This is a genomic window from Amycolatopsis thailandensis (assembly GCF_002234405.1).
In the GTDB taxonomy this organism is placed as follows: Bacteria; Actinomycetota; Actinomycetes; order Mycobacteriales; family Pseudonocardiaceae; genus Amycolatopsis; species Amycolatopsis thailandensis.
In genome coordinates, this window is record NZ_NMQT01000033.1 from 1 (window position 1) to 90,470 (window position 90,470).

Genomic DNA, 90,470 nt, shown 5'->3' on the forward strand with positions numbered 1-90,470 from the left:
AGGCCTTCACGGACATCACATACGACAGCGGCGGGAACGGTCAGGCCGTGGCGGCGGTGACGTCGAGTTCGACGAGCTGCCCGGGGTAGCCGAGCTGCGCGACGCCGAGCAGGGTGCTCGCGGTCGTGAAGGCCTCCCCGATCCCCGACTCGACGAACCGGTCCCACACGGCCGAAAGCACCTCGGCGTCCGGCGTCACCACGTAGATCACGGTGCGCACGACGTCGGCCGGGGTCGCCTTGGCGAAGGCGAGCGCGGCGGCGGTGTTCGCGACGACCTGGTCGACCTGCGCGAGCACGTCGCCTTCGACGACCTTGCCGTCTTCGGCGAGCGGGCACTGGCCCGCGAGGTGGATGTCCCGTCGTCCTTCGACGATGGTCACGTGGTGGTAGGTGGGCGTGGGGTGCAGACCGGGCGGATGGTGGCGTTGAATGGTCACGATCCGCATCCTCATCGAACCGGCTCCGGCCGGCCAACTGGATTTCCGGGGGAACCTCGCCATGCGCAGGACGATCGACTGGACCGGCGACGCGGTCACGATCATCGACCAGACCGTGCTACCCGCCGAATACCGCGTGCTCGAACTGCGCACCGTCGGCGACCTCGTCGGCGCCATCCAGCGGCTCGCGGTCCGCGGGGCACCGGCGCTCGGCGCGGCGGGCGCGCTCGGCGTGGTGCTCGCGACCCGCGCGAAAGGTGACGTCGAGGCCGAGGCACGGCGTGTCGCCCAGGCGCGGCCGACGGCGGTCAACCTGAGCTGGGGCGTCTCCCGTGCGCTCGCGAGGCTCCCGGAGGGGCCGGAAGCCGTCCTCGCCGAAGCGCTGGCGATCCTCGACGAAGACGAGCGGATCAACCACGAGGCGTCGCGGCTGGCGGCCGAAGTGGTGCTCGCGCACTGCGGGCAGAGGCCGTTGCGGCTGCTCAGCCACTGCAACGCCGGCCACCTCGCGACGGTCGCCTGGGGCAGCGCGCTCGGCGTCGTCTGGCATCTGCAGACCCGCGGCCTGGTCGAATCCGTGCTGGTCGACGAGACCCGGCCGCTGTTGCAGGGCGCCCGCCTGACCGCGTGGGAACTGGCCGAAGCCGGGGTCCCGTACCGGATCCAGCCCGACGGCGCGGCCGCCGCCGCGATGAGCCGCGGCCTGGTCGACTGCGTGCTCGTCGGCGCCGACCGGATCGCCGCCAACACCGACGTCGCCAACAAGATCGGCACCTACGGCCTGGCGATCGCGGCGAAGCACCACGGGATCCCGTTCGTGGTCGTCGCCCCTTCGTCCACTGTGGACACAGCGATGCCGGACGGCGCCGGGATCGTGATCGAGGAACGCGATCCCGGCGAGGTCCTGAGCTTCGGCGGCATACCGGTCGCACCCGAAGGCGCGGAGGTGTTCAACCCCGCCTTCGACGTCACGCCGCACGAGCTGATCACCGCGGTGGTCACCGAGCAGGGCGTGCTGCGCCCGTGAGCAGCTTGGTGAACAAGGCGTTCGTCTCCACGTCGTCGTAGTTCAGCGGCAACGTGTCGAAGTAGTAGCGGACCAGCCCGGGTTCGGTGCCCACGATCAGCCCGAAGTCGATCGTCCGCCCTTTCGCCCGCACGGTTCCGCGGTACTCCTGGAACTTCGTGCGCGGACCGGCCGCCGCCTGATCGGGCACCAGCCGGACGTCGGACATCGCGCCCGACAGCCTGCCGAGATAAGCGAGGTGGCACACCGGGTCCGTCACCGGCGTGGTCAGCCCCGGCCCGATGAACGCCGGTCCTTTCCTGGGGCAGTCGTCGGCGACGCCGGCGAACAGTTCACGGAGCGCGTCCTTTTCGATGGGGCGGAACCATTCCGTCCGATCGTGGTAGCGCCGCCCCTGGGTGACCTCGCCGTCCTTGAGCACCACCCGGTAGACGGCCGGATAGCGCACCGTCCGGCCGTCGATCACCGCTTCGTTGGCCGCCTCGTAGAAGACGGCGTCCCCGTTCACCACGATCTTCACCGGGGTGAACCGGAACGTCGGGAAAGCTCCCAGCAGGGTCCGCAGGTTGTTCTCGATGTTCGCTCTGCCTTCGATCGGCGCGGCGCTGCCCGATTCTGCCAGTGTCCCGTCGGCGGTGAAAATGCTGCCGTACAGCCGAACCCGGGCTTCCCGCGCTTCGGGAGTGTCCGAGCGCATCGCCCCGAATTCCGTCTGCTTCGTGATGAAGGCGCAGGCGGACGGCGAAACCGTGCCCTCGACCCGGTCGCCCAGCCGCCCCAGGATCGAGCAGCCTTCGTCCGCCACCGCCGTGCCGTTTCCCGTCATCGTCACTCCGAGCAGAATCGCCGCCGCACCAAGGGCTCTCTTGATCTTTCGCACTCGTTCACCTTGACAAGGCATGCCGTGCGAAGTCGATTACCCGCGAGGTAATGAGGTGCTAGGCGCTGTCCCGTAAGTCCGTCCGCGGTCTTCGCGCCCAGGCGGCCTCTGACGGCACGGGCGATCCAGCCGAGTACAACCCGGTACGAGGCTGAATCGCCCGCACCGCCAGAGACCACCTGGATCACGAAGCCCATCGAACGGACTTACAGGACAGCGCCTAGAAGGATTCCAGGCAGGACGGCTCGCGATCGGTCGCGAAGGCCGCTGTCGCCCGCGAAACCGCGCCGGCCGTCCGCTCCTTGATCCGGCCGGCCGCGGCCAGCGTGCTCGGCCGGGTGCCGCCGAGGAAGATCGCGCCGAGGTCGATCACGTCCAGGTCGAGATCCGGGGCGTCCTCCACCCGCGTCACCTCGGCGTTCCCGTCGCCGTCGGTGGTGAGCCGCCAGTTCCCGGTGTTCCACGGGCAGAAGTCGTCGTGTACGCCGAACACCAGGTCCACCGGCGCGTTGTAGCGGCGGGTGACCAGGGCGCGGTCGACGTCGACGAGCCGCACCCACAGCGAGTCGCCACCGGACCGGCTCATCTTGCGGGGATCGGCGAGGATGTGGATGAGCGGTTCGTCGAGGGCGGCGTTCAGCTCGATCGTGCCGATCAGGTCGTAGTCGAGCAGGAAGCGGTACAAAGTCGCGTACGCCCGCGGTGTGGTCGCGACGAGTTCGTGCAGCGTCAGCGTTCCGCGCGGCCCTTCCTCGTCCCAATCGCTCTTCACGCGGTAGATCGCGTAGCCGTCCGACAGCACGGCGAACTTCATCTCCGTCGAGCCCTTGTGCCGGACCTCCCGGTCGTCGAGGTTGAACTCCCATGCCGACTCGGGCCGGTCGAGCGCGCCGACCCGCAGCGGCGCCTCTTTCTCGTAGATCGCCTTGATCAGCGGGATCGCCTCCGCCCGCGCGACTTCCCGTACCCGTTCGGTTTCGAGTTCGACACCCGGCCGGAACGCGGCCTTCGACCGGAGCTTGGCGCGGTAGAACTGCGCCCCGAGGCCGTAGCCGAAGCGGGGGTAGATGACCGATTCGGACGCCCACAGCGCGGCGATCGCTTCACCGCCGTCCTCGTGCAGGCCGTGCAACTGCGCCCGCATGATCCGGGTGAGCACGCCCCGCCTGCGGTGGCCCGGGGCGACACCGATCGAAGTCACCGCGGCGATCGGCGTCTGCCCGGCACCGGGAACGGTGATCTTGCGGGTGAGCAGTTCACCCGATCCGATGAGTTCGTCTCCGTCGAAGACACCGTGCGAACGCTCAGGCTCGAACACCAGCCCTTCGCGGTATTGCAGGCCTTCCGCGTTGTCCGAGAGGAACGCCCTCACGAGCACGGAGGAGAACGCGGGCAGGTCGTCGGTGGTCAGGGTTCGGATGGCCAAGCTGTCATCGCTCACCCAGCCGTCCTACGCCGTTTCACCGACGACCGCCACGCATTAAAGGGCGACGATCAGGGCCGCGGCCCGATCACCGCACCGTTTTCCAGCACCTCGATGGCCATGGCGGGGCAGGAGTCCGCCGCGTCCAGCACCATCTCGTCCGGGTTCACCTCCCCCTCGACCACCGTCGCCGTCGCGCCTTCGAGTTCGAAGACCTCCGGCATCAACGCGGCGCACATCCCCGAGCCGATGCACGTGTTGCCATCGACCTCGACTTTCCAGCTCATGCTCACCATCCGATCGGCATGGAGCGGGGCCCCCGCACCAGCATCTGCGTCTTCCACACGATATCGCCGCCGAGGCGCAATCCGGGAAGATCTCGCAGCAAAGCGCGCAAGGCCTCTTGCAGTTCCAGCCGGGCCAGCGGGGCACCGAGGCAGTGGTGCACGCCGTGCCCGAAGCCGAGATGAGGGTTGGCTTCCCGGCCGAATTCGAGGGTTTCCGCCGAGGTGAACTGGAGCGCGTCCCGGTTGGCGGCACCGATCGCGACCATCACCGGCTCGCCCTCCTTCACCAGCACGTCACCCACTTGGACGTCTTCGGTGGCGTAGCGGGCGAACCCGGCTCCGGCACCCAGCGGGACGAAGCGCAGCAACTCCTCGACCGCGGCCGGGATCAGGTCCAGGTCCGCGCGCAGGCGGGCGAGCTGCTCCGGCTGTTCGAGCAGGGCGTAGACGAAGTTGGGGATCTGGCTGGCGGTGGTCTCGTGCCCGGCGACCAGGATGCCGATGCACATGTCGACCAGTTCCAGCTCGCTCAGCTTGTCGTGGACGTCGCGCGCTTCGATCAGCGCGGTCATCAGGTCGTCCTGCGGCTCGGCGCGGTGCTGCTCGACGAGCACGTGCATGTACGCCCGCAGCTCGTCCTGGTTGGCCATCATCTCTTCGGTGGTCAGCGGGCTGGTCGACAGCGCGGCGTCGCTCCACACGCGGAACTTCGGCCGGTCCTCGACGGGGACACCGAGCAGTTCGCAGATCACCGCGACCGGGATCGGCAGCGCGTAGTCCTCGACCAGGTCGGCGGGCTGCCCCTTGGCCTTCATGTCCTCGATCAGACCCGCCGCCAGCTCGGCGACCCGCGGCCGCAGCGTTTCGACGCGGCGCATGGTGAACGCCTTCGCGACCAGCGTGCGCAGCCGGGTGTGATCGGGCGGATCCATGCTCAGGATCCCGCCGGGCCGCCTGCCCGGCGCCATCCGAGGCTCGTCCTTGTCCACGGCCATGGCGCGGGAGAACCTCCGGTCGCCCAGCACGAGGCGCGCGTCGGCGTACCGCACGGCGAGCCAGGCCGGTTCACCGTGCGGGAGCCGGACGCGGAGCATGCCCTTGGTCTCGCGGGCGGTGGCGTAGGCCGCGTCGAGTTCGAGACCCGTGTCTTGATTGAAGGGATAAGCGACGAATTCGGTGTCGGTGGTGGTCATTTGTCCGGAAACCCCCCGGCTCGGCGGTTTGTAAGCAACTGCTTACAACGCTAGCCACGATCACGGTGAGCGTCAATGCGCCTACCGTGCGACGCCCCGCTAGCCTGTGCGGACCCGGGGAGGCTCGATGACGGAAGAACCGCAGGCCCGCAGGCGCGACGCGGCCGCGACCAAGGCGGCCTTGCTCGACGCGGCGGCCGCGCTGTTCGCCGAACGCGGCTTCGACCGGACGACGGTGCGGGACATCGCGAAGCTCGCCGGAGCCAACCAGGCACTGCTGTTCCGCTACTTCGGTTCGAAGGACGCGCTCTTCGAGGAGGTCCTGGCGCGCGGCGGACGCGAGCAGATCGCCACCACCCCACCGGGCGAACTGCTCGGAACGGCGTTGCGCAGCATGCTGGAGTCCGACACCGGCCGTGATCGCACGCTCGACGCCTACCTGCGTTCGACGGGGCACGACAGCGCGGCGGCCGCGGTCCGGCGGCAGCTCGGCGAGGAGTACGCGAAGGTGCTCGCCACGCTGACCGACGCCGACGACGCGGACCTGCGGGCCGACCTCATCCTCGCCTGGTTGCTCGGGATCGGCCTGGTCCGCGAGATCACCGGCAAGGAACCGCTGGCCAGCGCGGATCCCGAAGACGTCTGCCGTCTCGTGCTCGGCGCGGCGCGGACGCTGCTGGAGCGCAGCGGGTAATCGCGTCGCCGTCTCCGGCCCGCTGTTCTACGGTCGGTGCGTGATCTCGTTCCCGCCCGCCGGCACCGAAGCCGAGTTCGACGCGCTGACCAGGCAAGACCTGCTTCCGGCGGTGACGTCGCTAATTGGGTCGCTCGGTCTCGGCGAGGTCGTCCCGTTCACCGAGGGCTCGCTGCCGGTGTACGCCGTCGGTGACGATCTGGTGCTCAAGCTGTTCCCGCCGGTGCATCTCGACGAACTCCCCACCGAGCGGACGATGCTCGAGGTCCTGCACGGGAAGCTGCCGATCCCGACCCCCGCCGTGCACGGCGTCGGCGAACGGGACGGCTGGGGCTACGTGCTCATGGAGCGCCTGCGCGGCGAAACGCTGAAGGACGCCTGGCCGAAACTGTCCGCAGAGGACCGGAACCGGCTCGCTCCCGAGCTCGGCGAGGCACTGGCCGCCCTGCACTCGCTGCGAAACCCGCGTCTCGACGTCCTCGATCCGCCGGACTGGGCCACCTTCGTCGCCGAACAGCGCGCGAACGTCGTCGAGCATCACCGGCGGACCGGGCTCGACGAAAGCTGGATCGCGCGGATCCCGGCGTTCCTCGACTCCGTCGACCTGGGCAGCCCGCCCGTCGTCCCGCTGCACACCGAGTTCATGCGCGACCACCTCATGGTCACCCACGACGGTGAACGGCCGCGGCTGACCGGGCTCTTCGACTTCGAACCGGCGATGCGGGGCGCGGCCGAATACGACTTCGTCGCCGTCGGCCTGTTCGTTTCCGGCGGGGACAAGGACTTCCTGCGGCGCCTGCTCGCCGGGTACGGCTCCGAACCGGACGAGGAGTTCTCCCGGCGCTGTCTGGCGTACGCGTTTTTGCACGTCTACAGCAATTTCACGTGGTACCTCAAGGTTCTTCCGGCGCCGGAGGAAGCTACGCCGGACGCCCTCGCGCGCGCCTGGTGGTGAACTGCCCCTTGTTGCTCCCGTGGGTGGCCAGCGGGGTGAAGGGGACTTTCCCTTCATCTCACGCGCGGAAAGTCCCCTTCACCCCAGGTCTCGCGGTCGTTGCGGACGGGTGGAGCCCCGGAGGTTGTGAAAGCCACTTTCGCAACCTTCAACGTTGCGAAAGTGGCTTTCACAACACCAGGCGCGCCGGACAGCGTGGACGGCACGTGTGCTCAGACGGACGACACGCGTGGCCAGATGGACGACACGCGGTCGGACTCACCTGTCTCCGAGTGTCGTCCGTCCAATCACGCGTGTCGTCCGTCTGATCACGGGTGTCGTCCCATCGGTCACGCGAAACCGCTCGACCGCAGGTACCTGGGACACGCCGCATCGCCATTCACGAGGGCGGCAGCGCGCGCCGCAGCAACTCCGCCAGATGCACGGCCCGCCGCCCGTCGAGCTGCTCGATCTGCGTCCGGCAGCTGAAGCCGTCCGCGACCACTTCGGTGCCGTCGGCCGCGGCGCGGATCGCGGGCAGCATGCGGTCTTCGGCGCAGGCGACGGAGACGTCGTAGTGCCCGCGTTCGAAGCCGAAGTTTCCCGCCAATCCACAGCAACCGGAATCCATTGTGGAATTGTGGACACCCGCGGCGCGCATCGCGGCCTCGTCGGCGTCGAAGCCGAGCACGGCGTGCTGGTGACAGTGCACCTGACTCAGCGTTTCGACGTCCAGCGACCGGAATTCCAGCGGCGAGTCCTCGACGAGTTCGGCGAAGGTGCGGGTGCGCTCGGCGAGTAGTTCGGCCACCGGGTCACCGGGCAGGAGGGCCGCCAGGTCACCGCGGAACAGCGCCGTGCAACTCGGCTCCAGCCCGGCCACCTGATATCCCGCCCGCAAGTACGGTTCGAGGACGGAAAGCGTGCGGCGCAACACGTTCTTCGCCACATCCAGCTGTCCGGTGGACACCCAGGTGAGGCCGCAGCACACGCCTCGATCGGGCAGGACGACGTCGTAGCCCGCCGCGGTGAGCACCTCGGCCGCGGCGTCGAGGACGTCCGGGGTGAGGTAGTTGTTGAACGAATCCGGCCACAGCACCACCCGTCGCGGGCCGGTCGCCCAGCGTTTGAGATCCGCGCGGCGCCGCGTGAACGGCGCCGGAGCGAACGTCGGCAGGTCCCGTTCCGGCGCGATCCCGCCGAACTTCTTCAGCAGACCGGAGAACCGGCGCGACATGGTGTTCGCCGGCCGCGGCGCGAGCGAGGCCGCGCGCAGCCACACCGGGAGCCAGCCCATCGAGTAGTGCGACGCCGGGCGCAGCCGCCCCTTGTGGTGCTGGTGCAGGAATTCCGCCTTGTAGGTCGCCATGTCGACGTCGACCGGGCAGTCGGACAGGCAGCCTTTGCACGACAGGCAGAGATCCAGCGCTTCGGCGACCTCTTCCGAACGCCAGCCGTCGGTGATCAGTTCGCCGTTCACCATCTCGGCGAGCAGATGAGCGCGACCCCGCGTCGAATGCTTCTCCTCGCGCGTGGCGCGGTAGCTCGGGCACATCACGCCCGCGCCGGTGGTGTTGCGGCATTTCCCGACCCCGACGCAGCGCCGCATCGCCTGTCCGAAGCTCCCCTGATCCTCCGGGTACGCGAGCGCGGTGACGTCTTCGAGCTCGATCGGCGCGCGGCGCACCCGGAGATCGGCGTCGACCGGCCGCGGATTCACCAGGATGCCGGGGTTCATCTTGCCCGCCGGATCGAAGATCCCCTTGAATCGCGCGAAAAGCGCGATCATCTCGGGACTGTACATCCGGGAGAGCAGTTCCGAGCGGGCCTGGCCGTCGCCGTGTTCTCCGGACAGCGAGCCGCCGTGCGCGGCGACCAGGTCGGCCGCCTCTTCGAGGAACGAACGGAACCCGGCGATCCCTTGCGGGGTAAGCAGATCGAAGTCCAGCCGCAGATGCAGGCAGCCTTCGCCGTAATGGCCGTACACCACGCTTTTGCGGCCGTGCTCGCGCATGAGCTGCTTGAACTCCCGCAGGTAGGCGCCCAAACGCGCGGGCGGGACGGCCGCGTCCTCCCAGCCTGGCCAGGCTTCCTCTCCCCCGGCCAGCCGGGTCGCGAGGCCGGCGCCTTCCTCCCGGATCCGCCACAGCCGCTTCTGCGCGGCCGCGTCGTCGAGCAGCGCGGATCCGGTCAGCGCGCCGCGCAGGCCGTCGATCAGGCCGCGCGCCCGGTCAGGATCTTCCATCTCGACGAACAGCCAGGCACCGCCCGGCGGGAGCCCCTCGGCGCGGCCCGGCTCCAGCAGCGCGACGAGGTGCGCGTCGACCCCCTCGACGGTCAGCGGCGACCACGGCAGGATCGCCGGGACGGCGTCGGCCGCGGCGATGTCGGACTCGAACCCGAGCACCGCGAGCACCTTGCGTTTCGGCACCTCGGCCAGCGAAACCGTCGCCCCCAGCACGGTGACGCAGGTGCCCTCGCTACCGACCAGGGCCTTGGCGACGTCGAAACCGTTCTCCGGCAACAGGTGTTCCAGCCCGTACCCGGACACGCGCCTGCCGAAGGAGGACAGTTCGGTGCGCAGCAACGCCAGGTTGTCCCGCACGAGCGCGCGGAGTTCGGAGAAGACGCGCCCTTCGGTGCCGGGCCTGGCCGCCCGTGCGTCCACTTCGGACGGTGAGGCGGGGCCGACGGTCAGCCGGGTGCCGTCGTAGAGCAGCACGTCCAGCTCGCGGACGACGTCGACGGTGCGGCCGTAGGCGACCGAATGCGATCCGCAGGCGTTGTTGCCGATCATCCCGCCGATCGTGCAGCGCGAATGCGTCGACGGATCAGGCCCGAACCGGAGCCCGTGCGGCGCGGCGAGCGCCTGGAGGTGGTCGAGGACGGTTCCGGGCTCGACCCTGGCCGTCCGCGCTTCGGGATCGAGGCCGAGGACGCCGCCGAGATGCCGTGACGTGTCGATCACGACGCCGGGGCCGCACGAGTTGCCCGCGACGCTGGTGCCGCCGCCGCGGGCGATCACCGGCAGCCCGGCCTCGCGGCAGGCGGCGACGGCCGCGATGACCTCGTCGACGCTCCGCGGCAGCACCACGCCCTTCGGCACGTGCCGGTAGTTGGAGGCATCGGTCGTGTACAGCGCCAGTGTCGCGGCGTCCGCCAGGATCTCCACGGAGTCCATTCAAGACAACCGGGGGCCCGGACGCACAGCCGGACCCTCTCCAGCCGGGTATGTCCGAAAGCCGCTCCGGTATGCGATCGTGAGCGCGTGACGCCGAGACGGCACGTCGCCGAAGACCTCGCCGCCGAGCACAACGCGGTGCTCGGCGGGCTTCTTCGCGAGCGCGAAGAGCTGCTCGCGACCCTCGACAGGGTGGCGGCGCTCAACGGCACGGCGCGGCTGATCCGCGAGTCGATCGGCACGCATTCCGGCTTCGTCGCCGAGCTGACCGCGCCCGAACAGGCGGTGATCCGCTGGCTGTCGGGCCTGCGCACGGACGCGCTGCAGGACCTCGCCGTGCCGGTCGGCCAGGGCATCGGCGGCCGGGTGCTCGCGCTGGGCAGGCCGGTCCGGGTCAACGACTACGTCAGCTCGCCGAGCATCACCCACCAGTTCGACGCACAGGTCCGCGGCGAGGGGCTCGCCGCGATGATCGCCGTCCCGATCTTCAACGGGACCAAGACCGTCGCCGTCGCGTACGCCGCCATGCGCGAGCCCCGCGACTTCGGCGACGACGCGGTCCAGTCCCTCGAAGACATCGCCGGTGAGGCGGCCCGGGCGCTGAAGCTGGCATCAGTCGCCGAGTCCGACCGTGAGACGGCCCTGTCCGCCGAACGGCTCCGGATGCAGAGCGCGCTGCACGATTCGGTCGGCGCGCTGCTGTTCTCCATCGGCGTCCAGGTCCGGAACCTGCACGAGGACATCAGCGACAACCCGGCGCTCGAATCACGGTTGCGGCGGCTCGAGGGCGACGTTTCGGCGGCGTCGCGAGCGCTGCGCGAGTCGCTGCTCGCGCTGTCGGAGTCGAGTCCGGAACGCGCGCTGCCGGTGGAACTGGCCGAGCACTGCCGCTCGTTCCAGGCCCGCTGCGGTGTTCCGGCGCGGTTCGTCCAGCTCGCGCCGGTGCCGCGACTGGACGCCGAACGGACCGGCCTGCTCGTGGCCGCCGTCCGGGAGGGCCTGCTCAACGTCGAGAAACACGCCGGCGCGCTGTCCGTCGTGGTCAGCCTGCTGCCCAGCGACGACGGCGTGCAGGTGGTCGTCGCCGACGACGGGACCGGTCATCGCGCCGAAGAAGCCGACGAACCCGGCACCGGGATGGGGCTGCGCGCGCTGGCCGAACGCGCCGCGCGGCTGGGCGGCCGGGTCAGCCTGGTCCGCGACGAGGACGACGGCTGCACGCTGCGCGCTTGGGTGCCGGAACCGTGCCGCCGCCGGTGACCGTGCTCGTCGTGGACGACCATCCGGTGGTCCGCGACGGGGTGAGCCTGCTGCTGCGCCACGACCCGGCGATGACCGTGGTCGGCTCGGCCGAGACCGGCCGGTCCGCGATCCGGCGGGCGGGTGAGCTGGAACCGGCGTTGATCCTGCTGGACCTGCGGCTGCCGGACATGCTCGCGCCCGAGGTCGTCGCCGAACTCCGCCGGGTGCACCCGGCCGGGCGGATCGTGGTGTTCACCGCGCACGGCGACCATCAGGGAGTACGGGCCGCGCTGGACTCCGGGGCGCACGGCTGCCTGCTCAAGGACGTCGCCGGGACGGATCTGGTGGCGGCGTTGCGGCAGGTGCTCAAGGGTGAGCGTGTCGTCGACCCGCGCATCTTCCCCGACGACGGTCAGCGGTCCGACGCGCTGGCCCGCAGTGGCCTGACGCGGCGCGAGTACGAGGTTTTACGACTCGCGGCGCAGGGGCAGACGAATCCGGAGATCGCGGAGTCGACCGGGCTGGCGCGGAACACGGTGAAGACCTACTTGCAGTCCGCGCTGCACAAGCTCGGCGCGCGGAACCGGGTCGAAGCCATCGGCAAAGCCTCCGAAGCCGGCCTCCTCTAGCCCCACCCTCCCGCGTTTCGTCCTCTGAATGCGGTAATTCGGCGGCGAACTACTGATCCACGTCGCCGCGCAGGTCGTCGAACAGCTCCACGCATTCCTGGTGGATCGTTTGTCGCAGCGCAAAGAGATCGTCGGGTTCCGGAGTTCGATCATTTTCCGGCGTCTGCGCAAGACCGAGCTGGAACCGCTTCCGCGCCGAATACCAGGGGACAGCCCTTAAGTGGGTACCCGGGAATACGCGACTCGCCACCCCTAAGTCCGCCCGAAATCCACGACTTCGCACCGGAGAAGACGGAAACTGTCGGGGTTGTGGGTTTCACTGTCAACAGCGGAACAGAAAGGAGGCACGCCATGGACGTTCGGACAGAGCTGAACCATCGTGAGCGGGCCACCCTGAGAGCCGTGGCCGAGGGCCACGCCGAGATCAGCTGCAGCTGCGAGCCGGACCTGTTCGTCGACGGCCTCGCCTGCTGCGACCAGCACACCGCGCATCGCCTCGCCCACCTGGGCCTGGTGGCGCCCGCCAGGGGCGGCCGATGGGGCGAGCGCGTTCCCGCCCTGCTCACCGAGGCCGGGTCGATGGCGCTGGGCGGCCTCGCGAGCCCTGGGGTGGCCGCTTAAACGAGTTGCCCGGGCGCTCTCCGAGGGGCCACGCTTCACGGATGCGTGTCTTTCTGGAGACCGAGCGGCTCCTGCTGCGGCAGTTCACCGGCGCCGACGTCGACGACCTGTTCGCGCTCTACGACAACCCCGAGGTCATGCGATATCTCAACGGGGGCGAACCCGCCGATCGGGCGGAGATCGAAAACCGTGACCTTCCCGCCTTTCTCGATTACTACGAGCGTTTCCCCGGTTACGGGTTCTGGGCGGCGATCGAGAAATCCGGCGGAGTATTTCTGGGGTGGTTCCATTTCCGTCCGTTGCGTGGTCATCGCACGGACGATCCCGAACTGGGGTACCGGCTGAACCGGTCGTCCTGGGGCAAGGGGTATGCGACCGAAGGATCACTCGCGCTGCTGGAGAAGGGGTTCACCGAATTCGGGGCGACGCGGATCTGGGCGGCGACCATGGCGGTGAACCTGGGCTCCCGGCGGGTGATGGAGAAGATCGGGATGCGGCACGTCCGGACCTTCCACGAGCACTTCGACGACCCGATCCCCGGCACCGAGGAGGGCGAGGTCGAGTACGCCATCACCCTGGACGAGTGGCGTGCCCGCCCCCGCCCGCATTCAGAGGACTAAACGCACGGGGTGGGGAGCCAGGTTTCGCCGATGTCCTCGGTGAGAGCCTCCCCGCCGGTCAGGTCCGCCAGCCAGGCGTGGAAGGCGTCCCCCTGATCCGGCGCGAGACCGACGTCGAAGTGCGCGACGTCCTCGAACCGCGTCGCGTGCAGCAGGTACGGCGACGAGCGGATGTCGTTCTCCAGCCGTCCGGCCCGGTCGTAGTCGACGACGACCTCCACCAGCCGCAGCCGCCGGTACTCCCGCACCCCGATGGCGTCGACGGCTTCCGAGACGGCCTGCCCGTACGCGCGGATGAGGCCGCCGGCGCCGAGCAGCACCCCGCCGAAGTACCGGGTCACCACCGCGACGGTGTCGGTCAGCTCGCGGCGGCGGAGCACCTCCAGCATCGGCGTGCCCGCCGTGCCCGCGGGCTCACCGTCGTCACTGGACCGTTGAGTGCGCCCATCGGCGCCCAGCACGAACGCGTGACAGTGGTGCCGGGCCGCCGGATCGGCCTTCTTCCGGGCGGCGATCACCTCCCTGGCGGCCCGTTCCGAGGCGACCGGGGCGAGGGCACAGAGGAAGCGCGAGCGCCGTATTTCGATCTCGTTGACGCCCGAGCCCGCCACGGTGAGATAACGATCCGCCATCGGCCCAGCCTCTCAAACCGGGCGGACCACTCTGCCGTTCGGGCGATCCGATGGTCACCTCGGGTCACCGCGAGACCGGTGAAACCCACTCCACTGCGCGATCCGGGTCACACTTCCGGGTGACGTGAGCGATCGTTTACGCTGGTCAGCACGCCGATGCCCCACTCAGTGGACATGTCATTCCAGCCAGTGGGCAGATGATGTTTGAAGTCAACGCCCGCGTGGCATTTCCCACCCCGACCAAGCGACGTATGTCTATAACAGCGATTTCACACTATCGTCATAAGACCGGCGAACCCGGGAGTAACACGTGTACCCGTCGGCCGCCCACCACAGTGGCCAGACGACACCCACGTGCACAGCAGTACCGATAAGCGCATCGGCCGCCCAGTGCAGTGCGGCTCTACGAAGCCTGCCCCCGTTTCGCGGGCGGGATCGTTCCCTCTCGACTGACCATCGCGGTCCCGGACCACTTCGTTAACTGGTTCCCTGGTGAACCACCCGAACGGAGTGGTACCGGTCGCGCCGACGCCTTGGGAGGCGGCCAGCCGTGACCCACCATGCCAGCAACAAGGGCAGCAAGGCCCCCGAAGGCCTGTATGACCCGGAGTTCGAGCACGACGCCTGCGGTGTCGCGTTCGTCGCCGATCTCTCCGGAAAACGCGATCACGGCATCGTCGCCAAAGCGCTGATCGCGCTGCGGAACCTGGAACATCGCGGAGCCCGCGGCGCCGACCCGGAGACCGGTGACGGCGCCGGGATCCTCATCCAGGTCCCCGACGAGTTCTATCGCGAGGTCGTCGACTTCGACCTCCCCGAGCCGGGCGCCTACGCCGTCGGCACGGCTTTCCTTCCGCAGGACGAAATCCAGCGCGGCCGGGCGATGACGACCATCGAGCGCGTCGCCGCCGAAGAGGACATGCGCGTGCTCGGCTGGCGCGACCTTCCCGTCCACACGGAACACGTCGGGACGGGCGCGGCCGAGACCATGCCGCATTTCAGCCAGCTGTTCCTGGCCGGGCGGCAGGAAACACTGTCGGGCCTCGCCCTGGAACGCGCCGCGTTCGTGGTGCGCAAACGCGCCGAGCACGAACTGGCCGAGGACGACGTCTACTTCCCGAGCCTGTCCTCGCGGACCATCGTCTACAAAGGAATGCTCACCGAGCCGCAGGTCGAGAAGTTCTTCGCCGACCTCACCGACGAGCGCGTCACCAGTGCCATCGGCCTGGTGCACTCCCGCTTCTCCACCAACACCTTCCCGTCGTGGCCGCTGGCGCACCCGTACCGGTACGTCGCCCACAACGGTGAGATCAACACCCTGCGCGGCAACCGGAACTGGATGGACGCGCGGGAAGCGCTGCTCGAATCCGACCTGATCCCCGGCGACCTCAAGCGGATCTACCCGATCATCACCCGCGGCGCGAGCGACTCGGCGTCCTTCGACGAGGTACTGGAACTGCTGCACCTCGGCGGCCGGTCGCTGCCGCACGCGGTGCTGATGATGATCCCGGAGGCCTGGGAGAACCATCAGGAGATGGACCCCGCGCGCCGCGCGTTCTACGAGTTCCACTCGACGCTGATGGAACCGTGGGACGGCCCCGCGCTGGTCTCCTTCACCGACGGCACCCAGATCGGCGCGGTGCTCGACCGCAACGGCCTGCGCCCGGCCCGGTACTGGGTCACCGAGGACGGCCTCGTCGTGCTCGCCAGCGAGGTCGGCGTGCTGGAGCTGGAGCAGTCCACGATCGTCCGCAAAGGACGATTGGAGCCGGGCCGCATGTTCCTCGTCGACACCGCCGCCGGGCGGATCGTCGAGGACGAGGAGATCAAGAACGAGCTCGCCACCGCGCACCCGTACGACGAATGGGTCGAGGACGGGCTTCTCCCGCTCGAAGGGCTTCCCGCGCGGGAGCGCGAGATCCCGCCGCACGCCGCGCTCGTGCGCCGCCAGCAGGCTTTCGGCTACACCGAAGAGGAACTCGACGTCCTGCTCGAACCGATGGCCCGCACCGGCGCGGAGCCGATCGGCTCGATGGGCAACGACTCCCCCATCGCGTCGCTGTCCAGCCGCCCGCGGCTGCTCTTCGACTACTTCATCCAGCTCTTCGCCCAGGTGACCAACCCGCCGTTGGACGCGATCCGCGAAGAACTGGTCACCTCGCTCGGCACCCAGCTCGGCGCCGAGCCGAACCTGCTCGTCTCCGACGCGAAGTCGTGCCGCCGCATCGTGCTGCCGTTCCCCGTGCTGGACAACGACGAGCTCGCGAAGCTGGTGCACGTCAACGACGACGGCGACCTTCCCGAGTTCCAGGCAGTCACGGTGCAGGGCACCTACGACGTCCACGGTGGCGGCGAGGCGCTCGTGCGGCGGCTCGACGAGATCCGCGCCGAGGTGTCCGCGGCCATCGCCGAGGGCGCCCGGCTGATCGTGCTGTCCGACCGCGGGATCGACGAAGACCACGCGGCCATCCCGTCGCTGCTGCTCACCGGCGCCGTCCATCACCACCTGGTCCGGGAGAAGACCCGCACGCAGGCCGGCCTCATCGTCGAGGCGGGCGACGCGCGCGAGGTGCACCACATCGCGCTGCTGATCGGCTACGGCGTCGCGGCGGTGAACCCGTACCTGGCGATGGCGACCGTCGAGGAGATGGCCGATCAAGGCCTGATCCCCGGCTCCACCGCCAAGCAGGCCACCGCGAACCTGATCAAGGCGCTCGGCAAGGGCGTCCGCAAGACGATGTCGAAGATGGGTGTGTCCACAGTGGCCTCCTACACCGGCGCGCAGATCTTCGAGGCGGTCGGGCTCGGCGACGAGATCATCCAGGACTGCTTCACCGGCACCACTTCCCGGCTCGGCGGCGTCGGCTTCGACACCATCGCGCTGGAGGTCGCCGAGCGGCACCGCCGGGCGTTCCCGCGTGACGGGTTCCGCGCCAACCACCGCGAGCTGGAGACCGGCGCGGACTATCAGTGGCGCCGCGAGGGCGAACCGCATCTGTTCAACCCTCAGACGGTGTTCAAGCTCCAGCACTCCACTCGTGCCGGGAAGTACGAGGTCTTCAAGGAGTACACGAAGTCCGTCGACGATCAGGCGCAGAAGCTGTACACGCTGCGCGGGCTGTTCGACTTCAAGATCGGCAAGCGGCCGGCCGTGCCGATCGAAGAGGTCGAGCCGGTCTCCGAGATCGTCAAGCGATTCGCCACCGGCGCCATCTCCTACGGCTCGATCTCGTCGGAGATGCACGAAACCCTGGCCATCGCGATGAACCGGCTCGGCGGCAAGTCGAACACCGGTGAGGGCGGCGAGGATCCGGACCGGCTCTACGACCCGGAGCGCCGTAGCGCGGTCAAGCAGGTCGCGAGCGGCCGGTTCGGCGTCACCAGCGAGTATCTCGTCAACGCCGACGACATCCAGATCAAGATGGCGCAGGGCGCGAAGCCCGGCGAGGGCGGCCAGCTGCCCGGCGCGAAGGTGTACCCGTGGATCGCCAAGACGCGGCACTCCACGCCGGGGGTCGGGCTCATCTCCCCGCCGCCGCACCACGACATCTACTCGATCGAGGACCTGGCGCAGCTGATCCACGACCTCAAGAACGCCAACCCGGCCGCACGTATCCACGTGAAGCTCGTGTCCGAGGTCGGCGTCGGCACGGTCGCGGCCGGCGTTTCCAAGGCGCACGCGGACGTCGTGCTCATCTCCGGGCACGACGGCGGTACGGGCGCTTCCCCGCTTTCGTCCATCAAGCACGCGGGCGGCCCGTGGGAACTCGGGCTCGCCGAGACGCAGCAGACGCTGCTGGCCAACCGCCTGCGCGACCGGATCGTCGTGCAGACCGACGGCCAGCTCAAGACCGGCCGCGACGTCGTCATCGCCGCGCTGCTGGGTGCCGAGGAGTTCGGTTTCGCGACCGCGCCCCTGGTGGTGTCCGGCTGCATCATGATGCGCGTGTGTCACCTCGACACCTGCCCGGTCGGCGTCGCGACGCAGAACCCCAAGCTGCGCGAGAAGTTCAGCGGCAAGGCCGAGTACGTGGTGAACTTCTTCGAGTTCATCGCGCAGGAGGTCCGGGAGTACCTGGCGGAGCTGGGTTTCCGGTCCATCGCCGAGGCCGTCGGCCACGCGGAGATGCTCGACAAGCGCAAGGCGATCGACCACTGGAAGGCCGCCGGTCTCGACCTGACGCCGATCTTCCACGTGCCCGACACCGCGCCCGCCGGTCTGCGTCACCAGCAGACGGTGCAGGACCACGGGCTGGAGAAGGCGCTCGACAACACGCTGATCCAGCTCGCCGAGGGCGCGCTGTCGTCCGGGGACAAGGTGCGGCTGGAGCTTCCGGTCCGCAACGTGAACCGGACCGTCGGCACCATGCTCGGTCACGAGCTCACCAAGCGGTGGGGTGGCGAAGGCCTGCCGGACAACACGATCGACGTCACCTTCACCGGGACCGCCGGTCAGTCGTTCGGCGCGTTCGTGCCCAAGGGCATCACCTTGCGGCTGTTCGGTGACGGCAACGACTACGTCGGCAAGGGCCTGTCCGGTGGGCGGCTCATCGTGCGGCCGCCCGAGGTGGCGCGGTACGACGCCGAAGAGCACATCATCGCGGGCAACGTGATCGGCTACGGCGCGACCAGCGGCGAGATCTTCATCCGCGGCAAGGTCGGCGAGCGGTTCTGCGTGCGCAACTCGGGCGCGCTGGCCGTCGTCGAAGGCGTCGGCGACCACGGTTGCGAGTACATGACCGGCGGTCGTGTGGTCGTGCTCGGGAGCATCGGCCGCAACTTCGCGGCCGGGATGTCGGGCGGCGTCGCGTACGTGCTGGATCTGCCCGCGCACCGCACGAACCCGGAGATGGTCGACATCGACCCGCTGGATTCGTCCGATGTGGACTTCCTGCGCGAGGCGCTCGAAAAGCATTACGACGAAACGGAGTCCGCGGTGGCGCGCACGCTGCTCGCCGACTGGGACGCCGCCGTCGACCGGTTCGGCAAGGTCATGCCGAAGGACTACAAGCGGGTGCTCGCCGCTCAGGCCGAGGCCGAGCGTGACGGGCGTGACGTGAACGAGGCGATCATGGAGGCCGCACATGGCTGACCCCAAGGGCTTTCTGACCACCACTCGCGAGACGCCGAAGAGCCGTCCCGTCGACCTGCGCCTGATGGACTGGCGCGAGGTGTACGAGGACTTCGCGACGACGAAGCTGCAAAAGCAGGCCGGGCGCTGCATGGACTGCGGTATCCCGTTCTGCCACCAGGGCTGCCCGCTCGGGAACCTCATCCCCGAGTGGAACACGCTGACCTGGCGCGACGATTGGCGTGAAGCGGCCGAACGGCTGCACGCGACCAACAATTTCCCGGAGTTCACCGGGACCCTCTGCCCGGCGCCGTGCGAGACGGCGTGTGTGCTCGGGATCAACGACGATCCCGTCACCATCAAGCGGGTCGAGATCTCGATCATCGACCGGGCCTTCGAAGAAGGCTGGGTCACGCCGCAGGAGCCGGTCGCGAAGACCGGCAAGAAGGTGGCGGTGGTCGGATCCGGGCCGTCGGGACTCGCCGCGGCGCAGCAGCTCACGCGCGCGGGCCACAGTGTCGTGGTCTTCGAGCGGGCCGACAAGATCGGCGGGCTGCTGCGCTACGGCATCCCCGAGTTCAAGATGGAGAAGCACCGGCTCGACCGCCGCCTCGACCAGATGCGGGCCGAAGGCACGGAGTTCCGGACCTCGGTGAACGTCGGCGTCGACCTCACCGTCGAGGAACTGAAGTCGTCCTACGACGCCGTGGTCCTCGCCGGCGGCGCGACCGCGTGGCGCGACCTGCCGATCGACGGCCGTGAGCACGCCGGTATCCACCAGGCGATGGAGTTCCTGCCGCACGCCAACCGGGTCGCGTCCGGTGACCTGGACGTCACGCCGATCAGCGCCGAGGGCCTCGACGTCGTCGTCATCGGCGGCGGCGACACCGGCGCGGACTGCGTCGGGACCTCGCACCGCCAGGGCGCGAAGTCGGTCACGCAGCTGGAGATCATGCCGAAGCCGCCGCTCGCGCGCTCCGACGCGCACCCGTGGCCGACGTACCCGATGATCTACCGCGTCTCGTCCGCGCACGAGGAGGGTGGCGAGCGGCTGTACTCGGTCAACACCCAGGAGTTCGCCGCCGACGCCAATGGCCGGGTGCGGGCGCTGAAGCTGGTCGAGGTGCGCAACGAGGGCGGCAAGTTCGTCCCGGTGCCCGGAACGGAACGCGAACTGCCCGCGCAGCTGGTGCTGCTCGCGATGGGCTTCGTCGGCCCGGAGCGGGAAGGCCTGCTGGAGGCGCTCGACGTCGAGCTGGACCAGCGCGGCAACGTCGCCCGCGACAAGTCGTTCAAGACCAGCGTCGACAACGTGTTCGTGGCGGGCGACATGGGCCGAGGCCAGTCGCTCATCGTGTGGGCGATCGCCGAAGGCCGCTCCGCCGCGGCCGGGGTGGACGCGTTCCTCACCGGACGGGACGTGCTGCCCGCTCCGATCGCTCCGACCGACCGGCCGCTCACCTAGGCTCTCCTGCCGGTTTAGTACGTGAAGGCCCCCTTCATTGCGTCTAGCGCAGTGAAGGGGGCCTTCACGTACTTCGGGCAAGGTCGCTGAAGGCCGAGTTTCCTCGGCGGAGCCGAGGGAAGGGGGCCTTCACGCGCGGCTTTCGTGGCTACTGATGCGTGTGGGGCGGAAGTGGCGATCATGCAGGTAGTGAAGGCCTCCTTCCTTACCTTCAAGGTAGGGAAGGAGGCCTTCACGGACCGGACCTGTCAACAACGGCAGCAGCCAGAGGCCAGTAGATACCTGACCCCTTGGCCCTGACACGAATCGCCACTTACGGCTACCTCGGCCGGCTCGATCCCGGCAGCTCGCCCTGGCACACAGCGTGAAGGGTCGAGTTTCCTCGGCGGACGTGGCGACCGCCGATTCCGGATCCGCGGCCACCCCGGCCGACTCGGTCCTGGCGCATTTAGTCCTCTGCTTGCGCTGGTTCGACGACGAACTATCGCAAGTAGAGGACCGAATGCGTTCCGTAGTCGTCGCATTGGTCCTTTCGAGTGAAAGAACCGCCGGAAGTGCATACTTGAGGGTGATCACAGCGGGGTTTCGGTATCGGTTGTATCAAGGAGTAAGTCCCCGCCCGGCGGTGGGGACCGGCAAGACCTGCCGGGGCCGCCGGACCGGGGTTCCCAAGGAGGGGGTTCCTTGTCATGCCCGTTGATCTGAGTATTCCCTTGGAATGGAAGACGGCGACCGGCGACGCCGCGAAGATGCTCGACGAACTTCAGCCGAACATCCTCAAACCGCATGCTCGCGACCATTTCACCGCGCTTTTCCTCCGTTTCTCGGAGGAGAAGACCGCGAAAAAGTTCCTCGCGTCGCTCGTCCCGCTGATGAAGTCGGCGAAGACCCACCTGACCGAGGTCGAGCGCTTCAAGACGGAGGGCGTGAAGGGGTCGCCCTACGTCGGCGCGGGGTTGACCGTGGCGGGCTACCGTTTCCTGAAAGTCGAGGCGCCACAAGACGAAGCCTTCCGTCGCGGCATGCGCACCCAGGACACCCGCGACAAGCTGAACGACCCGCCTCGCTCCACCTTCGACAGTGGGTATCACGACGAGATCCACGCCGTCGTCATCGTCGCCGACGCGGCCGACGCACCGATGACCGCGCGCCGGAACGCGGTTCTCGCGTTGATTCCGTCGACGATTTCCGTCGTCGCCGAGGAAACCGGACTCGGCCGGGTGAATTCCCACGGCGAGGGGATCGAACATTTCGGCTACGTCGACGGCCGGAGTCAGCCGCTCTTCCTGGTCGAAGACATCCACGCGGAAAAGACGGGAACGGACGGCGTCAGCGTCTGGGATCCGAGCGCGCCCTTGAACCAGGTGCTCGTCCCCGACCGCGCCGCCCCTGAACCGGGGGCGCATTTCGGCAGTTACTTCGTTTTCCGCAAATTGGAACAGAACGTGCGGCGATTCAAGCAGGCGGAAGAAGCGCTCGCCGACCAATTGGGTCTCGTCGGTGAAGACCGCGAGCGCGCGGGCGCGATGATCGTCGGCCGATTCGAGGACGGCACACCGCTGACCGCGCAACGGCAAGAGGGCGCGGAAAGCCCGGTACCGAACAACTTCGACTACGGAAGTGACATCTCCGGCACCAAATGCCCGTTCCAGGCCCACATCCGGAAGACGAACCCGCGCGGCAGCGGCGGGGCGGAGCCGCCTCCGCGGGAACGTCTGCACCTGATGGCGCGGCGGGGCGTGCCCTACGGCGAGCGGGCCGACGACCCGAACGCCGATCTGCCGCCGTCGGCCCGGCCGAGCGGCGGGGTCGGGCTGCTGTTCATGGCGTTCAATTCGGCGCTGGGCAACCAGTTCGAGTTCACGCAGGAGACCTGGGCGAACAACCCGGGGTTCCCGATCCCCGCGGTCGGGGTCAAGCCGCCGGGTCTCGATCCGGTCATCGGACAGGGCCCGCGTCCGGAATCCGTCTACACCAAGGACTGGGCGGGAAGCCGGACGGTGACGGCGGATCCGTTCCCGCAGGCGGTGACGCTGAAGGGCGGCGACTACTTCTTCATGCCGTCACTCGCGTTCCTGCGCGCACTCGGCAAGGGCTGATTCTTCACGCACTGTGGCCGGTTCCGGTGACCGAATGGCGGACTATCCGCTAAACGTCACCGGAACGGGCGCAAAGCGGATATCAGTCCGGAGTCAGCGGCGATAGTTTTCGAATCGGGCCGGCCCTGGGCGTGCCGGCCATCGGGTGGGCGCCGGTCACACTGGGGGTGGCCGGCGCCCGCTTGCCCGCGTCCCAAACCCGCCGCTTCTCTCCGACCGCATCGCGACGCGTAGTACTTTGTCCGGTGCGGTAAGCGACATCGCGCTTCGGGGAGGGAGCTCGGATGAACCGGCATGAACGGCTGACGGCTTTATTGGACATGGTGGGAGAGCGGGAAAAAGTCGACGTCGAGGTTTCGGCAGGTGAACTCGGCGTCTCCCCCGCGACCATCCGGCGGGATCTCGATCACCTGGCGGGGCGCAATCTGGTGGTCCGCACCCGCGGCGGCGCCGTCGCGAGCAACGTCGCCTACGACCTGCCGTTGCGGCACAAGGCGGCGCGCAACGCGCCGGAACAGCAGCGGATTTCCGCCGCCGCCGCGAAAATGGTCGACCCGGGCATGGTGGTCGGGCTCAACGGCGGCACCGCGAGCACCGAGGTGGGCCGCGCGCTCGCGACCAGGCCGGACATGGGCGAGTCGAGCGGCGGGCCGTTGCTCACCGTGGTGACGAACGCGCTCAACATCGCCCACGAACTCGCCGTGCGGCCCAACATCAAGATCGTGGTGACCGGCGGGGTCGCGCGGCAGCAGTCGTTCGACCTGTCCGGACCGCTGTCGCAGCTGTTCCTCGACCAGATCTCGCTGGACCTGGTGTTCCTCGGGGTGGACGCGTTCGACCCGGTGCACGGCGCTCAGGCGCACCACGAGGGCGACGCGAGCACGAACCGGCTGATGGCCGCCCGCGCCCGTCAGGTCGTCGTGCTCGCCGACAGCGGGAAACTCGGCGGTCACGCCTTCGCGAAGATCTGCGCGACCGCCGACGTCGACGTCCTCGTCACCGACGGCCGCGCGGATCCCCAGCGAGTGCACGCCTTCGAAGAGGAAGGCGTGCGGGTGGTCAAGGCTTGAGGCGATCCAGCGCCAAGAGGGCCGCACCGAGCCTGCCCGCCTCGTCGCCGAGCTGCGCGATCCGCAGCTCCGGCATCCGCTGGAACTGGAGGTTCGCGCTCAGCCAGGCCCGCACCGGTTCGAGCACGTAGTCGCCCGCGGTGAACAGGCCGCCGCCGAGGACGATGACCTCCGGCGCGAGCAGGGTGACCAGGGTCTTGATGCCGTGCCCGAGCCCTTCGAGCGCGTCGTTGACCACGGAGATCGCGGCCTCGTCGCCGTGCCGGGCGGCGTCGACCACCTGCTCGGCGCCCTCGGCCGGACGTCCGGTGTGCTCGCTGTAGCGGCGGGCGATGGCCGACGCCGAGGAGATCGCCTCGAGACAGCCCGTGGCGCCACAGCCGCACGGCAGCCGGTGCCCGACGTCGATATGCCCGATTTCGCCGCCTTGCCCGCCCGCCGCGTACAACTTCCCGTCGAGCTGGAGCGCGGCCGCGATCCCGGTGCCGACCGGGATGAAGGCGGCGTCGGTGCAGCCCTTGCCCGCGCCGACGCGGAACTCGGCGAGCCCGCCCGCGCGCACGTCGTGCCCGAACGCGAACGGCAGTCCCAGCCTGCTGTCGAGCATTTCGCCGAACGGGACGTTCCGGAAGTCGAGGTTCGCCGAGAAGCGGGCCACGCGCTCGACGTCGTCGACGATGCCCGGGATGACCACGCCGACGGCGTCCGGCGTCCCGGTGCCCGCCTGCTTGCCCAAGGTCTCCACGATCCGCGCGACCTGGTCCGCGAGCGCCTCGCCGTCCGCTCCGCGCGCCGTCGGCTCGCGCAAGCTGGCCAGGTCTTTCAGGTCCGCGTCGTACAAGGCCGCCTTGATGGACGTTCCGCCGACATCGAGTGCCGCCACCGCAGGTGTCATAGCTGGATTGTCACATTGACCGGACGCTTTGCGGAGACCTACGCTCGACCGGCCAGACGACGGCACCCGGAACGCGGTGAGATTCCGCGCGGTCGCGCCACTGTGACCTCGAACCAGCCGGTTCGGGGAAGCCAGACCCGGAGCCGTCGTGTCACCCCTGAAGAGGCCGCGCTAGCCCGAGGAGGTCCCACCGCCATGTCCGAAGCGGTAGCCGCAGTACCCGTTCCCGTCCGGATCCCCGTCCGCGAGATCCTGCCCTGGGCGGTGCTCGTCATCCTCCTCTCGCTGATCACGCTGTACTTCATCAGCGCGGAGCAGGGCGCGGTGTCGGTGTTCGCGAATTCGTACGTCCACGAGTTCGTCCACGACGGCCGGCACCTGCTGGCCTTCCCCTGCCACTAGGCGGCACCGGCCCCATGATGAGGACCTTGCTGGTCCGCGGCATGCTCGCGGGCCTGATCGCCGGTGTCTTGGCGACCCTTTTCGCGTACTTCCTCGGTGAGCCTTCGGTCGAGACCGCCATCGGTCTCGAAGGCGGCGCCGCGCATTCGCACAGTGCCCCGGGTGCGCACGAACACGCTCCCGCCCCGGCCGAACCGGAGGAGGAAGAGCTCGTCACGCGCGGTGTGCAGAGCACCGTCGGTCTGCTGACCGGCGTCGGTCTGTACGGCGTCGCCGTCGGCGGGCTGTTCTCGCTCGCGTTCGCCTTCGTCTACGGGCGGCTCGGCACCCTGCGGCCGCGGGTGACCGCGGCGCTGCTCGCCGGTGGCGCCTTCGTGGTCGTGTTCCTCGTGCCTTTCTTGAAGTACCCGGCGAATCCCCCGGCCGTCGGCCAGGCGGGCACGATCGGGAGCCGGACTTCGCTGTACTTCGGCTTCGTCGCGCTTTCGCTGCTGATCGGCCTGCTCGCGGCGGCGTTCGGCCGGAAGCTGGCCGACAAGCTCGGCGCCTGGCGCGGCGGCCTCATCGCCGCGGGCGGGTACATCGTGCTGATCGGGGTGGCGGCCGCGCTGCTGCCGTCGATCGACGAGGTTCCCGACGGGTTCCCCGGTTCCACGCTGTGGACCTTCCGGCTGGCGTCGGTCGGTACGCAGGTGGTGCTCTGGACCGCGCTCGGCCTGACCTTCGGGGCGTTGGCCGAGAAGGCGTTGAAGACCAAGGAAGCCGTTCGGGCTTAAGCCCCGGGCGGTACGAACGGCAGGCCTCCGTCGGCACCGTTTTCGATCAAGCGCCAGAGAGCGACGGTGTCGACGTGCTCCTCGACGGCGTCGGCGAGCCGGTCCAGCATGCTCTCCCGGAGCGTGCCGAACCCGGGCGCGCCCTCGGCCGGTGACCAGTCCGCGACCTCGCCCAGCCAGGCGCGGCGGAAGCCGTCGTTCTCGAAGGCGCCGTGCCACATCGTGCCCCACACCGCGCCCCGCCGGTATCCGTCCAAAAAGGACTCGGCGGGGCCGGTGGCGGTCACGGTGCCGTGGTGGATTTCGTATGCCTCCACCGACTGGCCGCGCCATTCGCCCGAGGGCCGGGCCAGCACCTTGTCCGCGCCGAACGTGACCCGCGTCGGCAGCAGGCCGAGGCCGGGGACCGTGCCCGCGCCCGATTCGACGTCGTCCTCGATCTCGGCGGCGAGCATCTGATAGCCGCCGCAGATCCCGAGTACCGGACGGCCCGCCTCGGCCCGCGACCGCACGGCGTCCGCCAGACCGCGGGCGCGCAACCACGCCAGGTCGTCCACGGTCGCGCGGGAACCGGGCAGGATCACCACGTCGGCGGAGCGGACCGTGTCCGGGTCGGCCGTCAGCGCGACCGAGACACCGGGCTCGGCCGCGAGCGCGTCGACGTCGGTCGCGTTGGAGGCGCGGGGAAACCGCACCACCGCGACCCGCAGGGAGCCGCCGGACGCGCCCCAGCCCGCGGCGGCCAGCGCGTCCTCCGAGTCGATCCACACCTGGTCGAGCCAGGGCAGCACGCCGAAGACATCGCGGCCGGTGAGCTTCTCCAGCGTCTCCAGTCCCGGCCGCAGCAGGCCCACGTCACCGCGGAACTTGTTGACCAACCAGCCGGAAACCAGCGCCTGATCCTCCTTGGACAGCAGCGCGAGCGTGCCGAACATCGCGGCCATGACCCCGCCGCGATCGATGTCGCCGACGACGACCACGGGCAGGCCGAAGCGCCGCGCCAGCCCCATGTTGACGTAGTCGCCCGCACGCAGGTTGATCTCGGCCGGGCTGCCCGCGCCCTCGCACAGCACGACGTCGAAGCGCGTCCTCAGTGCGGCGAAGGTGTCGAAAGCGATCTCGGCGAGCCCGGCCCGGCCGGTCGCGTACTCCCCCGCCTCCAGCGTGCCGAACGGTTTCCCGAGCGCGACGACGTGGCTGCGGCGGTCGCTCCCGGGTTTCAGCAGCACCGGGTTCATCGCGGCTTCGGGTTCGACCCGGGCGGCCCGCGCCTGGAGCCATTGCGCGCGGCCGATCTCGGCGCCGTCCGCGCACACCATCGAGTTGTTCGACATGTTCTGCGACTTGAACGGCGCGACCCGCACGCCCCGGCGCGCGAGCCAGCGGCACAACGCGGCGGTGACCAGGCTCTTGCCCGCGTCCGACGTCGTCCCCGCGACGAGCAGGCCGCTCACCGGGTGACCGCGACCGCGACGGCGAGCGCGGCGAGACCGACCACGCGCGACAGCCGGACGGCGCGGCGCACGTCCACCGGTTCCGGTTCGCGGCCCTCGCCGAGGACACCGCGGCTTTCGGTGCGGCCGCCATAGCTGTTCGTCCCGCCCAGCCGGACCCCGAGCGCGCCCGCGAAGGCGGCCTCGACCTGGCCGGCGTTGGGGCTCGGATGATGTTTCCCGTCGCGGCGCCAGACACGGAACGCGGATCCGGCGAACCCGCCCGCGAGCGGGGCGGCCGCCACGGTCAGCGCCGCGCCGACGCGGGAGGGCACCAGGTTCGCCAGGTCGTCGGTCCTGGCCGACGCCCAGCCGAAGTTGGCGTATTTCGGCGAGCGGTAGCCGACCATCGCGTCGAGGGTGTTGAGCGCGCGGTAGCCCAGCAGACCGGGGATCCCGGCGACCGCTCCCCACAGCAACGGCGCGACGACGGCGTCCGAAGTGTTCTCCGCGATGGACTCCGTGGTGGCGCGCGCGAGTTGTCCGGTGTCGAGATCGGTGGCGTCGCGAGCGCACAGATGCGACAGCCGCCGTCGCGCGGCGGGCAGGTCGCCCTCGTCGAGCAGCCGGGCCATGTGCGCGCCCTCGGCCGCGAGCCCCCGGCCGCCCAGAACCACCCAGGTGGACGCCGCGGTGAGCGCGAACCGCGCGAAAGGACGCTTTCGGGTCACGAGCTGGGCCACGACACCCAATCCGGTGACGGTGCCCGCGCAGACGGCGGTGTACGCCGCGCCCCGTACCTTCGAATCGACCCAAACCCGCTGCTCAAGGGCTTGCGCGGCGCGGCCGAAGCCCGCGACGGGATGCCTTCGCCGTGGATCTCCGAACACGGCGTCGGCGACGTAGCCGGTAACGAGTCCGGCTGCGGTGGCGGCTTGTCGGAGTGGCACGTGGCGAACCGTAGCGCGTGCACGAGAATGCGGGGTATGACCAAGCTGACGCATCGCCTCGCGGGGGTTCTCGAGTCCCTCGCGAGGGCACTTCGCCGCTACTCGCGCGACGACGGCAAGGTGCTGATACTGGGCGGCGTCCGCTCTGGGAAGTCACACCACGCCGAGGGCCTCGCGTCCCGCCACCCGCACCTGACCTACGTCGCGCCCGGACTGCCGCCGAGCGCCGACGATCCCGAATGGGCCGCCCGGGTGGCCGCGCACCGCGCGCGACGGCCCGCCAACTGGAAGACGATCGAGACCACCGATCTGGCCACGGTGCTGCGCACGGCGACGCATCCGCTGCTCATCGACTGCCTCGGCACCTGGATCAGCCGGGTGCTCGACGAGGTCGGCGCCTGGGAGCAGCGCAAGGGCTGGGAACGGCGGCTCGACGACCGGCTGGAGGACTTCCTGGCGGCGTGGGCGCAGGCCGACGTGCCGGTGATCGCGGTCAGCAACGAGGTCGGCAGCGGTGTGGTGCCCGCGACGGTGTCCGGGCGCGTGTTCCGTGATGTGCTGGGCGCGTTGAACAACCGGGTGTCCGCCGTGTCCGACCGGACCGTGCTGGTCGTCGCCGGACGGATGCTGGACCTGCCTTAGGGAGCCTGACGATGTCTTTCGCCATCCCCACCCCGGACGCCGCCGCCGAAGCCACCGCACGCGCCAGGCTCGACGGCCTGGTCAAGCCGCTGGGTTCGCTCGGCAGGCTCGAAGACCTGGCGGCCTGGCTCAGCGCGGCCCACGGCACCGTCCCGCCGCGGCCGCTCGACGACGTCCGCGTGGTCGTGTTCGCCGGTGACCACGGGGTTTCCGGGATGTCGGCGTATCCGCGCGAGGTCACCGCGGCGATGGTCCGGGTGTTCCTGGCGGGGAAGAGCGGCGTCGGCGTGCTGGCCGCGCTGTCCGGGGCGAAGGTGCGGGCGCTGGACATCGCCGTGGACTGGGACGGCGCGGACGTGCCCGCCGAGGTCACCGCGCACAAGGTCCGGCGGGGTTCCGGTTCGATCGACGTCGAGGACGCGCTCGACGAGGGCGAGGCGCGGACGGCGTTCGAGCACGGGCTGGCGATCGCGGACGAGGAGATCGACGGCGGCGCGGACCTGCTCATCCCCGGTGACATGGGGATCGGCAACACGACGATCTGCGCGGCCGTGGTCGCTTCGGTGCTCGGCCTGGCGGCGGAAGAGGTCGTCGGCACGGGCACCGGGATCGACGAAGACGGGCGAGCGCGGAAGGTCGCGGTCGTCGAGGCGGCGCTGACCAGGGCCGGTGCGGTGAAGGACCCCTTCGCGGTGTTGACCGCTCTCGGCAGCGCCTGTCTCGCCGCGACGGCGGGTTTTCTCGTGCAGGCCGCCGTTCGCGGGGTGCCGGTGCTGCTCGACGGCGTGTTCTCCGGGGCCGCCGCGCTCATCGCGCGCGAGATCGCGCCGGGCGCCGAGCAGTGGTGGCTGGCCGGACACCGGTCGACAGAGCCTTCGCAGGCGTACGCGTTGAAGGCGCTCGGGCTGGAGCCGATCCTCGACCTCGGGCTGCGGCTCGGCGAGGGCAGCGGCGCCGTACAAGCGGTGCCGACGCTGCGGGCGGCGCGGGCGATCCTCGCGGACATGGGCCTGCTGGCGGATCTGGCTTGATCGCCGACGCGCTGAAAATGGCCGTCGGGACCCTGACCACGGTCCGGGTCCCGGCGCCGAAGCTGATCGACCGGCGGGTGGCGGGCGCCGCGATGGTGCTCGCTCCGCCGGCCGTCGTCCCGCTCGCCGCCGTCGCCGCGGTGATCGTCTTCCTTGGCGAGCTGATCGGTTTGCCCGCTTTCGCGTCGGCGGCGCTCGCGGTGGGCGCGGTGGCGCTGGGCAGCCGCGGGCTCCATCTGGACGGGCTCGCCGACACGGCCGACGGACTCGGCGCCTCCTACGACCGCGAACGGGCGCTGGAAGTCATGCGGCGCGGGGATTCCGGGCCGACCGGGGTCGCGACCCTCGTGCTGGTGCTGCTCGTCCAGGTCGGCGCGCTGGCCGGGGCGATCTCGGCGGGCCACGGGGTCGCGGCGGCCGCGCTCGCGGTCTTCGCCGGACGCGGTGTGCTCTCGCTGTGCTGCGCGCGCGGTGTCCCCTCGGCCCGCCCGGACGGGCTGGGCGCGACCGTCGCCGGCTCGGTGCCGGTGTGGACGGCCGCGGTGGTGTTCGCCGTCCTCGCGGGCGCGGCGGCGCTCGTTCTTCCGTGGTGGCACGGGCTTGTCGCGGTGGCGCTGGGGTATCTGGCCGCGTCGGCGCTGCTGGCGCGGTGCGTCCAGCGGTTGGGCGGGATCACCGGGGACGTGCTCGGTGGCTGCGTCGAGGTGGCCGTCGCGGGCGTTCTGCTGGGCTTGTCCTTCTGAGCCGGCGAGGTCGCGATGCCCCCAATGTGGCATTGGGGGCACTTACGCGCGGGGTCAGGAGGGTTCCGGGGCGGCGTCGGCCGTGAGCTTCTCGTCGATCTCCGGGATCCAGAAGCACAGTTCGAGGGTCTTCATCCCGGCCCAGAGACTGAGCTTCCGGGCCTGCGCGACCAAGGTGAGCGACGCGGACAGGAGCAGCACCGCGAGCACCGCCGCGACGAACGGATGTTTCCCGGCGAAGATCTCGACGATCGCCGCGACCGCGCCCAGCAGCAACGGCGGCGCGCAGTTGCGCACCATGAGCCCGGACGCGCGCAGCCTCGTGACGTCGACCGCGACCTCCTTGTCGTGCAGTTGCAGCGCGCACAGCAGGAGATGCGTGTTCTCCTTCAGGAACGCACGGTCCTTCGCCGCAGGCGAGCGCTGGAGGAACAGCTCGACGGGATTCCGGTCGCGCCGGCGCGGCACGATCCGCTCCAGCGCCTCGCCGAGCGGATAGGCCAGATAGCCCAGCAGGAAACTCAGCACCACGATGACGACGACCAGCATCACGGTCGGCACGCCACCGATGCTCGCGGCGGTCAGGATGTGGAGCTTCGCCCCGAGGTAGCCGAAGAACGCGACGTACAGCGCGCCCGGGATGGTGTAGGCGAAGAGATCGAAGACGCCGATCACGAAGTTCACCGGCTCATCCAACCACCTCGGGGTGTGGTCGTGAGTGACGATTCGGGTTGGTGGGCCGCGAGGTTGAAGGTGTCAGGTCGGGTCGCGAAGTCCGTGAAGGCCTCCTTCCCTACTTTCAGGGTAGGGAAGGAGGCCTTCACGGCTCGGTGCTGGGAATGCCCCTCCGCCGGGCATACCCCTCGGTGGGAGAGCGTCGCGGCCCGGCCCACTGACCAGCCTTACCACTCACGACCTGTACCGGGCCGGAAGGCGTGACTCGCGTGATCAGAGACGTGACTCGCGTGATTGAGCGGCGAACTCGCGTGATCAGACGGACGACAACACCTCGGCGAGGGCGGCCAGGAACCGGTCCACCGTCTCCCGGTCCCGCACGGCGATCCGCAGGTAGCGCGAGTCCAAGCCCGGGAAGGTGTCCCCGCGCCGGACCGCGAAACCGTGCTCCCGCAACCGTTCCCGAACCGCGTCGGCACCGGGAAGGCGCGCGAGCACGAAAGGACCGCGCGGCTCCCCCGGCACCTCGACGCCCAGCGCGGTCAGGCCCGAGACCAGGTACTCCCGGTCTGATTCCGCCGACACCGCGAGCTTCTCGGCTTCTTCCAGCGCCGCCGGACGGCAGCACGCCACCACGGCGACGGCGGCGAGTGAGGACACAGACCAGGGCGGCTGGACCGCGCGCAGACTGTCCACAACGGACTTCTCCGCCAGGACGTATCCGGCGCGCAGCCCGGCGATCCCCCAGGTTTTCGTCAGGCTCCGGAGGACGGCGAAACCTGGTTGTCCCGCAACGCTTTCGGTCTCGCCGGGAACGGCGTCGAGGAAGGCTTCGTCGACGACGACCAGTCGGCCGGGACGGCGCAAAGCGAGCAGGTCCGCGGCCGGATGCAGCACCGAAGTCGGGTTCGTGGGGTTCCCGACGTAGACCAGGTCGGCCTCTTCGGGAACGGATCCGAGGCGGAAGCCGTCGTCATCGGAAAGCAGCACCCGGTGCACGGGATGGCCTGCCGCGCGAAGGGCGGCTTCGGGTTCGGTGAACTGCGGATGCACGACCACCGCGTGCGCAGGTCGCAACGCCGTGGCCAGCAGCGTGAAGGCCTCGGCCGCGCCCGAAGTCACCAGCACCTGGGACTCCGGCAACCCGTGCCGCCGGGCCACCGCGGTCATCGCGGCGGTGACGTCCGGATACGCGGCCAGGTCGTCCAGGGCCGCCGCCAGTTCGGCGCGCAGCCAGGCGGGCGGCGCGGGGAGCCGGACGTTGACCGCCAGATCGACGAGCCCTTCGCCGACCTCGCGGTCTCCGTGGTGCCAGAGGTCGTAGTCAGCCATGGGCGTGGACAGCGGCGGCGAACCGCTCCGCGAGTTCGGGGTAGCCCGCCCAGTGGACGTGCAGGTACGACGCGTGCAGCGACGCCGACGCGAAACCGTCGGGGGTGCGGTCCCAGCCCCAGGCGGGTGTCGGACCACTGCCGGGTTCGACGATCGTGCGGTGGAACTCGTGGCCCGTGACGCGCTGTCCGGCGACGGTCAGCACGGTGTCCGCGGGCGAGAAAGCCTTGCGGTAGCCGAGTTTCCCGCGTTTGGTCATGGTGGCCGAAGCGTCGAGGACACCGGTCATCGGCATCCCGTCGATGTCCTGGCACAGGTACAGCAGCCCGGCGCATTCGGCCACGACGGGCATTCCGTCGCCGACAGCGCGAGCCACCGCGGTCCGCAACGGGACGTTCGCCGACAGCTCTTCGGCGTGCACCTCGGGGAAGCCGCCGCCGAAGTACAGCCCGGCGCAGCCCTCCGGAAGTTCCTTGTCCTGCAACGGATCCACCTCGACGACGTCGACACCGGCGGCGGCGAGCAGTTCGTCGGCCTCGGTGTAGCGGAAGGTGAACGCCGGACCGGCCGCGACGGCGACGACCGAACGCCGTCCGTCATGCGCGAGCGAAGGCCGCCAAGGCTCGCCTGAAAGCCGGGGCGCCGAGCGCGCGACCTGGACGACGGCGCCGAGGTCGACGCCTTCGCTGATCCATCCGGCCAGTTCCGGCAGCAGCCGCTCCGACTCGCTCGCCCGTTCCGCCGCCGGGACCAGACCGAGGTGACGGCTGGGCGCGTGGATCTCTTCGTTGCGGTACAACGTTCCCAGCAGCGGGACGCCGGTCGCCTCCAGCGCGGTGACGATCTCGTCCGCGTGCCGCTGCGAGCCCAGCTTGTTCAGGATGACCCCGGCGAGCCGGACGCGGGTGTCGTACTGCGCGAACCCGAGCACGGTCGCCGCGACACTGCGCGACGCAGCCGAGGCGTCCACCACCAGCACGACCGGGGCGTCCAGCAGTCGCGCGACATGCGCCGTCGACGCGTAGCCCTCGGTGCCCAGCGCCCCGTCGAACAGGCCCATCACGCCTTCGATGATCGCGATGTCGGCCCCGGCGGAACCGTGCCGCAGCAACGGGATCAGCTGATCCTCGCCTTGCAGGAACGGGTCGAGGTTGCGGGCGGGCCGCCCGGTGGCCAGCGCGTGGTAGCTCGGGTCGATGAAGTCGGGCCCGACCTTGTGCCCGGACACCTTCAGCCCTCGCGCGCGCAACGCCGCCATGAGACCCGCGGCGATCGTGGTCTTGCCGTGCCCGGACCCGGGCGCGGCGACGACCACGCGATTCACCATTCGATGCCTCGCTGGCCCTTTTGCCCGGCGTCCATCGGATGCTTCACCTTGGTCATCTCGGTGACCAGGTCCGCCGCCTCGATCAGCTCCGGCGGCGCGTACCGGCCGGTGATCACGACATGCTGGTGGCCGGGACGCGAAGTCAGCGTCGAGACGACGTCGTCGACTTCGAGCCAGCCCCATTTGAGCAGGTAGCTGAACTCGTCGAGGACGTAGAAGTCGTGGGTCTCGGCGGCGAGACGGCGTTTGATCTCGGCCCAGCCCTCGCGGGCGTTGGCGGCGTGGTCCTCGTCGGACCCGGACTTGCGCGCCCAGCTCCAGCCCTCGCCCATCTTGTGCCACTCGACAGCGCCGCCCTGACCGGTGTCTTCGTGCAGCTTGCCGAGCGCGCGGAACGCGGCTTCCTCGCCGACACGCCATTTCGCCGACTTGACGAACTGGAACACGCCGATCGACCAGCCCTGGTTCCACGCGCGCAACGCCATCCCGAACGCGGCCGTGGACTTCCCCTTCATCTCGCCGGTGTGCACGGCGAGCAAGGGACGGTTGCGGCGCTGGCGGGTGGTGAGCCCGTCGTTCGGCACCGTTTCCGGTTTGCCCTGGGGCATTACGCGGCCTTTCCGGAGATGCGGCTACGGACGGCGCCCGCGAGCGTGTCGGCGGCCACCTCGGTGACCGGAACGTGTTCCGCGCCCAGGTGTTCCGCCAGTTCCGCGGCGAGCCCGAGGCGCATCTTCCCACTCTCGCAGTCCATCACGACCGAAGTCACGTTCCCGGCCAGCAATCCGGCCGCCTGCTGTGCCCGCTGGACGGCGTCCGCACCGCTGGTCGCGCGGCCGTCGGTGACGACGACGAGCAGTGGACGCCGCAACGGATCACGGACGGCCTCGATCCGCAGAACCCGTGCCGCCTCAAGGAGTCCCTCGGCCAGCGGGGTCCGGCCGCCGGTAGCGAGACCGTCCAAACGGGACGCCGCGGCGTCCACGCTGATCGTCGGCGGAAGCGCGAGTTCGGCACCGGAGGCCCGGAAAGTCACCAGGCCCACCTTGTCGCGGCGTTGATAGGCGTCGAGCAGCAGTGAAAGCACGGCGGTCTTGACCTCGCGCATCCGCTGGCGCGCGCCCATCGAGCCGGACGCGTCGACGCAGAACAGCACCAGGTTGCCCTCGCGCCCTTCCCGCCGGGCGAACCGCAGGTCCTGGGACCGCACCACGAGCCCGGCGCCGCTGCGGCCGCGAGACCGCTGGTGCGGCGCGGCCGCGCGCACGGTCGCGAGCAGATGCGGATGCCCGTCCTTGGTCCCGGCGGGCTGGACGCCGATGGTCCGCCCGTTGTCGGTGATCGCCCTCGACCGCCGTCCGGCGGCGCCCTCACCGGTGCCCTTCACCTCGAAACGCCTGGCACGAAAGGCTTCCCCGGCACCGACCGGCTTCTGGTCACCGCCGCTCCGTCCGCCTCCCGACGGCTCTTCGCCACCTTCCGACGAAGACGGCGGCGGTCCCGAAGCCTCGCCGCCCTCCGGCGGGGTACCGGAACCGGGACCGTCGTCATCGGGGCCGGGGTCCTCGGGTTGCGCGTCCTGGAGCGCCTGCTCCAGCTGTTCCTCGGAGATTCCGGGCGCGTCGAAGGGATTGCGGCGACGGCGGTGCGGCAGCGCGAGCCGGGCCGCGACCCGGACGTCCTCGGTGGTCACCTCGGTCCGCCCGGCCCAGGCGGCGTGCGCGACGGCGGTCCGCGCGGTCACGATGTCCGCACGCATGCCGTCGACCTCGAACGACGCGCACACCTCGGCGATCTGCCGCAGCGCGTCGTCCGGCAGCTTGACCGACGGCAGAAGTCGTTGCGCCGCCTCGATGTCGGCCGCCAGTTCGGCGTCGGCCGCCGCGTACTGGCCGGCGAAACCGTCGGGGTCCGCTTCGTAGGCGAGCCTCCGCCGGACGACCTCGACGCGCAGTTCGGGATCCCGGCTCGACGCGACCTCGACGGTGAGCCCGAAGCGGTCCAGCAGCTGCGGCCGCAGTTCGCCTTCCTCCGGATTCATCGTGCCGATCAGGACGAACCGGGCGGCGTGCGACACCGAGACACCCTCGCGCTCGACGGTCGCGCGGCCCATGGCGGCGGCGTCGAGCAGCGTGTCGACCAGGTGATCGTGCAGGAGGTTGACCTCGTCCACGTACAGCAGCCCGCGATGCGCGGCCGCGAGCAGGCCGGGCTGGAAGTCGGTGACGCCGTCGGCGAGCGCGCGTTCCAGGTTCAGCGAACCGATCACGCGGTCTTCCGCCGCGCCGACCGGCAGTTCCACCAGCCGCGCGGGACGGCGATGCGCGGCCGAACCCTCGGCGTGCGGACCGTCCGGGCAGGCCGGGTCGGGTTCGACGGGATCGCAGGAGAACCGGCAAGCGTCCACGACGTCGACGCCGGGCAGCAAACCGGCCAGCGCGCGCACCATCGTGGACTTCGCCGTGCCCTTCTCCCCGCGCACGAGCACCCCGCCGACGGCGGGCGAGATGGAGGACAGCACCAGCGCCAGGCGCAGATCCGGCATCCCCACAACGGCGGTGAACGGGTACGGCTTCACAGCTCTCCTCGTCGTCGACGACCTCCGGCCGATCATCGCACAGGAAATCCGTCGTCTAGCGTGACGAACGTGCGCGAAAAATCACCCCTGACGGTCGTCGGTATCGGGGCCGACGGCTGGCCCGGCCTGTCCGCGCAGGCCAGGGAAGCAGTGCTCCGCGCGGACGTCGTCGTCGGCGCGCCGCGCCAGCTCGCGTACCTGCCGGCCGGGGTGAAATCCGAACCGTGGCCAAGCCCGCTCCTGCCCGCCCTCGACGACTTCCTCGCGGGCCGAACCGGCGTCTGTGTGCTGGCCAGCGGCGATCCACTCCTGTCCGGCATCGGCACGACGCTGATCCAGCGCGGCTACGACGTCGAGGTCCTGCCCGCGCTCTCCTCGGTGACGCTCGCCCGCGCGAGGCTCGGCTGGTCGGCGGAGGAGACCGAGGTGGTGACGGTCGTCGGCCGCGCGATCGGCCGGGTGAGCCGGGCACTGGCGCCCGGCCGGAAGATCCTCGTCCTCGGCGCGAACGCCGAAGACCTGCTTGACCTGCTCAAAGCCCGCCGGTACGAGAAGAGCCGCGTCACCGCGCTGTCCGACCTCGGCGGCCCCGACGAGCGGATCGGCCCCGGTTCGCTGACCGTGTTCGCCATCGAGGCCGACGGCCCCGCACTGCCGCTGACCGGGCTGCCGGACGACGCTTTCGAGCACGACGGCCAGCTCACCAAACGCGACCTGCGCGCGTCCGCGCTGGCCAGGCTCGCGCCGTCGCCCGGTGAGCTGCTGTGGGACGTCGGCGCGGGCGCGGGCAGCGTCGGGATCGAGTGGTCCCGCGTGCATCCGCTGAACCGGGCGATCGCGATCGAGCGGTCGCCGGAGCGAGCCGCCAGGATCACCCGGAACGCGCACACGCTCGGCGTCCCGGAGCTCGACGTCGTGATCGGCGCGGCCCCGGACGCACTCGAAGGGCTGAGCAGGCCGCACGCGATCTTCGTCGGCGGCGGGCTGACCGTGCCCGGGGTCTTGGACGCCTGCCTGGCGACCGGCGCGCGGATCGTCGCGCACGGCGTGACCCTCGAAGCCGAACAGGCCCTGGCCCGCGCGTACACCGAACACGGCGGGGAGCTGATCCGCGTCGGCGTCGAGCAGGCGGCGCCGCTGGGCGGATTCACCGGCTGGACCCCGGCGCGAGCCGTGACACAGTGGAATCTTCGGAGCAAACCGTGACCGTCCACTTCATCGGCGCCGGTCCCGGCGCCGCCGACCTCATCACCGTGCGGGGCCGTGACTTGCTGGGCCGCTGCGGAACCTGCCTGTACCCCGGCAGCATGACGCCGACAGCGCTCCTGGAGTACTGCCCTCCGGAGGCGGTGCTCGTCGACACCGCGAACCTCGACCTCCCCGCGATCGTCGAGCGGATGGTCGAAGCCCACAGAGGCGGCCACGAGATCGCGCGGCTGTGTTCGGGGGATCCGTCGATCTACAGCGCTGTCGCCGAACAGATGCGCCGCCTCGACGCGGCCGGTGTCCCCTACGACGTCACCCCCGGCGTCCCCGCGTTCGCCGCCGCGGCCGCGTTGCTCAACCGCGAGCTGACCGTGCCCGAGGTCGGCCAGAGCCTGGTCATCACCCGCGCCCAGGCCCGCTCCACGGCCATGCCGCCGGGTGAGACGCTGGCGAACTTCGCGCGGACCGGCACCACGCTCGCGCTGCATCTGGCGATCAACCGCATCGAGCAGGTGGTCGACGAACTGCGGCCGTTCTACTCCGAAGACTGCCCGGCGGCGGTGGTCGCGCTGGCGAGTCAGCCGGGTGAGCAGGTGTTGCGCGGCACGCTCGGCACCATCGCCGCGCAGTCCCGTGCGGCCGGGATCAGCCGCGCCGCGATGATCTTCGTCGGAGAAGTCCTTGCGGCCGAAGGATTTCCCGATAGCTTTCTCTATTCGGCCACCAGGGATCGCGCGAACCAACCGGAGTCACTGTGAAGAGTCTGCGCTGGGGCCTGCTGGCCGCCGGGACCATCGCCGCCGAGTTCGCGGCGGGCGTCGAGGAGAGCAAGCACGGTGTCCTCGAAGCCGTCGCCGCCCGTTCCGGTGACCGGGCGGCCGAGTTCGCGAGCCGCTTCGAAATCCCTAAATGCTATGGCTCCTACGAGGATCTGCTCGCCGATCCGGACGTCGACGCGGTCTACATCTCGACGCCGCATCCGCTGCACGGCGAGTGGGCGATCCGGGCGGCCGAAGCAGGCAAGCACATCCTGTGTGAAAAACCGCTGACCGTGTCGGTCAGTGAGGCCGAAAAGGTCATCGAAGCGGCGCGGGTCAACGACGTCTTCCTCATGGAGGCGTTCATGTACCGGCTGCATCCGCAGATCCGGCGGCTGGCGGAGCTGATCTCGTGCGGCGCCATCGGCGAGGTCCGCGCGGTGGACGTCGCCTTCAGCTACAACTTCGCCGTGCCCCGGCTCACCGATCCGGCGCTGGGCGGCGGCGGGATCTTCGACGTCGGCTGTTACTGCACGTCGCTCGCGCGGCTGGTCTCGCAGGCGGCGACCGGACAGCACGTCGTCGAGCCGGAGGAGGTGCTCGGGATGGCGCGGCTCGACGCGAACGGCGTCGACGAGTTCGCGTCCGGGCTGCTGCGGCTGCCGGGCGGGATCATCGCGCAGGTGTCCTGCGGGTTTCAGCTGACGCAGGACGACCACATCCGCGTCTACGGCTCGCAAGGGCAGCTGTACGTGCCGAAACCGGCGTGGATCCACGAGATGCGCAAGCCGAAGACCTCGCAGATCGTCCTCACGCCGGAGGGTGGCGAGCCCGAGGTGATCGAGGTCGAAGCGACTCAAGGCCTCTTTGCTCGCGAGGCCGACCACGTCGCCACGCACCTCGCCGACCGGCAGGCACCCGAACTCACCTGGGCCGAAACGCTCGCCAACCTGCGCACGCTGGAACGGTGGCGCGCGGCCGTGGCGCGATGAAGTTGCTGATCCTGGGCGGCACCGGCGAAGCACGGGAACTGGCCAAAGCGCTGGTCAAGCAAGGCGAGCACGTCGTGTCTTCGCTGGCGGGCCGCGTCGCGCGACCGAAATTGCCGGACGGCGAAACCCGTGTCGGCGGCTTCGGCGGCCCGGAAGGTCTCGCGCGCTGGCTGACCGAGAACGACGTCGACGCGGTGATCGACGCCACCCACCCTTTCGCCGAGCGCATCGGCGCCAACGCGGCCGAAGCCTCACTCGCGACGGAAACGCCGCTGCTCAGGCTCGCCAGGCCGGGCTGGACCGAACAGCCCGGCGACACCTGGCACTGGGCCGACGACCTCGACCACGCCGCGCGACTGCTGCCGGCTTTGGGCGAGCGAGTGTTCCTCACCAGCGGACGTCAGGGGCTCGCCGCTTTCGCCGGCCTCGGCCTGTGGTTCCTGATCCGGTGCGTCGACCCGCCCGAGGCACCGCTCCCCCGGCGGCACGAAGTCCTGCTCGACCGAGGGCCGTACACGGTGGAGAGGGAACGCGCGCTGATGGAACGGCACGGCGTCCAGGTGCTCGTGACCAAGGACAGCGGCGGCGCGATGACCGCCGCGAAGCTCACCGCGGCTCGCGGGCTCGGTCTCCCGGTGGTCGTCGTCCGGCGTCCGCGACGTCCCGAAATAGCCAGCGTGACGTCGGTTCGGGACGCCCTAACCTGGATCGGGGTCGCGACGAAGGGCAGCCCTGCGTAAGCCGTTCGGACCAGACCCGTTAGCGTTGCGCCGATGCGTTTGATCGCTGTCACGCTGGGGTTGCTCTCCGCCTTGTGCGCATTGGCTTTCCCCTTCCTGCCGGTGGTGCAGGACACAGCGGAGGTCGTCTGGCCAACGGGCGGCGACACCCGCTCCGTCAACGCGCCCTTGACCGGGTACTGGGCCCAGGACCTCCGTGTCGACCTGCCGTGCACGACCGTCCGGTCGCTCGACGCGCGTTCGCAGGGCCAGGCACTGCTGTTCTCCACCGTGCCCGACGGCCGCACCGACCCGCGCGCGGGCAAGGGTGTCGGGCTGCAGCTGCGCATCGACAACGGCGTGCTGCTCGCGTCCAGTCAGGGACAGCAGATCGTGCAGCAGCCGTTGCCCGAAAACAAATGCGACATCAAGCTTTCGGCCGACGCGAACCAGATGACGCTGACCGTCGCCGAGACCGTGGTGTTCCACGCCGAGGGTGACGTCCGGCCTCGGCTGGTCGGGATCTACTCGTCGATCAACGCGGGCAAGGACCCGATCGCCGGCCTACACGTCTCCGTCGTCCCGGACACCCGCTACCAGACGTCACCGACGGTGCTGAAGTGGATCGTCGGCGTGCTCGCGGCGCTCGGCTTCATCGGCTGCCTGATCGCGGTGTGGCGGATGGACTCCGGGTCCGCCCGCCGCGCGCCGCGCTGGGCGCCGGTCGGCTGGTGGCGGCTGACCGCCCGCGACGCGACGGTGATCATCGCGCTCGGCGCGTGGGTCTTCATCGGCCCGGTCACCTCCGACGACGGCTACATCCTCACGATGTCGAGAGTGGCCGAAGAGACCGGCTACCTCACGAACTATCACCGGTGGTTCGGCGTCGCCGAGGCCCCGTTCGGCTGGTTCTACCACGTGTATCAGCTGATGGCGCACGTCAGCACGGTGCCGCCGTGGATCCGGCTCCCGTCGTTCCTGCTCGGCGTGCTGAGCTGGCTGCTGATCAGCCGCGAGGTCATGCCCCGGCTAGGCACCCAGGTCCGGATGAGCCGCGCGGCCGGCTGGGCCGCCGCCGCGGTGTTCCTGGTCTGGTGGATGCCGTTCAACAACGGTGTCCGGCCGGAACCGGTCGCCGCGCTGGGCTCGCTGCTGGCGATCTGCGCCGTCGAACGCGCGCTGGTGACCCGCCGTCTGCTGCCGCTGTGCCTCGGGCTGACCGCCGCCGGGTTCACCCTGGCCGCGACGCCGACCGGGCTGATCGCGGTCGCCCCGTTCCTGGTCGCCGCGCGCCCGCTGTTCAAGCTGGTCCGCCAGCGCGCCGAGAACGGCTGGCTGCCGGTGCTCGCGCCGGTGCTGGCCGCCGGGCTGCTGGTGCTCGTCGTGGTGTTCGCCGACCAGACCTTCGCCACCGTGCAGGAGGCGACCCGGATCCGCACCCTGGTCGGCCCGAACCTGTCGTGGTTCCAGGAACTCGCGCGCTACCAGTTGCTCTTCGAAAGCCTGCCGGACGGGTCGGTGCCACGCCGGTTCCCCGTGCTGCTGGTGCTGCTGTGCACCGGGACCTGTCTGGTGGTGCTGCTGCGCCGCGGCCGGATCCCCGGCGCCGCGCTCGGCCCCAGCCGTCGCCTGATCGGCACGGTCGCGCTGTTCTTCCTGCTGCTGGCGCTGACCCCGACCAAGTGGACGCACCACTTCGGCGCGTTCGCCGCGGTGGGCGCGGCCATGGCGGCGCTGACCGCGCTGGCGACGAGTTCGACGGTGCTGCGGTCGAGACGGAACCGGGCGGCGTTCCTCGCCGGGCTGCTCGTGGTCGGCGCGCTGGCCGCGACCGGGCCCAACTCGTTCTGGTTCGTCTCGAAACTCGGCGTGCAGTGGACCGCGGTGGCGCCGTCGATCGGCGGGATCCCGCTGTCGACGATCCTGCTGATCGCGGCCGCGATCTCCGGGATCTACGCGTTCGTGGAGAACGTCCGCGCGCACCGGCCCGGTCAGCAGGCGGGACCGCAAGAGGGCCGGAGCCGGTCACTGCGGCTCGGGTCCCTCTCGCTGGTGGTCGTCTGCGGTCTGATGGCGACGGGCGAGTTCGTCAGCATGGCGTGGGCGATCCACAACCAGCAGGGGTCTTACAGCCTCGGCGCCGCGAACTTCGGGCATCTGTTCGGCAAGAGCTGCAACCTCTCCGACCACGTGATGGTGGAACGCGACGCCGCGACCAGCATCCTTCGGGCCCAGCCCGAACAGCGGACGGTGCCGGTCAAAAAGGAGGAGCCGCCCGCCGGGCAGACTCCGCCGCCGTTGCCCGATCCCGAGCAGGACAACGGCCGCGTGCAGACCGGGTTCCACACCCGCGCGATCGACGACAAGGACCCGCTCGCGGAACCTCCGCACGGCTTCAAGCCCGACGAGGTGCCGATGTGGAGCAGCTTCCTCGACCCCGAAACGCGGGCCGGACGGCTGCGCAGCGACTGGTACGCCCTCGCCGAAAAGCCCGCCGACGGCCAGATCGTGGTCGCCACCGCGGGCGCGGCACGGCGGCCGACGTCGGTCAGCCTCGACTACGGCGTGAACACCCCCGAAGGCGTGAAGGTCGTCCGCAGCCAGTTCGTGCTGCCGCCGGGTGCCGGGACCAACGGCTGGAACGACACCCGGATCAACCTGCGCGACCTCCCGGCCGAGACGACGTCCGTGCGGATCAACATCGTCGACAACGACCTCACCGAGGACGGCTGGATCGCCGCGTCCGCGCCGCGCGTACCGACGTTCACCACGCTGACCGAGAAGATCGCGGGCAAACCGGTGTACGTCGACTGGCCCGCGTCGTTCGTCTACCCGTGCGTCGAGCCGGTGACCTCGCACGACGGCATCTCGAAGATGCCCGAGTACCGGATCACCGCGGGCGCCGTCGCCGACGAGGCGAACTGGGCGTCCAGCACCAACGGCGGCCCGATCGGCTGGCTCGAAGAGGTCGCCGCCGAACCCGAGGTGCCCAGCTACCTGATCGGCCAGCCCAGCCAGTCCTGGGGCCAGCTGCTGCAGGTCGAACCGTTCACCGAGGGCATCGCGCCGACGATCATCCACGGCGAGAAGGTCGTGCCCGGCTGGTGGTCGCCGGGTCCCGGACCGCGGCAGCCGAACGGCAAGGACCCGACCCGCTAGGGGCTGAAGGGGCCCTTCACCGCATGAGACGCGGTGAAGGGCCGCTTCGCTGCGTCTTATGCGGGGAAAGCGTCCTTCAGCCCCGTCAAAGCGGGCGGCAAGGCGCCCTCGTGGAGGACGCCGAGCCGCTGCGTAGCGCGCGTAAGCGCCACGTAGAGCTCAGCCGCACCGCGTGGGCCATCGGCCAGGATCCGTTCCGGGTCCACGACGAGGACGGCGTCGAACTCGAGCCCCTTCGTCTCCGAGGCGGGCACGGTGCCCGGCACCCCCGGCGGCCCGATCACGACGCTGGTGCCTTCACGCCCGGCCTCGTCCTTGACGAACTCCTCGATGGCGCCGGCCAGGGAGTCCGCGGAGACCTGCCGCGCCCACGGCCGGACACCGTTGGACCGCACCGATTCCGGCGCCCGGACGTCCGGCGCGAACTCGGCCAGCACCGACGCGGCGACGGCCATGATCTCCGACGGCGTGCGGTAGTTCACCGTCAGCGACCGGTACACCCACCGGCCAGGCACGTACGGCTCCAGCATCGCGCCCCACGTCCGCGCCCCGGCCTCGGACCGGCGCTGCGCCAGATCCCCGACGACGGTGAACGACCGGTTGGGACAACGCCGCATCAGCACCCGCCAGTCCATTTCGGACAGTTCCTGCGCCTCGTCGACCACGACGTGCCGGTACGTCCAGTCCCGGTCCGCCGAGGCACGCTCGACGAGGCTGCGCGTGTCGTGCTCGACGAAGCGGTCGGCGAGTTCGTCGGCGAAGAGGAGGTTCTCCGCCGACAGCATGACGTCCTCGTCCATCTCCTCGCGGTCGAGCTTCATCGTGTCGAGCACACCTTCCGCGTACTCGGCCTCGGCCTTCTTCTCCCGCGCGAGGGCCTTCTCCGCCGCCTGGTCCGCCGTCTTGTCACGGCCGAGCAGATCGACGAGTTCGTCGAGCAGCGGCGTGTCCGACACCGTCCAGGCTTCCCCGTCCGCGCGCAGCAACGCCTGATCGGCACCGGCCGCGCGAAGCCGTTCCGAGGACGAGAACAGCGACCCCAGCAGGCTTTCGGGCGTCAGGATCGGCCAGAGCTCGGCGAGCGCGGTGGTGAACGTCTCGCTCTCGGCCAGTTCCTTCAGCAAGTCCTTCCGCAGCCGCTCCCATTCGTCACGGTCGTCCCGGCTGAGCCAGCCGCGGCCGATCCGCGCGATCGCCCGCTCGGTCAGGACGTAGGTGACGATGTCGGTGAACGTCACCCTCGCTTCGTTGTGCGGCAAGCCACTCTTGCGCGCCTCGTCCCTGGCCCATTCCGCGGTCTCGGCGTCGATCCGGACCGTGACGTCGGCCAGCTCGATCAGCACCGGCTCCTCCGGCAGCCGCTGACGGTCGGCGACGGCGGCCTTGAGGACGTCCAGCATCTTCAGCGACCCCTTGAGCCTCGTCGCCTCCGGACCGTCCTCGGCGGTGACCTGCTTGCCGGGCACGAAATCACCGGTGGTCATGAACACCACGTCGGTCTCGCCCAGCGATGGCAGGACCCGCCCGATGTGGTGCAGGAACGCCGGATTCGGCCCGACCACGAGCACACCGTGGCGTTCCATCCGCTCGCGCTGCGTGTAGAGCAGGTACGCGACGCGGTGCAGCGCCACCACGGTCTTGCCGGTGCCCGGCCCGCCCTCGATCACCAGCACCCCGGGGTGCTCGTGCCGGATGATCTCGTCCTGTTCGGCCTGGATCGTCGCGACGATGTCGCGCATCCCCTCGCCACGCGGCGCGTTGACGGCCGCGAGCAGCGCCGCGTCACCCTCCGCGTCGCCGCCGGGACGGCCGAACACCTCGTCGGTGAACCCGAGCAGCTCACGCCCGTGCGTGTGGAACTGACGGCGACGGCGCATCTTCTCCGGCGTCGCGGCGGTCGCGGTGTAGAACGGGCGCGCCGCCGGGGCACGCCAGTCGAGCAACACCGGTTCGTAGTCGTTCTCCTCGTCGAAGAGACCGATGCGGCCGATGTGGGAGGTCTCCCCCGCGAGGCTGTCAAGCCTGCCGAAGCACAGGCCGTTGTCCACGACGTCCAGCCGCCGCGACTCCCTGCCCAGCGCGCGCACCTCGACGTCGCGTTCCATGGCCGTGCCGCCGGTCCCGCCCAGCGCGGCCTGGAACTCCCCCTTCACCCGCACGCGTTCGGCGTCCAGGCGCGCGTAGAGCCCGGCGACGTAGTCGCGTTCGGACCGGAGCTCTTCTTCATGACCCTGAGTTGACACAGACTCCCATTTCGCCAGGTTTCGGCTACGGCGAGTGAGTCTGAAGCATGACCGGGGTCTTGTGGCAAGTCCCCCCATGCGCTATATGTTTATTACGGAGGGAGTTACTCCGTTCATGTCTCGGCCGCTCGGGTCCGGTCTCGCGCGAGCTCCGCCAACGTTGCGAAAGCCACTTTCACAACGTTGAACGCTGCGAAAGTGGCTTTCGCAACTCGCCACCTGGGCCGCTCGTCACTCCCCGCACGGCGGCGCGTATTCGAGCCCCGGAAAGTACTTCTCCCACTCTTCCCTGGTGATCCTCGGCGTCGCCAGCCGGCAGATCTCCTCGCCCACTCGTGCGGTGTCCGTCTGCCACAGCTGGACACCGCTGCTCCCGATCGCGAGCGTATGCCCGTCGTCCCGGTACGCCAGCGAGTTGACCGTCGCGGCGAAGCCGGTGAGCTGCGCCGATTCGACCGGATTCCGCGGATCGGCCAGATCCCAGACGCGCACCGTCCGGAACGCCGAAGCCGCCAGTTCCTTCCCGGACGGGCCGAACACGAGCGGCCCGACGCCTTCGGGATGGCCGCCGAGTTTCGCCAGCCGCACGGCGTGCGCGCGATCGGTGATGTCCCACAGGTAGACGTTCCGATCGCTGCTGCCCGCCGCGACCGTGCGGCCGTCGGGGCTGAGCGCCATCTTGAACAACGTGCCGCTGTCGGGCCACAGGGTCGACACCAGCCCCGGTCGCTTGGGGTCGGCGACGTCCCACAGCGTCACGGCGGACGAGTCGGGGCCTTGACCGGACACGAGCGTCCGCCCGTCGGGGGTGAACGCGAGCGACCAGACCGTGCCGTCACCGACCGGCAGCACTCGAGGCTCGGCGAAGCGCGTCGGATCGCCAACGTCCCAGAGCTGGATCGGCCCGTCGTCGTGGCCGGAGGCGAAGGTCTTCCCGTCCGGGCTGAACGCGAGCGAGTAGGTCGGCAAGACCGTGGTCGACGCCGTCAGGTTCGGGGCGGCCGGATCGCCGATGTCCCAGCGCTGGAGCACGAACTTCCCGCCGACACCGGCACCGTCGTGCGCCGCCAGCGCGAGGCTGCGGCGGTCCGGGCTCAGCGCCACGGCGGTGACGGTGGCCGGGCCGGGGAGTTTCGCGAGCTGTCTCGGGGCGCGGAGGTCGTCCATCGCCCAGAGCCGCACGTCGTCCCCGGAGGTGACGAGGATCCGGCCCTGCTCGGTGAACAGGCCCACGTTCCAGCCCGCGCTCGAAGCCAGCGCCAGTTCGCCGACGTCCTGCAGCCGGACGGTCCGGTCGGCGCTGGTGGACACGATCGTCTTGCCGTCCGGCGAGAACGCCGCCCACCAGATCGCGTTCGTGTGCCCGGACAGCGGCGGCAGTTCCTTCGCCGGTCCCGTGACGTCCCAGAGGCGGACGGACTGGTCGTCGCCCGCGGTCACCACGAGCCTCCCGCTCGGGCTGAACCCCGCCGCCCAGACGACGGCCGGGGTGGTCAACGTCGTCAGCGGGCGCGGCACCGCCGGATCCGCGACGTCCCACAGTTTCGCCGTGCGGTCCCAGCTCGTGGTGAGCAGCCGTTTGCCGTCCGGGCTCCACGACGGGGTGAGCTGGAGGTCCTGGTGTCCGGAAAGGACGGAGCGCCGCCGCGGCGCGGACGGCGTGGTGACGTCCCAGAGTTCCGCCGTCCAGTTCGTGTTCGTGACCGCGAGCAGTTTGCCGTCGGGGCTGAAGACCGCGCGTTCGAGCCGCTCGGCCGGGATCCCGCCGAGCGGTTTCGGCGCGCCGAGGTCGGCGACGTCGGTGAGCCGGACGGTGCGGTCGACGGAACCGGTGACCAGAACGCGGCCGTCGGGGCTGAAATCGGTGGAGAGCAAGGTGTCCTGATGACCGGTGACGTCGGCCTTCCGCACCGGGCGCCGCGGCTCGGTCAGATCCCAGAGCCGGACCCGGTGATCCCGGGTGACGGTCGCCAAAGCGTGTCCGTCGCGGCTGAACGCGAGCGGCCCGCGAACCTCCCCCGAACCGGGCAACGTCGACAGGAGCGCCGGACGCCGCGAATCGGCGATGGACCACACCCGCGTCGACCGGTAGGAGTCGGAGGTGATCATGAGCTGCCCGCTCAGCACCACGGTGACGTCTCCGGGGTCGAAGGTCATCCGGGTGGCGAACGGCGCCGCCATGGACGCGAGCAGGCCGTCGTGGGTCTCCTGGATCGGCGCGAGCCGGTACGCGGCGAGGCTGAGCTGCGTCGACAGCGCCGGGTTCGACTCCCGCAACGTCTTCGCGTCGACCACGGCCTTGCGCGCGAGCGCCACGTTCCGCTGATCGGTCGCGGTGTTCTCGGCATCGACGGCGTACACGATGGCCACCGCCGCCAGCACCAGCAGCACGTGAAGGAGCGCGACAAGTCTTCGCAGCCTCTTGGTCCGTTTGCGGACGACGGTGGTCTCCTCGGCTTCGGCGTCGAGCCCTGCCTCCAGGAACTCCCGCTCGCGCGTGCTCAGCGCGTCCGGCTCCCTGGCCGCCCATTCGGCCGCGAGACCCAGCCGCGTGCCGCGATAGAGGCTGCCCTTGTCGCGATCGAGCGATTCCCACAGATCGGTCGCCTCGGCCAGCTGCCGATGCAGGCGGTGCCCTTCGCGGTCCTCCGCGAGCCAGTCGCGCAGCCTCGGCCAGCTGCGGATCAAGGCCTCGTGCGCGATCTCGACGCCGTCGCGGTCGAGGACGAGCAGACGCGCGTCGGCGAGGCGTTCGAGGACCTCCCTGGTCGCCGGATCGTCGTCGAGCTCGCGCCGGTTGAGACGGCGCTTCGTGTCTTCAGTGCCTTCGCCGGGCGCGGTCATCCGCAGGAAGATCTGCCGGACGACGCTCCGCCTGTCCGGCTCCAGATCCGTGTAAACGGCCTCCGCCGTCTGGGCGATCGCGTTGAGGATCCCGCCCGCCGCTTCGTACGCCGCGCTGGTCAGCGTGATCCCCTGACGCCGCCGCCAGGTCTCCAGCAACGCGTGCGAGACGAGCGGGAGCATCGCGGGCTGGCCGGTGGCGTCGGCGACGAGCGTCGTGACCAGCGCGGCCTCGACCCGGCAGCCCGCGCGGACGGCGGGTTCGACGATCGCGGTCCGGAGTTCGTCGGCGGTCATGGGGCCGACCATCACCTGCGCGTCGGTCAGGGCCTCGACGAGCCCAGCGTGACGGCAGAGGTGACCGTAGAAGTCCGCGCGGACGCCGAGGACGACCCGGGTCCCGTGCTCGTCGCCGGCGAGCGCCAGCAGCGCGTCGACGAACTTCTCCCGTTCGGCCTGGTCGCCGCAAAGCGTGTAGACCTCCTCGAACTGGTCGACGATCAGCAGCCGTCCCTCGGCGTCGAGGTCTTCTTCGAGCGGGTGCGCGCCAGGCGTGCGGAGAACGACAGGACGTTCGCTCACCGCCGCCAGCCCGGCCCGCAGGACGGACGACTTTCCCGAACCGGACGCGCCGAAGACACCGACGAGCCGTCGTTCCGAGAGCTTGCCGGTCAGCTCGGCGACCAGGCGCTCGCGGCCGAAGAACCGGGCGGCGTCGGCGGTCTGGAACGCGGCCAGCCCCAGGTACGGGAGTTCAGCGGCAACACAGTCGTCAGGGACCTCGGACGCCGCCGCGAGCCCGGCGGCGACCGCGCGCCAGCGTTCCTCCCAGGCCGCGACGTCGCCGCCGCACGCGGTGACGTACGCGGTCGTGACCGCCAGCCCTGGCAGTTTCCGGCCGCCCGCCGCTTCGGACAGCGCGGCGGCCGAGTAACCGGCGCGGGTCGAAAGCTCGCGGTACGTCGGCCCTCCGGCTTGCTCACGAAGCAGGCGAAGATCCGCCGCGAACTCCACGACGACGTCTTCGCCCGGTCCCAGCGGACGCTCACGTCTCGGCACCAGGCCCCCCTGATTCGTCGAGCGTTATCGAATGGACATTGTTCACCGAAAACGGCCCGACACTGTACAAAAGTTCTGCGCTACAACCGAACGCGTGCCGATTCGAACCCCAGTGGTGAGCGTGGTCTTCGCCGGTGTCCCCGAGCCGCCCGTGTCCCCTGAGCTGGAGGTGTTCGCCCATACCCCCGACGAACGCGAAGCGGTCTGGTTCGCCACCGCGCTGCGCCCGGACGTCCTGGTCCTGTCCGTTCACCCGCCCGCGCTCGACGGGCTCGCCATAACGCGCGAAGTGTCTTCCCGCGTACCGGGAACCGCCGTACTCGTGCTGACTCCGCCCGGCGACGGCGAATTCGTGGTCGCCGCGATGCTCGCGGGCGCCCGCGGGGTCCTGTCGCGGAGCGCCGGTCCCGACGACCTGATCCGGTTCATCCGCGGGGTCGCGGCGGGCGCGGTCGTGTTCGGCGAACGCGCCGCCGACCGGCTTTACGGCCTGCTGGCCGCTTCCCAGCCGGTCCGGGTGTTCCCCCGGCTGACCTCACGCGAGCACGAGGTGCTCGACCTCCTGGCCGGCGGGCTGGTGATCGCCCAGGTGGCACGGCAGCTGGGACTCGCGCCCAAAACCGTGCGCAACGTCGTGTCGTCGATCCACGCCAAGGCCGGCACGGACGACCGCGAGGTGCTGCTCGGCCAGGCCCGGAACGCCGGGCTGGGCCGTCATTCGTAGCTGCGCGGCGTCCAGACGACTCCGTTCTCGGCGCGGGTCTTCGACGAACCCACGATCAGCAGGCACCGCATGTCCACTTCCGCGGGATCCAGGGTGCCGAGGGTGACGACGCGGATGTCCTCCTCCGGCCCGCCGACGTCCCTGGCGACGACCACCGGTGTCTCCGGGGCGCGGTGCCGGAGCAGGACGTCACGGGCCTGCGCGAGCTGCGTGGTCCTCGTGCGGGACGCCGGGTTGTACAGCGCGAGCACGAGATCCGCCGCGCCCGCCGCGTCGAGCCGTCGTTCGATGATCTCCCACGGCTTGAGCCGGTCGGACAGTGAAAGCACGCAGTAGTCGTGGCCCAGCGGCGCCCCGACCCGGGACGCGGCCGCTTGCGCGGCTGTCACGCCCGGCACGATCCGCACCCGCGTACCCGCGCCGTGCCCGGCCGCGACCTGCTCCAGCACGGCCGACGCCATCGCGAACACCCCGGGATCACCCGAGGAGACCACCGCGACCTTGGCGCCGTTCGCGGCCAGCTCCAGCGCTTCGACGGCGCGTTCGGCCTCGACCCGGTTGCCCGACGCGTGCCGCTGCTGGCCCGCGCGCTGCGGAACCCGCGCGACGTAGGGGCCGTAGCCGACAATGTGCTCCGCCGCGGCCAGTTCCTCTGCCGCTTCAGGGGTCAGCCAGCCGGGGCCCGCCGGGCCGAGGCCGACGACCACGACTTCGCCGCCGGTGTGCGTTTCCGGCTTCCGGGGGACTTCGGGTTCGTCGGCGAGCCGGGACGCGTACGCCGGGCTGGGCAGCAGCGCCAGCGAGAAGTACGGGACCGAGTCCGGGTCGACGTCGGCGAGTGGCTCGACGCGCTGCGCCTGCCAGGTCGCCCGTTCGATGTAGAAGGCGTCGTCCAGTTTCCCGGCCTCGGCCAGCGCCTCGCGGACGTTGCCGAACGTGCGGCCGAGTTTGAGCACCGCCGCGGCCTGCGTGTCGGCGAGGCGCCGCGCGAGTTCCGGCGCGGGCAGGGTGCCGGGCAGGATGGTGAGGACCTCGTCGCGCTGCACCAGCGGGCGGCCGAGCACCGACGACGCGGCGCTGACCGACGTCACGCCGGGCACCACGGTCGCCTCGTAGCGGTCCGCGAGCCGTTCGTGCATGTACATGTAGGAGCCGTAGAAGAACGGGTCGCCTTCGCAGAGCACCACCACGTCGCGTCCGGCGTCGAGGTGCTCTGCGAGCCGTTTCGCGCTCAGCTCGTAGAAGTCGGCGATGGCGCCTTCATAGCCGCCGGGGTGATCGGTGGTCTCGGTGGTGACCGGGTAGACCAGCTTCTCCTCGACCTGGCCGTCCCGCAGGTACGGTTCGGCGACCGAACGCGCGATGCTCCGGCCGTGCCGCGCGCTGTGGTAGGCGACGACGTCGGCCTCGGCGATCAGCCGCGCGGCCTTGACCGTCATCAGTTCCGGGTCACCCGGCCCGAGCCCGACACCCCAGAGTTTCCCGAGCCCGCTCATTCGACCTCACTCGCCATCGCGTTGATCGCGGCGACGGCCATCGCGCTGCCGCCGCGTCGTCCGTGCACCACCAGATAGGGCGCGGGTGCCCGCTCGACGAGCTCCACTTTGGACTCGGCGGCGCCGACGAAACCCACCGGGACACCGATGATCGCCGCCGGGGCGCCGACCCCCTCGTCGAGCAGTTCCAGCAGGCGGAACAACGCGGTGGGCGCGTTGCCGATCGCCACCACGGAACCGGGCAGCTTGTCGCGCCAGAGTTCCAGCGCGGCCGCGGACCGGGTGGTGCCCATCCGCTCGGCCAGCCCCGGCACCTTCGGGTCGGACAGCGTGCACAGCACCTCGTTGGCGGAAGGCAAACGTTTGCGGGTCACGCCGGAGGCGATCATGTTGGCGTCGCAGAGGATCGGCGCGCCCGCTTCGAGCGCCGCGCGGCCGGATTCCACGACGTCCAGGCTGTAGCGGATGTCGTCGACCAGGTCGACCATCCCGCAAGCGTGGATCATCCGCACGGCCAGCACCGCGACGTCCTCGGGGAGGATCGCGAGATCCGCCTCCTCGCGGATGGTGGCGAACGAATGCCGGTAGATCTCGGCCCCGTCCCGGATGTAGTCGATCACTGCTGTCCCTTCGATTCGGCGCTGTCCTTCTCCGCCAACGTCCTCGCCAGCTCGCCGACCGGGACGAACGCCCCGTCGACCAGATAGCCGTCCTCCGTCGCGAGGACGTCGACGTGCTCGTGCGCGGGTTTTCCACATCGCCGTTCACAACCGGCGAAATGGGCCCTCGGGGCCTTGCCGACCCGCGACGCGTCGGCCCGGACGTCGGCCAGCGACTTCGCGCAGCCCGGGCGTCCGATGCAGGCGCTGATCCCGAGCGACGGCTCGTCCGGATCGGTGATCAGGCCCGTGTCCGCTTCCAGCGGGCCGAGGACCAGGATCGACCGCCACGGGGTGACCACGGCGTCCCCGGCGCGCGCGATCGCACGCGCCTGAGCCGAGGTCAGGCGACCGAAGACCGGGGCGACCGCGACCGCGTCACCGATCGGCCCGATCGGCAGGCCAGGCTTCGTCGCGAAGATCTCCGGCCGGGTTCGTTCCCCTGGGACGTCGCCGAGCAGCGGTTCCGTGTCGGGAAGTTCGCTGACCCGCCAAGCCGCTCCCCTGGCCCCAAGGAACGCGCGCGCGATCGAAATCAGCGCGTCGACGGCGTGTTCCGGGCCGACGCGCAGGCCGGTGTCTTCGCCGGCGAGCAGCACCGCGCCGTCGCGCCAGCAGACGTCGGCGCCTTCTCCCGCGACGTCACCTTGACCGCCGTCGAGCGCGAAGAGGAAGCGTCCCGGGAGTTCGGCCAGCTCGGGGTCTGCGCACAGGGCCTTGTCGAGCGCGGCGGCGAGTTCCTGGGCGACGTCACTCAGCGGCGAGGCGAGGATGTTGCGGACGCGTTCGTGCGACGGCGAAGGCAGGAGCCCTGCCGCGGAGAGCCTGGTCGCGAGACCGGGACGGGTGACGCCTCGGAGCTGGACGTTGCCGCGCGAAGTGAGATGGAGAGCGCCGTCGCCGAGGTCGTCGGCGGCGTCCGCGAGAGCCCTGAACCTGTCCGCGGTGATGGCGCCACCGGGCAGCCGGACCCGGGCGAGGGGACCGTCCGCCGCGTCGTGGGTGGCGAAAACACCGGGGCACGCATCGGCTCGGACACGTGCGCTCGCGGACATGCGCTCACTGTAGATGGCCGATTTCGAGGAGAGTAATGGTCGGATCGAATGTAGTAGGTGTGCTACATTCGATCGCAGCACTGAGATGGGGGTGACCTATGAGAGATCCACACGACGTGATGATCTCCGTCCAAGATCTCCGGATGCGGTACGGGACGAACGACGTCCTCCACGGAGTGGACTTCACCGCGCACCGCGGCGAGGTGATCTGCCTGCTGGGGCCGAACGGGGCGGGCAAGACCACGACGATCGAGATCCTCGAAGGCTTCCGGATGCGATCGGAGGGCGAGGTCAGCGTGCTGGGCATCGACCCGGCGCACGCGGACGAGGATTGGAGGGCGCGGCTGGGGGTCGTCCTCCAGTCCTGGCGCGACCACGCGAAGTGGCGGGTCCGGGAACTGCTGGAGCACCTGGGTGGCTACTACGCGCCGTACTCCACCGACCGCATCAAGCGGCCGTGGGATCCGGACGAACTGATCGCCGCGGTCGGGCTGACCGCGCACGCGGACAAGCGGGTCCGGATGCTGTCGGGCGGACAGCGGCGCCGTCTCGACGTCGCGATCGGCATCGTCGGCCGCCCGGAGCTGCTGTTCCTCGACGAGCCGACAGCCGGCCTGGACCCGGAGGCGCGGCGCGAGTTCCACGAACTCGTGCACCGGCTCACCGATGACGACGACACGACGATCCTGCTCACCACGCACGACCTCGACGAGGCCGAGAAGCTGGCCGACCGGATCCTGATCCTGAACCACGGCCGGATCGTGGCCGACGGTTCGGCCGACGCGCTGAGCAGGCAGATCGCCGGAGAGGCCGAGGTGCGCTGGACGCTGGACGGCCAGCGGTTCGTCCACTCGACGACGGAATCGACGAAGTACGTGCACGAACTGTTCAAGCAGCACGGGGACGCCGTCGGCGACCTGGAGGTCCGGCGGGCGTCGCTCGAAGACACCTACATGACCCTGGTGCGCCAAGCGGAATCCCCGCTCGTGGAGGTGGGTGCGCGATGAACCCGGTTCAGCACAGTGTCCGGATGGGCGTCACACGAGGCTGGCTCGAAGCGCGCCAGATGATGACCAACCGCGAAGACCTGTTCAACACCTTCCTTTTCCCGGCGATCTTCGTCGTCGTCATGTTCTTCATGCGCGACGCGAAACTGCCGGGCACGGAGTTCTCGCTCGGCGCCGCGACCGTGCCGAGTGTGCTGGGCGCGTCGATCGTGTTCAGCGGCATGCTCGGGATGGCGGGGGTGCTCGCCGTCGAGCGCGAGGACGGCACGCTCCTGCGCGCCAAGGCGACCCCGAACGGCATGGTCGGCTACCTCGTCGGCAAGGTCGTCACGGTGTCGCTGAGCACGGTCATCGGGATGCTGCTGGTGCTGATCCCGAGCCTCATCCTGTTCGACGGCATCGCCCCGGGCGGACTGACGTCCTGGCTGGGCCTGCTGTGGGTGCTGGTGCTCGGCCTGCTCGCCACCATGCCGCTCGGCGCGATCTTCGGCTCGCTGACCACCAACGCGCGCAGCATCGGCCTGATCATGCTGCCGACACTGGGCATCGGCGCGATCTCCGGGATCTTCTACCCGATCACCGCGCTGCCGGAATGGCTGCAAGGCGTCGGCCAGGTGTTCCCGATGTACTGGCTCGGTCTCGGCATGCGGTCGGCGCTGCTGCCGGACTCGACGGTGATGATCGAGATCGGGCAGTCCTGGCGGCCTTGGGAGACCCTCGGAGTGCTGGCCGTCTGGGCCGTGATCGGATTGGTGCTGGCCCCGGTGGTCCTGCGGCGCATGGCGCGCCGCGAATCCGGGTCCTCGGTGGCGGCACGACGGGAAAAGGCGATGCAGCGAATTGGCTAGCTCATGAGCGAGGTCGTTTACAACCGGATCGCGATGCTGCGGGCGGAACGGGGCATCTCCCGCCGCGAGCTCGCCGATGCGCTGGGCGTGCATTACCAGACCATCGGCTATCTCGAACGCGGCGAGTACAGCCCGAGCCTTTACCTCGCGCTGCGGATCGCGGAATTCTTCGAGGTGGCGGTGGAGATCATCTTCTCCACCGCCCCTTTCCCGCGGATCGGCGATTCCTCGTCGGAGCGGTCGGCCTGAACCATCGATCGGGGGAAAGGCTCCTCGCGCGCGGGCTGGCATACTGCCGTTGTCGGACCGTCACGTGGGGGGCGCCATGGGCAACGACACGACCAAACCCGGACGCCGGGGGCGAATCGCCAAGGCTCCCGAGGGTGACGAACCCGCGGCGGTCTTCGCCCGGCGCCTGTGGGAGCTCAAGCAGGCCGCGGGGAATCCGTCCTACGACGCCATGCGCCAGGATCACGGCGCGCTCGTCTCGAAATCGGTGCTGTCGGCGGCCGCCCGTGGCGCGCAACTTCCTTCCTGGGACACGACCTGGGAGTTCGTCCGGTCGCTGGCGGTCGGCGTGCTCGGCCAGGACGAACAACGGGTCCGGGCGCAGTGGCGGCTGTGGTGGGACCAGGCTTCCGCCGCGATCCAGGTCCACGCCGAGCCGGTGGAACCCCCTCCGGCGCCGCCGTGGATCAGGCGGCACCGGTGGTGGGCACTGGGCGCGGGCGTCGCGATCGGGGCGACGCTGGTCGTCGTAATGTGGCCGGCCCCGGAAAGACCGGTGCCCGCCACGATCGCCGAGCCGTGCGCGGCGACGTGGTTGTGCCTCTACCGCAACATCGGTTTCGACGACATGAACTTCCGGACCCAGCGGCAGAACACGTGTTGGCGCCTTGCCGATTACCATCTGCAGGACGCGGTCTTTTCGTATGACAACAATCTTCCCATCACCGGTCATTTCTACGACTCGGCGAAAACCGCCATCGGGAACATTCGCGCCGGCGACAGCAGCCAGGACAGTTCGGCGTTGCCCGGCGCGTACTGGTTCTGCACCGGCTCCGCCAGGCCGTGATTTGACCGGACGGCGCCGCGAGCCAAAACGCTGAACTGCGCGAACACCCGAATTTGGCCGTAATTCGACGCCAAGGCCGAACCGCTCTTCCCCCGTCACCGGAACGCTTCCTACCGTTGCCCCGGACAGAACTTCCGGAAACGAGGGGATGACTCATGACGATTTTCCGGGGAAGAAGACCTCGGGTGCGGCGAATAGCGTTCCTTGTCATCGGCGCCTTGTCGCTGACCGTGCTCGCGGCTCCGGCGAACGCGAGCACGGTCACCCAAGTCAGGTTCACGCCACAGCCCGTGCTCGCGCCGAAGGTACCCGCGACGAAGCCGGGTGAGCCGGTGAAGATCGACCAAGAGGTCAAGGCTCTGGGCAGCGTCGCCCTGGAGATGTCGGCGACGCAGACGGCGTATGTCAGGTCGGTCATGCGCGCGAATTCGGCCACCTATCGCTCGCTGTTCGACAACGAGGTGCGGTGCACCTGGCCGGGCGGTGAACAGAGTTACGTGACGGGACAGAACGTCCTGCAGCAGGGCGCGTCACTGGAGCCGGAGAAGGAGGACGTCCAGCTCACCACCCGCTTCCTGGTCCACCCCGGCGTCGCCACGAAGGTCACCTGCACCGCGTACGTCCGCGCGGCCACGATGCGGGACACCCTCGACGCCCGGTTCCAGCTGCACGAAGGTTTCCTCGAGTTCGCGGCCACCTCCGTCGCCAACACCGCGGACGGCCTGCCCGCCCAGCGCGCCACCCCCCGCGGCCTCGTGCGGGTCGGGCCGGATCCCCAGGTCGTGGCGCGCGAGCCCGCGCTGCCGTACTTCACCCTCGCGCCGGGCTTCACGAAACTCAGCGTCTTCGCCGACACCGAATACAAGACGTGTTACCCGGTAAAGGACAAGGACTGCACCAAACCACCGTCGTCGACGGCCACGTTCACGCTGTTCGTCAACCAATGGAACGGCGACCGGCTCTGCCAGAGCAGCAACGCCACCACGACGACCCGCCGGATGTCCTATTCCGTGCACCACCACTACGTGGCGCTGCACCTGCCCGACTTCAAGGTCCGAACCGACTGCGAACAACGGTTCAACGCCTACGTCCTGGTGAAGTGGCAGGACGGCATGGACGGCGGGGTGCAGGGCACCGCGATCGGCCTGACCGACTCGCGAGGGTCGGCCACGACGCACAACGCGGGCATGAGCCATGTCTTCGTCGTCCCGCTCAAGAGCTGACAGCACAACGATCACCCGAACAGAGGAGATTGCTCATGACGTTCGAAGCGAAACCGCGCCGATTCGCCGCGGCGGTGCTACTCGCGACGGCGGGTCTGCTGGTCACCAGCGGTCCGGGAGCCACCGCCGCACCGGGAGCCACCGCGACGCCGGAAGGCACCGCCCTTCTCGCGCCCGCGAAGTGCGCCGATTACGGCTGGGTGAGGGTCATCGCCCAGTCGTTGAGCATGCGTTCCGGGCCGGGCCTGAATTATCCCCCCGTGGGTCCGGCGCTTCAGCGAGGACACCGGTTGTCCTGTTTCCCGGTGGAGGCCCACGGCTCCAGATACGACCTGTGCGGGTACTCCGGCGCCAACGGCTGGATCCCCATCGACCGCGATGGCAACAGCCGGCGTGACGCCTACGTCCCCAGCACGTGCGTCGTGGACGACTAGCCGGTTCACCCGCCACCGTGAAAAAAGGGGGTCGGCAATCCCGCATTCAGCCGACTGAATGCGGGATTGCCGAATCACACGAAAGTGGGAAAAGCGCGAGTTAGTGGTGACGCAAAATTACGAACACGTGTTCGAAATGTGGGTGTATTATGGAGGGGTGTCCGAGACCTTCCTTCCTGAACTGCCGCAGGAGTTGTGGCGTGCCTGCGAGCTGGAGCTTGCCCATGGCGTGAAGCAGTTTCTGCAGGTGATGCGGGTGGCGTCGGCCGCGATGGGGCGGTTTCTGGCGGAGATCGAGTCTCGGGGCCCGAAAGACTTGTATGGGTATGGGTCGACGGCGGCGTGGTTCGCCGATGTGGCGGGGTTGTCGCGGGGTGAGGCGCAGGCGGTGGTGAAGCGGGCGATCGCGTTGAACCCGACCCGGGCCCTGGACGGCGGTGAGGTCCCGGCTGTCGCGCCCACCACGGCCGCGGTGGCGGCCGAGGGGCTGATCGGTGAGCACCGGATCGACCAGATCCTGGACATCCTGAAGAGACTCCCGGCCGATACGTCGGCCGAGGATCGGGAGTACGCGGAGAAAGTCCTGGCCGAGCTGGCCCGGGACGCGGGGCCCCGGCAGGTTGCGAAGGCCGAAGAGGACATCCTCGGCTGGCTGGATCCCGACGGGAACGAACCCAAAGACCCCGAGCCGAAGCAGCCGCGCCGGGAAGTGACCTTGGAACGCCGTCGGGATGGGTTCTGGAAACTCACCGGCCTTCTCGATGACGAGCTGGGAGCTCGCACCGCAGCTGCGCTGGAGGCGTATGCGAAGCCTCGCCCGGTGGACGAGTTCGGCCAAGCCGACCTGCGGATGAAATGCGAACGCCAGGGCGACGCCTGGGCCGAGCTTCTCGATCTGGCGATCGCCTGCCCGGACCAGCCCGGTACCAGCGGGTACCGGACCTTGGTGCACGTGACCATCGGTCTGGAAGAGCTCAAGACCGGGATCGGGAAAGCCTGCCTCGACTTCGTCGGCACCATGACCGCACGCGACGCGCGCATGGCCGCCTGCGACTGCCTCATGCTCCCCGTGGTCATGAACGCCGCTGGTGAACCCCTCGACGTAGGGCGACTACGACGGTTCGTCACCCCAGGCCAGAGACGCGCACTCAACATCCGCGATCGAGGCTGCGCGTTCCCCGGCTGTCACCGAAAACCCAAGAACTGCCACGCCCACCACATTCACCACTGGGCAGACGGCGGACCCACCGACCTCCGGAACCTCGTGCTCCTCTGCGGCTTCCACCACCGCCTGATCCACCACGGCGACTGGCAAGTCCGCATGGCCGCCGACGGGCTACCAGAGTTCATCCCACCCCAGTACTTGGATCCGCTACGAAGAATCCGGCGCAACACCCTCCACCGCGCCTGAACCTCTGCATCACCCGAGGAGCCCGCCAGCCACACCGGCGACGGGCCCCTCGGCATGCCCGCAGCTAGATGAGCCGGTTGTACGAACCTCGGAAGTCGAAGAAGGTCAAGCCTTCGTATCGCGTGTGGGCCCGGATCTCGCCCGCTGTCCACGCATGGTCGCTGTAGTCGTCCACCACGACACCTCCATGCTCGAGCAGAGTCAGGACCAGCCGCCGCAGCTGCTCCGTTCCATCGACCCGGCCGGACACTTCGATCTCTATCGCCCAGGCCGGACGGTGACCGATCGCGGGGATCAGGCGCTCGTCGGCTTCCTGTTCCCAGCCCCGATAGAGACTGCCGTCCTCGGTCTCCAGCCAGCAGTACAGCACGTCCTCCACCAGCCAGGGCGCGTTCTGACCTGGCGAAAGCGCATTAAGCACGGCGAAGGTGTCGACCTGGTCCAAGCGGGGGAACACGAACACCGATCGCATACCCGCGAGACTGTCAGAGCCCGCCACTCACGACCACCCCGACCAGCGCAAACCCGCCTGCCGGGCACATCACCTTGACTCCCGCCGGACCGCACCGGAGAGTGAGCGGGAACCCACGCGACGGCAGAGGGAGGAACCCGGTGAGAGTCCGGGGCGGTCCCGCCACTGTCACCCCTCGTAGCCAAGCGAGGGGAAGCCAGGAACTCCGGCCGTCGCGACCGCACGACCCGGGGCGCGGACACCCCGAGTGAGGACTGCCGTGATCCTGCTTCTGTCCACTTCGGACACCGACCTGCTCAGCGCTCGTGCCAGCGAGGCCGACTATCGGCTGGCCAACCCCGCTCGGCTCGATCTTGCCGAGCTGCCCACCCTGCTCGACGGCGCCCGGATCGTCGTCGTCCGGATCCTCGGATCCGAGCGGAGCTGGCAGGAGGGGCTCGACACGGTCCGCGCGAGCGGCGCGCACGTGGTGGTCCTCGGCGGCGAGCAGACGCCGGACGCGCAGCTCATGAAGCTGTCCACGGTCCCGGCGGGCACGGCGGCGGAGGCGCACGCGTATCTCGCGCAGGGCGGCCCGGCCAACCTCACCCAGCTGCACCGGTTCCTGAGCGACACGCTCCTGCTCACGGGTGACGGCTTCGAGCCGCCCGCCGTGCAACCGCTGTGGGGCGTCCTCGAACGCGAGCCGAAAGCCACGAACGGCCCGGTCATCGCGATCCTCTACTACCGCGCGCATCACCTGTCCGGCAACACCGAGTTCGTCCACGCCCTCTCCGACGCCATCGAGGACGCCGGGGGCCGCGCGCTCCCGATCCACTGCGCGTCCCTGCGCACCCGCGAGCCGGAGATGATGGCCGAGCTGGCCAAGGCCGACGCGCTCCTGGTCACCGTGCTGGCCGCCGGCGGCACCCGGCCGTCCGAGGTCGGCGCGGGCGGGGACGACGAGGCATGGGACGTCGCCGAGATGGCCGCGCTCGACATTCCGATCCTCCAGGCGCTGTGCCTCACCAGCGACCGCGAGACCTGGTCCGCCAACGACGACGGCCTCTCCCCGCTCGACGCGGGCAACCAGATGGCCGTCCCCGAGTTCGACGGCCGCCTCATCACCGTCCCGTTCTCGTTCAAGGAGATCGACGACGACGGCCTCCCCAAGTACGTTCCGGACACCGAACGCGCCTCACGGGTCGCCAAGATCGCGCTCGCCCACGCCCGGCTGCGGCACACGCCGCCTCAGGAGCGCCGCATCGCGCTGATGCTGTCCGCGTACCCGACGAAGCATTCCCGCGTCGGCAACGCGGTCGGCCTCGACACGCCCGCGTCCGCGATCGAGCTGCTGCGCCGCATGCGTGACCGCGGCTACGACCTCGGCGAAGACCCGTTCCCCGGCGTCGAGCCCACGGGCACCGACCAGCCGGACGGCGACGCGCTGATCCACGCGCTCATCGCCGCGGGCGGCCAAGATCCGGAGTGGCTCACCGAGGAACAGCTCTCCGGCAACCCGATCCGTGTCCCCGCCGACAAGTACCGCGCGTGGTTCGCCGAACTGCCCGCCGAACTTCGCGAGGGCATGGAAGAACACTGGGGCCCCGCGCCCGGCGAGCTGTACGTCGACAACGGCGACATCGTGCTCGCATCCTTGCAGTCCGGCAACGTGATCCTGATGATCCAGCCGCCGCGCGGGTTCGGCGAGAACCCGGTGGCGATCTACCACAACCCGGACCTCCCGCCGAGCCATCACTACCTCGCCGCGTACCGCTGGCTGGAGGAGGAGTTCGGCGCGCACGCCGTCGTCCACCTCGGCAAACACGGTTCACTGGAATGGCTTCCCGGCAAGACCGCTGGTCTTTCGGATTCCTGCGCGCCGGACGCCGTCCTCGGCAACCTGCCGCTGATCTACCCGTTCCTGATCAACGACCCGGGCGAGGGCGCGCAGGCGAAACGGCGCGCGCACGCCACGATCGTCGACCACCTGATCCCGCCGATGGCCCGCGCCGAGAGCTACGGCGACATGGCCCGCCTGGAACAGCTGCTCGACGAGCACGCCAACATCGCCGCGATGGACCCGGCGAAGCTGCCCGCGGTCCGCGCGCAGATCTGGACGCTGATCCAGGCCGCGAAACTCGACCACGACCTCGGTGTCGAGGAACGCCCGCACGACGCGGAGTTCGACGACTTCCTGCTGCACATCGACGGCTGGCTGTGCGAGGTCAAGGACGCGCAGATCCGCGACGGCCTGCACATCCTCGGCGCGGCGCCGGAAGGCGAGGCGCGGATCAACCTCGTGCTCGCGATGCTGCGCGCCCAGCAGATGTGGGGCGGCAAGCAGGGTGCCGTGCCCGGTCTGCGTTCCGCGTTGGGCCTCAAGGAAAACAGTGACACCCCACTGTCCGAAGTGGACTCCATCGAGCAGACGGCCCGATCGCTCGTCGAGGCGATGGAGGCCCGCGACTGGTCCCCCGCCGCGGTCGCCGAGGTCGTCGCCGAAGTGCCGGAACACCAGGAAGTCGCGCGCGTACTGACCTTCGCCGCCACCGAGATCGTGCCGCGGCTGGCGGGCACCGGCGCCGAGATCGACGCGGTCCTGCACGCCCTCGACGGCGGCTACATCCCGGCGGGCCCCAGCGGTTCTCCCCTGCGCGGCCTGATCAACGTGCTGCCGACCGGCCGCAACTTCTACACCGTCGATCCGAAGGCCATCCCGAGCCGCCTCGCCTGGGAGACCGGGCAGGCCCTCGCGGACTCGCTTCTCCGTCGCTACAAGGAGGACACCGGCGACTGGCCGCGTTCGGTCGGCCTCTCGGTCTGGGGCACGTCGGCCATGCGCACGTCGGGTGACGACGCCGCGGAGGTCCTGGCCCTGCTGGGCGTCCAGCCGGTCTGGGACGAGGCGTCGCGGCGCGTCACCGGGATCGAGGCCATCCCGCTCGCCGAACTCGGCCGCCCGCGCGTCGACGTCACCGTGCGGATCAGCGGCTTCTTCCGCGACGCTTTCCCGCACGTGATCACGCTGCTGGACGACGCCGTGCGCCTCGTCGCGAACCTGGACGAACCGGACGAGCAGAACTTCGTCCGTGCCCACACCCGCGCGGATCTGGCCGCGCACGGCGACGAACGCCGTGCCACCACGAGGATCTTTGGCTCCAAGCCCGGCGCGTACGGGGCGGGTCTGCTGCCGTTGATGGATTCCGGGAACTGGCGTGACGACAAGGATCTCGCCGAGGTCTACGCGGTCTGGGGCGGGTTCGCCTACGGCCGCGACCTCGACGGCAGGCCGGCGCGCGAGGACATGGAGAACTCGTACAAGCGGATCGTGGTCGCGGCGAAGAACACCGACACCCGAGAGCACGACATCGCCGACTCCGACGACTACTTCCAGTACCACGGCGGGATGATCGCGACCGTCCGCGCGCTGACCGGCACCGCGCCGGCGTCCTACGTCGGCGACAGCACCACGCCGGACGCGGTCCGCACCCGCACCCTCGGCGAGGAGACCGCCCGTGTCTTCCGGGCCCGCGTGGTCAATCCGCGCTGGCTTTCGGCGATGCGCAAGCACGGCTACAAGGGCGCCTTCGAACTGGCGGCGACGGTCGACTACCTCTTCGGTTTCGACGCCACGGCCGGGGTGGTCGGCGACTGGATGTACGAGAAGCTCACCGAGTCCTACGTGCTCGACGAGGTCAACCAGGAGTTCCTGCGCCAGGCCAACCCGTGGGCGTTGCGCGGCATCATCGAGCGGCTGAACGAGGCGGCCGATCGGGGGCTCTGGGCGGAGCCGGACGCCGACCTTTTGGCTCAGCTGCGCGAGGTCTACTTATCGCTTGAGGGGGACCTCGAATCCTGACGTCACCCCTTGGAGCGAGGGCATGGCACTCCCGGCGGTACCACTGTCGTATGCGCAGAACTTAGCGTGACAAGGGCGGTGGGATGACAACGATCGGGAGGACAGCGATGATCAAGCGTCTGTTGAAGGTCGTGCTTCGCCACGGTTGCTGCTCGGCGTGCACCGGTCAGGGCTGCGGCTGCTGCGACGCCTGCAAGTAGGTCAGGGGCGGACACCCGCTATGTGGGTGTTCGCGCGGCGGACGTCGGCGGCGAGGGCCCCTACCTCGATCACCCGGCGTCCGGCCGCCTCCAGTGTCTCGGCGCCGACGCAGTCGACGAACACCGACGGCTCGCGCCAGGCGAAAACGACACGCGGGATGCCGGCGTCGAGGATGAGCTGGGTGCAGCTTCGCGGATGTGACGTCCGCGAGCTGCACGGCTCCAGCGACGTGTACATCGTCGCCTCCGCCAGCCTCGGGTCTCCGGGTTCGAGTTTGGCGAGCGCGGCTTCTTCGGCGTGGTCGGTGGGATCGCCGTCGCCCGAGTAACCGGTGGAGATCACTTCGCCGTCGGCGTCGGTGATGACAGCGCCGACGCGGAAAGTGCGCGGCGGGCAGTTCTCGGCCAGCGCGATGGCCTCACGCAGCCGCAGAATGTCCACTTCGGACGGTTCCGGTGTCGCGTGGTACTCCAGCACGGCGATGTCACCCAGCCGGGTGCTGTCGACGAGCTTGAGCCCGCGCGGGAAGGCGCCCGGGCCGGTGAACCTCGGAGCCCGCGGGTCACCGACGAAGAACGGCGCGACGGCCAGGTGCAGTTCATCGACGAGCCCCTCGGTGAGGAACTGCGTGTGGATCGCGCCGCCGCCTTCGACCATCAGCCGCCGGATGCCGCGCGCGTGGAGGTCGGCCAGCATGCCGCGCAGATCCACCAGTTCGACGACGGTCGCCTTCACGCTCGTGACGACGCCAGGCGGAGCGTAGACCAGCTTCTCCGCCTCCCCCACGGTGAAGAACTGCGCCGCCGGATCGAGTGACCCGCTCCGGGTGAGGGTGACCTTGACCGGCTGCTCCGGACGTCCGGCGGCGACCCGTTCCGCGACCAGCTCCGGCGACCGGACCAGCAGGCGGGGGTTGTCCGCGCGCACCGTGTTCGCGCCGACGAGGATCGCGTCCGACGCCGCGCGCAACCCGTCCACCCTGGCCCAGTCCTCGTCGCCGGACAGCACCAGGCGGGTGTCGGTCGCGTCGTCGAGGTAGCCGTCCAGCGAGACCGCGGCGGACAACAGGATGTGGGGTCGTTCGATCACGTCCGCCAGTATGCCCCCGCGAAATTCGGTCGCACCTCGGACGCGCGCGGGCTAGGGTGGCCCGATGATCTTGTGAGACGAACCTGCGCCCTCATCCCACCTCCTTCGCAGGGAGTCTCATGTCTTCTTCCTTGACGCTTTCCGACGTCACCTTCACCTGGCCCGACGGCGTCCCGGTGTTCGAGCACCTTTCGCTCACCATCGGGGCCGGTCGCACCGGCCTGGTCGGCACCAACGGCTCCGGTAAGTCCACGCTGCTCAGGCTGCTCGCCGGCCGCCTCGAGGCCACCACGGGCTCGGTGACCGCGCCCGCCGAACTCGGCTACCTGCCCCAGAACCTCGTCCTCGACACCGATCGCCGGGTCGACGACGTGCTGGGCGTCACCGCGATCCGCGCGGCCATCAGGGCCGTCGAAAGCGGCACGGCAACCGAGGAGCACTTCGCCGCCATCGGCGACAACTGGGACGTCGAGGAGCGCACCCGCGCGATCCTCGACCGGCTCGGCCTGGGCGCTGTCCGGCTGGACCAGCGGGCGGGTGAGCTGTCCGGTGGCGAGCTCACGCTGCTCGGGCTGGCCGCCCTGCTCCTGCGCCGTCCCGCCGCGCTGCTGCTCGACGAGCCGACGAACAACCTCGACCTGCGGGCGCGCGAACTCGTGCACCGCGAGGTCGCGGGCTGGGGCGGGATCCTCGTGGTCGTCTCGCACGATCGCGAACTGCTCCGCCTGGTCGACCGGATCGCCGAGGTCCGCGACCTCGAGGTCACCCTGTACGGCGGCGATCTCGCGGACTACGAGCACGCCGTCGAGGTCGCCCAGGAGGCCGCGCGGAGGCATCTGCGCGCGGCGGAAGCGTGCGTCAAGCGGCAGAAGCGGGAGCTGATCGAAGCCGGGATCAAACTCGCCCGGCGGGCCCGCTACGGCCAGAAGATGTGGGACCAGAAGCGGGAACCCAAGGTGCGGATGCGCAAACGTCAGGAGGACGCGCAGATCGCCGCGGGCAAGCACCGGAACCTGCACACCGACAGGCTGGAGGGCGCCGTCGAAGCGCTCAAGGCCGCCGGGGAACTGGTGCGCGAGGACGCCGAGATCCGTGTCGAACTGCCGGAGACCACGGTCTTCCGGGGGACGGACGTGCTCCGGATCGATGCCGTGCCCCGGTTCGGCCCGCCGGTGAACCTGCACGTCATGGGCCCTGAACGGATCGCGCTCACCGGCCCGAACGGTTCGGGGAAGACCACCCTGCTCCGCACGATCACGGGCGAACTCCCGCCGAAATCGGGCGAAGTCGGGCTGTTCGTCCCCGCCAGGCTGCTCCCCCAGCGGCTCGACATCCTCGACGACGCACTGTCCATTGTGGACAACGTGCGGCTGGTCGCGCCGTCGCTCACGGACAACGAGATCCGCGCGCGGCTGGCGCGGTTCCTGTTCCGGGGAACGACGGCCGACCGCGAGGTGGCGTCGCTGTCCGGTGGGGAACGGTTCCGGGCGGCGCTGGCGACACTGCTGCTGACCGAACCCACGCCGCGACTGCTGCTGCTCGACGAGCCGACGAACAACCTCGACCTGGCGAGTGTCCGCCGGCTCACCGAGGCGTTGCTGGCCTATCGGGGCGCGCTGATCGTGGCGAGCCACGACCGGCCGTTCCTCGCCGACATCGGCATCACCCGATGGCTCCCTCTCCGCGTTTAGTCCTCTGGATGCGGTACTTGCGCGCGCAACTACCGCATCCAGAGGACGAATTGCGGGTGGTCAGGCGTCGAAGTCCACGGTGACGGCTTCGGACACCGGCACGGACTGGCAGGTGAGCACGAAACCGGCGTCGACCTCGACCTTCTCCAGGGCGAAGTTGCGCCGCATGTCCACCTTGCCGTCGCAGATCTTCGCCCGGCAGGTCCCGCACACGCCGCCCTTGCAGGCGAACGGCAGGTCCGGGCGGTACTTCTGCGCGCCGTCGAGCAGGGAGGAGTTGCGCGGTAGCGTCATCGTCGTCGACCGGCCGTCGAGGACCAGCGTCACCTCGCTGGACGAACCCACGACGGCCGGGTCGACGTGGTGCACCGGCTCCGGCGGAGTGTCCACATAGAACAGTTCCTGGTGGATCTTCTCCTCGGCGACGTCCAGGGACCGCAGCAATTCCTGCGCACCGGTCACCATCTCGAACGGCCCGCACAGCCACCAGTGCGCGACGTCCTCGACCGGGATCAGCACGGTGCACAGGCGCCGCAGCTTCTCGACGTCGAGGCGTCCGGTGAACAGTTCGGCCTCGCGCGGCTCCCGGGAGAGCACGTGGACGAGTTCGAGCCGTGCCGGATAGCGGTCCTTCAGGTCCGCGAGGTCGTCGGCGAACATGACGGTGTCCGTGCGGCGATTGCCGTAGAGCACGGTCACCGTGGCGTCGGAATCGCTGAGCAGCGAGGACGCGATCGACAGCACCGGCGTGATCCCGGATCCGGCCGCGATCAGCACGTGATGCCCGGGAACGTCCAGTTCGGGGCTGAAGTTGCCGGTGGGCGGCGCGACCTCGATCTCGTCGCCGCGTTTCACGTCGCGCACGAGCCAGGACGAGAACAATCCACCCGGCACCTCGCGGACGCCGACCCGCGGCGCGGCACCGGCGGGCGCGCAGATCGAGTACGAGCGGCGCTCGTCGCGGCCGTCGACCTCGCGGCGCAGGGTCAGCGACTGGCCCGCCTTGAACCGGAAGGTCTCGGCGAGGTCTTCGGGGACGTCGAAGGTCACCGCGACGGCGTCGTCGCACAAGCGCTGGACGTCCGCCACCTTCAGGGTGTGAAACCCGGTGCGGCGCAGGATCGCGGTCACTAGATCTCCTTGACGTGTTCGAACGGTTCGAGGCAGAACCGGCAGCGGCGCAAGGCTTTGCACGCCGTCGCGCTGAAACGAGACTGCTCTTCGGTGTCCGCGGAACCGCAGTGCGGGCAGCGGACCGAAGACACCGCCGGGCTCAGCGTGAGCGGGATCGGGCCGGTCCGCCGCGGCGCGGCCCCCGGCGGCGCGATCCCGGCCTCGGCCAGTTTCCGTTTGCCGTCTTCGGTGATCCAATCGGTGGACCACGCCGGCTGCAGCACCGTGCGGACCTCGACGTCGCCGTAGCCCGCGCCGGTGAGCGCGTGCACGAGGTCGTCGCGCATGGTGTCCATCGCCGGGCAGCCGGTGTAGGTCGGGGTGATCGCCACGACCACGCGACCGTCCTCTTCGGACACTTCGCGCAGCACGCCGAGGTCGGCGAGGGTGAGCATCGGCAGTTCCGGGTCGGTGACCGTGGCCGCCACGGCGTACGCGGTCACCATGTCGCGTCCGGATGTTCCCTGGCGACGCTCTGCAGGGTCGCCAGCAGGTAGCCCATCCGCTCGGTGTGCACGCCGTCGCGGCCCATCCGGCCGGAGACACCGGCGAGCGCGCCGACCTCGGGCCGTGTCAAGTGAGCGACGGCCAGCACCTGGTCGAGGATCGCGTCGAACTCCGGCCGCAGCGACGGCGACTCGACGAACTCGGCCTCGTGCGCGGTGAAAAGCTCGCCCACGTAAGGCCAGACCGCGTCGAGGCCTTCCTGCATGCGCTCGTGGGACAGCTCGGTGCCGTCGCCGAGACGGACGGCCCACTGCGCGGCGTAGTCGCGGTGGTAGGCGACTTCCTTGACGCCCTTGTCCGCGATGGCCGCGAGCACGGGGTCCACAGAGGACTGAAGCTGTTGCAGCAAAGCGAGGCGCCAGATCGAGAACACCAGCAGCCGCGCGATCAGGTGACCGAAGTGCCCGCCTTCGAGCTCGGCGAGCCGGACGTTGCGGTACTCCTGCTCGCTCCGGAAGAAGGCGTACGAATCCTCGGTGCGGTCGCTGCCGTCGGCCTTGCCCGCGCGGGCCAGCAGCAGCCGCGCCTGCCCGAGCAGGTCGAGCGCGATGTTGGCGATCGCGACCTCGTCCTCCAGTTCGGGCGCGTTCGTGCACCACTCCTGGAGCCGGTGCGAGAAGATCAGCGCGTCGTCGCCGAGCATCAAGCAGTAGGCCGCCAGGCGCGCGCCGTCCACACCGGACGGGACCGTGGTGTCCACACCGGACAGCGGGTCCTCGAAGCCGGTGCCGAAGGCCCAGCGGGAGTCGTTCTCCTCGGTGATCGCCTCGTAGGCGTTGTCGAAGCTCATGTCAGATGTGGGGAACGTTGTCGGGGATGTCGTAGAACGTCGGGTGCCGGTACACCTTGTCGCCGCTGGGCGCGAAGAACGGGTCCTTCTCGTCCGGCGAGGACGCGGTGATGTCGGACGCGCGCACGACCCAGATCGACACGCCTTCGTTGCGGCGGGTGTACAGATCCCGCGCGTGGTGCAGAGCCATGTCGTCGTCCGCCGCGTGCAGCGAACCGACGTGGACGTGGTTCAGCCCGCGCTTGCCCCGGACGAACACCTCGTACAGCGGCCAGTCGTGTTTCATGCCGAGGCACCCTTCTTCGCGGCGTGGGCGGCCGCGGCTTCCCGCACCCACGCGCCGTCTTCCTGGGCCCGCCGCCGGTGCGCGACGCGCTGGGCGTTGCAGGGGCCGTTGCCCTTCAACACATTCTTGAACTCGTCCCAGTCGACGGCGCCGAAGTCGTAGTGCCCGCGTTCGGCGTTCCACTTCAGGTCCGGGTCCGGGAAGGTGACACCCAGCGCCTCGGCCTGCGGAATGGACATGTCGACAAAGCGTTGCCGAAGCTCGTCGTTGGTGTGGCGTTTGACCTTCCACGCCATCGACTGCGCGGTGTTCGGCGAATCCGCGTCCGGCGGGCCGAACATCATCAGCGACGGCCACCACCAGCGGTTCACCGCCTCCTGCACCATTTCGCGCTGCTCCGGCGTGCCGCGCATCATGGTCATCAGCAGTTCGAAGCCCTGTCGCTGATGGAAGGACTCCTCCTTGCAGATGCGGATCATCGCGCGGGCGTACGGCCCGTACGAGCTGCGGCACAACGGGACCTGGTTGCAGATCGCCGCGCCGTCGACCAGCCAGCCGACCACGCCGACGTCGGCGAAGGTCAGCGTCGGGTAGTTGAAGATCGACGAGTACTTCTGCTTGCCGTTGATCAGCTTGTCGGTCAGGTCCGCGCGGTCGGCGCCGAGGGTGGCCGCCGCCGAGTACAGGTACAGCCCGTGTCCGGCCTCGTCCTGCACCTTCGCGAGCAGGATCGCCTTGCGCCGCAACGAAGGCGCGCGGGTGATCCAGTTGCCCTCGGGCTGCATGCCGATGATCTCCGAATGCGCGTGCTGCGCGATCTGGCGGATCATCGTCTTGCGGTAGCCCTCGGGCACCCAGTCGCGCGGCTCGATGCGCTGGTCACGCTCGATGGTCGCTTCGAAGTGCTTTTCGAGGTCTTCTTCCGGCAACGTCGCGGTCATGACTGCTCCTTCGCCACCAGGGTCAGCACGTCGTACTTGGCGACCGAGTCACCGTCGGCGTTGGTGACGTCGGCGTCCCAGCGGACTTCGCCGTACTCCTGGTCGATGCGCGGGGTGATCTGCTTGGCGGTCAAGGTGACGGTGAGGGTGTCGCCGACCTTGACCGGCGTGAGGAACCGCAGGTTCTCCAGGCCGTAGTTGGCCAGCACCGGGCCGGGTTCCGGCGAGACGAACAGGCCGGCGGCGAAGGAGACCACGAGGTATCCGTGCGCCACGATCCCGCCGAACAGCGGGTTCGCCGCCGCGGCTTCGGGGTCTGTGTGCGCGTAGAAGGTGTCGCCGGTGAACTCGGCGAAGTGGTCGACGTCGGACTGGAGGACCTCGCGCGGTCCGGCGACGACGGAGTCGCCGATCTTCAGCTCCGCCAAGGACTTCCGGAACGGGTGGACGTCACCCTCGGTGCGCGGTGCACCCGTGACCCAGCGGCCGGTGACCGCGCTCAGCACGGCGGGCGAGCCCTGGACCGCCGTGCGCTGCATGTGGTGCAGCACGCCGCGGACGCCGCCCATCTCCTCGCCGCCACCGGCGCGGCCGGGGCCGCCGTGCACCAGCTGCGGCATCGGCGAACCGTGGCCGGTGGACTCCTTGGCGTCGTCGGCGTCCAGCACCAGCAGACGGCCGTGATACGGCGCGACCCCGAGGACGACGTCACGCACGAATCCCTGGTCGGCGGAAACGATCGAACCGACGAGGCTGCCGCCGCCGCGGGCGGCGAGCTCGATGACCTGCTCGGTCGAGGTGTAGGGCAGCAGCGTCGAGACCGGACCGAACGCCTCGACCTCGTGCGGCTCGGAACGCTCCGGATCCGCCTTCAGCAGCACCGGCGAGATGAACGCGCCGCGCTCGGCGTCCGCGCCGACGACGTCGACCTGCTCCGGGTCACCGAAGACGACCGTGCCGACGTCCAGCAGCGCCTTGAGCGACCGCCGGACCTCCTCGCGCTGCTCCAGGCTGGCCAGGGCGCCCATCCGGACGCCCTCGGCGGTCGGGTTGCCGACGGTGGTCTTCGCCAGCCGCGCGCTCGCGGCCTCGGCGACGGCGTCCAGCAGGTCGGCGGGGACGAAGGCGCGGCGGATGGCGGTGCACTTCTGGCCCGCCTTGACCGTCATCTCGGTGGTCAGCTGCTTGACGAAGAGATCGAACTCGGTGGTGCCGGGTTTGGCGTCCGGGCCGAGGATCGACAGGTTCAGCGAGTCGGCCTCGGCGTTGAACCGAACGGAGTTGCGCACGATCGCGGGGTGCGCGCGCAGCTTCTGCGCGGTGGACGCGGAGCCGGTGAACGAGACGAGGTCCTGCGCCGTGACGTGGTCGAGCAGGTCGCCGACGCTGCCCGCGACGAACTGCAGCGTGCCCTCGGGCAGGATGCCGGATTCGATGATGATCTCGACCAGCCGCGCGGTGAGGTACGCCGTCTGGCTGGCCGGTTTGATCAGGCTCGGGACACCGGCGAGGAACGCGGGCGCGAACTTCTCCAGCGGACCCCAGACGGGGAAGTTGAAGGCGTTGATCTGGACGGCGACGCCGCGCAGCGGGACGGCGATGTGCTGGGCGACGAAGGTGCCGCCCTTGCTCAGCGGCTCGACGTTGCCGTCGACGTAGACGGTGTCGTTCGGGAGTTCGCGCTTGCCCTTGCTGGAGTAGGCGAACAGCACCCCGATGCCGCCGTCGATGTCGACCATCGAGTCACCCTTGGTGGCGCCCGTCCTGGCCGAGAGCGCGTACAGCTCCTCACGGTGTTCGCGCAGGTGGGAGGCCAGGGCCTTCAGCAACGCGGCACGCTGGTGAAAGGTCAGCTCGCGCAGCGCGGGGCCGCCGACGCGGCGGCCGTGCTCCAGCGCGGCGGCGAAGTCGATGCCGTCGGAGGAGACCCGGGCGACCTCCTCGCCGGTCGAGGCGTCGTGCAGCGGTACGCCGTCGGTGTCCGCCGTGTGCCACCCGCCGGAGACGTAGCTGCGCAGCAATGCCATGAGGGCCGACCCTTCAGTGGTGGTATTTACAGACCGTCCGTTCAGTAATTGACTGTAGCTCGTGACCGGGGTCTTGCAAACCCCCTGACGGCGGTGGACCCTTGACATCTGCCCGAAAACACGCCTTTACTGGCGACACTCTTTAACAACCGTCCGTTCGGTCAGTAACTAGGTGGTTTCGGTTTGACTAACGCCGCGCACACGATGTTCGCCGACGACCTGGCCTCCAACGCGCTGGGCATCGAGCTGGTCGAGGCCGCCGAAGGGCACGCCGTCGCCACCATGCGGATCACCGAGACGATGGTCAACGGGCACGACATCGCGCACGGCGGCTACGTCTTCCTGCTGGCCGACACGACGTTCGCGTGCGCCTGCAACAGCCACGGTCCGGTGACCGTCGCGTCCGGCGCGGAGATCTCGTTCGTCGCCGCGGGCAAACTCGGCGACCACCTCATCGCCACCGCCACCGAGCGGACCCGCTACGGCCGCAACGGCATCTACGACGTCACCGTGCACCGGGAGACCCCCGACGGGCCGGAGGTCGTCGCCGAATTCCGCGGCCGCAGCCGCACCATCCAGAAGGCGTGACGATGACTTTCAGCGACGAAGCCGAGAACCTGACCATCGACGAACTCCAGGCGCTGCAACTGAAACGCCTCCGGTGGACGCTGCGGCACGCCTACGACAACGTGCCGTTCTACACCCGGAAGTTCGACGAGGCCGGGGTTCACCCGGACGACTGCAAGGCGCTGGAAGACCTGGCGAAGTTCCCCTTCACCACCAAACAGGACCTGCGCGACAACTACCCGTTCGGCATGTTCGCCGTCCCGGAATCGCAGGTCAGCAGGATCCACGCTTCCAGCGGGACCACCGGGAAACCGACCGTCGTCGGGTACACGGCCGAGGACATCGACACCTGGGCGACGGTGATGGCGCGGTCGATCCGCGCGGCGGGCGGGCGGCCGGGCGACAAGGTCCACGTGGCCTACGGGTACGGCCTGTTCACCGGCGGGCTCGGCGCGCACTACGGCGCGGAAAAGCTGGGCTGCACGGTGATCCCCGCGTCCGGTGGCATGACCGCGCGCCAGGTGCAGATCATCACCGATTTCGAACCCGAGATCATCATGGTCACCCCGTCGTACATGCTGACGCTGCTCGACGAGTTCGAACGGCAGGGCATCGACCCGCAGGCGAGCTCGCTCAAGGTCGGCATCTTCGGCGCCGAGCCGTGGACCGAGCAGATGCGCACGGAGATCGAGGAGCGCGTCGGCATCGACGCCGTCGACATCTACGGCCTGTCCGAGGTGATGGGCCCCGGCGTCGCGCAGGAATGCGTCGAGACCAAGGACGGGCTGCACATCTGGGAGGACCACTTCTTCCCCGAGGTGATCGACCCGTTCACCGAGAAACCCACCGACGCCGAGGGCGAACTGCTGTTCACGTCGCTCACGAAGCAGGCGCTGCCGATCATCCGGTACCGCACGCGCGACCTCACCCGGCTGCTGCCGGGCACCGCGCGGCCGGCGTACCGGCGGATGGAGAAAGTGACCGGGCGCAGCGATGACATGATCATCCTGCGTGGCGTCAACGTCTTCCCCACGCAGATCGAGGAAGTCGTGCTGGTGACCCCCGCGCTCGCGCCGCATTTCCAGCTGATCCGGTCCACGAAGGGCCGGATGGACCACCTGACCGTCCGCGTCGAGGCGCGCCCGGACGCGAACCCCGACCAGCGCGCCGAGGCCGCCGCCCGGCTGATCGCGGGAGTCAAGGACGGGGTCGGCGTGAGCGTCGGCGTCGAGGTCGTCGACCCGGACACGCTGGAGCGGTCGCTGGGCAAGATGCGCCGCGTTCTCGACGAACGGGACCGCGGGTGAGCACCCCCGCCCGCCGAGGCCGGCCCGGTTACGACCTCGAGTCGCTGCTGCAGGTCGCGGTGAAGCTGTTCAACGAACGCGGCTACGACGGCACCAGCATGGAGGACCTCTCCCGGAAGCTCGGCATCACGAAATCCGCGATCTACCACCACGTGCCGAGCAAGGAGGAACTGCTGCGGCTCGCCGTCGACCGCGCGCTGAACGGCCTGTTCGCCGTCGCTCTGGAGACGGAGTCGTTCGAGGGCCGGGCGATCGAAAAGCTCGAACATCTGGTGCGGGGCAGTGTCCTCGTGCTGATCGAGCAGCTGCCGTTCGTGACGCTGCTGCTGCGGGTGCGCGGCAACACCAAGATCGAACGGGCGGCGCTGGCGCGGCGGCGCGAATTCGACCGGCTGGTGACGGACCTGGTGAAACAGGCCGAAACCGAGGGCGACGTGCGGCCCGACATCGATCCCGCGGTCACCGCGCGGCTGCTGTACGGCATGGTGAACTCGCTGATCGAGTGGTACCGGCCGCGCCGGGGCTCGGCGGGGACGGAACTGGCGGACGCGGTGTGCAAGATCGCTTTCGACGGCCTGCGGGCTTAGCTTCAGCCGGGGTTCCAACCGGATCTCGCGTGCCGAGGGCCGTGACTCGCGTGCTTGAGGGCGGAACACACGTGCTTGAAGCCGGATCTCGCGTGCCTGGAGCCGGAACGGCTTCAAGCACGCGAGTCACGGCTTCAAGCACGCGAGATCCGCCTCTGATCACGCGAGTTCCGCCTTCAGTCACTCCCCCGCGGCCGTGGGCGGGCGTCGCGCCTGCCAGATCAGCGCGTCACGCAACTGCTGGATGAGCTGCTCGTCGTCGGCCTCCGACGGATCGCCCCCGAGCGGGATCCAGCGTTCGCCGACCTCGACCCCGTTCTCGAAACTGGTGATGACGATCCCCGCGTAGGAGACGCTCTCTTCCGCGGTGTCACTTTGGATCCGGACGTCACGATGCTGCAACCGGACACTGACCCACCGCCCGACGCGGCGAACCGGATCGCGTTCAGCACTGGTCATTCGTCCCTACCCATGGCACCCGGTCCCCCCGCCCCGAACGTCGGTTCGAAGCCTCTCGGAGTTACCTGCGGGTCGTTCCGAATGAGTAACGGCAGGCGGCGGACTGAAACAGTTACGCTCGGACCGTGAACACCGATCCGGAGACACCCGTTCTCTCAGGTCGGCGCCGCCTCGAACCGGCGGCCCGGCGCGCCGAGATCCTGGCGGCGGCCCGGCGGCTGTTCGGCGAGGGCACCTACGCATCGGTTTCGACCTCGGAAATCGCGAAGGCGGCCGGGGTGGCGAGGCCGCTGATCAACCACTACTTCGGCGGCAAGCGCGAGCTGTACCTGGAAGTCGTCCGGCAGATGATGATCGTCCCGGCGCCGGTGATCGAGAACCTCCCCGACACGACCGCCGAGGAGCGGCTCGCCATCAGCGTCCGGCACTGGATCGAGGTCGTCGAGCGCAACGAACAGGCGTGGCTGACGGCGATCGGGCCGGAGGCCGTCGGCCGTGACCCGGACATCGAGCGGATCATGTTGGAGGGTGACGAGATCGCCGCCGACAGGGTGCTCGCGGCCGCGTTGATGAGTGACGTCACGGAGGGTCGCGAAGAGCTCCGCGCGATGATCCGGTCGTACGGCGGGATGCTGCGCGCCGCGTCACGCGAATGGCTGGTCCGCGGCACGCTCGGCCGGGACGAGCTGCGGGTCTTCCTCACCGATTCGATCCTGCACCTGCTGCGGGTCACCTACCCGGCCGTGCTCGCAACGCGTTCCGCCGGGCGTAAGCCGCCGGCGTCATCCCCTTCCAGCGCTTGAAGGCGTAGATGAAACTCGACGCCTCGGCGTAGCCCAGCCGCAGCGCGACGTCCTCGACGCTGAGCGCGCCGGTGTCCAGCATCTCCTCGGCGAGGGCCTGGCGGACCTCGTCCAGCAGCGCGCGGTAGCCGGTCCCGGCCTCGAACAGCCGGCGTCGCAGCGTGCGCGGGCTGAGCGCGAGCCGCCGCGCGACCTCCTCCATCCCGGCGTCGACCCCGCCGAGGCGCACCAGCCGCTCCCGGACCTGCTGGGCGATCCCGGATCGCTCGCGTTTCCGCGACACCAGCAGATCGCATTGCGCGGCGCAGACCGCGACCGTCTGATCGTTGGCCTGCGGCAGGGGCTTGTCGAGGAACAGCGGATCCAGGGTCGCGACCTGTGACGACGCCGAGAACGACGGCGCGAGCCCGAAGGTCCGCACGTATTCGTCCACAGTGGAGGGTTTGTCGTGCCGGAAAGCCAGCGAGCGCAGGGAGATTTCCGGCAGGATGTCGCGCATGACGGTGTGGATGGCGCCGAGGTCGCGTAGCACCAGGAAACGGGCGACGTCGCCCGGCACGCGGCTGTCGTCCATGGTCAGCGCGAGCCGCCCGGCTTCGACGGTCACGTGCGGGATGCAGAACGTGAAACTCAGGTCCAGGTACCGCAGGGCGAACCGCATCGCGTCGCCCAGCGTCGGGCTGCTGATGCACGCGAAACCGAAGATGCCGAAGGCGCTGACGCGGTATCGCCTGCTCAGCCGCAGCGCGACGTCGTCCCCGCCGCCGAGCCCGCGCACCAGGCTCCGGACCACCGCCAACTCCTGGCGCGCGTCGACCTGGCCGTCGATCGGGGCGTGCTCGTAGGACTCCAATCCCGCGACGCCGTTCTCGGCGGCGAAGCGGGCCATGAGCACGATGCTCGCCGTCCCGCGCGGGTAGTCCCAGTCGCGGATCACCGGCGGCGGTAGTTCCATGGCCGGGATTATGGATCCCCGGGCAACGACCGGCGCATTGAGGACCATAACTGTCCTTGATCCTGATTAGGGTGAGCGGCATGTCCGACACGTTGAGCAGGCGCGCGCTGAACCGCGCCATGCTGGACCGGCAACTGCTGCTCCGGCGTTCGAAGATGACCGCGCTCGAAGCGGTCGAGCATCTCGCCGGGTTGCAGGCGCAGGCGCCGAACCCGCCGTACTTCGCGCTGTGGACGCGGCTGCACGGCTTCAGCCAGGAAGACCTGGCGAGCCTGCTGCTGGACAAGAGTGTCGTGCGGATCGCGCTCATGCGCGGCACGGTGCACCTGGTGACGCCGTCCGACGCGCTGGCGTGGCGGCCGATCGTGCAGCCCCTCTACGACCGCGCGGTGCTCGGCAACACCCAGTTCGGCCCCGACATCAAGGACCTCGACCACCAGGAGATCGCCCGCACCGCCCGCAAACTGCTCGGCGAACGGCCGCTTTCGTCCGCCGGGCTCGGCGCCGAACTCGCGAAGCACTGGGAGGGCGTGGCGCCGTCGTCGCTGGTGCACGTCGCGCGGGCGCTGCTGCCGCTGGTGCAGATCCCGCCGCGCGGTGTCTGGGGCAAGTCGGGGCAGCCGACGTATCAGACCACCGGGGACTGGCTCGGCGCCGAACCGGACGAGTCGCTGTCCCCCGAAGCGATGTTCCGGCGCTATCTGGCCGCGTTCGGGCCGGCCAGTGTGCAGGACGCGCAGGCGTGGGCCGGGATCACGAAGCTCGGTGAGGTCGCCGAGCGGCTGCGGCCGGAACTGCGGACGTTCCGTGACGAGAACGGCCGCGAACTCTTCGACCTGCCCGATGCCCCTCGCCCGGATCCGGACACTCCCGCGCCGGCCCGGCTGCTGGGGCCGTTCGACCAGACCGTCCTGTCCTACGCCGACCGCACCCGGGTGATCAGCGACGAGTACCGCAAGACCGTCATCACACAGAACGGCCTGGTCAAGGGCACCATCCTGGTCGACGGGTCGGTGAAGGGCTTCTGGGAGATCAAGTCGGTGAAGAAGGCGGCTTCGGTGGTGATCACGCCGTTCGAGCGCGTCCCGAAGCGGGATCTGGACACCCTCGAAAGCTCCGCGTACCGCCTCCTGGCCTGGGCCCACCCGAAGGCCGAGAGCCACTCGGTGCAATTAGTCCTCTGAATGCGGTAGTTGACAACGCGAACTACCGCATTCAGAGGACGAAACGCAGGAGGGCGTGGCCGAAAATCTCGATTGAGTGTCCGTTTGTGCACTTCCGAGCGGTGAGCGCGGTGCGTACCTTCGATCGGCATGGGCGAGACGAGCGTGCTGATCGTAGGGACGGGCTTCGGCGGAGTCGGGATGGCGATCGAGCTCAAACGGGCCGGGTTCGACGACTTCACCATCTTGGAGAGCGCCTCCGAACCCGGCGGCGTCTGGCGGGAGAACACGTATCCCGGCGCGGGCTGCGACATCCCGTCGCCGCTGTACTCGTTCTCCTACGAGCCCAATCCCGACTGGCCGAAGCGCTTCTCGCTGCAACCGGATATCCACGACTACCTCAAACGCGTGGTGCGCCGCTACGGTCTCGAACCGCACATCCGCTTCGACACCCGCGTCACCGGCGCGGCCTTCGACGAGGAACGCGGGCTCTGGCGGGTCGAGACCGCGGGCGGCGAGACGTTCGAAGCGAACGTCTTCATCCCCGCCGTCGGCCAGCTCTCGCGACCGGCCCAGCCGGACATCCCCGGTCAGGAGTCCTTCGAGGGCATCAGTTTCCACTCCGCCCGCTGGGATCACGACGTCGACCTGCGCGGCAAGAAGGTCGCGGTGATCGGCACCGGCGCGAGCGCGATCCAGTTCGTGCCCGAACTCCAGCGCCAGGCGGGCGAGCTGACGGTGTTCCAGCGGACCGCGCCGTACATCATGGCCAAACGGGACACCCACTACCGGCGCTGGCAGCAGCGGCTGTTCCGGCACCTCCCGGCCACGCAACTGCTCGGCAGGCTCCGGATCTTCCTCCTCGCCGAGTACGCGACCTACGCGATGACCAAACATCCTTTCCTGGCCAAGGTCTTCGAACTACGGACGGCCCAGCTGCGCCGCCGTCACATCAAGGACCGGGCGCTGCGCGAGAAACTCACCCCGGACTATCCGCTGGGCTGCAAGCGGATCCTGTTCACCAACGACTACCTGCCCGCGCTCGCACAGCACAACGTCGCCGTGGAGACCCGGCGCATCAGCGCGATCACGCCGTCCGGAGTGCTCACCGAAGACGGTGTCGAGCACGAGGCCGACGTCATCGTCTACGGGACCGGATTCGCGGCCAAGGACTTCCTCGGCGAGATCAAGGTGGAGGGTCTCGGCGGCAGGTCGCTGTCCGACGCGTGGAAAGGCGGCGCGCGGGCGTACCTCGGCATGACCGTGCCGGGGTTCCCGAACCTGTTCTGCGTCTACGGGCCCAACACGAACCTCGGCGCGGGCTCCATCATCTACATGATCGAACGGCAGGCCCGCTACATCCGCCAGGCCGTCGAGCACCTGAGCCGCCCCGAAGTGTCCTATATGGACGTCGTCCCGGAGGTCGAGCAGCGGTACGACGACGAGGTCCAGGGACGGCTCGGCGACAGTGTCTGGACGGACTGCGCCAGCTGGTACCGCCAGGACGACGGCCGCGTGAGCACGAACTGGCCGGGTCTGGTGACCGAGTACGACCGCCGGACGAAGACGCTGGACCTCGGCGACTACCGGACGGCGGGACCGCGATGAACTACGACGTGCTGGTGATCGGCTCCGGTTTCGGCGGCAGCGTGACCGCGTTGCGGCTCACCGAGAAGGGTTACCGCGTCGGTGTGCTGGAGACCGGCCGCCGGTTCGCCGACGACGAGTTCGCGAAGACCTCGTGGCGGCTGCGGAAGTACCTGTGGGCCCCGAAACTGGGCTGCTACGGGATCCAGCGGCTGACCTTGCTGAAGAACACCTTCGTGTTGAGCGGCGCGGGGGTCGGCGGCGGTTCGCTCGTCTACGCGAACACGCTCTACGAACCCCCGGACACCTTCTACGAAGACCCGCAGTGGGCCCACATCACCGACTGGAAAGCCGAGCTCGCCCCGCATTACGACCAGGCGAAGCGGATGCTGGGCGTGACGGAAAACCCGCTGGTCACCCCGGCGGACAACGTACTGCGCGAGGTCGCCGAGGACATGGGCATCGCGGACACCTACCGGCCGACCCCGGTCGGCGTGTACTTCGGGAAGCGTGACGTCGACCCGTACTTCGGTGGCGAGGGCCCACGACGGAATCCGTGCACGCACTGCGGCGAGTGCATGACCGGCTGCCGTGTCGGCGCGAAGAACACGACCGTCAAGAACTACCTGTACCTGGCCGAGAAAGCGGGCGCGGAGGTCCATCCGCTGACCACCGCGGTGTCGGTGCGGCCGATCGACGGCGGGTACGCGATCGACACCGTCCGGACCGGGCGCTGGGCCCGCCGGACCTTCACCGCCGAGCAGGTCGTGTTCGCCGCCGCGTCCCTGGGCACCCAACGGCTTCTGCACTCGTCGAAGGACTCCGGAACGCTGCCGGGGCTGTCACCGCGCCTGGGTCTGCTCGCCAGGACGAACTCCGAGGCCGTGCTCGCCGCGCGGTCGCTGCGGAAGGACACGGACTTCACCCGCGGCGTCGCGATCACGTCGTCGATCCATCCCGACGCCGTCACGCACGTCGAACCGGTGCGCTACGGCAAGGGCAGCAACTTCATGGGCCTGCTGACGACGGTGCTCGTCGACGCCGAACCGGGCAAGCGCCGGTGGGCGCTCGGCGTGCGCGAGCTGTGGCGGAACCGGCGGAACCTCGTGCGGCTGCACAACCCGCGGCGCTGGTCGGAGCGGATGGTCGGGCTGCTGGTGATGCAGACGCTGAACAATTCCGTGACCACGTACACGAAACGCGGGCCCTTCGGCCGCCGGATGACCACGAAACAGGGCATCGGCGACCCGAACCCCGAGTGGATCCCGGCCGGGCACGAGGTCACCCGGCGGGTGGCGGACAAGATCGGCGGGCTCGCGCAGGGCGCGTGGACGGATCTGGCGAACATCCCCATCACCGGGCATTTCATCGGCGGGTGCGCGATCGGCGAGAGCGCCGAGACCGGCGTCGTCGACCCGTACCAGCGGGTGCACGGCTACCCGGGGCTGCACATCGCCGACGGGTCGGCGATCTCGGCGAACCTGGGGGTGAACCCGTCGCTGACCATCACCGCGCAGGCGGAACGCGCGATGTCGTTGTGGCCCAACAAAGGTGAGGCGGACCCGCGGCCGCCGCTCGGCTCCCCTTACCGGCGGCTGTCCCCCGTCGCTCCGCTGAAGCCGGTCGTTCCTCCCGAGGCCCCGGCGGCCCTGCGGTTGCCGCTCACGCCCCTCTGACCCGCATGCGTTTCGTCCTCTGGATGCGGTAGTTCGCCCTGCCAACTACCGCATCCAGAGGACGAAACGCGTGAAATGGAAAGGGCGAGGCACCGTCGCCCGCGCGACAACGGTGCCCCGCCCCGGTCTAGGCGATCATCACGGGAGGCCGGCCAGGCCCGCGCTCACCGTGTTCGACCACGCGTAGCCCTGCGAGGCGTCCCAGTTGATCGACCAGGTCATCGCGCCCCGGATCGTGGGGTACGTCGTCGACGGCTTGAACGAACCGCAGTTCGTGCCCTTCGCGAGACAGTTCAGCGCGTTGACCGTGTTGCCGGGCGCCTGGTAGCCGCCGCCCGCGGCCGAACCCGAGGCGGGCAGGCCGAGCCCGACCTGGTCGGGTCGCAGGCCGCCCTGCAACTGGAGGCAGGCCAGCGAGGTGAGGAAGTCGACCGTGCCCTGCGAGTAGACCTTCTGGTCGCAGCCGAGCATCGCGCCGCTGTTGTAGTACTGCATGTTGACGATCGTCAGGATGTCCTTGACGTTCAGCGCCAGCTTGAAGTACTCCGCGCCGGTGCTCTGCATGTCGATCGTCTGCGGCGCCATAGTGATGACCGTGCCGCCGCCCGCGTGGATCGCCCGCAGCGCCTGCGCCATGTAAGTGGCGTTGACGCCGTTCTCGAGGTCGATGTCGACGCCGTCGAAGCCGTAGTTCGCGATGAGCGACTTCATGCTGTTGGAGAAGTTCGTCGCCGCGGCCGAGGAGTCGACGCGGATCGTGCCCTTCTCGCCGCCGACGGACAGGATGACCTTCTGCCCGCGCGCCTGCGCCGTCTTGATGTCGGCCTTGAACTGCGCGTCGGTGTAGCCGCCGAGCTGGCTCGACAGACCGGAGTCGAGGGTGAAGGTGACCGCGCCCGGCGTCGTCGTCGCGTCCGCGAAGGACACCGCGATGATGTTGTACTTCGTCGGGACGTCGGCGAGCTTGAGCGCCTTCGCGCCGTTGTAGAAGTTCTGCCAGTACCCGGTGATCACGTGCTTCGGCAGGTCGCCCGGGTTCGGGTTGGTCGTCGTGGTCGTCGGCGGGTTCGACGTGGTCGGCGAGGTGCTGGTGGTGGGCGACGACGTGGTCGTCGTCGGCGTCGTGGTGGGCGAGCCGCCCGGGCCGTCGAGGTTGACGTCGTCGGCGAAGTACGCGGGCTGGCCGTACCAGCCGTGCAGGTAGATCTCGACGCTGGTGGTGGACGCGCCGGTGGTGAAGTTCAGCGACAGCTGCGACCAGCTGGCGCCGCCCGGGGTCCAGGTGTTCTTGTCACCCGTTCCGGTGCCGGTGACACCCAGGTAGGTGTAGCTGCCCTGCACCCAGGCCGACAGCGTGTACGCGGTGTTGGGCTTGACGGACACGCTCTGCGAACAGCGGGCGTTGTCCTGTCCGGCCGGGGTGGCGCTGAGCGCGCGGCTGCCCGAGTGGACCGGCGTGCTGACCACCGAGGAGGTACCGGAGCAGTTCCAGCCGCTCGTGGTCCCGAGTTCGAAGCCCGGGTTGGTCAGGATGTTGGCGGCCGAGGCGCTGCCCGAGACCGCGAAAGTCACCCCCAGGCACACGGCCAGTGACGACAGCAGGGCGAGGAACGCGTGTTTCGGCTTGACTTTCACTACTGGCCTCCACGAACGGGTGATGTCGGCCACATCAAAATGGTACAGACCAATCCACCTGTCAAGGGTTCGCTTAGGGGAGGCCATACGAAAGTCGGCTCGGCACGAGCGGCAGAATGCAGGGTCCGAGAGCACCCGAGGGCGGATTCAGGAGCGTGGGAGTGAGCGTGCAGGGCCTGCAGACAGTCGAGCAGAAGATCGCCGAAGAACTCGGCGTGCGCGAGGGGCAGGTCAAGGCGGCCGTCGACCTGCTGGACGGCGGATCGACCGTGCCGTTCATCGCCCGGTACCGCAAGGAAGTCACCGGGATGCTGGACGACGCCCAGCTGCGCACGCTCGAAGAACGCCTCCGCTACCTGCGGGAACTCAACGAGCGCCGGGTCGCGGTGCTGGAGTCGATCCGCAGCCAGGGCAAGCTGGACGAGGCGCTCGAAGCGTCGATCATGGCGGCGGACACCAAGTCCCGCCTCGAGGACATCTACCTGCCGTACAAGCCCAAGCGGCGGACGAAGGCGATGATCGCCCGCGAGGCCGGTCTGGAGCCGCTCGCCGACGGGCTCATGAACGACCCGAACACCGACCCGCAGGCCGCCGCCGCGGTGTTCGTCGACGCCGACAAGGGTGTCGCGGACGCGCAGGCCGCGCTGGACGGCGCCCGCGCGATCCTCGTCGAACGCTTCGCCGAGGACGCCGACCTCATCGGCGAGCTGCGCGAGAAGATGTGGTCCGAAGGCCGCCTGGCCTCGAAGGTCCGCGACGGCAAGGCCGAAGAAGGCGCGAAGTTCTCCGACTACTTCGAGTTCTCCGAGCCCTACACCAAGCTCCCCTCGCACCGGATCCTCGCGATGCTGCGCGGCGAGAAGGAGGAGATCCTCGACCTCACGATGGAGTCGGAGGAGCCTTCCGAGGAGCCGAAGACCGGGCCGACCGAGTACGAGAACCGCATCGCGCACAAGTTCGGCATCGCCAACGAAGGCCGTCCCGGCGACAAGTGGCTCGGCGACACCGTCCGCTGGGCGTGGCGGACGAAGATCCTGCTGCACCTGGGCATCGACCTGCGGATGCGGTTGCGTCAGTCCGCCGAGGACGACGCCGTCCGCGTGTTCGCCGCGAACCTGCGCGACCTGCTGCTCGCCGCCCCGGCGGGCACCCGCGCCACGATGGGCCTCGACCCGGGTTTCCGCACCGGCGTCAAGGTCGCCGTGGTCGACGCGACCGGCAAGGTCGTCGCCACCCACGTGATCTACCCGCACCAGCCGGCGAACAAGTGGGACCAGTCCATCGCCGAACTCGCCGCCCTGTGCGCACGGCACGACGTGGACCTGATCTCGATCGGCAACGGCACCGCGTCGCGCGAGACCGACAAGCTCGCCGGCGAGCTGATCAAGAAGCACCCGGAACTGAAGCTGACCAAGGCCGTCGTCTCCGAGGCGGGCGCGTCGGTGTACTCGGCGTCGGCGTTCGCGTCGCAGGAACTGCCGGGCATGGACGTCTCGCTGCGCGGCGCGGTGTCCATCGCGCGGCGGCTGCAGGACCCGCTGGCGGAACTGGTGAAGATCGACCCGAAGTCGATCGGCGTCGGGCAGTACCAGCACGACCTGTCGGAGATCTCGCTGTCGCGTTCGCTCGACGCGGTGGTCGAAGACTGCGTGAACGCGGTCGGCGTGGACGTCAACACCGCGTCGGCGCCGCTGCTGACCCGCGTCTCGGGCATCACGACGACGCTGGCGGAGAACATCGTCGCGCACCGCGACGAGAACGGGCCGTTCAAGACCCGGACCGGGCTCAAGGAGGTCGCGCGGCTCGGCCCCAAGGCCTTCGAGCAGTGCGCGGGCTTCCTCCGCATCCCGGACGGCGACGACCCGCTCGACTCGTCCTCGGTGCACCCGGAGGCCTATCCGGTGGTGCGGCGGATCCTGTCCTCGACCGGTACGGACATCCGTTCGCTGATCGGCAACACGCGGACGTTGCAGGCGCTGAAGCCGACCGAGTTCGTCGATGACACCTTCGGCCTGCCGACGGTGACCGACATCCTCGCCGAGCTCGACAAGCCGGGCCGCGACCCTCGTCCGGCGTTCAAGACCGCGACCTTCGCCGAGGGCGTCGACAAGATCGGCGACCTCAAGCCGGGGATGCGGCTGGAAGGCGTCGTGACGAACGTGGCCGCGTTCGGCGCGTTCATCGACGTCGGCGTGCACCAGGACGGGCTCGCGCACGTCTCGGCGCTGTCGAAGAACTTCGTCAAGGACCCGCGTGAGGTCGTGAAACCGGGCGACATCGTCAAGGTGAAGGTGCTGGAGGTCGACGTGCCGCGCAAGCGGATCTCGCTGACGCTGCGCCTGGACGACGAGCCCGGCAAGCCCGCTCGCGAGCAGGGCGGCCGTGACCGCGGCCAAGGCGGCCAGCGTCAAGGTGGCGGACAGCGCGGCGGCCAGGGCGGGCAGCGCCAGGGTGGCGGCAACCGCGGCGGCCGGGGCGGGAACTCCGGCGGTGGCGGCGGTGGCGCCATGGCGGACGCGCTCCGGAAGGCCGGCTTCGGCAAGTAGGGCTCAGAAGTACATGAAGGCCCCCATCCTGTACCTAGGCGCAAGGATGGGGGCCTTCATGTACTCGGACTACGGGTTCATCGCGTAGGCACCGGAGAGATCGCGGACGAGGGACCACACGTGGTCGAAGCGGGCCGCGTCCACGACCGGCTTCCGGATCGACGCCAGCGCGAGCGCCTGCTGCGCCTCCGTCGACGAAGACTTCCCGTGCAGGTCGATCGCGGCGACGCTGAAGTCCTGCACCAGGATCCCGAAGATCTGGTCGACGACCTCGGTCTCGATGCCGGTGATCTCCGCCTGCTCCAGCACCAGCTGCCCGTAGACGACCAGTGTGAACAGCTCGGTCAGCGCGAGCCCGAAGTCGAGGTCCTGCTGCTGCGCCTCGTCCGGGGCCGCGTCGGTGAACAGCTTCACCAGCGCCTCGGCCTGCTCGGTGAACCGCGCGACGTTCGGGATCGCCGACGCCTTCGCATAGGCCTGGCGCCAGTCGTGGAACCGCACCTTGGACAGCCCGCGCGCGGGGCCCTGGCGGAACAGGAACTCGTCGTCGGCGGCGTCGGTCCGCGTCGGCACGGGCTCGTAGTCCTGCGGCGCGAACAGGTACGCGGGCACGAACTTCGCGATCAGCGCGAGGTTCACCGCCACCGTTCCTTCGAGCTTCGGCAGGCCGTCGATGTCGTTCTTCGACATCGCGAGGTAGGTGTCGGCCTCGAACCCCTTGGCCGCCACCACATCCGCGACCAGGCCGATGACCTTCTGCGCCTCGGTGGTCACCTTCATCTTGGTGATCGGGTTGAACAGCAGGTACCGGCGGTCGTCCGCGTTCGCGCTGCGGAAGTAGTCCACGGCGCGGTCGGAGAACAGCTTCATCGCGACGAGCCGCGTGTAGGCCTCGACGAATTCCCGGCGCACGTGCGGGAAATCGGTGACCTTCTTGCCGTAGAGCACCCGGTTGTGCGCGTGCGTGATCGCCTCGTACAGCGAGTGCGTCGACATCCCGATGCCGCCGAAGCACAGGTTGAACTTGCCGATGTTGACCGTGTTCAGCGCCGCGGAGAACGCTTCGGCGCCGACGTGCAGGATGTCCTCTTCGGACACCGGGTAGTCGTCGAGCTCGAACTCGGCGACGTACATCTGCGACGGGACGACGTTCTTCACCACGCGGTAGTTCGGGTGTTCCGAGTCCGCGTAGAAGAACACGTACTGGTCCGGGCCCTCGACACCGTCGATACGGCCGAACACCGACACGGTCCGCGCGCAGTTCCCGTTGCCGATGTAGTACTTCGACCCGTTCGCGCGGTAGCCGCCCGCACCGTCCGGGGTGAGCACGAGGTCCGACGAGTAGATGTCGGCCCCGTGCTCCTTTTCGGACAGTCCGAACGCGGCGACGCCGCCGGCCGCGAGCGAGTCCGCCGCGCGTTTGCGGGCGGCCTCGTTCGCGCTCTGCCACACCGGGCCCAGGCCGAGGATGGTGACCTGCCACGGGTACCAGTAGTTCAAGCCGTAGAAGCCGAGGATCTCCGACAGGGCCGCGACCCGCGCGGTGTCCCAGCGCTTGTCGGGGTTCCCCTCGGCGTTCGCGCCGGGAGTGAGGAACGTCGAGAACAAGCCTTCCTTGCCCGCGAACTCGATGAAGTCCGCGTAGAAGGTCCGGTCGTGATAGTCCTCGACGAGCTTGCGCTTGCCGCGCTGTTCGAACCACTCGATGGTGGCACGCAGCAGGCGACGCGTCTCCGGGTCGAACTGCCGTGGGTCGTACCCACCCGGGTTCAGCAACAACGCGGTCGCCTTTTCGCTCATGGTCACTCCTGGTCAGCCGAAGTTACTACCCGGTAACCGTAGCGCCTCGCTTCGCCGTCCGGCCACCGAACTCGATCGAAGTCACCCGTCCACGCTCGTCGCGCAGGAAGCGGGCGGCGGGTTTGCGGGGGTCGGCGGCCTTGGCCAGCACGTCTTCACCGACGAAGACGACCTCGAAGGCGGGCGGGGACGGGATGTCCTCGACGTTCACGACCATCTGCCCCCACAGCGCGCCGTCGCGATCGGTGACCTCGAACCCCAGGTCACCGGTCTCGAAACGGCCGAGGTAGTCGGCGAAGTCCGGCAGGCGCACCGGCGCGGCGCTCGCGATCGGCGGCAGTCCCACGAGGTTCTCCAGGCACCAGTCGACGACCCGGGGGCCGAGCACCCCGCCACCCACGCTGTTGGTCAGCACGGTGACCGCGAAGTCCTCTTCGGGCAGGGTCACGAACTCCGACAGCTGGAGGTTGCTCACGTTGCCGCCGTGCCGGACCAGCCGCGCGTCGCCGTGACGCGTACGCAGCCAGCTGAGCCCGACCTCTTCGAACGGCAGCGCCGCCCCGCGCTGCGGCGCGCGCAGGAGGTCACGGGTGGCATCGCTGATCGGCGGCTTGCCCTCGGCCTCGCCGGTCAGGAAGAACCGGGCCCATTTCAGCTGGTCGCCCGCCGTGGACCACAGGCCGCCGCTCGCGCTGCTCGAACGGGTCAGGCCCACGGTGTGCTCGACAGCGGGTGCGCCGTCACGCACCACGTGACCGACGGCGTGACGGCGGGTGAGCACTTCCCACGGCAGGTAATACGACTCGGTCATGCCGAGCGGTTCGAGCAGCCGGACGCGGACCACGTCCTCGAACGCCTCGCCCGCCACCACCTCGACGACCCGTCCGGCCAGCTGGAATCCGGCGTTGCAGTAGGAGAAGACCTCGCCGGGGGCGAAGTTCTGCGGCAACTCGCCGAACCGGTCGACGGCGAGGGACAGCGCGTCGTCACCCCATCCGGTGGCGAGGTCGACGTCGCCGAGGAATCCGGCGGAATGGGTGAGCAGATGCCGCAGGGTCACCTTCCCGCGTGCCTCCGGATCCGCCAGGCGGAGATCCGGGAGGTACTCGACGACCGGCTTGTCCAGGTCGAGCGCGCCGTCTTCGACCAGGGCGAGTACGGCGGCCGCGGCGAAGGTCTTGCTGGTGGAGCCGATCATGAACAGCGTCCCGGGATCGACCGGCAGTCCGGTGTCCACACTGGACACTCCGGTGGCGAACACCGACTCCTCGCCCCGGTACGTCACCCCCACCACGGCCCCGGGGACGGCCGCCCCGCGAGCCTCCTCGTCGAGTACCCCTTGCAGTTCCTGAACGTTCGACACCCGTGTCCCCTTTCGTCCGGTCAGGCCAGCGTTTCACCGCGGCACCCCCGCCGAATCGTGGAAACCGACGAACATCGCCCGCCCGCTTCGTCGGTGGGTGCGATCCGCGTGCGGGGGAAATCACGTAGCCCGGGAGATCACGAACCGGGTACACTGATGTTGCGGTCCGCTCAGTTCTGCCTCGGGCCGCGTTTCGTTGTCGAAGACCACGCGCCGCGGCCCCCGAGGTCTGCGCCGGGCAGGACAACCCTTTCTATCCTTACGGAGACACCAGGGCGCACCCGCGCCCATACGCTTATGAGCACACCTACTTTCACCGAACTCGGCCTGCCCGGAACTCTCGTGGACGCGCTCGCCGAACAGGGCGTCACCAGCCCGTTCCCGATCCAGGCCGCCACACTGCCGCATTCGCTGGCGGGCCGGGACGTCCTCGGCCGCGGCCGCACCGGCTCCGGCAAGACCTACGGCTTCGTGCTGCCCGTCCTCGCCCGGCTCGCCGCGGGCCCGACCCGGCGCCGCCCCGGCCGCCCTCGCGCGCTGGTCCTGGCGCCGACCCGCGAACTGGCCACCCAGATCGAGGCGTCCTTCCTGCCGCTGGCCAAGCCGCTCGGCCTCAAGGTCACGACCATCTTCGGCGGCGTCAGCCCCAACCCGCAGATCACCCGGCTGCGTGACGGCGTCGACATCGTCGTCGCCTGCCCCGGCCGGCTCGCCGACCACATGCGCTCCGGCGAGGCGAAGCTCGACCACGTCGAGATCACCGTGCTGGACGAGGCCGACCACATGGCCGACCTCGGCTTCCTGCCCGACGTCCGGCGCATCATGGCCGAGACCCCGGAGCGCGGGCAGCGGCTGCTGTTCTCCGCGACCCTCGACGCGGGTGTCGACGTGCTGGTCAAGCGCTTCATGCACGACCCGGTCACGCACAGCGTCGACTCGGCGCAGTCGCCGGTCTCGACCATGAAGCACCACGTGCTGCACCTGGAGGAGACCCACCGGCTGCCGGTGCTGATCGACCTCACCGCCGCGCCGGGCCGCACGCTGGTGTTCACCCGGACGAAGCACCGCGCCAAGCAGCTGACGCGCAAGCTCATGGCCTCCGGGGTGCCGGCGGTCGAACTGCACGGCAACCTCGGCCAGACCGCGCGCACCCGCAACCTGGAGGCGTTCGCCTCCGGCGCGGCGAAGACGCTGGTCGCGACCGACATCGCCGCCCGCGGTATCCACGTCGACGACGTCACACTGGTCATCCACGCCGACCCGCCGGTCGAGCACAAGGCGTACCTGCACCGCTCGGGCCGGACGGCGCGGGCCGGGGCGTCCGGCACCGTCGTCACGCTGATGACCGACGCGCAGGTCGGCGACGTCCGCGACCTCACCCGCAAGGCGGGCATCAAGCCGACCACGACGCAGCTCGGCCCCGGCCATCCGCTGCTGTCGGAGCTGGCGCCCGGCGAGCGCTCGTTCACCGCGTCGCCGCGGCGGCCGATCGTGGACACCCGGCCGAAGAAGGTCACCGCCTCCGGCGAGGCCATCCCGGCCAAGGGTGAGGACGAAGAGCGTCCCGCCGGTCGCGGCGCCGGTGGCCGCGGTGCCCGTGGCGGTCGCGGCCGTGGTCCTTCGGCCGGTGGCCGTGGAGCTTCCGGTGGCCGTCGCGGTGGCTCCTCGGACGGCCGCACGCGTCAGCCCCGCTCCGAGGGAGACCGCCGTGGCGGCGCTTCCGCCGGTCAGGGCCGTCGGGCGGGCGAGTCCACCGGACGTCGCGAAGGCGCGCCCAAGGGCGGCCAGGCTCGTCAGGGGC

At 69.7% G+C, this 90,470-nt stretch carries 73 protein-coding genes and 1 riboswitch; of the genes, 40 read left to right on the forward strand and 33 right to left on the reverse strand.

The window, feature by feature from the left end; genetic code table 11:
- Positions 1-40: 40 nt before the first annotated feature.
- A complete protein-coding gene (locus CFP71_RS10465; protein WP_093933707.1) occupies positions 41-439 on the reverse strand; it encodes a RidA family protein in 399 nt (132 codons plus the stop codon).
- Positions 440-500: 61 nt separating this feature from the next.
- Here CFP71_RS10465 and mtnA point away from each other — a divergent pair, with 61 nt between their 5' ends.
- Positions 501-1,466, forward strand: a complete 966-nt coding sequence (gene mtnA, locus CFP71_RS10470; protein ID WP_093933647.1) for an S-methyl-5-thioribose-1-phosphate isomerase — start codon at positions 501-503, stop codon at positions 1,464-1,466.
- Here mtnA and CFP71_RS44885 read toward each other — a convergent pair.
- The 4 genes from CFP71_RS44885 to CFP71_RS10495 all read right to left on the reverse strand — a co-directional run bounded on the left by CFP71_RS44885 (position 1,438) and on the right by CFP71_RS10495 (position 5,249).
- Positions 1,438-2,292 carry a nuclear transport factor 2 family protein gene (locus CFP71_RS44885; RefSeq protein WP_244199626.1) on the reverse strand — a complete coding sequence of 285 codons (855 nt, stop codon included), beginning with the start codon at positions 2,290-2,292 and terminating at the stop codon, positions 1,438-1,440. The genes mtnA and CFP71_RS44885 overlap by 29 nt on opposite strands.
- A 274-nt stretch (positions 2,293-2,566) precedes the next feature.
- Entirely contained in the window at positions 2,567-3,787 is a 1,221-nt protein-coding gene (locus CFP71_RS10485; RefSeq protein ID WP_093933648.1) for a GNAT family N-acetyltransferase, read from the reverse strand.
- A gap of 53 nt (positions 3,788-3,840) precedes the next feature.
- The gene (locus CFP71_RS10490; RefSeq protein ID WP_093933649.1) at positions 3,841-4,056 is read right to left on the reverse strand and encodes a ferredoxin; all 216 of its coding nucleotides are present in this window, start codon (positions 4,054-4,056) and stop codon (positions 3,841-3,843) included.
- A 2-nt stretch (positions 4,057-4,058) separates the two neighbouring features.
- On the reverse strand, positions 4,059-5,249 hold the full coding sequence (locus tag CFP71_RS10495; RefSeq protein ID WP_093933650.1) for a cytochrome P450: 1,191 nt from the start codon (positions 5,247-5,249) through the stop codon (positions 4,059-4,061).
- A gap of 127 nt (positions 5,250-5,376) precedes the next feature.
- Between CFP71_RS10495 and CFP71_RS10500 the strand changes: the two genes are divergently transcribed.
- Complete coding sequence (locus CFP71_RS10500) at positions 5,377-5,943, forward strand: TetR/AcrR family transcriptional regulator (protein WP_093933651.1); 567 nt, start codon at positions 5,377-5,379, stop codon at positions 5,941-5,943.
- 40 nt (positions 5,944-5,983) lie between these two features.
- Positions 5,984-6,898 carry a phosphotransferase family protein gene (locus CFP71_RS10505; RefSeq protein ID WP_093933652.1) on the forward strand — a complete coding sequence of 305 codons (915 nt, stop codon included), beginning with the start codon at positions 5,984-5,986 and terminating at the stop codon, positions 6,896-6,898.
- A 379-nt stretch (positions 6,899-7,277) separates the two neighbouring features.
- On the opposite strand, the gene CFP71_RS10510 is transcribed toward CFP71_RS10505, so the two are convergent.
- Entirely contained in the window at positions 7,278-10,049 is a 2,772-nt protein-coding gene (locus tag CFP71_RS10510) for an FAD-binding and (Fe-S)-binding domain-containing protein (protein ID WP_093933708.1), read from the reverse strand.
- A gap of 96 nt (positions 10,050-10,145) precedes the next feature.
- Between CFP71_RS10510 and CFP71_RS10515 the strand changes: the two genes are divergently transcribed.
- The 4 genes from CFP71_RS10515 (at position 10,146) to CFP71_RS10535 (ending at position 13,170) form a co-directional block, all read left to right on the forward strand.
- Complete coding sequence (locus CFP71_RS10515; protein WP_093933653.1) at positions 10,146-11,318, forward strand: GAF domain-containing sensor histidine kinase; 1,173 nt, start codon at positions 10,146-10,148, stop codon at positions 11,316-11,318.
- On the forward strand, positions 11,288-11,929 hold the full coding sequence (locus CFP71_RS10520; RefSeq protein WP_244199627.1) for a response regulator: 642 nt from the start codon (positions 11,288-11,290) through the stop codon (positions 11,927-11,929). Before CFP71_RS10515 ends, CFP71_RS10520 begins: the two co-directional genes overlap by 31 nt.
- 351 nt (positions 11,930-12,280) lie before the next feature.
- Positions 12,281-12,550, forward strand: coding sequence for a hypothetical protein (locus CFP71_RS10530; RefSeq protein WP_093933655.1), 270 nt, complete (start codon positions 12,281-12,283; stop codon positions 12,548-12,550).
- Positions 12,551-12,591: 41 nt separating this feature from the next.
- The gene (locus CFP71_RS10535; protein WP_093933656.1) at positions 12,592-13,170 is read left to right on the forward strand and encodes a GNAT family N-acetyltransferase; all 579 of its coding nucleotides are present in this window, start codon (positions 12,592-12,594) and stop codon (positions 13,168-13,170) included.
- Here CFP71_RS10535 and CFP71_RS10540 read toward each other — a convergent pair.
- A complete protein-coding gene (locus tag CFP71_RS10540) occupies positions 13,167-13,802 on the reverse strand; it encodes a YigZ family protein (protein WP_093933657.1) in 636 nt (211 codons plus the stop codon). The two genes, CFP71_RS10535 and CFP71_RS10540, sit on opposite strands and share 4 nt — an antisense overlap.
- 550 nt (positions 13,803-14,352) lie before the next feature.
- On the opposite strand from CFP71_RS10540, the gene gltB reads away from it, so the two are divergent.
- The 4 genes from gltB (at position 14,353) to CFP71_RS10560 (ending at position 23,507) form a co-directional block, all read left to right on the forward strand.
- On the forward strand, positions 14,353-18,894 hold the full coding sequence (gene gltB, locus CFP71_RS10545; protein ID WP_093933658.1) for a glutamate synthase large subunit: 4,542 nt from the start codon (positions 14,353-14,355) through the stop codon (positions 18,892-18,894).
- Entirely contained in the window at positions 18,887-20,338 is a 1,452-nt protein-coding gene (locus tag CFP71_RS10550) for a glutamate synthase subunit beta (protein WP_093933659.1), read from the forward strand. The genes gltB and CFP71_RS10550 overlap by 8 nt, the downstream gene beginning before the upstream one ends.
- 689 nt (positions 20,339-21,027) lie before the next feature.
- Positions 21,028-22,437: a Dyp-type peroxidase gene (locus CFP71_RS10555; RefSeq protein ID WP_093933660.1), complete on the forward strand. Its 1,410-nt coding sequence runs from the start codon at positions 21,028-21,030 to the stop codon at positions 22,435-22,437.
- A 284-nt stretch (positions 22,438-22,721) separates the two neighbouring features.
- The gene (locus tag CFP71_RS10560; RefSeq protein ID WP_093933661.1) at positions 22,722-23,507 is read left to right on the forward strand and encodes a DeoR/GlpR family DNA-binding transcription regulator; all 786 of its coding nucleotides are present in this window, start codon (positions 22,722-22,724) and stop codon (positions 23,505-23,507) included.
- On the opposite strand, the gene CFP71_RS10565 is transcribed toward CFP71_RS10560, so the two are convergent.
- A complete protein-coding gene (locus CFP71_RS10565) occupies positions 23,497-24,390 on the reverse strand; it encodes an ROK family protein (RefSeq protein ID WP_093933662.1) in 894 nt (297 codons plus the stop codon). The two genes, CFP71_RS10560 and CFP71_RS10565, sit on opposite strands and share 11 nt — an antisense overlap.
- Before the next feature lie 207 nt (positions 24,391-24,597).
- On the opposite strand from CFP71_RS10565, the gene CFP71_RS10570 reads away from it, so the two are divergent.
- Both CFP71_RS10570 and CFP71_RS10575 read left to right on the forward strand, forming a co-directional pair.
- Positions 24,598-24,804 (forward strand): CbtB domain-containing protein, encoded by a 207-nt coding sequence (locus CFP71_RS10570; protein WP_005162643.1) that lies wholly within the window; start codon positions 24,598-24,600, stop codon positions 24,802-24,804.
- Positions 24,805-24,818: 14 nt separating this feature from the next.
- Entirely contained in the window at positions 24,819-25,580 is a 762-nt protein-coding gene (locus CFP71_RS10575) for a CbtA family protein (RefSeq protein WP_093933663.1), read from the forward strand.
- Here the strand turns inward: CFP71_RS10575 and CFP71_RS10580 are convergent.
- Entirely contained in the window at positions 25,577-27,034 is a 1,458-nt protein-coding gene (locus CFP71_RS10580) for a cobyric acid synthase (RefSeq protein ID WP_093933664.1), read from the reverse strand. The genes CFP71_RS10575 and CFP71_RS10580 overlap by 4 nt on opposite strands.
- A complete protein-coding gene (locus tag CFP71_RS10585; RefSeq protein ID WP_093933665.1) occupies positions 27,031-27,963 on the reverse strand; it encodes a cobalamin biosynthesis protein in 933 nt (310 codons plus the stop codon). Before CFP71_RS10585 ends, CFP71_RS10580 begins: the two co-directional genes overlap by 4 nt.
- Positions 27,964-27,999: 36 nt before the next feature.
- Here CFP71_RS10585 and CFP71_RS10590 point away from each other — a divergent pair, with 36 nt between their 5' ends.
- From CFP71_RS10590 to CFP71_RS10600, 3 genes are read left to right on the forward strand one after another with little or no spacing between them, the layout of a single operon-like run.
- Positions 28,000-28,605: a bifunctional adenosylcobinamide kinase/adenosylcobinamide-phosphate guanylyltransferase gene (locus tag CFP71_RS10590; RefSeq protein ID WP_093933666.1), complete on the forward strand. Its 606-nt coding sequence runs from the start codon at positions 28,000-28,002 to the stop codon at positions 28,603-28,605.
- An 11-nt stretch (positions 28,606-28,616) separates the two neighbouring features.
- The gene (gene cobT, locus CFP71_RS10595) at positions 28,617-29,636 is read left to right on the forward strand and encodes a nicotinate-nucleotide--dimethylbenzimidazole phosphoribosyltransferase (protein WP_093933667.1); all 1,020 of its coding nucleotides are present in this window, start codon (positions 28,617-28,619) and stop codon (positions 29,634-29,636) included.
- The gene (locus CFP71_RS10600; RefSeq protein ID WP_093933668.1) at positions 29,633-30,379 is read left to right on the forward strand and encodes an adenosylcobinamide-GDP ribazoletransferase; all 747 of its coding nucleotides are present in this window, start codon (positions 29,633-29,635) and stop codon (positions 30,377-30,379) included. Before cobT ends, CFP71_RS10600 begins: the two co-directional genes overlap by 4 nt.
- Before the next feature lie 54 nt (positions 30,380-30,433).
- Here the strand turns inward: CFP71_RS10600 and CFP71_RS10605 are convergent, their stop codons facing one another.
- The 5 genes from CFP71_RS10605 to CFP71_RS10625 form a co-directional block, all read right to left on the reverse strand.
- Positions 30,434-31,063, reverse strand: a complete 630-nt coding sequence (locus tag CFP71_RS10605; protein WP_093933669.1) for a hypothetical protein — start codon at positions 31,061-31,063, stop codon at positions 30,434-30,436.
- Positions 31,064-31,369: 306 nt separating this feature from the next.
- Entirely contained in the window at positions 31,370-32,386 is a 1,017-nt protein-coding gene (cobC, locus tag CFP71_RS10610; protein ID WP_093933670.1) for an Rv2231c family histidinol phosphate aminotransferase CobC, read from the reverse strand.
- Positions 32,379-33,713: a cobyrinic acid a,c-diamide synthase CobB gene (locus CFP71_RS10615; RefSeq protein ID WP_093933671.1), complete on the reverse strand. Its 1,335-nt coding sequence runs from the start codon at positions 33,711-33,713 to the stop codon at positions 32,379-32,381. The genes cobC and CFP71_RS10615 overlap by 8 nt, the downstream gene beginning before the upstream one ends.
- The gene (gene cobO / locus CFP71_RS10620; protein ID WP_093933672.1) at positions 33,707-34,321 is read right to left on the reverse strand and encodes a cob(I)yrinic acid a,c-diamide adenosyltransferase; all 615 of its coding nucleotides are present in this window, start codon (positions 34,319-34,321) and stop codon (positions 33,707-33,709) included. Before cobO ends, CFP71_RS10615 begins: the two co-directional genes overlap by 7 nt.
- Positions 34,321-36,291, reverse strand: coding sequence for a putative cobaltochelatase (locus tag CFP71_RS10625; RefSeq protein ID WP_093933673.1), 1,971 nt, complete (start codon positions 36,289-36,291; stop codon positions 34,321-34,323). Before CFP71_RS10625 ends, cobO begins: the two co-directional genes overlap by 1 nt.
- A 60-nt stretch (positions 36,292-36,351) precedes the next feature.
- Here CFP71_RS10625 and cbiE point away from each other — a divergent pair, with 60 nt between their 5' ends.
- The 5 genes from cbiE to CFP71_RS10650 are packed head-to-tail and all read left to right on the forward strand — an operon-like array spanning position 36,352 to position 43,125.
- A complete protein-coding gene (gene cbiE, locus CFP71_RS10630) occupies positions 36,352-37,497 on the forward strand; it encodes a precorrin-6y C5,15-methyltransferase (decarboxylating) subunit CbiE (RefSeq protein ID WP_093933674.1) in 1,146 nt (381 codons plus the stop codon).
- On the forward strand, positions 37,494-38,255 hold the full coding sequence (gene cobM / locus CFP71_RS10635) for a precorrin-4 C(11)-methyltransferase (RefSeq protein WP_093933675.1): 762 nt from the start codon (positions 37,494-37,496) through the stop codon (positions 38,253-38,255). The genes cbiE and cobM overlap by 4 nt, the downstream gene beginning before the upstream one ends.
- Positions 38,252-39,247, forward strand: coding sequence for a Gfo/Idh/MocA family protein (locus CFP71_RS10640; RefSeq protein WP_093933676.1), 996 nt, complete (start codon positions 38,252-38,254; stop codon positions 39,245-39,247). The genes cobM and CFP71_RS10640 overlap by 4 nt, the downstream gene beginning before the upstream one ends.
- A complete protein-coding gene (locus tag CFP71_RS10645) occupies positions 39,244-39,987 on the forward strand; it encodes a cobalt-precorrin-6A reductase (RefSeq protein WP_167406069.1) in 744 nt (247 codons plus the stop codon). The genes CFP71_RS10640 and CFP71_RS10645 overlap by 4 nt, the downstream gene beginning before the upstream one ends.
- A 33-nt stretch (positions 39,988-40,020) precedes the next feature.
- The gene (locus CFP71_RS10650; RefSeq protein WP_093933678.1) at positions 40,021-43,125 is read left to right on the forward strand and encodes an arabinosyltransferase domain-containing protein; all 3,105 of its coding nucleotides are present in this window, start codon (positions 40,021-40,023) and stop codon (positions 43,123-43,125) included.
- Positions 43,126-43,181: 56 nt separating this feature from the next.
- Here CFP71_RS10650 and helR read toward each other — a convergent pair whose 3' ends face one another.
- Positions 43,182-45,368, reverse strand: a complete 2,187-nt coding sequence (gene helR, locus CFP71_RS10655; protein ID WP_093933679.1) for an RNA polymerase recycling motor ATPase HelR — start codon at positions 45,366-45,368, stop codon at positions 43,182-43,184.
- Between the two features lie 231 nt (positions 45,369-45,599).
- The gene (locus tag CFP71_RS10660) at positions 45,600-49,271 is read right to left on the reverse strand and encodes an nSTAND1 domain-containing NTPase (protein WP_093933680.1); all 3,672 of its coding nucleotides are present in this window, start codon (positions 49,269-49,271) and stop codon (positions 45,600-45,602) included.
- Between the two features lie 94 nt (positions 49,272-49,365).
- Between CFP71_RS10660 and CFP71_RS10665 the strand changes: the two genes are divergently transcribed.
- Positions 49,366-49,995, forward strand: coding sequence for a LuxR C-terminal-related transcriptional regulator (locus tag CFP71_RS10665; RefSeq protein ID WP_244199628.1), 630 nt, complete (start codon positions 49,366-49,368; stop codon positions 49,993-49,995).
- Here the strand turns inward: CFP71_RS10665 and CFP71_RS10670 are convergent.
- Genes CFP71_RS10670 through CFP71_RS10680 form a run of 3 tightly spaced genes read right to left on the reverse strand, consistent with a single transcriptional unit; the run spans position 49,986 to position 53,205 of the window.
- Entirely contained in the window at positions 49,986-51,491 is a 1,506-nt protein-coding gene (locus tag CFP71_RS10670; RefSeq protein WP_093933681.1) for a precorrin-2 C(20)-methyltransferase, read from the reverse strand. The genes CFP71_RS10665 and CFP71_RS10670 overlap by 10 nt on opposite strands.
- Positions 51,488-52,111, reverse strand: a complete 624-nt coding sequence (locus CFP71_RS10675) for a precorrin-8X methylmutase (protein WP_093933682.1) — start codon at positions 52,109-52,111, stop codon at positions 51,488-51,490. The genes CFP71_RS10670 and CFP71_RS10675 overlap by 4 nt, the downstream gene beginning before the upstream one ends.
- Positions 52,108-53,205, reverse strand: coding sequence for a precorrin-3B synthase (locus tag CFP71_RS10680; RefSeq protein ID WP_093933683.1), 1,098 nt, complete (start codon positions 53,203-53,205; stop codon positions 52,108-52,110). The genes CFP71_RS10675 and CFP71_RS10680 overlap by 4 nt, the downstream gene beginning before the upstream one ends.
- A gap of 98 nt (positions 53,206-53,303) precedes the next feature.
- On the opposite strand from CFP71_RS10680, the gene CFP71_RS10685 reads away from it, so the two are divergent.
- The 7 genes from CFP71_RS10685 (at position 53,304) to CFP71_RS10715 (ending at position 59,203) form a co-directional block, all read left to right on the forward strand.
- A complete protein-coding gene (locus CFP71_RS10685) occupies positions 53,304-54,212 on the forward strand; it encodes an ABC transporter ATP-binding protein (protein ID WP_093933684.1) in 909 nt (302 codons plus the stop codon).
- Entirely contained in the window at positions 54,209-55,060 is an 852-nt protein-coding gene (locus CFP71_RS10690) for an ABC transporter permease (protein ID WP_093933685.1), read from the forward strand. Before CFP71_RS10685 ends, CFP71_RS10690 begins: the two co-directional genes overlap by 4 nt.
- Positions 55,061-55,063: 3 nt before the next feature.
- Positions 55,064-55,309 (forward strand): helix-turn-helix transcriptional regulator, encoded by a 246-nt coding sequence (locus tag CFP71_RS10695; protein WP_005162705.1) that lies wholly within the window; start codon positions 55,064-55,066, stop codon positions 55,307-55,309.
- 76 nt (positions 55,310-55,385) lie between these two features.
- Positions 55,386-56,135 carry a hypothetical protein gene (locus CFP71_RS10700; protein WP_093933686.1) on the forward strand — a complete coding sequence of 250 codons (750 nt, stop codon included), beginning with the start codon at positions 55,386-55,388 and terminating at the stop codon, positions 56,133-56,135.
- A 185-nt stretch (positions 56,136-56,320) separates the two neighbouring features.
- Positions 56,321-57,358, forward strand: a complete 1,038-nt coding sequence (locus tag CFP71_RS10705; protein ID WP_093933687.1) for a hypothetical protein — start codon at positions 56,321-56,323, stop codon at positions 57,356-57,358.
- Positions 57,359-57,393: 35 nt separating this feature from the next.
- Entirely contained in the window at positions 57,394-57,792 is a 399-nt protein-coding gene (locus tag CFP71_RS10710; protein ID WP_093933688.1) for an SH3 domain-containing protein, read from the forward strand.
- A 157-nt stretch (positions 57,793-57,949) separates the two neighbouring features.
- Entirely contained in the window at positions 57,950-59,203 is a 1,254-nt protein-coding gene (locus CFP71_RS10715) for an HNH endonuclease signature motif containing protein (protein WP_093933710.1), read from the forward strand.
- 64 nt (positions 59,204-59,267) lie between these two features.
- On the opposite strand, the gene CFP71_RS10720 is transcribed toward CFP71_RS10715, so the two are convergent.
- Positions 59,268-59,675 (reverse strand): hypothetical protein, encoded by a 408-nt coding sequence (locus CFP71_RS10720; RefSeq protein WP_093933689.1) that lies wholly within the window; start codon positions 59,673-59,675, stop codon positions 59,268-59,270.
- 130 nt (positions 59,676-59,805) lie between these two features.
- Positions 59,806-59,881: riboswitch (cobalamin riboswitch) on the forward strand.
- Between the two features lie 53 nt (positions 59,882-59,934).
- Here CFP71_RS10720 and cobN point away from each other — a divergent pair.
- Positions 59,935-63,516, forward strand: coding sequence for a cobaltochelatase subunit CobN (gene cobN, locus CFP71_RS10725; RefSeq protein WP_093933690.1), 3,582 nt, complete (start codon positions 59,935-59,937; stop codon positions 63,514-63,516).
- Positions 63,517-63,717: 201 nt separating this feature from the next.
- Here the strand turns inward: cobN and CFP71_RS10730 are convergent, their stop codons facing one another.
- Positions 63,718-64,806, reverse strand: a complete 1,089-nt coding sequence (locus CFP71_RS10730) for a dihydrofolate reductase family protein (RefSeq protein ID WP_093933691.1) — start codon at positions 64,804-64,806, stop codon at positions 63,718-63,720.
- A gap of 119 nt (positions 64,807-64,925) precedes the next feature.
- Here CFP71_RS10730 and CFP71_RS10735 point away from each other — a divergent pair, with 119 nt between their 5' ends.
- Positions 64,926-66,497, forward strand: a complete 1,572-nt coding sequence (locus CFP71_RS10735) for an ABC-F family ATP-binding cassette domain-containing protein (protein WP_208635925.1) — start codon at positions 64,926-64,928, stop codon at positions 66,495-66,497.
- Between the two features lie 60 nt (positions 66,498-66,557).
- Here the strand turns inward: CFP71_RS10735 and paaE are convergent, their stop codons facing one another.
- The 6 genes from paaE to paaZ are packed head-to-tail and all read right to left on the reverse strand — an operon-like array spanning position 66,558 to position 72,221.
- Positions 66,558-67,628: a 1,2-phenylacetyl-CoA epoxidase subunit PaaE gene (gene paaE / locus CFP71_RS10740; protein WP_093933692.1), complete on the reverse strand. Its 1,071-nt coding sequence runs from the start codon at positions 67,626-67,628 to the stop codon at positions 66,558-66,560.
- The gene (gene paaD, locus CFP71_RS10745) at positions 67,628-68,116 is read right to left on the reverse strand and encodes a 1,2-phenylacetyl-CoA epoxidase subunit PaaD (protein WP_093933693.1); all 489 of its coding nucleotides are present in this window, start codon (positions 68,114-68,116) and stop codon (positions 67,628-67,630) included. Before paaD ends, paaE begins: the two co-directional genes overlap by 1 nt.
- Positions 68,110-68,967, reverse strand: coding sequence for a 1,2-phenylacetyl-CoA epoxidase subunit PaaC (gene paaC / locus CFP71_RS10750; RefSeq protein ID WP_093933694.1), 858 nt, complete (start codon positions 68,965-68,967; stop codon positions 68,110-68,112). The genes paaD and paaC overlap by 7 nt, the downstream gene beginning before the upstream one ends.
- A gap of 1 nt (position 68,968) precedes the next feature.
- On the reverse strand, positions 68,969-69,253 hold the full coding sequence (gene paaB / locus CFP71_RS10755) for a 1,2-phenylacetyl-CoA epoxidase subunit PaaB (protein WP_005168080.1): 285 nt from the start codon (positions 69,251-69,253) through the stop codon (positions 68,969-68,971).
- A complete protein-coding gene (paaA, locus tag CFP71_RS10760; RefSeq protein WP_093933695.1) occupies positions 69,250-70,194 on the reverse strand; it encodes a 1,2-phenylacetyl-CoA epoxidase subunit PaaA in 945 nt (314 codons plus the stop codon). The genes paaB and paaA overlap by 4 nt, the downstream gene beginning before the upstream one ends.
- A complete protein-coding gene (gene paaZ / locus CFP71_RS10765; protein WP_093933696.1) occupies positions 70,191-72,221 on the reverse strand; it encodes a phenylacetic acid degradation bifunctional protein PaaZ in 2,031 nt (676 codons plus the stop codon). The genes paaA and paaZ overlap by 4 nt, the downstream gene beginning before the upstream one ends.
- A 204-nt stretch (positions 72,222-72,425) precedes the next feature.
- Here paaZ and paaI point away from each other — a divergent pair, with 204 nt between their 5' ends.
- Genes paaI through CFP71_RS10780 form a run of 3 tightly spaced genes read left to right on the forward strand, consistent with a single transcriptional unit; the run spans position 72,426 to position 74,682 of the window.
- Positions 72,426-72,809, forward strand: a complete 384-nt coding sequence (gene paaI, locus CFP71_RS10770; RefSeq protein WP_020634304.1) for a hydroxyphenylacetyl-CoA thioesterase PaaI — start codon at positions 72,426-72,428, stop codon at positions 72,807-72,809.
- A gap of 2 nt (positions 72,810-72,811) precedes the next feature.
- Positions 72,812-74,095 (forward strand): phenylacetate--CoA ligase PaaK, encoded by a 1,284-nt coding sequence (gene paaK / locus CFP71_RS10775; protein WP_093933697.1) that lies wholly within the window; start codon positions 72,812-72,814, stop codon positions 74,093-74,095.
- Positions 74,092-74,682: a TetR/AcrR family transcriptional regulator gene (locus tag CFP71_RS10780; RefSeq protein WP_093933698.1), complete on the forward strand. Its 591-nt coding sequence runs from the start codon at positions 74,092-74,094 to the stop codon at positions 74,680-74,682. Before paaK ends, CFP71_RS10780 begins: the two co-directional genes overlap by 4 nt.
- 180 nt (positions 74,683-74,862) lie before the next feature.
- Here the strand turns inward: CFP71_RS10780 and CFP71_RS10785 are convergent, their stop codons facing one another.
- Complete coding sequence (locus CFP71_RS10785; protein ID WP_093933699.1) at positions 74,863-75,141, reverse strand: hypothetical protein; 279 nt, start codon at positions 75,139-75,141, stop codon at positions 74,863-74,865.
- Between the two features lie 125 nt (positions 75,142-75,266).
- On the opposite strand from CFP71_RS10785, the gene CFP71_RS10790 reads away from it, so the two are divergent.
- Positions 75,267-75,944: a TetR/AcrR family transcriptional regulator gene (locus CFP71_RS10790; protein WP_093933700.1), complete on the forward strand. Its 678-nt coding sequence runs from the start codon at positions 75,267-75,269 to the stop codon at positions 75,942-75,944.
- Here the strand turns inward: CFP71_RS10790 and CFP71_RS10795 are convergent.
- Positions 75,871-76,899 (reverse strand): AraC family transcriptional regulator, encoded by a 1,029-nt coding sequence (locus tag CFP71_RS10795; protein WP_093933701.1) that lies wholly within the window; start codon positions 76,897-76,899, stop codon positions 75,871-75,873. The genes CFP71_RS10790 and CFP71_RS10795 overlap by 74 nt on opposite strands.
- 80 nt (positions 76,900-76,979) lie before the next feature.
- Here CFP71_RS10795 and CFP71_RS10800 point away from each other — a divergent pair, with 80 nt between their 5' ends.
- The 3 genes from CFP71_RS10800 (at position 76,980) to CFP71_RS10810 (ending at position 81,325) form a co-directional block, all read left to right on the forward strand.
- Positions 76,980-78,083, forward strand: a complete 1,104-nt coding sequence (locus tag CFP71_RS10800) for a winged helix DNA-binding domain-containing protein (protein ID WP_093933702.1) — start codon at positions 76,980-76,982, stop codon at positions 78,081-78,083.
- 129 nt (positions 78,084-78,212) lie between these two features.
- A complete protein-coding gene (locus tag CFP71_RS10805) occupies positions 78,213-79,670 on the forward strand; it encodes a flavin-containing monooxygenase (protein WP_093933703.1) in 1,458 nt (485 codons plus the stop codon).
- Positions 79,667-81,325: a GMC oxidoreductase gene (locus CFP71_RS10810; protein ID WP_093933704.1), complete on the forward strand. Its 1,659-nt coding sequence runs from the start codon at positions 79,667-79,669 to the stop codon at positions 81,323-81,325. Before CFP71_RS10805 ends, CFP71_RS10810 begins: the two co-directional genes overlap by 4 nt.
- Positions 81,326-81,463: 138 nt before the next feature.
- Here the strand turns inward: CFP71_RS10810 and CFP71_RS10815 are convergent, their stop codons facing one another.
- Positions 81,464-82,960 carry a chitinase gene (locus CFP71_RS10815; RefSeq protein ID WP_093933705.1) on the reverse strand — a complete coding sequence of 499 codons (1,497 nt, stop codon included), beginning with the start codon at positions 82,958-82,960 and terminating at the stop codon, positions 81,464-81,466.
- 161 nt (positions 82,961-83,121) lie between these two features.
- Here CFP71_RS10815 and CFP71_RS10820 point away from each other — a divergent pair, with 161 nt between their 5' ends.
- Positions 83,122-85,506, forward strand: a complete 2,385-nt coding sequence (locus CFP71_RS10820; protein ID WP_167406070.1) for a Tex family protein — start codon at positions 83,122-83,124, stop codon at positions 85,504-85,506.
- Positions 85,507-85,575: 69 nt separating this feature from the next.
- On the opposite strand, the gene CFP71_RS10825 is transcribed toward CFP71_RS10820, so the two are convergent.
- A complete protein-coding gene (locus CFP71_RS10825) occupies positions 85,576-87,306 on the reverse strand; it encodes an acyl-CoA dehydrogenase family protein (RefSeq protein ID WP_167406071.1) in 1,731 nt (576 codons plus the stop codon).
- A gap of 25 nt (positions 87,307-87,331) precedes the next feature.
- Complete coding sequence (locus CFP71_RS10830) at positions 87,332-88,669, reverse strand: serine hydrolase domain-containing protein (protein WP_093933706.1); 1,338 nt, start codon at positions 88,667-88,669, stop codon at positions 87,332-87,334.
- A gap of 297 nt (positions 88,670-88,966) precedes the next feature.
- Between CFP71_RS10830 and CFP71_RS10835 the strand changes: the two genes are divergently transcribed.
- A partial coding sequence (locus CFP71_RS10835) for a DEAD/DEAH box helicase (protein WP_208635926.1) occupies positions 88,967-90,470 on the forward strand: 1,504 nt, incomplete at its 3' end.

Excerpts from the sequence above, each read along its gene's own strand:
- CFP71_RS10560 (WP_093933661.1), top strand. The coding sequence starts at position 22,722 with ATGAACCGGCATGAACGGCTGACGGCTTTATTGGACATGGTGGGAGAG.
- CFP71_RS10575 (WP_093933663.1), top strand. The coding sequence starts at position 24,819 with ATGATGAGGACCTTGCTGGTCCGCGGCATGCTCGCGGGCCTGATCGCC.
- CFP71_RS10535 (WP_093933656.1), top strand. The coding sequence starts at position 12,592 with ATGCGTGTCTTTCTGGAGACCGAGCGGCTCCTGCTGCGGCAGTTCACC.
- CFP71_RS10785 (WP_093933699.1), bottom strand. The coding sequence starts at position 75,141 with ATGACCAGTGCTGAACGCGATCCGGTTCGCCGCGTCGGGCGGTGGGTC.
- CFP71_RS10490 (WP_093933649.1), bottom strand. The coding sequence starts at position 4,056 with ATGAGCTGGAAAGTCGAGGTCGATGGCAACACGTGCATCGGCTCGGGG.
- cobC (WP_093933670.1), bottom strand. The coding sequence starts at position 32,386 with ATGGCTGACTACGACCTCTGGCACCACGGAGACCGCGAGGTCGGCGAA.
- CFP71_RS10495 (WP_093933650.1), bottom strand. The coding sequence starts at position 5,249 with ATGACCACCACCGACACCGAATTCGTCGCTTATCCCTTCAATCAAGAC.
- CFP71_RS10710 (WP_093933688.1), top strand. The coding sequence starts at position 57,394 with ATGACGTTCGAAGCGAAACCGCGCCGATTCGCCGCGGCGGTGCTACTC.
- paaC (WP_093933694.1), bottom strand. The coding sequence starts at position 68,967 with ATGAGCTTCGACAACGCCTACGAGGCGATCACCGAGGAGAACGACTCC.
- CFP71_RS10615 (WP_093933671.1), bottom strand. The coding sequence starts at position 33,713 with ATGGTGAATCGCGTGGTCGTCGCCGCGCCCGGGTCCGGGCACGGCAAG.
- CFP71_RS10650 (WP_093933678.1), top strand. The coding sequence starts at position 40,021 with ATGCGTTTGATCGCTGTCACGCTGGGGTTGCTCTCCGCCTTGTGCGCA.
- CFP71_RS10500 (WP_093933651.1), top strand. The coding sequence starts at position 5,377 with ATGACGGAAGAACCGCAGGCCCGCAGGCGCGACGCGGCCGCGACCAAG.
- paaZ (WP_093933696.1), bottom strand. The coding sequence starts at position 72,221 with ATGGCATTGCTGCGCAGCTACGTCTCCGGCGGGTGGCACACGGCGGAC.
- CFP71_RS10670 (WP_093933681.1), bottom strand. The coding sequence starts at position 51,491 with ATGAGCGGGCTCGGGAAACTCTGGGGTGTCGGGCTCGGGCCGGGTGAC.
- paaI (WP_020634304.1), top strand. The coding sequence starts at position 72,426 with ATGTTCGCCGACGACCTGGCCTCCAACGCGCTGGGCATCGAGCTGGTC.
- CFP71_RS10825 (WP_167406071.1), bottom strand. The coding sequence starts at position 87,306 with ATGAGCGAAAAGGCGACCGCGTTGTTGCTGAACCCGGGTGGGTACGAC.
- CFP71_RS10530 (WP_093933655.1), top strand. The coding sequence starts at position 12,281 with ATGGACGTTCGGACAGAGCTGAACCATCGTGAGCGGGCCACCCTGAGA.
- paaD (WP_093933693.1), bottom strand. The coding sequence starts at position 68,116 with ATGGTGACCGCGTACGCCGTGGCGGCCACGGTCACCGACCCGGAACTG.
- paaA (WP_093933695.1), bottom strand. The coding sequence starts at position 70,194 with ATGACCGCGACGTTGCCGGAAGAAGACCTCGAAAAGCACTTCGAAGCG.
- CFP71_RS10690 (WP_093933685.1), top strand. The coding sequence starts at position 54,209 with ATGAACCCGGTTCAGCACAGTGTCCGGATGGGCGTCACACGAGGCTGG.
- CFP71_RS10590 (WP_093933666.1), top strand. The coding sequence starts at position 28,000 with ATGACCAAGCTGACGCATCGCCTCGCGGGGGTTCTCGAGTCCCTCGCG.
- CFP71_RS10695 (WP_005162705.1), top strand. The coding sequence starts at position 55,064 with ATGAGCGAGGTCGTTTACAACCGGATCGCGATGCTGCGGGCGGAACGG.
- CFP71_RS44885 (WP_244199626.1), bottom strand. The coding sequence starts at position 2,292 with ATGACGGGAAACGGCACGGCGGTGGCGGACGAAGGCTGCTCGATCCTG.
- CFP71_RS10555 (WP_093933660.1), top strand. The coding sequence starts at position 21,028 with ATGCCCGTTGATCTGAGTATTCCCTTGGAATGGAAGACGGCGACCGGC.
- CFP71_RS10700 (WP_093933686.1), top strand. The coding sequence starts at position 55,386 with ATGGGCAACGACACGACCAAACCCGGACGCCGGGGGCGAATCGCCAAG.
- CFP71_RS10800 (WP_093933702.1), top strand. The coding sequence starts at position 76,980 with ATGTCCGACACGTTGAGCAGGCGCGCGCTGAACCGCGCCATGCTGGAC.
- cobT (WP_093933667.1), top strand. The coding sequence starts at position 28,617 with ATGTCTTTCGCCATCCCCACCCCGGACGCCGCCGCCGAAGCCACCGCA.
- CFP71_RS10735 (WP_208635925.1), top strand. The coding sequence starts at position 64,926 with ATGTCTTCTTCCTTGACGCTTTCCGACGTCACCTTCACCTGGCCCGAC.
- CFP71_RS10680 (WP_093933683.1), bottom strand. The coding sequence starts at position 53,205 with ATGTCCGCGAGCGCACGTGTCCGAGCCGATGCGTGCCCCGGTGTTTTC.
- paaB (WP_005168080.1), bottom strand. The coding sequence starts at position 69,253 with ATGAAACACGACTGGCCGCTGTACGAGGTGTTCGTCCGGGGCAAGCGC.
- CFP71_RS10550 (WP_093933659.1), top strand. The coding sequence starts at position 18,887 with ATGGCTGACCCCAAGGGCTTTCTGACCACCACTCGCGAGACGCCGAAG.
- CFP71_RS10805 (WP_093933703.1), top strand. The coding sequence starts at position 78,213 with ATGGGCGAGACGAGCGTGCTGATCGTAGGGACGGGCTTCGGCGGAGTC.
- CFP71_RS10810 (WP_093933704.1), top strand. The coding sequence starts at position 79,667 with ATGAACTACGACGTGCTGGTGATCGGCTCCGGTTTCGGCGGCAGCGTG.
- CFP71_RS10795 (WP_093933701.1), bottom strand. The coding sequence starts at position 76,899 with ATGGAACTACCGCCGCCGGTGATCCGCGACTGGGACTACCCGCGCGGG.
- mtnA (WP_093933647.1), top strand. The coding sequence starts at position 501 with ATGCGCAGGACGATCGACTGGACCGGCGACGCGGTCACGATCATCGAC.
- cobO (WP_093933672.1), bottom strand. The coding sequence starts at position 34,321 with ATGCCCCAGGGCAAACCGGAAACGGTGCCGAACGACGGGCTCACCACC.
- CFP71_RS10570 (WP_005162643.1), top strand. The coding sequence starts at position 24,598 with ATGTCCGAAGCGGTAGCCGCAGTACCCGTTCCCGTCCGGATCCCCGTC.
- CFP71_RS10645 (WP_167406069.1), top strand. The coding sequence starts at position 39,244 with ATGAAGTTGCTGATCCTGGGCGGCACCGGCGAAGCACGGGAACTGGCC.
- CFP71_RS10685 (WP_093933684.1), top strand. The coding sequence starts at position 53,304 with ATGAGAGATCCACACGACGTGATGATCTCCGTCCAAGATCTCCGGATG.
- CFP71_RS10720 (WP_093933689.1), bottom strand. The coding sequence starts at position 59,675 with ATGCGATCGGTGTTCGTGTTCCCCCGCTTGGACCAGGTCGACACCTTC.
- paaK (WP_093933697.1), top strand. The coding sequence starts at position 72,812 with ATGACTTTCAGCGACGAAGCCGAGAACCTGACCATCGACGAACTCCAG.
- CFP71_RS10540 (WP_093933657.1), bottom strand. The coding sequence starts at position 13,802 with ATGGCGGATCGTTATCTCACCGTGGCGGGCTCGGGCGTCAACGAGATC.